The sequence below is a fragment of the Acinetobacter sp. ANC 4805 genome (assembly GCF_022549495.1).
Lineage (GTDB): Bacteria > Pseudomonadota > Gammaproteobacteria > Pseudomonadales > Moraxellaceae > Acinetobacter.
In genome coordinates, this window is sequence record NZ_JAKZGD010000007.1 from 1 (window position 1) to 115343 (window position 115343).

Annotated in this window: 96 protein-coding genes and 1 pseudogene (1 of these 97 running past the window's edge); 45 read left to right on the forward strand and 52 right to left on the reverse strand. The window is 38.6% G+C overall.

Annotated elements, in window-relative coordinates; genetic code table 11:
• Positions 1 to 94, forward strand: a pseudogene (locus MMP60_RS10535) (pyridine nucleotide-disulfide oxidoreductase); the annotation flags it as partial.
• 47 nt (positions 95 to 141) lie between these two features.
• On the opposite strand, the gene MMP60_RS10540 reads toward MMP60_RS10535, so the two are convergent.
• The 5 genes from MMP60_RS10540 to dnaE all read right to left on the reverse strand — a co-directional run bounded on the left by MMP60_RS10540 (position 142) and on the right by dnaE (position 8526).
• Positions 142 to 2157, reverse strand: a complete 2016-nt coding sequence (locus tag MMP60_RS10540) for an alpha/beta fold hydrolase (protein WP_241336219.1) — start codon at positions 2155 to 2157, stop codon at positions 142 to 144.
• Positions 2158 to 2276: 119 nt separating this feature from the next.
• Positions 2277 to 3176 (reverse strand): hypothetical protein, encoded by a 900-nt coding sequence (locus MMP60_RS10545; RefSeq protein WP_241336220.1) that lies wholly within the window; start codon positions 3174 to 3176, stop codon positions 2277 to 2279.
• 113 nt (positions 3177 to 3289) lie between these two features.
• Entirely contained in the window at positions 3290 to 4102 is an 813-nt protein-coding gene (gene cysE, locus MMP60_RS10550; RefSeq protein ID WP_241336221.1) for a serine O-acetyltransferase, read from the reverse strand.
• Positions 4095 to 4949 carry an RNA methyltransferase gene (locus MMP60_RS10555; RefSeq protein WP_241336222.1) on the reverse strand — a complete coding sequence of 285 codons (855 nt, stop codon included), beginning with the start codon at positions 4947 to 4949 and terminating at the stop codon, positions 4095 to 4097. The genes cysE and MMP60_RS10555 overlap by 8 nt, the downstream gene beginning before the upstream one ends.
• A 13-nt stretch (positions 4950 to 4962) precedes the next feature.
• Positions 4963 to 8526, reverse strand: a complete 3564-nt coding sequence (dnaE, locus tag MMP60_RS10560) for a DNA polymerase III subunit alpha (protein WP_241336223.1) — start codon at positions 8524 to 8526, stop codon at positions 4963 to 4965.
• 215 nt (positions 8527 to 8741) lie between these two features.
• Here dnaE and MMP60_RS10565 point away from each other — a divergent pair, with 215 nt between their 5' ends.
• Entirely contained in the window at positions 8742 to 9638 is an 897-nt protein-coding gene (locus MMP60_RS10565; protein ID WP_241336224.1) for a sel1 repeat family protein, read from the forward strand.
• 533 nt (positions 9639 to 10171) lie between these two features.
• Complete coding sequence (locus MMP60_RS10570; RefSeq protein WP_241336225.1) at positions 10172 to 10453, forward strand: hypothetical protein; 282 nt, start codon at positions 10172 to 10174, stop codon at positions 10451 to 10453.
• Positions 10454 to 10592: 139 nt separating this feature from the next.
• Here MMP60_RS10570 and MMP60_RS10575 read toward each other — a convergent pair whose 3' ends face one another.
• Positions 10593 to 12023, reverse strand: a complete 1431-nt coding sequence (locus MMP60_RS10575; protein WP_241336226.1) for a pyridoxal phosphate-dependent aminotransferase — start codon at positions 12021 to 12023, stop codon at positions 10593 to 10595.
• Between the two features lie 238 nt (positions 12024 to 12261).
• On the opposite strand from MMP60_RS10575, the gene msrB reads away from it, so the two are divergent.
• Positions 12262 to 12681 (forward strand): peptide-methionine (R)-S-oxide reductase MsrB, encoded by a 420-nt coding sequence (gene msrB, locus MMP60_RS10580; RefSeq protein WP_018679886.1) that lies wholly within the window; start codon positions 12262 to 12264, stop codon positions 12679 to 12681.
• Entirely contained in the window at positions 12678 to 13166 is a 489-nt protein-coding gene (locus MMP60_RS10585) for a glutathione peroxidase (RefSeq protein ID WP_018679887.1), read from the forward strand. The genes msrB and MMP60_RS10585 overlap by 4 nt, the downstream gene beginning before the upstream one ends.
• 57 nt (positions 13167 to 13223) lie before the next feature.
• Here the strand turns inward: MMP60_RS10585 and MMP60_RS10590 are convergent, their stop codons facing one another.
• The 3 genes from MMP60_RS10590 to MMP60_RS10600 form a co-directional block, all read right to left on the reverse strand.
• On the reverse strand, positions 13224 to 16376 hold the full coding sequence (locus MMP60_RS10590) for an efflux RND transporter permease subunit (RefSeq protein ID WP_241336227.1): 3153 nt from the start codon (positions 16374 to 16376) through the stop codon (positions 13224 to 13226).
• Between the two features lies 1 nt (position 16377).
• Complete coding sequence (locus tag MMP60_RS10595; RefSeq protein ID WP_241336228.1) at positions 16378 to 17568, reverse strand: efflux RND transporter periplasmic adaptor subunit; 1191 nt, start codon at positions 17566 to 17568, stop codon at positions 16378 to 16380.
• Positions 17569 to 17728: 160 nt separating this feature from the next.
• Entirely contained in the window at positions 17729 to 18181 is a 453-nt protein-coding gene (locus MMP60_RS10600; RefSeq protein ID WP_018679890.1) for an Lrp/AsnC family transcriptional regulator, read from the reverse strand.
• 136 nt (positions 18182 to 18317) lie between these two features.
• On the opposite strand from MMP60_RS10600, the gene MMP60_RS10605 reads away from it, so the two are divergent.
• Positions 18318 to 18935, forward strand: coding sequence for a LysE family translocator (locus MMP60_RS10605; RefSeq protein WP_241336229.1), 618 nt, complete (start codon positions 18318 to 18320; stop codon positions 18933 to 18935).
• A gap of 49 nt (positions 18936 to 18984) precedes the next feature.
• On the opposite strand, the gene dapC is transcribed toward MMP60_RS10605, so the two are convergent.
• The 4 genes from dapC to MMP60_RS10625 form a co-directional block, all read right to left on the reverse strand.
• A complete protein-coding gene (gene dapC / locus MMP60_RS10610; protein ID WP_241336230.1) occupies positions 18985 to 20154 on the reverse strand; it encodes a succinyldiaminopimelate transaminase in 1170 nt (389 codons plus the stop codon).
• 83 nt (positions 20155 to 20237) lie between these two features.
• The gene (glnD, locus tag MMP60_RS10615) at positions 20238 to 22901 is read right to left on the reverse strand and encodes a [protein-PII] uridylyltransferase (RefSeq protein WP_241336231.1); all 2664 of its coding nucleotides are present in this window, start codon (positions 22899 to 22901) and stop codon (positions 20238 to 20240) included.
• A 24-nt stretch (positions 22902 to 22925) separates the two neighbouring features.
• Positions 22926 to 24143 (reverse strand): formate-dependent phosphoribosylglycinamide formyltransferase, encoded by a 1218-nt coding sequence (gene purT / locus MMP60_RS10620; protein ID WP_171067649.1) that lies wholly within the window; start codon positions 24141 to 24143, stop codon positions 22926 to 22928.
• A 121-nt stretch (positions 24144 to 24264) separates the two neighbouring features.
• On the reverse strand, positions 24265 to 24654 hold the full coding sequence (locus MMP60_RS10625) for a tautomerase family protein (RefSeq protein WP_241336232.1): 390 nt from the start codon (positions 24652 to 24654) through the stop codon (positions 24265 to 24267).
• 195 nt (positions 24655 to 24849) lie between these two features.
• On the opposite strand from MMP60_RS10625, the gene MMP60_RS10630 reads away from it, so the two are divergent.
• Positions 24850 to 25314, forward strand: a complete 465-nt coding sequence (locus tag MMP60_RS10630; RefSeq protein ID WP_241336233.1) for a hypothetical protein — start codon at positions 24850 to 24852, stop codon at positions 25312 to 25314.
• A gap of 57 nt (positions 25315 to 25371) precedes the next feature.
• On the opposite strand, the gene MMP60_RS10635 is transcribed toward MMP60_RS10630, so the two are convergent.
• Positions 25372 to 25647 (reverse strand): hypothetical protein, encoded by a 276-nt coding sequence (locus tag MMP60_RS10635; RefSeq protein ID WP_241336403.1) that lies wholly within the window; start codon positions 25645 to 25647, stop codon positions 25372 to 25374.
• A 215-nt stretch (positions 25648 to 25862) separates the two neighbouring features.
• The gene (locus MMP60_RS10640) at positions 25863 to 26567 is read right to left on the reverse strand and encodes a Crp/Fnr family transcriptional regulator (RefSeq protein ID WP_241336234.1); all 705 of its coding nucleotides are present in this window, start codon (positions 26565 to 26567) and stop codon (positions 25863 to 25865) included.
• A 105-nt stretch (positions 26568 to 26672) separates the two neighbouring features.
• Here MMP60_RS10640 and MMP60_RS10645 point away from each other — a divergent pair, with 105 nt between their 5' ends.
• Complete coding sequence (locus tag MMP60_RS10645; protein WP_241336235.1) at positions 26673 to 27206, forward strand: Mpo1-like protein; 534 nt, start codon at positions 26673 to 26675, stop codon at positions 27204 to 27206.
• A gap of 133 nt (positions 27207 to 27339) precedes the next feature.
• The gene (locus MMP60_RS10650; RefSeq protein ID WP_241336236.1) at positions 27340 to 27915 is read left to right on the forward strand and encodes a hypothetical protein; all 576 of its coding nucleotides are present in this window, start codon (positions 27340 to 27342) and stop codon (positions 27913 to 27915) included.
• A gap of 28 nt (positions 27916 to 27943) precedes the next feature.
• On the opposite strand, the gene MMP60_RS10655 is transcribed toward MMP60_RS10650, so the two are convergent.
• The gene (locus MMP60_RS10655) at positions 27944 to 28732 is read right to left on the reverse strand and encodes an alpha/beta hydrolase (protein WP_241336237.1); all 789 of its coding nucleotides are present in this window, start codon (positions 28730 to 28732) and stop codon (positions 27944 to 27946) included.
• A 147-nt stretch (positions 28733 to 28879) separates the two neighbouring features.
• Between MMP60_RS10655 and MMP60_RS10660 the strand changes: the two genes are divergently transcribed.
• Entirely contained in the window at positions 28880 to 29785 is a 906-nt protein-coding gene (locus MMP60_RS10660) for a helix-turn-helix domain-containing protein (RefSeq protein ID WP_241336404.1), read from the forward strand.
• Here MMP60_RS10660 and MMP60_RS10665 read toward each other — a convergent pair.
• The 8 genes from MMP60_RS10665 to MMP60_RS10700 all read right to left on the reverse strand — a co-directional run bounded on the left by MMP60_RS10665 (position 29778) and on the right by MMP60_RS10700 (position 38276).
• A complete protein-coding gene (locus MMP60_RS10665) occupies positions 29778 to 30623 on the reverse strand; it encodes a GGDEF domain-containing protein (protein WP_241336238.1) in 846 nt (281 codons plus the stop codon). The two genes, MMP60_RS10660 and MMP60_RS10665, sit on opposite strands and share 8 nt — an antisense overlap.
• Before the next feature lie 21 nt (positions 30624 to 30644).
• Entirely contained in the window at positions 30645 to 31736 is a 1092-nt protein-coding gene (gene ychF / locus MMP60_RS10670) for a redox-regulated ATPase YchF (RefSeq protein WP_241336239.1), read from the reverse strand.
• Between the two features lie 99 nt (positions 31737 to 31835).
• A complete protein-coding gene (locus MMP60_RS10675) occupies positions 31836 to 32495 on the reverse strand; it encodes a methionine ABC transporter permease (RefSeq protein ID WP_241336240.1) in 660 nt (219 codons plus the stop codon).
• Entirely contained in the window at positions 32476 to 33546 is a 1071-nt protein-coding gene (locus MMP60_RS10680) for an ATP-binding cassette domain-containing protein (RefSeq protein WP_241336241.1), read from the reverse strand. Before MMP60_RS10680 ends, MMP60_RS10675 begins: the two co-directional genes overlap by 20 nt.
• 11 nt (positions 33547 to 33557) lie before the next feature.
• Complete coding sequence (locus MMP60_RS10685; RefSeq protein WP_241336242.1) at positions 33558 to 34388, reverse strand: MetQ/NlpA family ABC transporter substrate-binding protein; 831 nt, start codon at positions 34386 to 34388, stop codon at positions 33558 to 33560.
• Positions 34389 to 34415: 27 nt separating this feature from the next.
• A complete protein-coding gene (locus MMP60_RS10690; RefSeq protein WP_241336243.1) occupies positions 34416 to 35828 on the reverse strand; it encodes an LLM class flavin-dependent oxidoreductase in 1413 nt (470 codons plus the stop codon).
• A complete protein-coding gene (locus tag MMP60_RS10695; protein WP_241336244.1) occupies positions 35828 to 37051 on the reverse strand; it encodes an SfnB family sulfur acquisition oxidoreductase in 1224 nt (407 codons plus the stop codon). The genes MMP60_RS10690 and MMP60_RS10695 overlap by 1 nt, the downstream gene beginning before the upstream one ends.
• Before the next feature lie 13 nt (positions 37052 to 37064).
• Positions 37065 to 38276 (reverse strand): SfnB family sulfur acquisition oxidoreductase, encoded by a 1212-nt coding sequence (locus MMP60_RS10700; RefSeq protein ID WP_241336245.1) that lies wholly within the window; start codon positions 38274 to 38276, stop codon positions 37065 to 37067.
• Positions 38277 to 38634: 358 nt separating this feature from the next.
• Between MMP60_RS10700 and MMP60_RS10705 the strand changes: the two genes are divergently transcribed.
• Together MMP60_RS10705 and MMP60_RS10710 are read left to right on the forward strand one after the other, a co-directional pair.
• Entirely contained in the window at positions 38635 to 39405 is a 771-nt protein-coding gene (locus MMP60_RS10705) for a glutathione S-transferase family protein (RefSeq protein WP_241336246.1), read from the forward strand.
• A gap of 472 nt (positions 39406 to 39877) precedes the next feature.
• Positions 39878 to 40348, forward strand: a complete 471-nt coding sequence (locus MMP60_RS10710; protein WP_004653077.1) for an Lrp/AsnC family transcriptional regulator — start codon at positions 39878 to 39880, stop codon at positions 40346 to 40348.
• Positions 40349 to 40483: 135 nt separating this feature from the next.
• Here MMP60_RS10710 and putA read toward each other — a convergent pair whose 3' ends face one another.
• Positions 40484 to 44245, reverse strand: coding sequence for a trifunctional transcriptional regulator/proline dehydrogenase/L-glutamate gamma-semialdehyde dehydrogenase (gene putA, locus MMP60_RS10715; protein WP_241336247.1), 3762 nt, complete (start codon positions 44243 to 44245; stop codon positions 40484 to 40486).
• A gap of 120 nt (positions 44246 to 44365) precedes the next feature.
• Here putA and MMP60_RS10720 point away from each other — a divergent pair, with 120 nt between their 5' ends.
• A complete protein-coding gene (locus MMP60_RS10720) occupies positions 44366 to 44857 on the forward strand; it encodes an Lrp/AsnC ligand binding domain-containing protein (protein ID WP_004662457.1) in 492 nt (163 codons plus the stop codon).
• Positions 44858 to 44915: 58 nt separating this feature from the next.
• Here MMP60_RS10720 and putP read toward each other — a convergent pair whose 3' ends face one another.
• Entirely contained in the window at positions 44916 to 46412 is a 1497-nt protein-coding gene (gene putP / locus MMP60_RS10725; RefSeq protein ID WP_241336248.1) for a sodium/proline symporter PutP, read from the reverse strand.
• A gap of 483 nt (positions 46413 to 46895) precedes the next feature.
• On the opposite strand from putP, the gene aspA reads away from it, so the two are divergent.
• Entirely contained in the window at positions 46896 to 48338 is a 1443-nt protein-coding gene (gene aspA / locus MMP60_RS10730; protein ID WP_241336249.1) for an aspartate ammonia-lyase, read from the forward strand.
• A 66-nt stretch (positions 48339 to 48404) separates the two neighbouring features.
• On the opposite strand, the gene gcvH is transcribed toward aspA, so the two are convergent.
• From gcvH to MMP60_RS10750, 4 genes are all read right to left on the reverse strand, one after another.
• Complete coding sequence (gene gcvH / locus MMP60_RS10735; RefSeq protein WP_241336250.1) at positions 48405 to 48779, reverse strand: glycine cleavage system protein GcvH; 375 nt, start codon at positions 48777 to 48779, stop codon at positions 48405 to 48407.
• A 72-nt stretch (positions 48780 to 48851) separates the two neighbouring features.
• Entirely contained in the window at positions 48852 to 49877 is a 1026-nt protein-coding gene (locus MMP60_RS10740; RefSeq protein ID WP_018678260.1) for an AraC family transcriptional regulator, read from the reverse strand.
• Between the two features lie 133 nt (positions 49878 to 50010).
• Positions 50011 to 50451, reverse strand: coding sequence for a MaoC family dehydratase (locus MMP60_RS10745; RefSeq protein ID WP_018678259.1), 441 nt, complete (start codon positions 50449 to 50451; stop codon positions 50011 to 50013).
• Positions 50451 to 52301, reverse strand: coding sequence for an ABC transporter ATP-binding protein (locus tag MMP60_RS10750; RefSeq protein WP_241336251.1), 1851 nt, complete (start codon positions 52299 to 52301; stop codon positions 50451 to 50453). The genes MMP60_RS10745 and MMP60_RS10750 overlap by 1 nt, the downstream gene beginning before the upstream one ends.
• A 348-nt stretch (positions 52302 to 52649) precedes the next feature.
• Between MMP60_RS10750 and MMP60_RS10755 the strand changes: the two genes are divergently transcribed.
• Positions 52650 to 54110, forward strand: coding sequence for an aminoacyl-histidine dipeptidase (locus tag MMP60_RS10755; RefSeq protein WP_241336252.1), 1461 nt, complete (start codon positions 52650 to 52652; stop codon positions 54108 to 54110).
• 17 nt (positions 54111 to 54127) lie between these two features.
• Here MMP60_RS10755 and MMP60_RS10760 read toward each other — a convergent pair whose 3' ends face one another.
• From MMP60_RS10760 to MMP60_RS10785, 6 genes are all read right to left on the reverse strand, one after another.
• Positions 54128 to 54697 (reverse strand): RNA 2'-phosphotransferase, encoded by a 570-nt coding sequence (locus MMP60_RS10760; protein WP_241336253.1) that lies wholly within the window; start codon positions 54695 to 54697, stop codon positions 54128 to 54130.
• Between the two features lie 12 nt (positions 54698 to 54709).
• Entirely contained in the window at positions 54710 to 55759 is a 1050-nt protein-coding gene (rtcA, locus tag MMP60_RS10765) for an RNA 3'-terminal phosphate cyclase (RefSeq protein ID WP_241336254.1), read from the reverse strand.
• A 260-nt stretch (positions 55760 to 56019) separates the two neighbouring features.
• Entirely contained in the window at positions 56020 to 56478 is a 459-nt protein-coding gene (locus MMP60_RS10770; RefSeq protein ID WP_241336255.1) for a DIP1984 family protein, read from the reverse strand.
• Positions 56479 to 56527: 49 nt separating this feature from the next.
• On the reverse strand, positions 56528 to 57148 hold the full coding sequence (locus MMP60_RS10775; protein WP_241282559.1) for an integron-associated HEPN domain-containing protein: 621 nt from the start codon (positions 57146 to 57148) through the stop codon (positions 56528 to 56530).
• A gap of 63 nt (positions 57149 to 57211) precedes the next feature.
• Positions 57212 to 58486: an RtcB family protein gene (locus MMP60_RS10780; RefSeq protein WP_241336256.1), complete on the reverse strand. Its 1275-nt coding sequence runs from the start codon at positions 58484 to 58486 to the stop codon at positions 57212 to 57214.
• 237 nt (positions 58487 to 58723) lie between these two features.
• Entirely contained in the window at positions 58724 to 59014 is a 291-nt protein-coding gene (locus tag MMP60_RS10785; RefSeq protein ID WP_241336257.1) for a hypothetical protein, read from the reverse strand.
• A gap of 108 nt (positions 59015 to 59122) precedes the next feature.
• On the opposite strand from MMP60_RS10785, the gene MMP60_RS10790 reads away from it, so the two are divergent.
• On the forward strand, positions 59123 to 59416 hold the full coding sequence (locus MMP60_RS10790; RefSeq protein WP_241336258.1) for a hypothetical protein: 294 nt from the start codon (positions 59123 to 59125) through the stop codon (positions 59414 to 59416).
• A 919-nt stretch (positions 59417 to 60335) separates the two neighbouring features.
• Here MMP60_RS10790 and MMP60_RS10795 read toward each other — a convergent pair.
• Complete coding sequence (locus MMP60_RS10795; protein ID WP_241336259.1) at positions 60336 to 61946, reverse strand: TROVE domain-containing protein; 1611 nt, start codon at positions 61944 to 61946, stop codon at positions 60336 to 60338.
• A 251-nt stretch (positions 61947 to 62197) separates the two neighbouring features.
• Positions 62198 to 63163, reverse strand: coding sequence for a ribonuclease Z (locus MMP60_RS10800; RefSeq protein WP_241336260.1), 966 nt, complete (start codon positions 63161 to 63163; stop codon positions 62198 to 62200).
• Between the two features lie 67 nt (positions 63164 to 63230).
• On the opposite strand from MMP60_RS10800, the gene rtcR reads away from it, so the two are divergent.
• Complete coding sequence (rtcR, locus tag MMP60_RS10805) at positions 63231 to 64832, forward strand: RNA repair transcriptional activator RtcR (RefSeq protein WP_241336261.1); 1602 nt, start codon at positions 63231 to 63233, stop codon at positions 64830 to 64832.
• A 414-nt stretch (positions 64833 to 65246) separates the two neighbouring features.
• On the opposite strand, the gene coq7 is transcribed toward rtcR, so the two are convergent.
• Entirely contained in the window at positions 65247 to 65882 is a 636-nt protein-coding gene (gene coq7, locus MMP60_RS10810) for a 2-polyprenyl-3-methyl-6-methoxy-1,4-benzoquinone monooxygenase (RefSeq protein WP_241336262.1), read from the reverse strand.
• A gap of 3 nt (positions 65883 to 65885) precedes the next feature.
• Entirely contained in the window at positions 65886 to 67208 is a 1323-nt protein-coding gene (locus tag MMP60_RS10815) for an MFS transporter (RefSeq protein WP_241336263.1), read from the reverse strand.
• Between the two features lie 159 nt (positions 67209 to 67367).
• On the opposite strand from MMP60_RS10815, the gene MMP60_RS10820 reads away from it, so the two are divergent.
• The 7 genes from MMP60_RS10820 (at position 67368) to MMP60_RS10850 (ending at position 80782) form a co-directional block, all read left to right on the forward strand.
• Positions 67368 to 70091, forward strand: a complete 2724-nt coding sequence (locus MMP60_RS10820) for a BamA/TamA family outer membrane protein (RefSeq protein ID WP_241336264.1) — start codon at positions 67368 to 67370, stop codon at positions 70089 to 70091.
• 48 nt (positions 70092 to 70139) lie between these two features.
• Entirely contained in the window at positions 70140 to 74645 is a 4506-nt protein-coding gene (locus MMP60_RS10825) for a translocation/assembly module TamB domain-containing protein (RefSeq protein ID WP_241336265.1), read from the forward strand.
• Between the two features lie 134 nt (positions 74646 to 74779).
• Positions 74780 to 75247 (forward strand): DUF4124 domain-containing protein, encoded by a 468-nt coding sequence (locus MMP60_RS10830; protein ID WP_241336266.1) that lies wholly within the window; start codon positions 74780 to 74782, stop codon positions 75245 to 75247.
• 102 nt (positions 75248 to 75349) lie between these two features.
• Positions 75350 to 75709, forward strand: coding sequence for a hypothetical protein (locus MMP60_RS10835; RefSeq protein WP_241336267.1), 360 nt, complete (start codon positions 75350 to 75352; stop codon positions 75707 to 75709).
• Positions 75710 to 75968: 259 nt separating this feature from the next.
• On the forward strand, positions 75969 to 78608 hold the full coding sequence (locus tag MMP60_RS10840) for a bifunctional aconitate hydratase 2/2-methylisocitrate dehydratase (protein WP_241336268.1): 2640 nt from the start codon (positions 75969 to 75971) through the stop codon (positions 78606 to 78608).
• Positions 78609 to 78820: 212 nt separating this feature from the next.
• Positions 78821 to 80161, forward strand: coding sequence for an AAA family ATPase (locus tag MMP60_RS10845; RefSeq protein WP_241336269.1), 1341 nt, complete (start codon positions 78821 to 78823; stop codon positions 80159 to 80161).
• A gap of 3 nt (positions 80162 to 80164) precedes the next feature.
• Positions 80165 to 80782 (forward strand): 16S rRNA methyltransferase, encoded by a 618-nt coding sequence (locus tag MMP60_RS10850; RefSeq protein ID WP_241336270.1) that lies wholly within the window; start codon positions 80165 to 80167, stop codon positions 80780 to 80782.
• A gap of 118 nt (positions 80783 to 80900) precedes the next feature.
• On the opposite strand, the gene MMP60_RS10855 is transcribed toward MMP60_RS10850, so the two are convergent.
• Positions 80901 to 82358 (reverse strand): DASS family sodium-coupled anion symporter, encoded by a 1458-nt coding sequence (locus tag MMP60_RS10855; protein ID WP_241336271.1) that lies wholly within the window; start codon positions 82356 to 82358, stop codon positions 80901 to 80903.
• A gap of 364 nt (positions 82359 to 82722) precedes the next feature.
• Here MMP60_RS10855 and MMP60_RS10860 point away from each other — a divergent pair, with 364 nt between their 5' ends.
• From MMP60_RS10860 to MMP60_RS10870, 3 genes are read left to right on the forward strand one after another with little or no spacing between them, the layout of a single operon-like run.
• Positions 82723 to 83166 (forward strand): hypothetical protein, encoded by a 444-nt coding sequence (locus MMP60_RS10860; protein WP_241336272.1) that lies wholly within the window; start codon positions 82723 to 82725, stop codon positions 83164 to 83166.
• A gap of 58 nt (positions 83167 to 83224) precedes the next feature.
• A complete protein-coding gene (locus MMP60_RS10865) occupies positions 83225 to 84751 on the forward strand; it encodes a tyrosinase family protein (RefSeq protein WP_241336273.1) in 1527 nt (508 codons plus the stop codon).
• Positions 84752 to 84767: 16 nt separating this feature from the next.
• Positions 84768 to 85568, forward strand: a complete 801-nt coding sequence (locus tag MMP60_RS10870) for a DUF2182 domain-containing protein (RefSeq protein WP_241336274.1) — start codon at positions 84768 to 84770, stop codon at positions 85566 to 85568.
• Positions 85569 to 85689: 121 nt separating this feature from the next.
• On the opposite strand, the gene MMP60_RS10875 is transcribed toward MMP60_RS10870, so the two are convergent.
• From MMP60_RS10875 to MMP60_RS10915, 9 genes are all read right to left on the reverse strand, one after another.
• On the reverse strand, positions 85690 to 86940 hold the full coding sequence (locus MMP60_RS10875; RefSeq protein WP_241336275.1) for a mechanosensitive ion channel domain-containing protein: 1251 nt from the start codon (positions 86938 to 86940) through the stop codon (positions 85690 to 85692).
• 117 nt (positions 86941 to 87057) lie between these two features.
• On the reverse strand, positions 87058 to 87597 hold the full coding sequence (locus MMP60_RS10880; RefSeq protein ID WP_241336276.1) for a DUF2058 domain-containing protein: 540 nt from the start codon (positions 87595 to 87597) through the stop codon (positions 87058 to 87060).
• Between the two features lie 3 nt (positions 87598 to 87600).
• Positions 87601 to 88281 carry a YoaK family protein gene (locus MMP60_RS10885; RefSeq protein WP_241336277.1) on the reverse strand — a complete coding sequence of 227 codons (681 nt, stop codon included), beginning with the start codon at positions 88279 to 88281 and terminating at the stop codon, positions 87601 to 87603.
• A gap of 9 nt (positions 88282 to 88290) precedes the next feature.
• Positions 88291 to 89490, reverse strand: coding sequence for a serine/threonine transporter SstT (gene sstT / locus MMP60_RS10890; protein ID WP_241336278.1), 1200 nt, complete (start codon positions 89488 to 89490; stop codon positions 88291 to 88293).
• Between the two features lie 395 nt (positions 89491 to 89885).
• Positions 89886 to 90197, reverse strand: coding sequence for a metalloregulator ArsR/SmtB family transcription factor (locus MMP60_RS10895; protein WP_241336279.1), 312 nt, complete (start codon positions 90195 to 90197; stop codon positions 89886 to 89888).
• 459 nt (positions 90198 to 90656) lie between these two features.
• A complete protein-coding gene (locus MMP60_RS10900) occupies positions 90657 to 91223 on the reverse strand; it encodes a TetR/AcrR family transcriptional regulator (RefSeq protein ID WP_241336280.1) in 567 nt (188 codons plus the stop codon).
• A gap of 343 nt (positions 91224 to 91566) precedes the next feature.
• Positions 91567 to 92073 (reverse strand): hypothetical protein, encoded by a 507-nt coding sequence (locus MMP60_RS10905; RefSeq protein ID WP_241336281.1) that lies wholly within the window; start codon positions 92071 to 92073, stop codon positions 91567 to 91569.
• A 36-nt stretch (positions 92074 to 92109) separates the two neighbouring features.
• Positions 92110 to 93165 carry a linear amide C-N hydrolase gene (locus tag MMP60_RS10910; protein WP_241336282.1) on the reverse strand — a complete coding sequence of 352 codons (1056 nt, stop codon included), beginning with the start codon at positions 93163 to 93165 and terminating at the stop codon, positions 92110 to 92112.
• 225 nt (positions 93166 to 93390) lie between these two features.
• Positions 93391 to 94554: a cupin domain-containing protein gene (locus MMP60_RS10915; RefSeq protein ID WP_241336283.1), complete on the reverse strand. Its 1164-nt coding sequence runs from the start codon at positions 94552 to 94554 to the stop codon at positions 93391 to 93393.
• Between the two features lie 192 nt (positions 94555 to 94746).
• Between MMP60_RS10915 and dnaX the strand changes: the two genes are divergently transcribed.
• The 18 genes from dnaX to MMP60_RS11005 all read left to right on the forward strand — a co-directional run bounded on the left by dnaX (position 94747) and on the right by MMP60_RS11005 (position 114313).
• A complete protein-coding gene (gene dnaX, locus MMP60_RS10920) occupies positions 94747 to 96759 on the forward strand; it encodes a DNA polymerase III subunit gamma/tau (protein ID WP_241336284.1) in 2013 nt (670 codons plus the stop codon).
• A gap of 248 nt (positions 96760 to 97007) precedes the next feature.
• Positions 97008 to 97646, forward strand: coding sequence for a TerD family protein (locus MMP60_RS10925; protein WP_241336285.1), 639 nt, complete (start codon positions 97008 to 97010; stop codon positions 97644 to 97646).
• 81 nt (positions 97647 to 97727) lie between these two features.
• Positions 97728 to 98363, forward strand: a complete 636-nt coding sequence (locus tag MMP60_RS10930) for a VWA domain-containing protein (RefSeq protein WP_241336286.1) — start codon at positions 97728 to 97730, stop codon at positions 98361 to 98363.
• Positions 98364 to 98391: 28 nt separating this feature from the next.
• Positions 98392 to 99450, forward strand: a complete 1059-nt coding sequence (locus tag MMP60_RS10935) for a TerY-C metal binding domain-containing protein (protein ID WP_241336287.1) — start codon at positions 98392 to 98394, stop codon at positions 99448 to 99450.
• A gap of 20 nt (positions 99451 to 99470) precedes the next feature.
• Positions 99471 to 101213 (forward strand): PP2C family serine/threonine-protein phosphatase, encoded by a 1743-nt coding sequence (locus MMP60_RS10940; protein ID WP_241336288.1) that lies wholly within the window; start codon positions 99471 to 99473, stop codon positions 101211 to 101213.
• Between the two features lie 2 nt (positions 101214 to 101215).
• Entirely contained in the window at positions 101216 to 102745 is a 1530-nt protein-coding gene (locus MMP60_RS10945; protein ID WP_241336289.1) for a lipopolysaccharide kinase InaA family protein, read from the forward strand.
• A complete protein-coding gene (locus MMP60_RS10950; RefSeq protein WP_241336290.1) occupies positions 102745 to 103806 on the forward strand; it encodes an ATP-grasp domain-containing protein in 1062 nt (353 codons plus the stop codon). Before MMP60_RS10945 ends, MMP60_RS10950 begins: the two co-directional genes overlap by 1 nt.
• 54 nt (positions 103807 to 103860) lie before the next feature.
• Entirely contained in the window at positions 103861 to 104979 is a 1119-nt protein-coding gene (locus MMP60_RS10955) for a phosphoribosyltransferase domain-containing protein (RefSeq protein ID WP_241336291.1), read from the forward strand.
• Positions 104980 to 104991: 12 nt separating this feature from the next.
• Positions 104992 to 105810 carry an HAD hydrolase family protein gene (locus tag MMP60_RS10960; RefSeq protein ID WP_241336292.1) on the forward strand — a complete coding sequence of 273 codons (819 nt, stop codon included), beginning with the start codon at positions 104992 to 104994 and terminating at the stop codon, positions 105808 to 105810.
• The gene (gene stiP / locus MMP60_RS10965; RefSeq protein ID WP_241336293.1) at positions 105794 to 106945 is read left to right on the forward strand and encodes a cysteine protease StiP; all 1152 of its coding nucleotides are present in this window, start codon (positions 105794 to 105796) and stop codon (positions 106943 to 106945) included. Before MMP60_RS10960 ends, stiP begins: the two co-directional genes overlap by 17 nt.
• A gap of 1 nt (position 106946) precedes the next feature.
• On the forward strand, positions 106947 to 107831 hold the full coding sequence (locus MMP60_RS10970) for an HpcH/HpaI aldolase/citrate lyase family protein (protein ID WP_241336294.1): 885 nt from the start codon (positions 106947 to 106949) through the stop codon (positions 107829 to 107831).
• 72 nt (positions 107832 to 107903) lie between these two features.
• The gene (locus tag MMP60_RS10975; protein WP_241336295.1) at positions 107904 to 109088 is read left to right on the forward strand and encodes a TerD family protein; all 1185 of its coding nucleotides are present in this window, start codon (positions 107904 to 107906) and stop codon (positions 109086 to 109088) included.
• Positions 109089 to 109202: 114 nt separating this feature from the next.
• Complete coding sequence (locus tag MMP60_RS10980) at positions 109203 to 109781, forward strand: TerD family protein (RefSeq protein ID WP_241336296.1); 579 nt, start codon at positions 109203 to 109205, stop codon at positions 109779 to 109781.
• A 48-nt stretch (positions 109782 to 109829) separates the two neighbouring features.
• Positions 109830 to 110912, forward strand: coding sequence for a DUF475 domain-containing protein (locus tag MMP60_RS10985; protein WP_241336297.1), 1083 nt, complete (start codon positions 109830 to 109832; stop codon positions 110910 to 110912).
• A gap of 84 nt (positions 110913 to 110996) precedes the next feature.
• The gene (locus MMP60_RS10990) at positions 110997 to 111572 is read left to right on the forward strand and encodes a TerD family protein (protein ID WP_018678204.1); all 576 of its coding nucleotides are present in this window, start codon (positions 110997 to 110999) and stop codon (positions 111570 to 111572) included.
• Positions 111573 to 111659: 87 nt separating this feature from the next.
• Positions 111660 to 112952, forward strand: coding sequence for a VWA domain-containing protein (locus MMP60_RS10995; RefSeq protein WP_241336298.1), 1293 nt, complete (start codon positions 111660 to 111662; stop codon positions 112950 to 112952).
• A gap of 12 nt (positions 112953 to 112964) precedes the next feature.
• Complete coding sequence (locus tag MMP60_RS11000; RefSeq protein WP_241336299.1) at positions 112965 to 113678, forward strand: TIGR00266 family protein; 714 nt, start codon at positions 112965 to 112967, stop codon at positions 113676 to 113678.
• Between the two features lie 53 nt (positions 113679 to 113731).
• Positions 113732 to 114313 carry a TerD family protein gene (locus MMP60_RS11005; RefSeq protein WP_241336300.1) on the forward strand — a complete coding sequence of 194 codons (582 nt, stop codon included), beginning with the start codon at positions 113732 to 113734 and terminating at the stop codon, positions 114311 to 114313.
• Between the two features lie 55 nt (positions 114314 to 114368).
• On the opposite strand, the gene MMP60_RS11010 is transcribed toward MMP60_RS11005, so the two are convergent.
• Together MMP60_RS11010 and MMP60_RS11015 are read right to left on the reverse strand one after the other, a co-directional pair.
• A complete protein-coding gene (locus MMP60_RS11010; RefSeq protein ID WP_241336301.1) occupies positions 114369 to 114812 on the reverse strand; it encodes a thioesterase family protein in 444 nt (147 codons plus the stop codon).
• Positions 114809 to 115343 carry the 3' portion of an iron-containing alcohol dehydrogenase gene (locus MMP60_RS11015; RefSeq protein WP_241336302.1) on the reverse strand. Its footprint extends 626 nt past the window's final position, so 535 of the gene's 1161 nt are visible here — the last part of the coding sequence; its start codon lies beyond the right edge, outside the window; its stop codon occupies positions 114809 to 114811. The genes MMP60_RS11010 and MMP60_RS11015 overlap by 4 nt, the downstream gene beginning before the upstream one ends.

Consider the following 115343-nt stretch of genomic DNA (forward strand, 5'->3'; position numbering starts at 1 on the left):
CACCGTGCCTTATAAACAAATCATCATTGCCACAGGTGAAGGCGCGAAAGCATCGTTGTCTGCTTTTGATTATATGATTCGATCTGGGCTTTAAACTGACCAGATAAAAAAGCCCAAAGTTCTCTTTGGGCTTTTTTTTACTCAGTGATTGGGTTTATATAAGCCATGATCGACCAAGTGTTGACGTAAGATACGGCGCAATTCCAATACAGCCTCTGGTGTTTCTTGAATAGAGTGACCACCACGAAAGATTTTTTCAGACACAGCCCCATCTAAATGGGCACTTTTATACGGAACGATACCATCTGTAATAAGACTAGGATCATCACTCTTAGTAATGTTCCCCATAATTGAATGGAAAACCAAGCCTTTTTCGGGTGGGATACTGGCTGTCAGTTCCATAAATTTTGACTTTTTACTGAGATCGCTTGGGCCATTTTGAATGACATCATTGGTCAGTGTTTTAACAAAATCTTTTAAATCAACATCATCACTGGTCAATGTATCTGCAAGTGTTGTTAAGAAGGTTGTAGGAAGTTTAATAATTTTGCGTGCTGCTAAAGTAAACCAGCGATCAGCATAGTCAGTTCCTCGATGTGGAGCGGCAAGGAAAATGGCTCGATCAAAATTTTCAATTGGTTTCATTTTGAGTCGTTCACCAATCACAGGGTGTTTTCTTAGACGTGTTTGTTGGCGATTGTTCATCAATTCTAAAGCTTGTTTTGAAATATCCGCATCACTGACTAAAAGTCGACTAATAATGCCGCCCATGCTGTGACCAATCAATACCGCATCTTGAGCTGCTGCGTCTTTCGTATTTAATGAACCAAAAGCTTGTTTCAGTAAAGCATAGATTTGGAAACGGCTTTCTAAAATCGGCATATTGGTTGAGTAAAAAACTTGCCATACTTGATAATGTTCTCGTAATACAGCATCACCCATAATATCGTTGGTGACAGCAATCCATGCTTCAGGGCTACTGGCAAGCCCATGTACCAAGACAATCACTTTTTTATTTTGGTTATAAGGTTCAAGCATATAAAGATGGGGCATCGTGAGATGTTGATCACGATCAATCAAGGTTAAATAAGCAGCGGCTCCCAAGTTATTTTCTGCTAACCATAGACCATAGGGGGCAGAAAAGTTCGCAGCCAATGAATAAGGTTTACCTGCAATTTCTACTTTCTCAATGTTATAAGGATCATAAACCTTAATTTCAAAATTTGGATTTGTTAAAACATCTTCTACAGTTGCATTCGTTTTTTTAGGTTGAGCAATGATGGTTGCTGCTAAATAACGTGCTTTATGAATATTAGGATTAATTCCTTTGGGATAATTGTGAGTTAAGGGATTGAGAATATATTTATTTTCATGTGACGATGAATCGGTTGATGGAAAAACTGCAACAAAATCAGAACCAAAACCATCACGGCGGTTAATTGCCCGTAAACCTGAGAAATTCATGTTGTAGCTTGAAATGAATTTTTCAAGTTTCATGTTTTGTAGGCGTTGATATGCTTGAATATCAATTGTATAGGTGCTTTTCCCAATTTTTATAGTCGGTGTAATATTGGTTGAAGGATTTTTTAGGCTATGACCATTGACGAGTTGAGTGAGTGCTTGATTATAAAAATCTCGAATTTGTACTTGTCGGTTATCAAAAATTCGTTCTTGTGGTTGGCGAGAAGTTTTAAATAAATATGCATAGCTATAGCGGATGCTTTTATCTAATGCTTCAAGTTCTTGCTCTAAGCATTGTTCATACGTTTTCTGAATAAGTTTCTGTTCTTCTTCAGATTTGTGTTTGGTTAATTTACTAATTTTACATTCAGAAGAATCAGATAATACCTTCGCTTTAGCGAGATATAACTCACTTGCGGTTGAGAATAACTGTTCATCTAAAATTTGGGGAATTTTATGTAGATCTGCAATACATTCATTTGGTGATTGCATACACATTTTCGCTTCCTTACCCGACATGGATAAGACATTTAAGCTCGCTTCACTTAATTTTTTCTGAGTGAGAATACTATTACGTTCATTGGCAATCGTCACATCAACAGCTTGTTGTTTTAGGCTGACCACCTGACAACCATTTAAAATGATTGTTAATAGTGTGAGAGCATATAAACGTTTGTGTAGGGCAGATGCTAGCATTTAAATCAGCAGAATTAGCTGGAAGATTATCTTTATAATACGAAAATAAGATGTTTTTTCAATCGACTTAAAAAAATAGACTGTTCAGAACAGTCTATTTTTACAAAAATGATGAGTATCTAGTTAAGAACTTGCCATACATTCCAACGTTTTCCAGCTTCAACTTCTTTAATCAGTTGGTCGACAACTTCTGCTTCATCTGGGTAATTAATTTTGTAATTCTTTAATGTTTGAATCGCATTTTTCTTTTGTTCTAGCCAAAGATAGTTATTGGTTGCTGAAAGATAAGCTTCTTGAACACCGCCTTTCATTGCCTTGTCTAAATATGGAATCGCTTCACGCTGACCGCCACCTTCTGATAAACCGAAGCCAAACCAGAAATTAGTTTCAGGGTCATTTGGGCTAATCGCAAGAATACGTTGAGCATAATTGAGTGATTTGGAAGTGTAGGCTGTGCCTAGATCAAGATTACGTGCCATCACACTGGCTTTAAATGCACGAGTGAGTACATCTAGTGAAGCATTTGGTTTTTCTGCCAAAGCATCGAGCTTTTGTGTAATCTCTCTGAGTTTTACCTCATAACCTTTGCGTTCTTGACGTTCAGTAAAGCGTGGAGGATAGTGGCGAGCTTTGCCTTCAGCTAATTGTAAAAAGTCATCAACTTCAGTGATATCTACTTCATTATCACCCGCAAGTACAGCATATTTCATGTTACGTTGCTTGTGATCAATTGTTGGAATAATCAGTTTATTTACATCAAGTGTGGTTGATTTAGATGGATCGCTTTGTAATGAAACAACCATTTTTGTCACAGGTTGAGCTGTTGCGTCTTTAATCGCAAGCTCAAAACTTGGTGGAGCATCATATTTAACTGGATTTAAAGCATAAAATGGTGGAGTTGGATCAGGTTCTTTGAACACAAATGGTTCAGCAGCTTTTTCTTTTTTTACTGGTGCAATACCACAAGCCGTTAAAAAAGAAGTTGATAGTACAAGAAGTGCCAAAGGCTTAAAATTCATGCTTTACATCCATTAATTTTAGTTAAATGAGAAGTAGATCGTTGGTTTTACCAGTCTAGGAAAAGCAAAACCAACTTGCAATGAGAAGCTTGTTACATTTCTTATATATTTGATTATGTCGTTGAAGTTTTGTTCTGTGCTTCGCACTCGCGTCTAACTTCTTCAATAATTTTAAGTTCTTCTTTACTTAAAGGTTGATTTTTTGAGTTTTGAGGCTTAAATGTTGGATCTAACTCAGATAAGCGCTGGCAAAGTACATTCATACGTTTTTCATTTTTCTGCATACGATCTAGTAGAACACGGATGCCTTCTAAAATAGGGTCTGACTGGTCCTGTGTGGTTGCATAAGGTTCGAAACCAATACTTTCAGCATAATCACGACGACGTACTTCATCTTGCTCAATTTGGCTTTTATCTTTGAAAATATAACGTGCTGGATTGCCGACAGCCGTTACACCTTCAGGGACTTCTTTAGTCACAACCGCATTTGAACCCACTTTTGCACCTTTATGTACAGTAAATGGTCCTAGGATTTTTGCTCCAGCACCAACGACGACCCCATCTTCGAGTGTCGGGTGACGTTTACCTTTGTTCCAAGTGGTGCCGCCTAGCGTAACGCCATGATATAACGTGACATCATCACCAATTTCAGCCGTTTCACCAATCACGACACCCATACCATGATCAATAAAGAACCGTTTACCAATTTTTGCACCAGGATGAATTTCGATTCCTGTAGCAAAGCGACTAAATGAAGACAATAGGCGTGCTGAGCCTTTATATTCTTTCTTCCATAGTTCATGTGCCATACGATGCATGATCAAAGCATGAATACCTGGATAAGTGGTAAGGACTTCGAGAGTATTGCGAGCCGCAGGATCACGTGCAAATACAGCCTCAATATCTTCTTTAAGCTGTTTAATCATTGGAATGATCCTCCGTATTCGTTTTTTTCCAAGAGCCTTTGGCTAAAGCTTGTACGCGACTAAAAATCCCACGTAATAAATGATACTCCATACGATCTAATTGTATCCTTCCGAATAAACGACGCAAGCGTAATGGTAGTAAACGGGGATTATTCGGGTCTAGAAACTCAATTTCAGTGAGCATTTTTTCAAGATGAGGGTAAAACTCTTCCATTTGCTGTTGAGTTACCAAAGGTTCATCCCATTCCATGCTTTGCTGTTGTTTAAGTTGCATGTGATCGTCTGGTGTTGCTGTCACTTGTGAATTTTGTTCAAGTGCTGCCATTCTCAACTCGTAACAAACCACTTGAATGGCTTGGGCAACATTTAAAACGCCATATTCAGAGTTAACAGGAATGGTTAAATGATAATTGGCTAAAGCAAGTTCTTCATTGGTCAGACCGCGATCTTCACGACCAAATACAATCGCAATATTCTGCTGTTGGCTCGCGCCTTGTAAAGCTTCCTTTGCAGCAGGGCGTACATCTAGTAATGGCCATGGAATGGTACGACTACGCGCACTAGTTCCAAAAACCAAATGACAGTCTTGAATGGCTTGTTCTAACGTTTCAACAATCTCGATCTGTTCAATTAGATCTTGTGCGCCAGCAGCCAAAGCATCAATATCTGGATGAGGATAGGTTTTCGGTGCAACCAAGACCAGTTTAGATAACCCCATTGTTTTCATTGCGCGCAAGGCACTACCAATATTGGCTGGTAGAGTGGTATTGACCATCACAATACGCACATGATCCAAATGTTTGGACACCTTGTTTTGGGTAACAGGGTTTGAGTCAAACAGGTTCATATATCATCCAAAATTAAGAATATTGAGAGATTTCAGCTTGGTAAAGATCAAGCGCTTCATCCATTGACATGTTTTTAGGTGGAGGCGCGACAACCGCTATTTTAGGTGCTTCCGCCACTTTTGCAGCTTTGGATTTCACTTGGTATTCGATAAAAATTGCTTCTTTACCAAAATAATCACGTAGTTTGCTAAGCAGTTCATCTAATGGTACGACTTTCCATTGCGCACCCAGATGTAATTCTGCGGTTGCAAAGCTTTGTTCAAGCTGGATTTGCAAACCAATATGTTGACACATATCAACATTACAATAAGGCAAAAGTATCGTTTGTAAATCTTTGGCTAGAGATTTACTCATTAAATCTTTGGCTAACCGAATTTGAATGCTTTGCGCTCGTTTTTGTCGTATTTCATTGAGGCTAAAAGCTTTACTCAAACGAGCCATTGGGCGATCAAAACCCTCACGCTCATAAATTTCGCCTTCAATCACGATGACTTGTTCTAAGCGAACGATGTCTTTATAACGCTGGAAACGTTCGTGATTACAACTGATTTCAACACGAGCTGTCCCATCATCGAGGGTGATCATAATACGATTTGGGAAGTTCGCAATATCAACCACTAAACCTGCAAAAACGGTAGTTACACCACGGCGTGTCGGGGTGAGTTCATTTAATTTCGCTGGAATAAATGACTTTAATTCTGGGCGATATACATCAATTGGGTGACCTGTGAGATATAAGCCAAGCGTATCTTTTTCGCCTTTGAGTCGAACTTCATCTGACCATGGTTTGACAGGTTTGACAGGTTTGCGCTGAACTTCTTCAACTTCACCAAACAAATCCATAATGCCTGTTTCACGGTTACTTCTTGCTTGGTCGGCTGCTTGTACGGCTTCAGGCAATTGTGCCATTAAACTTGAACGTTCAATCCCCAAACAGTCGAGTGCGCCCGCACGGATCAAGGCTTCTAAAGTACGTTTATTGATCTTTTTCAGGTCAATACGGTGACAGAAATCAAATAAGTCTTTGTATGGACCTTCTTTAATCCGTGAGTCGATCACCGACTGCATCGCTTGTTCGCCGACACCTTTGATTGCACCTAAGCCATAAACAATGGTTTGTTCATCACTGGCGTGGAAGTGATACAAAGACATATTTACGGAAGGTGGCAGCACTTCTAATTTATTATTACGGCAGTCATCAATTAAGAATACGATACTGTCAGTATTCTGCATTTCCGACGATAAAACGGCTGCCATAAACTCAGATGGATAATGTGCCTTTAACCATGCAGTGTGATAGGCAACAAGAGCATAGGCTGCGGCATGTGATTTGTTAAAACCATAGCCTGCAAACTTTTCCATATAGTCAAAGATATGGTTGGCTGTTGCTTCATCAATCTCTTTTTCCGCTGCCCCTTCAATAAAGATTTGGCGCTGTTTAACCATTTCTTCAGGTTTCTTTTTACCCATGGCACGGCGAAGTAAATCGGCACCACCAAGTGTATAGCCTGCACAGAACTGTGCTGCCTGCATCACCTGTTCTTGGTAAACCATAATCCCATAGGTAGGCTCCAATACACCTTCAAGCAATGGATGTAGATATTCAAATTCACCACCGTGCATACGATGGATAAAGTCGGGGATCAGATCCATCGGACCAGGGCGGTATAAAGAAACGAAAGCAATAATTTCTTCGAATTTACTTGGTCGTGCTTCCTTGAGCATTTTTTTCATGCCGACGGATTCAAACTGGAACACCGCAGTTGTATTTGCGTCCGCAAAGACTAAATAAGCGTCCTTGTCATCTAATGGAACATTTGCAATTTCGAGAGGAATTTCAGATTTGATTCTTTTATTAATATTTTGAACGGCATCTTCAATAACTGTGAGGTTACGCAAACCTAAGAAGTCAAATTTAACCAGACCCGCAGCTTCAACATCATCTTTATCGTATTGGGCAACACGGCTTGTTCCATCTGCTTCACAAAGTACCGCTGAATAATCGGTAATTTTTCCGGGTGCAATGACTACACCACCTGCGTGTTTCCCAGTATTTCGTGTAATGCCTTCGAGCTTAAGTGCCATTTCCCAAATTTCAGCAGCATCATCATTATCAGGGTTTGATGGGTTGGTCACGATGTCTTTGAGCTGTGGTTCCATGTCAATCGCAGTGACTAGATCAACACCAAGCGGCTTGGTTGGAATCATTTTGGAAATACGGTCAGCAAGACCATAAGACTTACCTAAGACACGTGCAACATCTCGGATTGCGCCTTTTGCAGCCATCGTACCAAAAGTCGCAATCTGTGAAACGGCTTCACGCCCGTAGTTTTGTGCGACATATTCGATCACTCGGTCACGACCTGCGATACAGAAATCGACGTCAAAATCGGGCATCGAAACACGTTCAGGATTTAGGAAACGTTCGAAAAGTAGATCATAACGCAGTGGGTCAAGATCAGTAATTTTTAAACTATAAGCAACCAGTGAGCCTGCACCTGAACCACGTCCTGGACCTACAGGTACACCATTATTTTTTGCCCATTGAATAAAGTCCATGACAATCAGGAAGTAACCTGGAAAGCCCATTTTTAAAATAATATCGACTTCGTACTTAATACGATCATCATAGGGCTGACGAATCTCAGCCCAATCTTCATCACGTTCAGCAATTGGATAGAGATGGTTTAAACGTTCTTCTAAACCTGTACGAGATAAATGCTCGAAATAGGTGTCAATGGTATAACCATCTGGAATCGGGAAGTCAGGCAAGAAATAAGTGCCGAGCTGTAAGGCGACGTTACAACGTTTTGCGATCTGGTAAGTATTTTCAATCGCACTGGGAATGTCTGAAAATAGTTCAGACATTTGCTCGCCAGTTTTAAAATATTGTTCAGTACTGTAGTTTTTAGGGCGTTTATCATCACCAAGTACGTAACCATCAGCGATACACACACGCGCTTCATGTGCTTCAAAATCATCTTGTTCAATAAAATGCACATCATTATGCGCAACGACGCCAATTTGATATTTAGCAGCGAGTTTAACGGCTTGTTGAATAAAATCTTCTTCGCCTGTACGTTCGGTACGACTTAAGGCTAAATAGACACGATTGCCAAATTTCTCGATCCACGCTTCTAATAAAGGCTCTGCTTTTTGGGGATTGGAAGAGCAGAGCATTTTGCCAACATCACTATGCTGTCCAAGCAATACAATTAAATCTTCTGATTGTTCAAGTATCCATTCTTTTTGTACGCATGGGATACTGAGTTGTTGTCCTTCGATAAAGCCACGAGACACGATTTCGGTTAGATTTCGCCAACCCTTACTGCTCATGGCTAATAGGGTTGCGCGGTGTTCGGCATCATTGAGTCGAATTACACTACCTAAAATAGGTTTAATGCCTTTTTTGAGACATGCCTCGTAAAATTTTACTGCAGCATGTAGGTTTGATAAATCGGTTAATGCGAGCGCAGGCATCTCATCTTTAACGGCAGCTTTGACCAAATCAGGTATGCGAACAATCGATTCTGTAATCGAAAATTCTGTATAGATACCGAGATGAACAAACCGCATAGAAGGACTATCCTTTTTCAAACCAACACATAGTTTAACATGCAAACCGAAAATGACATGCTTAATATTTTGGCAAACCGTCTATTTGCTCTATTGTTTTTATAGAAAAATAAAAATTAACATTTGATTTTTAATGAAATTTAAATTTGTGTTTACATAAGTGGTTTAGTCGCTAGAATGTATCTGCATAAAAATGTACCAAAATAGGTTAAAGAATGAAATTAAAGAATATCGTATTTTCAATATTATTGAGCAGTAGCATCTTTACTTTAGTTCATGCTGAAGATGCGTCTTTTAGTCAAGAACTTGTGCAACAAGCTAAAAGTGGCGATGCAGTTGCCCAAAATAATCTTGGCGATGCTTATTATTATGGAAATGACGTTGATCAAGATTTTGGTAAGGCATTAGAGTGGTTTAAAAAAGCGGCTGCAAAAGGCAATGCTGATGCGCTATTTTCTGTTGGATATATGTATGACTACGGAGAAGGGGTAGAAGAAGATAATCCTACCGCCTTAAAATGGTATACGCAGGCAGCCCAAAAAGGACAACTGTACGCACAGTATTACTTGGGTTATTTATACCTTTATGGGGATGATGGTGTTAGCATTAATACTAAAAAAGGTTTGGAATGGATGACAAAATCTGCGGATGCAGGATTAGATCTTGCTCAAGCTGAATTAGGTCATTTATATAACGATGGTAATGATGAAGTCGCTCAGGATCTAAAAAAAGCATTGCATTACTATCAGTTAGCAGTAAAGCAAGATGAATCATCTGCGATTAACAATCTTGGTATTTTCTATTTGGAAGGCAAAGCAGGCTTAAAGCAAGATTACAAAGAAGCTTTACGTCTCTTTACTTTAGCCTCTAAAGCCGAAAATGGCTTAGGTTCATCAAATATTGCTTATGTTTATGAAGAAGGTAAAGGTGTTGAGAAAAATTATAAAAAAGCTGCAGAATATTATGCGCTTGCGGTAGAGCAGGGTGAAAATGAAGCATTGTTGGATTTGGCGCGTTTATATGAAAATGGTGGTTTTGGCTTAGCTAAGAATTTAAAGAAGTCGAAAGAGTATGAAGCACAGTGGAATGAGTTACAAACTGAGAAAAATTAATTTTAATGATGTTATGCCTCAACATTCTAGTCGTTATTTGAATTTACCATCTAATTAAACTTAGGAGGAAATATGTTTCCAATGACACCGAATGAGTATTAATTGTTGTACACAGATGAGGATTGAGTAGTTGTTGGACTTGATGAGGTTCAACTTATTGATCCCCCTATCATAGAGAGGGTTCCAGCATTTATAGATTTACTAGATTCTACCAACCATCTAGTAGTTTATGAGTCGGCTTTGATCTTGTCTGCATGGGGATTTGATTTCGGAGTGGATAAAATAGAGTTAATGATTGATTCGGACTCTAGTTTGCCAGTTGAATTGTCGCCAAATAGAATAAATGGTGAAGATAATTGTTTTGATGAAATGGCATATGCTATTTATTTGTATGGATTGTCAGGTGGAAGCATGACAAAGGTTAAAGAACTTTTCTGCAAATTCCTTAAAATATATCCGAGGCATTTTTTGAATCAAAACTTAAGTATGTATTATTGAAAAGTAATATATGTGAATTGGCGGATGATGTGTGTATGGCGATAATTACTACCCATAAAAATGGACGTATCTATCCGGCTGCTCAACTGCTCCCTGTTCTATCTCTTTATAATCCAAGTAAAGGATGGGGAGTGATATCTGATCTTATAACTGATAAGGATTTAATGCCTGATTTGGCTGTAAATATCGCAGAATCACTAAAATTTATTAAAACGAGGGAATCACTTGATTTATTGAGAAGTTTAATGCAGTTTTCAAGATCAGAAGTTGCAGATGAAGTGCAAAATTCATTGTCGGTTCTAGCTGATCGTTTTTAATAATGTAGCATTTGAATGCATAGAGAATTTAATCTACCACCTTTTAGCATCTTTGATAAAATTTAGCCAACGATTCACTTGCTAATCTCTGACCATAAAAAAGGAAGCGATTTGCTTCCTTTTTTATTGCCAATTTTGCTTAACGCATTTTCGCCAAGAAACGGCTTAAACGATTAATTGCTTCACGTAGCTCATTTTCAGCAGGTAAGAACACTACACGGAAATGATCTGGAGTTGGCCAATTAAAACCTGTGCCTTGAACTAACAAAACTTTTTCAGCTTTTAATAGATCTAACATCAGTTTTTCATCATCTTCAACTGGATAAATTTCAGGATCAAGTTTTGGGAAACAGTACATTGCACCATCAGGCTTAACACAGCTTACGCCAGGAATCTCATTTAACATTTCCCAAGCAATATTACGTTGTTCATACAGACGACCGCCCGGACGAATTAAATCATTAATAGACTGATAACCACCAAGAGCGGTTTGAATTGCATATTGTGCTTGATGATTCGCACACAAACGCATTGAAGCGAGCATGTCTAAACCTTCAATATAATCTGCTGCACGTGATTTATCACCTGTGATTGCCATCCAACCTGCACGGTAACCAGCAATACGATAGGCTTTTGATAAACCATTGAATGAAATACAAAGTTGATCGCCAGCCAAGGCAGCAACTGCAACATGCTCAATGCCGTCATAAATGATTTTGTCGTAGATTTCATCAGCAAATAAAATCAAATCATGTTTTTTTGCTAAAGCAACAATTTGCTCTAATACATGACGTGGATAAACAGAACCTGTTGGGTTATTTGGGTTGATGATGACAATACCACGTGTATTTGCTGTGATTTTTCTTTCCATATCAGCAAGATCAGGATACCAATAGTTTTCTTCATCACATTTATAATGAACAGCTTTACCACCAGACAGATTGACTGCTGCTGTCCATAATGGATAGTCAGGCATAGGAACGAGCATTTCATCGCCGTCGTTCAATAAACCTTGCATCGCCATCACAATCAGTTCAGACACGCCATTTCCGACATACACATCATTGACGTGCATATCAAAAACGCCTTTTTGCTGATAATACTGACAAATGGCTTTACGCGCAGGGAAGATTCCTTTTGAGTCTGTGTAACCAACCGCATTCGGTAGGTTTAATGCAACATCATTGATAATTTCTTGTGGAGCTTCAAAACCAAACGGTGCAGGGTTACCGATATTGAGCTTGATGATCTTGTGTCCTTGCTCCTCCATTTCATTGGCGGCGCGTAATACTGGTCCACGAATGTCATAGCAAACATGCTCAAGCTTTGATGATTTCTTAATTTCACGACTTGATTGAGCGGAGTGGGATGTAACAGTATTTTTAGACATAGCAGGATTCACTTTTGCATATCGATATAAATAACTTTTAAAGGTTTCAACACTTACCAAATCTAGATCATATTGATCTTTGAGTAACTCAACAATTTTTTCATGGGTAAAACCTGATTGTTGATATTGTCTGATTGTTGGTAAGAGTTTTTGGAAAACCACACTTTTTTTCTGAGACATGTTTTGTCCTATACAACCGTGCCCAACAAGAATAACATTATCTTTGCTCACGAGAAAGATAGTTTTGTTAAAATTTGCTTACCAAGTATTTTTATTTGCTTTCTTTTTGCTATTTTAAATTTAATGCTTAAATTTCACTAAATTGTACGATCTGAGACTAGAGTTTTTAGCGTGAATGGCGTAAATATAAAATCTGATCATCGAGATATTTTTAACATCAAAATAAAAGGTGCAGGTTATGGGAAAAGTCAATAAAACAGACCGAGAATGGCAAAGAGAACTATCACCAGAAGAATATCGCATCACTCGTCAGAAAGGCACAGAACCAGCATTCACAGGACAATATTGGAATAATAAGCAACATGGAACCTATGTGTGTCGATGTTGTGGTGCTGAACTATTTTCTTCAGAAACAAAATATGATAGCGGTTGTGGGTGGCCAAGTTTTTATAGAGCAATTGATAGTGTTGCGATAGAAGAACATGAAGATTTATCGCATGGTATGGTCAGAACAGAAATTGTCTGCCATGATTGCGATGCACATTTGGGTCATGTGTTTGAGGATGGCCCACAGCCGACAGGACTGCGTTATTGCGTGAATTCGGCATCATTACAACTTAAAACAGAAGAAAAGAATGACGAGGAAACTTATCCATGAGTAACATTTATCAGTTTGAAGCTGAATTGTTAGAGGGAGAAACAAAGGCGCTCGCTGATTATAAAGGCAAGGTCATGCTGATTGTAAACACTGCAAGTAAGTGTGGTTTTACACCACAGTTTGCAGGACTAGAAAAGCTACATGAAAAATATAAAGCTCAAGGTTTAGAGGTGCTCGGGTTTCCTTGCAACCAATTTGGGGGACAAGATCCAGGAACAAACAAAGAAATAGGTGCATTTTGCCAACGCAATTATGGGGTGAATTTTCCGATGTTTGCCAAGGTCGATGTGAAAGGGCCAGAAGCGCATGTTATTTTTCGCTTTTTGACGCGTGAAGCCAAAGGCATTTTAGGCAGTCGTAACATCAAATGGAACTTTACCAAGTTCCTTGTTGGACGTCATGGTGAGGTTTTAGGTCGCTATGCTCCGACAACCAAGCCCGATGCTTTGGAAGCTGATATTGAAAAAGCCTTAGCGAAAAAATAAAAATTAAATTGAGCAGTGAAAAAAGACGGTCATTTGACCGTCTTTTTTCTTGAAAATTTATTGAGTTTGTTCAAGTGATACAGGCTTGGTTTTTCTAAAGCTGTGCAGTTTTCGGTTGATATCATCAATGAAGGTATAGACCACAGGAATAACCAATAACGATAAGAAGGTACTGGTAATCAAACCGCCAATCACAGAAATTGCCATTGGTGCACGGAAACTCGGATCTGTTCCAATCCCAAGCGCAATCGGTAACATACCTGCACCCATTGCTAATGTCGTCATGATAATTGGGCGTGCTCGCTTATGACAGGCATCCAACAACGCATTAAATCGGGAATAATGCTTTTCATTTCTTGCGATAATGGCGTAATCAACCAGTAGAATCGAGTTCTTACTGGCAATCCCCATCAGCATAATCAAACCAATTAGACTTGGCATTGAAAAGCTACTTTTTGCTAAAAGCAATAATACGAATGCACCGCCAAGAGATAAAGGTAAAGCCACAAGAATTGTGATCGGTTGTAGGAAGTCTTTGAATAAAAGAACCAGAACAACGTAGATACACAATACACCTGTCAGCATCGCCAAACCAAAGCTTGAGAATAACTCTTGCATGACTTCGGCATCGCCAATATTGGTACGTTTAACCGTGGGTGGAAGATTTTTCATGGTTGGAAGTTGATCGACTTTAGCGGCAATATCCCCTAATGGTTGATTATTCAGCTCGATATTAAAATTGATATTACGCAAACGGTTAAAACGGTCAATTTGCGATGGCCCACTTTCAATATTCACATCTGCAATCGTACCTAACATCACAGGGCCGTGGCTGCCTTTGATCATCAAGCGTTTCATTAACTCCTGATCTTGGCGAGCAGCCAAAGGAAGTTTAATCACAACGGGAACTTGACGTTGAGATAAGTTTAATTTTGCTAGATTCTGATCAAAATCACCTGCGGTGGCGATACGCAAAGTTTCAGCAATATCATAGGTGGTCACACCTAAATCTGCGGCTTTGGCAAAGTCAGGACGAATCACCAGTTCAGGACGAATCAACGCTGCACTTGAGGTAATACCTCCGATATTTGGAATCGTTCGTAATTCACGTTCAAGTTGGCGTGCAGTCGACATCAAAGCTTCTGGATCATCGCCTGAAAGTGCAAGTTGATACTGGGTGTTATTTCCTGCTAAACCGACTTGAATACGTGCACCCGGCAATGGAGCTAAACGTTGACGAATCTGATTCTCAATCTCTTGCAAGCTAGCACTTCGATCAGAGCGCTCAGTAATTTGAATGGTTAATGTAGCTTTTCTTGGTTCGCTCGAAGCTCCCCCTGAAAAAGGATCTGTTCCTGCTGCACCACCACCAATGGTTGTATAAATACTCTTGATTTCAGGATGGTCTTTAATCAGGTTACGTGCGTATTCTGCTGTTTTTAAGGTATCAACAAATTGTGAACCGGGTGCGAGTTCTAGACGAACTTGAGTTTGCCCTGTATCTGGTGGTGGAACGAAACCAGTAGGCAGTAGAGGAATCAGCATCACTGAGCCAACAAAAAAAGCAATTGCTCCAAATAAAGTGACCCAACGATGATTTAAACACCATGTGACTAAACGCATATAGCCACGCATGACACGTCCATCGTTGGCACGGTCTCTGGCTAATTTTGTTGTGCCATGATCTAATTTTGCTTGGTTGCCTACAGTTTCATCTTGCTTGTCAACTTGACCAATCCACGGTTTTAAAATGTAAGCTGACATCATTGGTGTAAGCAGACGTGCAACTAATAAAGAAGCAAAAATTGCCAATGCAGCCGTCCAACCGAATTGAACGAAAAATTTACCTGCGATTCCACTCATGAACGCTGTTGGCAGAAATACTGCAATTAACGTAAACGTCGTGGCAATAACCGCTAGACCAATTTCATCGGCAGCTTCCATTGCGGCCTCATAAGGCGTTTTTCCCATTCGCAGATGCCGAATAATATTTTCAATTTCAACAATTGCATCATCGACTAAGATACCAACCACTAATGACATGGCGAGTAAAGTCACTGTATTTAGGGTAAATCCGAAGTAATACATCCCAATCAAGGCAGGTAAAATAGATAGTGGCAGGGCAGTTGCAGCAATGATGGTTGCACGCCAATCACGTAAAAATAGCCAAACCACCAAGATTGCTAAAATTGCCCCTTCATAAAGCAGTGACATCGAACCTTTGTAATTATCCGCTACAGGTTTAACAAAGTTAAAGGCTTCTGTAATTTGAATATCAGGATGTGAGGCTTTCAGTTTATCTAAAGCTTCGATGACACCCTTTTCAACATCAACCTCACTCGCACCTTTACTACGGGTAATTTCAAAACCAATGACGGGTTTACCATTCAGTAGTGCAGCAGAACGTCGTTCTGCAATTCCATCACGAATAGATGCAACTTGATCAAGGCGAATATGCCGACCATCGCTGAGTGCGAGATCCATTGCACCAATTTCTGCGGCTGTTTTTACGGTTGCAATAGTGCGGATTGATTGCTCACTGCCTCCGATTTTGGTTTGACCACCTGAGGCATCTTGCTGAATCAAGCGTAATTGGCGGGTAATATCGGTAGCAGTTGCATTCAATGCCAATAATTTTTCAGGGTCAAGTTCAACTTCAACTTGGCGTGTAACACCACCTACACGTGCGACAGCACCGACACCTTTTACCTGTAACATGGCACGTGCAATATCATAGTCTACGAACCATGACAGTGCTTCTTCATCCATTTTGGGTGATTGAATGGTATAGGTCAGGATCGGTGAGCCTGACAAATTGATTTTACTGACAATAGGGTCGCGCAAATCGGCAGGTAGATCAGAACGAACTTGAGACACTGCATTTCGAACATCATCAACCGCTTCTTGGAGTGGTTTTTCGAGTTGAAATTCTGCTGTAACCGTAACAACACCATCTTGAATATTGGTGTATTGATTTCTTAAACCTTGCAAAGTCGCAATCGAGTTCTCAATCTTACGTGCAACTTCTGTTTCAAGTTGTGGTGGGGCAGCACCCGGTAGTGCCGCGCTTACGGTGACCATCGGAAGTTCAATATCTGGGAATTGTTGTATTTTCATCCAGTGAAAACATAACAATCCAGCCAAACCAAGCATGATAAACAATAAAATGCCCGGAATTGGATTGCGGATTGACCAAGCGGAGAAATTCATCTTATTTCTCCTGTGTGGTCACAAGTTGTTTGCTGAGAGGTGTGTCAGGAATATCTTTGGCAACGCTGACCAAATCCCCATCCGTTAAGAACCCTGTTCCTGAAGAAACCAATTTTACATGAGTAGGTAAATCCATAATCTCAACGCGATCACCCAAACGACGACCTACAGTGACTTTTTGCTGTGTTACACGATTATTGTGATCAACAATAAACACATAAGAAAAACCATCTCGTAGTAATAACGCAGTTTGCGGAATAGTGAGTGCAGGTTTTTCACCGAGATCAAACTCACCTTTCACAAACATACCCATACGAACTGCTTGAGTTGTTGGAATATCGACATAAACCAAACCGTAACGAGTTTGTGGATCAATAACAGGCGCTATCATCCTAACTTTGCCTGTGACTGTTGCTTGGGCTGGGTCTGGTGAAATGATACGGGCTGTCATACCTTGTTTGAGTTTATATAAATCAGATGAGGTGACTTCAGCGCGCCATTCTAAGCGATGATCTCGAATTAAACGGAAAAGTTCTTGTCCTGTCTGTGCCAAAGAACCAACGGTTGCGGTACGTGCTGAAATAACACCATTATCAGGCGAAACCACTTGGGTTTGAGCTAAGCGTAATTGATGACTTTCAATTTGAGCTTTGGCTGCATCAAGACGGGCTTGTGCAGTGGCTTGGGAGGTTTGATATTGAGTAGATTCCTGCGCAGAAATCGCCCCTGTATTTTTAAGTTGTTGAATGCGCTTGTTATTGGTGATCGCATCAGCTAGCACAGCTTGTGCTTCGGCATAGCTTGCTTGGGCTGCGGCGAGGTCAGCACGAATGGTTTCACTATTAATTTCAGCTAAAACTTGACCCCGTTTAACTTCATCACCAACGTTGACATTGACTCGAGTCAGTCGTTGTCCTGATAGTTCACTGCTAATCACCACTTCTTGCCAAGCTGCAATGTTGCCATTGGCAGTAAAGCTTTGTCTCCAATTTTGTTGTTCGGGTTGAATAACCGTCACAGTCAACGCTGCTTTCTGTTCAGTTGGATTCGCACGTTTTTGCTTTTCCACATTTTGTGAATTTTTGGTTTTGTTCATTTGCCAAAACATGATTGCAATTATTAGAAAAACAATAATGATCGCTAAGATAAACCAAATTTTCTTCTTTGTTTTCTGGGGAGTTTGAGAAGCCATCTTTCCATAGTCGCCAAATATTGATGGCCTAAGTATAGACGAAGATTTCAACAGATGGTCAATACTGAATGGATAGATGAAAAAATTAATAGAGAGGATTCTTGGGCACACCAAAATAAATTTAGGTCTATGAAGTGATGATATTTTTCATCACAGTTCGTCATAAAGGAAGCAAGCGATTCGATACTACATTCTTCATGACAATCGTTGAGGTAAGACGTTGTACATTCGGTAAAGCAGAGAGGCTGTCATCATAAAGTTTTTGAAAACTAGCGAGGTCTTTGGTCACCACATGCAACAAATAATCAGGATTACCAAATAGCCGCTGTGCTTGAATCACATTTGCAATTTCACTGACTTTTTCTTCGAAGCTAGACAAAGCACGTTTATCGCCATCTTTTAAAGTCACAAAGATAATTGCAGCAAAATTAAAGCCGATTTGTGAAGCTTCAAGATCAGCATGATAGCCCTTAATTACGCCAGATTCTTCTAATGCTTTGACTCGACGATGACAAGGGGACAGACTTAAACCGATTCTTTCGGCTAATTCGGTAATAGATAATCGCCCATTTGCTTGTAGTTCAGCAATAATTTTCTTATCAATACGATCCATTTAGAATAATCTACCTTTTGGTTTTAAAAATAAGCAAACATTTGGAATAACATTTTAAGCATTAAAGCCTATTCTCTCAAATCTATTTTCACCAAATGGTGAAAAACATGGACATATTTGTGAATGGGTATTGGATATGGATTTGAGTGTCATTTTTGCTTTTTGGTGTGTTTCAATTTTATTTGTTTTGACACCAGGTGCAGATTGGGCTTATGCAATTTTAGCAGGAATAAAAGGGCAGTTTGTCATCACGGCAGTGATGGGATTGGTATTGGGTCACTTAATCGCTATTTTATGTGTTGCAGCTGGTGTTGGCACTTTACTTAACCATTATCCTATTCTTTTAAGTACCATGACGATTGCAGGTGCTTGTTATTTGTTTTGGATGGGCGTAAATCTGTTCATTCATCCTGCCACCATTTCAACTGAGACTAAACCAACTCAGAAACTTGAATCTGCTCAATCGTGGTTGATTAAGGGAGTGGGGATTAGTGGCTTAAATCCGAAAGTGCTGTTGTTATTTTTTGCTTTATTGCCCCCATTCATTCATCCTCAAATGGCGCTCTCACCGACAACACAAATTATTTTATTGGGAATGATTCATTTACTGAGCTGTGCTGTGGTTTATGTTCTAGTTGGAGTAGCAGCGAACAAACTATTGCGTACCAGACCTCATGCCGTAAAAGTTGTGAGTCGTATTTCTGGTAGCTTAATGATTCTGATTGCCACAATACTGATCATTGGACAAATTTGATGTGTGATAAAAGAATCCATGTGTGTACATGGATTCTTAAAACTCATTATTAAAGAATGGCTTTGAGTCGTTTCACTACTTCTTCACATTGCGCTAAATCAGCGACCAATGCCATTCTGACATGACCTTCACCTGGGTTACCTTGTTCAGTATCACGAGACAAGTAACGACCCGGTAAAACTTTGATATGGGCTTTTTCCATCAACATTTTGGCAAAAGTTTCGTCATTATCAACTTTTAACCAATAATAAAAACCTGCATCAGGTTTTTGTAACGGTAGCAAATGTCCTAACTCCGTTTGGAATAAATCAAATTTAGCACGGTATTGTTGACGATTTTCTTCTACATGTGCCTCATCATTCCATGCTGCAATCGAAGCCAATTGATGTTGAACAGGCATCGCAGCACCGTGATAAGTACGATATTGCAAATAGGGTTTTAAGAGTGCCGCATCACCTGCAACAAAACCAGAGCGCAAGCCCGGTAAGTTTGAACGTTTTGAAAGCGAATGGAATACGATACAGTTTTTATAATCATCACGCCCTATTTCAGCACAGACTTCTAAAAGACCAATTGGTGCTTGATCAAACCAAAGCTCTGAATAACATTCATCAGATGCAATCACAAAACCATATTGATCAGACAGCGCAATTAATTTTTTAAACTGTTCTTTTGATAGTACTGTCCCTGTCGGATTACCCGGTGTACAAACGAATAATAATGCTGTTTTTTCCCAGACTTCCGCAGGAACAGCATCAAAGTCACCTAAATAACCATTTTCTTCTGTGCAGTTGATAAAGTAAGGTTTTGCACCTGCAAGCAATGCTGCACCTTCATAAATCTGATAGAACGGATTTGGCATCACGATATACGGTGCATCTTCACGTTTAATCAAGGCTTGTACAAAGGAGAAGATGCCTTCACGTGTACCAGAAACAGGCAAGATATGATTTTCCGCACTAATATGATTCAGCTTGAAACGATTAGTGAGCCACTGTGCAATACTTTGGCGCAGCTCAGGTAAACCCTTGCTATTTGGATAAGTCGATAGATGCGCAAAATTATCAATGATTGCTTGTTTAACGAACTCTGGTGCAGGATGTTTCGGTTCACCAATTGATAATGGAATCAATGGCAAATCGGCAGGCTGCACATCTTTAAAAAGTTGATTTAACTTTTCAAAAGGATAGGGATGCAATAAAGACAAACTAGAGTTCATTTAAACAATTACCGAAAATAAGAATAACAAATCCCCTGAGAGGCGACTAAAGCATCGCAACTTAGGGGGGATTCAGGGGTGTTTTAAGATGGATTACAAATTTGATTCGATGCTTCATCTAAAGCTGCTTTAAGCGTTTCCGCGAAAGCTTTCACCTCTTCATGGGTGAGTAATATACCGTTTTTCTTGGTCACAAAGAAAATATCTTCGGCTCTTTCACCTAGTGTTGCAATTCTTGCTGAGTGAATATCCAAACCTTGGAGCATAAACAATGCCCCAATCCGAGCTAAGAGACCCGGTTGATCGAGTGTTGAGATTTCAACCATATGTTGTTGTAACGTCGGATTCAGTACGATATCCACGGTATTTTGTACATCGAAATGACGTAAATGACGTGGAATGCGGCGTTGCATAATACCCGGATATTGATCTGAATGGCTCAGTGCATCTACAAGGGCAGCTTTCACTTTACGTTCACGATCAGGGTCGGTGAGTAATGTGCCAAAACGATCAAGGACTAAGTAGGTGTCTAAACTAAATGAGGTGGTTGCGGTAATAATTCTTGCATCTTGAACATCAAGATTCATGCGATCTAAGACAGCAACCGTGGTCGCAAATAAGTTCGGTTGATCACGGGTATAAATAAAGATTTGAACGGCGTCATCCGCAGCATTACGGTGCGCACGTAATAAAACTAAAGGTTCAGGGTTATCGCCGTGTTGCAAAATTGCTTGGGTATGCCATGCAATTTCATTGGCTGATTCTTTAACAAAGTATTCATCACCAAGCTCTTGCCAAACTTTTTCGACTTCAGCGAGCGAGAAGTTATTAACCAATAATTCACTTGCAGCAAACTTGGTGTCTTCAATCAACATTTGATAGTCAACAGGACGACCCAAACCTGAACGAATCACATCACGCGCATAGGTATACAATTGGCGCATTAAAGAAGCACGCCACGTATTCCAAAGTTTTGGATTGGTGGCATTAATATCCGCCACAGTTAGGGTGTAGAGATAATCCAGATGCTCCATATCACCGACTTTTTCGGCAAATTCTTTGACTTCATCTGGATCAGAAATATCTTTTTTCTGTGCAGTGAGTGACATTAACAGGTGATTATTAATCAGCCACGCCACCAGTTTACATTCACGTTCTGTAAAACCATGCGTGCGACAGAACTCGATGGCATCCAGTGCGCCTAACTCACTGTGATCACCGCCACGACCTTTGGCAATGTCATGGAAAATCGCTGCCATATAGACAATGTCATGGCGAGCAATACGCTGGAACACTGAGCTCACCACAGGGAATTCTTTGGCAAATTCAGGTTCTTTAAAACGGCTCAAATTGCGTAGTAATAATAAGGTGTGTGCGTCAACGGTGTAGATATGGAACAGATCATATTGCATCAGTCCCGTAATTTGTCCGAAAGCAGGAATGTAATTGCCTAGAACGCCGTAACGTTTCATCGCCACCATCGTGTCGTATAGATGAGGTGAGCGGATAATCGACATAAACAGGGCTTGATGTTCTGGATTATCTCGGAATCTTTGATCAATCCGTTTTGCAGCAAGAACAAGTAGACGTAAAGTACGGGCACGGATACCTGCAATTTCAGGTCGATTTGCCAAAAGATAGAATAATTCTAAAATGGCACTCGGTTCTTCTGAAAATACCTTGTGATGTTGTACCGCAAGTTTGCCATCTACAATTTTAAAATGATCATTGATGTCGATAATTTGACGTTCATAATCGGGTAGGCGAGGTGTGATTACCGACTCATTGAAATAGGCAAGTAGCATTTCATTGAGGGTTGAAACTTGCTGGGCTGTTCGATAATAACGTTTCATGAACTGTTCAACTGCAAAGTTAGCATGTTGACCTTCTTCACGAACATAACCAAATTTAGCAGCAATATCACGTTGATATTCAAACAATAAACGATTTTCATCTCGTTTAGCAATACGGTGCAAATGGGTTCGGATTTCCCATAAGAAACTTTCTGCTTCCTCAAGTACAGCCAATTCGAATTCGGTAATAAAACCTAGATGTACCAAATCATAAATGCGATTGACACGGAAATGACGTTTGGCAATCCAACCAATTTGATTAATATCACGGATACCACCAGGTGCATTTTTAATATCAGGTTCTAAATTGCTTTCGGTATTGTTGTGCTGAGCATAACGCTTGGTTTGTTCTGCCATTTTGGCATCATAAAAGGTTTTATCCGTCCATGTTTGCGCAACGATACGGCGTGGCCATTTAGCCAGTTGTTCATTGCCTGTGATTAAACGTGCTTCAATCAGGGTCGATGCAACGGTTAAATCATTGGTTGCTTGTTCAACACAGTTTTGGATGGTACGAACGCTAATTCCTGGTTTGAAATTACCGACATCCCATAAAGAAGAAATAAAAGTAGAGATCAGTTTTTCTTGTTCTTCACTAATTTCATCTTCAGATAAAATCATAATGTCGGTATCGGAATATGGCAGCATTTCACGGCGACCATACCCTCCAACTGCAAATAAACCTAATTCGGTTTGATTTAATTCAGCATGATTCCATAGAAAAACTAAAGCTTCATCAATCGAATTAGATCGGGCCTTAATCACTTCACGAATGGTTTGCCCATTTTCATAGCTCTCTTGTAATTGCTTTTCTACATCTGTTCGCCATTGGTTAATGGCCTTAATATCATGATGACTCGTGACATAGTTCAACAAAGGAGATGTATTGATCATGAAAATGGGTCTACTCAATTTAGGTTAAGAGTTCGTTTGTACAATCACTTGGTCAGCAGCTTGTTTTGCTAGCTCACGGGCAAGATCTGTCGTTTCAGCACGGGCAGTTGCAACCCCCATACGACGGCGTTTAAAGCCTTCAGGCTTACCAAATAAACGTAAGTCAGTATTTGGATTGGTTAAAGCAAGATTCACGCCAGTAAAGCTGAGGTTATTCGCATCTACACCTGCATAAATCACGGCACTTGCCGCAGTACTATGGCGAGCTGTATTGACAGGCAAACCTAAAATAGCACGTGCATGCAGTTCAAATTCACTTTGGAATTGTGAAGCTAAAGTCACGAGACCCGTATCATGTGGGCGAGGAGAGACTTCACTAAACCAAACTTTATCGCCTTTGATAAATAGTTCTACCCCAAAGATACCACAGCCACCTAATGCTGTTGTTGCTTTGTGTGCAATACGTTTTGATTCTTGCAATGCTGCCGCTGTCATTGGTTGAGGCTGCCAGCTTTCAACATAGTCGCCCGCATCTTGACGGTGTCCAATTGGATCGCAGAAATGAGTTTCGATTTCGCCAGTCTGTGGGTTTTTTGCACGGACTGTTAGTAGGGTGATTTCAAAGTCAAAATCAATTTGTGATTCAATAATCACCGTGCCTTGATTGACACGACCGCCTTGCATTGCATATTCCCAAGCGGCATCAACTTCATCAAAGCTTTTAACACGTGATTGACCCTTGCCAGATGAAGACATCACAGGTTTTACAAAGTTTGGATAACCAATGTCATCACATGCAGCACGGAAGCTTTCTAAAGTATTGGCAAAGCGATAAGCAGAGGTGGGTAAACCGAGTTCTTCAGCAGCTAAACGACGAATTCCTTCTCGGTTCATCGTAAGATTCACTGCCTTAGCTGACGGAATGACCGTCGCCGTTTGACTTTGCTCAATTTCCACGAGCACTTCAGTTGCAATCGCTTCAATTTCAGGAACGATTAAATTGGGTTTAATTGTTTCAATGAGTTGTTTTAACTCAGTTGGATCAGCCATATTCAAGGTATAAGAGAAATGCGCAACTTGCATGGCTGGTGCATGATCATAACGATCCGCAGCATGAACTTCGACACCTAAGCGTTGTAAAGAAATCACAACTTCTTTACCAAGCTCCCCAGAACCTAACAGTAAAACCTTAAATGCAGAAGATTGAAGTGGAGTTCCAAGAGTGACGCTCATGCGTGTAATCCTATCCTGAGTAATTTGTAGTTAAGCATAGCAGAACTTTTTACTGAATTAAGCTTGTCTGATACAAAAAAAACATGGTTTTGTTAGACAAAAAATGTGAATAACAACAACGTTGCTCTGTTTAAACATCGACTTGATAGTTAAGTCGTAATTCATCTGCATTTTGACCACGGATTCCCCAATTTGATTTTGGTGTTTCAAAAATTGTAATTTCAATATCTTGAGGGGAAATACCGCATTGTTGTTGGATATTAGAAAAGATGGTTTGAATGAAATGTTTTTTCGTAGCGATTGTTCTGCCCTCGAACATTGAAATTTCAATAATCAAATAATGTTCACTTCGGTCATTTGGATAAATAAAATCTTCTGTTGCCAACGCAATAAAGCGCTGAAATTTCTTCTCTCTAGGATAGTTTAAGCTTGTGACCAATGCTTGATGAATTGCATCTGACAGTTGGCTTCTAAACTGATCAATCGTTTGGCGTAGTGCGTAAATTTTTATTTGTGACATAAGTCGATGGTTCCAAAATTAAGTTCCAAGATTTTCTGTTCAGGTGATTGCTTTATTCACGTACTTTAAATGATATTGGTATGAAATCAATTCTTTAGAAAATAGCTTGTTATATGGGGTAAATCAGTAACAATGATTGAGTATTGTCGCTGAATTGACTAGCATAATGCCCAAATGTTTCATTGGTGATTTGATATGTTTAATACAAAAACTCATGTAGCAACAATCATGTTGTTCAGCAGCCTTTTATTGACTGCATGTGATCATTCAAGCAATGAGCCAGAGAAAAAAGTGGAGATTAAACCAGCGCCAAAACTTAATAATGATGCAACGACATATGCACGCGCTGCTTGGAAGTTAATTAATCAAATTGATTCAATTGTTTATAATAGACAAACTGCTGAGATTGAAGAAAAAGTTAGAAAACCTTTGCGTCAGCTCAGTACTGATTGGCGAATTAATGTGAAGATGACTGATTCTGTGACTGAAGGGAAATATGCGCTGTGTCGTAAAGCTTTGACTAGTCTTGATACTTGGGCAAGGGATGTAAAAGATAATTCGAGTTCATCGGCTCAAAAGCAAGCTGACTATGAGCGTGATAAAGCACAGTGCAAAGATGCGATTGATAACCCAGCTTTAGGAAATACATCGCCAAAATAATAAAAAGCGAGATGATGAATCTCGCTTCAGCTGGTTAAAGCTATCATGAGTTTGGGGTTATGACGTTTTTGCTGCTTCCTGCTTGATTTGAGTGGTTGATGTTGTTGCTGCTTTTTTAGTATCCGATGACATTTTCATGCTGTCATGTTTCATCGCATCTTTTGCTTTCGTTGTTTCTTTTTGGGTTTTTACGACATTTGCTGCTACACACTTGCCACCTTTATGGTTTGGCCCTGTGCCACCTTGTAATTGAGTGCCTTTCGGGCAGGCAAATGCACTTGCACTTAATACGGTGAATAAGCCTGCTGTTAAAATTGTTGCGACTTTTTTCATGGTTGTCATCTGAATGAGCTAAGCGATAGTGCTTAGCATTAATCTAGATGAATTTATAACAACAAAGCAGGTTGATTTTGTTAATAATTTTAATTGATGCGTAGTGTTTTATAGCGAGAGTTTATCTTTTAATTTATGTTTAAGATTAACAAGATATTGGAGTGAAGAAAGCGATTGCTAAACTTTAAAATAAGATAAAATCATAGCGATATTTTTTATTCTTTTAAATAACCAACGATGGCTAATTTTTTTAACTTTTCAAGATCAAGCACCTCTATTTTTTTAAAGCCAAGTTGAATGATCCCTTGTTTTTCAAATACATTCAATTCTTGATTCACTGTTTGTCTGGAAATCGTCAGCATATTGGCAAGTTGATCTTGTGAAATTTGAATATTGAAATCTTGAATAGAAGAACGGTTGCCATAGCCTTCAAGTATAAATAACAAGCGTTGTGCAAGGCGTTGGCTAATACTTTGAGTCTGAATTGCAATTTGTTCTAAAAAGACATAACGAAGTTTTTGACTGGTGAGCAATGCAAAGTAGTACCAGTAATAAGGATTTTGGAGTAGAAATGCGTTAAGTGGTTGTGCTGGAATCTGTAAAACGATACTTTTTTTAAGTGCAATAGCATCATGGGAACGCAGTTGTTGGTCGATTAGTGAAATCTCACCAAACCACATGATAGGTTCTGCAATTGCAGCAATTGCTTCATTCCCATTGACGTCGATATAGCCCAAACTAATCGATCCTTCAAGCACACCATAAACACCATCAAAAATGTCTTGGGCATGAAACACGGCAGTGTTTTTTTCTATGCTATGTTTTTTACCATGTTCAATAATAAAGTTTTGGAATGGTTCAGCGAGATGACTAAACCAAGAATTTTGCTGCAAATTTTTAATATAAATTGCATCTAACACAACATTTCCTTTGTAAAAATAAATCTATTTGTCAGCTATATGACAACTTCATCCAATCATTTCTTATAGATTAACAGCATAAACTAATTATATGAGGAATGAGCAATGACAAATTTGGAACGTCAACTCAGCCAATATGCTGCTTATCATTTAGATCGAAATAATATTATGACCCATTTTGTGGGGATTCCTTTAATTGTTTTCTCAATCTTATGTTTAACTGCGCGAGCAGGCATCGAGATATCAGGTTTTCCTATGACATTGGCAATGCTGCTCATTGTTTTAAGTAGTATTTATTATCTTACACTCGATAAGCTATTTGGCACTTTAATGCTGCTTTTGTTGGTATTGGCTTATCCTTTTTCAGTAAAAATTGCAGCTTTATCCATGTGGAGTTGGTTAGGTGCGAGCGTTGGTATTTTTGTTGTAGGCTGGGTCTTTCAGTTTGTAGGACATTATTTTGAAAAGAAAAAACCTGCTTTTGTTGATGACCTGATTGGTTTGGCAATTGGTCCATTGTTCGTTTTAGCTGAGTTCGTATTCTTACTGGGTTTCCGTAAACCATTACATCAGCGTATTTTGAAAGAAGCTGAAAGCAAACGTGCCGCGATGGATATGAAAGTCCAAACTGCATCTTAAGCCCAGATAATTTTAAAAGAGCCGAGATCATTTAGATTTCGGTTTTTTTATTGCAATAAATAGATCATTTAAAATGTGCGATCAGCTTGTTATGCTGAATGGTCTTTAACCCAAGATTTATATTTAAAAGCAAATGACAGGACTTTACGAATATTGGTCATTACCGCACAAGTTAAGCATTAAATGTCCATCATGTCAGCGCAAAGCGAGTTTTGAATTTGCTCGATTAGCCAAGATTCAACTCAAAAAAGATATCGAGTATTTTCAGCAACATTCAGATTTTGAATATCAGCGTTTTCAGGATAGTTGTGGTGGTTATTGGAATGCTGCTTTTTACTATCCTAATTTATCGGTTGATCTTCAGCAGATTCACGATTTACCTGAGACCTATGATGTACAAAAATGGTCTGTGGCTTATTCTTTAATGAATAAAGGAGGTGTAGTGTGTGAGTCTTGTGATTGTCGTCAAAAACATGAACTGAATTGGCAGAATGATGCTTATTATGTGGTGATGTATAGACAACAAGTGCTATGGGCATTTCATCGTGAAGCGGCGATTGATCTCTATGACTATTTAAAAGAAGATTTACGCGATCATAAAAAATATCGCCACTCCTTCTTTTTATTGCATATTCCGACGATTTTTAAACAGAAGAAGGCAAGGGTGCATGTGACCAAACAATTACAGAAATTATTAAAAAATCAGTAAGACAAAATTACTGATTTTTAGTGTCATTTTAGGCGTAGACTGCAACAAATTCCTTGATGATTTGAACAATCAGTTGCGGTTTTTCTCGATGAGGAACGTGTCCACACGCTTCAATCAAATGTAATTCAGCATCTGCATATTGGGCTAATCGTTCAGGTTGCGCTAAGCTACCGTATTCATCATTGTGACCATGAATGGCGAGCAATTTTGTTTGTAATACTTTGAGGTCATTGTCCAGATTCCAATTGCGAAATGCAGGTGAAAGCCATGTTTCAGTCCAAGCATCCAAAACCCATTGTGCTTTTTCTGCATGATATTTTTTGAGTTTTTGCAATTGTTCAGGCTGTTGGAACATCTGTTTTGCATCAGAAACGGCATCTAAGGTCTTTTGTTCAATATATGCCTGAGCTGCTTCCGTAATCACCGCAACGCATTTGAATGGATATTGAGCTGCAAAGCTGACCGCCATGCCACCACCAACACTATGACCCAGTGCAATCACTTGTGAGATTTCAAGCTGATCTAAAAGTTCAGCAGCAACTTGAGCTTCTTGTTGGATAAAATCGGTAGAGAGTTGTGTGTCGCTTGCATCAGATTGTCCAAAGCCGTGACGATCATAGGCAATAATCATGCGATTAGTTTTGATGCAAAGTTGTTCAGGAAAATCTCGCCATAGTTGCACGCAGCCTAAAGAGTCATGGAATAATAAAATCGGAATTTGTTTGTTTGGTTCAGTTTGTTGTGGCTGCCATATCTTTACAAAAAGATTGCCTTCAATGGTTGATATGATTTTTTCAACTATTTCAAAGTGTTGCATGGTAAGATGCTCCAAATGTATAAATTGAATATCAGAATAGTTAAAAACCATTGTGTGATATAGATATAATCATGACGATCAATAGTCTGATCGTGCCATATCGAAATGAAAAGAGTTGCAATTCTTGCTTATGATGGATGTTGGGCAATGAGCCTGATGATGGTTAAGGATTTTTTTCATGTCGTGGCTTTGTTGGAAGCGCGACAGGGTCAGGTTGCAACATACCAAGTTGAAATTCTGAGTATCGATGGATTAGCGAAACAGAGTGCAAGTGGAGCACAGATCGATGTAGATGGGCATATCATGCTAGATCGCATTTACGATTTGGTGATTATTCCTAGTTTTGAGGGGAAGCAGTTAGCAACATTAACATTACAAAGCCATGATTTAGTGCTGTGGATTAGAAGTTTAATACAACAGCAGATTGCTATTTTAGCTGTTACAACGGGTGTTTATTTTATTGCAGCAACCAAACTTGCTGATCATATGCTGTTAGCAACCCATTGGGCTTTTATTCGTGAGCTGAAAGGTTTATTTCCTAGCTGTTCATTTACTAAAAATCGAAACTATCTACACGCAGGATCGGTCTATAGCACAGGGACATTATTGGGTACGTTTGATGCTTTACTGGGCATCGTTGCACAGTATAAAGGGGACTATTTTGCTCAATTGTGTGCAAGCCATTTGTTAATGACCTTGCCACAATCATTGAATCCCGTATTACCGATGTATCGTAACCACTGTGATGAAGCCGTATTGCAAGTACAAGATTGGTTAGATGAACATTGTGCTGCGGAAAACCGCATTGCCGATTTGGCTCAGCAATTTAACTTTAGTGAGCGAAATTTAAAACGGCGTTTTCAATTGGCGACACAGATTTCACCCAATCAATATTTGCAACAGGTGAGAGTTGATAAAGCCAAGAAGTTATTATTAACCACAGATATGACTATTCAGCAAATTGCTTATGAAGTGGGCTATGAAAATGTGAGTTTTTTTATTCGAATATTTAAAAAGGTCACAACTTGTACACCGACGCAATGGGTCAAATAAATGATTGAATCGTTGTTTGTGATTTACCTAAAGATTTTGATTGATACATGAGCTGATCTGCGGTCTTGGTTGCATCTTCTAGGTTTTCTGGCAATTCGGATAAAATGGCTAAACCCATACTAAAATCGACGCCATATTTTTGATTTAAGCCACTTTCTGCAAATAAGGTTCTGAGGCGCTGGTCGCACAGGTGTGCTTGAGTTTCATCAGCATCCAATAAAATAATTGCAAATTCATCACCGCCTAAACGCGCAATAATGTCTGATGAACGGCAGGCTTTTTTTAGAACTTGTGAAAACTGTAACAGAACTTCATTTCCACGATGATGTCCATGAGTATCATTGACGGCTTTAAAACCATCAAGATCAATAATGCCAACAGCGAAAAGTGACTGTTTGCGAAAATTCAATTTACGTAAAATACGATATTCAATATCGAAGGCACGGCTATTATCAAGTGAGGTAAGTTGGTCTTTCATTGCCAAATTTTTCATTTCCTGCCAGTTTTTACGAACATTTATAAGCAAGAAAGCAACGATTGAAAATAGACCTAAACGAACTGTGGCATTCCAAAACGGAATAATGTGATTGGAGTAGGGGTGACCTGCATTAATATCTGCAAGTAGCCAAGTAATGGCTGAAAGCAAAATGGTAATAATTGTAATTTTAGTGTGGTCGTACCATGCCGCAATCGAGATTGGAATGAGATAAAACACAGAGAACGAATATTCATAACCTGTAGCAAGGTCAACTGATCCTAATACGACGAGAATGATAAAAATCAAAACACGCCGTAAAGTCAGATCATGTGCAAATAATCGTCCTAGGGTTTTTTCCATAGTGCTTTTATATTGAAATAATTACACGTTAAAACGGAAGTGTAATACATCGCCGTCTTGAACGACATAGGTTTTACCTTCTAAACGCCATTTACCTGCTTCTTTTGCACCATTTTCACCGTTGTATTGAATGAAGTCATCATAAGCAATACATTCTGCACGAATAAAGCCTTTCTCGAAGTCGGTATGAATGACACCAGCTGCTTGTGGCGCAGTCGCACCGACTTTAACCGTCCAAGCACGCACTTCTTGTACGCCCGCAGTGAAGTAAGTTTGTAAGCCAAGTAGGCTATAACCTGCACGAATCACGACGTTTAAGCCTGGTTCTTCCATACCCATTGCTTCTAAGAATTCAGCACGGTCTTCATCTTCGAGTAATGAAATTTCAGCTTCGATCTGGTTGCAAAGTGGTACAACAATGGCATTCTCTTCAGCAGCCAGTTTTTTTACTGCATCAAGATGTGGGTTATTTTCAAAACCATCTTCTGCAACGTTAGCAATATACATGGTTGGTTTAAGCGTCATTAAACCGAAACCACGCACTGCTTTACGTTCATCATCAGAAAGGTCAGCCGCACGTGCTGGTTTGCCTTCATCTAATAAGGGTTGAATTTTTTCTAAAGCTGCTTTGGTTGCAATCGCGTCTTTGTCGCCACCTTTTGCTGCTTTAGTTAAGCGTAATAATGCTTTTGCAACGGTATCAAGGTCAGCAAGTGCAAGTTCAGTATTGATGGTTGCAATGTCATCTAATGGGTCAATTCTACCATTTACATGGATCACGTTTTCATCTTCGAAACAACGTACCACGTGTGCAATGGCATCAGTTTCACGGATATTGGCAAGGAATTGGTTACCCAAGCCTTCACCTTTGGATGCACCAGCAACCAAACCTGCGATATCAACAAATTCCATTGTGGTTGGAATAACACGTTGCGGTTTAACAATCGTTGTAAGTTTGTCTAAACGTGGATCTGGAACAGGGACAATACCTGTATTCGGTTCAATGGTACAGAACGGAAAGTTTTCAGCTGCAATCGCTGCCTTTGTTAATGCATTGAACAATGTAGATTTACCTACGTTTGGCAGACCAACAATACCGCAATTAAAACCCATGAAACCACTCACAAATGTGTTATTTAAAAATTGCTGCTGATTTTACATGAAAGCCATGACAAAGTCAGGTCATGGCGAGTGCGGATTTTTATTTCGAGCTTAAACTTTGCGTTTATCGAGCTGTTTGGCAATATTATCGCCTGTCGTTTGTACCAACATGACCAAAACAATCAGGACTAAAATCACCGCCAGCATGACTTGCATATCAAAACGTTGATAGCCGTAGCGATAGGCGATATCGCCCAAACCGCCTGCACCAATGGCACCTGCAATGGCAGAAGAACTGATCATGGTCACAATAGTCACAGTAAAACCTGCAACTATCCCCGGTAAAGCTTCAGGAAGCAATACATGCCAAAGAATCTGCTTGCGGTTACAGCCCATCGCTTGTGCTGCCTCAATCAACCCTTGATCGACTTCACGTAGACTGACCTCTGCAATACGTGCGAAGAAAGGAATCGCGGCGATGGTCAACGGCACAATTGCAGCCAAGACCCCATAGCTGGTGCCGACAATCCAGCTGGTAAATGGAATCAAAGCCACCATCAAAATCAGGAAGGGGACTGATCGAGTGATGTTAATGATCCAGCCTAATGACTGATTGATTTTTTTGGAAGGATAAATCCCAAAATCAGCAGTACTCACCAAAATTAAAGCAATTGGCAGACCAATCAAAAAGGCGAGAATCGCTGAAACACCGACCATGATTAAAGTATCGGTAGTGCCTGTCAGTAATAGATCAATGAGTTGATTGTACATAACCGATCACCTCAAGTTGTGTTATAGCAGGATGTTTTTCAGATTGTGAGTGGTTGAGATCAAAGTCGAGATTGCGAATCCCGATGATTAGTGAACCGATGGTACGTTGCTGAATGGTATCTATCTGACTGTAATACACCTGAACGGGGCTATTAAAGCCATCCAATAGTTCATATAAATCAGGCACTGATTTCGATTCACTGACATATTTCAATTTTAAAATCTGATGCGTACTCTGAGGCAGAATGGTTTGGCTCAACTCAAAGGGTAAATTCACCTGTTCAAAGTTGAGTAATTCCTGCGTGATCTGTTGTTGTGGATTGGAAAATACTGACCAGACTTGCCCAGCTTCAACAATTTCACCTTGATCAATTACAATCACCTGATCGCAAATTTCTTGGATAACCTGCATTTCATGGGTGATCAAGACAATGGTTAAACCGAGGTCTTGATTGATCTGTTTTAATAAGGACAGAATATTGGCGGTACTTTCAGGGTCTAGTGCTGAGGTTGCTTCATCACAGAGCAGGATTTCAGGCTGAGAAACTAAGGCACGTGCGATCCCTACACGTTGTTTCTGCCCACCAGAAAGTTGAGCAGGATAATCATTTCGCTTTACTTCTAATCCAACTAGCGTCAGTACCTCACTGACCCGTTGTTCGATCTCAGCCTTGTCGTAACCCGCAATACGTAGCGGTAAAGCTACGTTTTCCCACACCGTTTTGGCAGACATTAAATTAAAATGTTGAAAAATCATGCCAATTTTCTGCCGAGTTTTAATCAACTCGGCATGGCTAAATTCTGCAATATTTTGTTGATGAATCAGAATACTACCTGTATCAATTGACTCTAAGCCGTTTAAGGTACGGAGTAGGGATGATTTACCTGCGCCACTTTTGCCGATAATCCCAACAATCTGTGCTTTGGGAATATCGATATTAATGTCTTTTAAGGCATGTAAGCGTTGGCCCTGTACATCATAAAACTTATTTAAACCACGTATTTTTAGATGTGGGACTGAAAAATCGACCTGTGAACCAAAACTCACCATGATTGTTCTCCTTATTTCCAACCTGGGAACCACAACGTTGGACCGAAATCGCTATCTAATGCAGCTTTGACTTTAGGTGAGTTTTGATAAATCTCGACAAATTTCTGTAGTTTGTTGTCTTTGTCCTGATAGTCATCACGCACCACAAATAAAATTGCATAACGTTTATTGGTGTTATCATCAAACAACAAGGCACTTTCAGGATCAGCCGTTTTGGCCAAACGTAAGTAATGCGGATAACCAAAAGCGAGATCAACATCGTCAATTGCACGTGCAGTTTGCGGTCCTTCAACTTCAGTAAATTTGAGGTTTTTCGGATTTGCGGTAATGTCCTTCAGTGCAGAAAGATGATTGTTACTGTCTTTCAGTTCAATCAGCTTGGCTTGTTGCAACAGCAATAAAGCACGGCCTTGATTAACTGGGTCATTTGGAATAGCCACCGTTGCACCATTCGGGAGTTCATCAAAACTTTTATATTTTTTTGAATACAGTCCAACATGTGAAGCTGCACCTGCAGCAAAGGATTTTAATTTAAAGCCAGTTTCCTTAATGGCATTATCCAAAAAAGGCTGATGCTGGAAAAAGTTCGCATCAATATCACCATGATTCAAAGTGATGTTTGGGGTATTCCAGTCTGAAAACTCGACCAATTTGACATTCAAACCTTGTTGTTTGGCTTCATCTGCTGCAACTTGCAGTGGATGAGCAAAAGAAGGACTGATCCCAATCACCAGTTCACTGCTATGGTTCTGTCTTTGTTTATTCCAGATCAATAAGGCAATAATCGCAACGACGATAACAAGGCCAATACCAAGCCATTTTTTTGAGGCTGTTTGAGCCATATATTTCTCCAATTCTTTTCTTAAATGTTAAGCACTAATTTCTTCAATTATTTTTAGCTCATCTGTGTTGTTATGCGTTCGACATCGGAACTGATCAGCTGGATGGCTTGCAGCTAAATGATCGCCTTGGGCAAATAGCTTATTGCGTAATGAGCCTGTGGCATATTCAGTTTTATAACGTCCACGTTGCTGTAACTCCGGGATCACTAGGCGAATGAAATCATGGTGTGATTCAGGTGCAACCGTACGAGTCAGGTTAAAACCATCAATGCCGGTCTGATCAAGCAGTTCAATGAGATATTCCGCAACTTCAGCACCACTGCCTACAATAAGCGGATAACGTCCACCCAAAACATGCTGTGCTTTCAGATCATTTTTGCTGATGCGCTGTTCTTTAAATTTCTCATTGACGGAAGCAATGCTATTGCTCTTTTGATAAGGAATCGTTTCATCATCTGCAAACTGTGAAAGATCAATTCCGACTGAACTGGCATAATGCGCTAGACCTGCTTCAGGGCTGGCATATTGACGATATTCAGCCAGTTTTTGCTGGGCAAGTTCATGTGTTTCCGCGACGACAACGGTAATACCGACAAAGATTTTAATCGCATCTTCATCTCGACCTTGTTGCTGTGCTTGTAGTCGTATTTTATTAACTTGCTGACGAATCTTTTCAGGTTGATCGCCGCCAATAAAAATACATTCGGCATGACGCGTGGCAAACTGTAGTCCTTTCGGTGAAGCACCTGCTTGGAAGAGTGTTGGCGTACGTTGAACCGATGGTGCAACCTGAAATACACCTTGGCTTTGGTAATATTGCCCTTGATGATTGATCGAGTGGACTTTATTGGGATTAGTAAAAACGCGCTGTTGTTTATCTTTCTTTAAGGCATCATTTTCCCAAGAACCTTCCCAATATTTATAGCAAAGCTGTAAAAATTCCTCAGCTTGATCATAACGCGCATCATGATCTTTCAAGCCTTTTTGCCCAATCAAACGTTCGGCACTATCCAAATAGCCTGTGACAATATTCCAGCCCAAACGACCTTGAGTTAAATGATCAAGACTGGCAAATCGCCGTGCAAATTGGTAGGGCTGTTCATAGCTGAGATTGACGGTCACACCAAAACTCAAATTTTGCGTGACCAAGGCCATCGCTGAAATCAGGGTGGAAGGGTCATGACTTGGTAACTGAATCGATTCTTTCAGGGTGAGATCGATGCCATTTTGATAGACATCATAGACACCTGTAATATCGGCTAGGAATAAACCATCAAACAAACCTTGTTCTAAGGTTTGTGCCAGTTCAGTCCAATAGCTCAATTCATTAAAGCGATGTGATTGATCACGCGGATGCGTCCATAAGCCATGATTGATATGACCGACACAGTTCATATCAAAGGCATTTAACAAGATTTTTTTAGCAGTCGTTTGACTCATTACAAAGTCCCCCGACGTGGAGGCAGAATGCCATTCAACACATAATTACCGATAAAGTAATATTTCCAGCGTGCAGCATCATGCAAGGTGTGTACACGCGCATTACGCCAATGACGATCCAATCCATCTGCACGTTGACTGCCACGACTACCCGCCAACTCAATCAATTTCGATGATGCATTTAATGCTGTTTCAGTACTATGTGCACGTATTTTTGCAACATCAATCGAGGCTTTGGCTAAGGTCTCAGCATTCAACTCATATTTAGCAGCATCGACAGATCGAGCTGCTTGTTTTAGTAAAAGTTCGCTGGCTTTGACATCGGTTGCCACACGACCGAGCTCAGATAGGGTTAGGGGGTCTTGAGTGGCGGAATCAATATTGGCATCAATCCAAGGGCGGGCAACACGCACACGCTCCAGTGTTTCTTCAAAAGCAGCACAGGCAATCCCGACTTCAATCGCTGCATGCATGATTTGCGCAAATGGTCCCACCAAAGATAGCTGCTTGAAGGCAGTATCAAAAGGAATTACATCCTCTTTGGCAACAAAGACCTGATTAAATTTGACTGTACCACTGCCTGTGGTACGTTGCCCAAAGCCAGACCAGTCATCAATCAGCTCTAAACCTTGGCTATCTCTTTGTACAAAGGCTAAAAACTCATTGCCCGTTTCATCAAGCACTAAAGTTGGAATACGATGTGCAAACAAGCTGCCCGTGCAATAAAACTTTTCGCCTTGAATCCGATAACCGTTTTCGCTTGGAATCAATGTGGTTTGCTTATGTGCAGAGGTACGTGTTTTAAATTCAGCCAGCGCATTACCAAAACGCGCACCTTGTAATACTTCTTGATAGAGGCGTTTCTTTTGCGCTTCCGTGCCCGTATTGCGCAATACTTCCAATGCATAAAAATGGTTTTGTGGAATCTGACCGATTGAACCATCCGCACCACTAAACAGCGCAATGACTTTGGCTACGGTTAGGCTGGAAACTTCTGCACCGCCGTATTGCTTTGGTACGGTAATTGCCCATAAACCTGATTGGCTATAGCTTTCGATTTCAGTAAATGGCAAGTTTCGATTGGCATCACGTTCAACTGCCGCTTGTTTAAACTGCTGACTGAGTTGAGTTGCAATTTCTAAAGCTTCTGCGTTGCTCTGAATAACATGCGCCGCTTTAAAATTGGCTTTGGCAAAACCTTGTAATTCTTGATATGAAGTCATGACGATTTACTCCTTAAATCCAAGCATGGCGGGCAGGGTATGTACCGTTGAGGTAGTAATCACCAATGGCATGGAATTTCCAACGCACAGGGTCATGTAGGGTATGCACACGGGCATTGCGCCAGTGTTGATCAAGATTATGTTGGCTCAGACTGGCACGACTGCCACCAAGTTCGAGTAACTTTTCTGAGATATGCAGGGCAGCATCATTGGCATAGATCTTTGCTTCCGCGACCAAAATCGAAGCACGAGCAGCTTGCTTGGCAGAAATCTCAGCAATTTGATCAAGTTCATCTAGATATTCGGCAGCATCGTCCAGTAATAAAATGGCAGCATCGAGCAAAATATTGAGCTTGCCAACTTCTTGTAAGGTGTAATGTTCATCACTGGCTTTTTCTACACCTGCATCAATAATGGGACGTGCTTTACGAATGCTAGATAAGGTGTCATCAAAAGCTGCTTCGGCAATCCCAACATCAATGGCAACCTGCAAAAGTTGAGAATACGCACCGCGTACATTTGGGGTGTCGGCAATAATGCGTTCATCAAAAAATAGTGTAGGATCAACGACAACGTTGTGTAATTTTACCGTTCCACTGGCAGTAGTACGTTGACCGAAGCCGTTCCAGTCATTAATCACTTCAACACCAGCAGCATGTCGATCAACGATCGCCAATACGGTATAGCCATCTGGGTGTAGGGCACGAATTGCTAACCAATCTGCAAAGCTCGTTCCAGTCGAGTAAAATTTTTCCCCGTTTAAAAAGTATTGCCCATTTTCCAACCTTAAAGTGGTTTGAATGGCTTTGGTATCTTTAGAATTTTTTTCAGGCCCACCATTGGCAATGCGTTTACCTACAAGTATTTCAGCATAAATAAACCGCTTTTGAGCGTCTGAACCTGTGATATTAATAAAATTTAAAAGACCGAATTGGTTTTGTGGAATTTGTCCAACATTGGCATCGGCTTTACTTAAAATACGAAACACATGGGCTAAGGTCTTATTGGAGACAAAAGCACCACCATAGTGTTGTGGTACACGGATTCCACCGAGACCTTTTTGGCTAAACTGAATGATTTGTTCAGTGGGTAAAACACGATTTTGATCTCGATGATTTCGATCTTCTAATGCAAAGTCAGCAACTTGATAGGCAGCGTTGATGGCCTGCTGATCATTTGAAATCAGTTGTACCTGAGTTCTGATGACTGATTGATTACTGGACATGTGAGCACCTCTAATAGATAAGAGGGACTTTACAAACATTTTACTTTTCGATTAAACCATCAGTTATGGTTTGTATATCATAATAATTCTTAAGTGTTTTTTATTGGAAAAATAACGTAAAAATTGATATTGAACTTATATTTAAAACAATCACTTACCTTTAATTGTATTTTACTTCTCAGTATAAAAGACTAATTCATATGCTAACGTTGGATAAGCTCAACAGAAAAACTTATAAATGGATTTAGCCAAAATTAAAAAAAGATAGATTGAAAAGGACATTGTATTGATTAAGTTTTACTTCTAAAGTAAGAAAATCTTATGTTTGAACCAATAGAAAAATAAAACTGGAGAATTTATGCGGGTTTTATACCAATTTCCTTTGTCTCACTATTGTGAAAAAGCTCGCTGGTTGTTAGATCATAAGGAACTGGACTATGTTGCACATAATTTGATTCCTGGCTTTCATCGTGCATTTACTTATTTAAAATCAGGGCAGTATTTATTGCCAATGCTGAAAGATGATAAACGATGGATTGCTGATTCAACACAAATCGCTTTATATCTAGATGCCACATATCCTGAACATGCATTGTTGAGACGTGATGAGCAATTGCGTGAACAAGCCTTGGAAATTGATAAGTTATCAGGTGAGCTTGGGGTTCATGTCCGCCGTTGGTCATTGGCGCAAGCGTTATCTGTCGGGGATCATCCACTTGAAATCATGATGGGTGAACAAGGCTATTTACGTCAGTTTGAAAAAATTTCTAAGCCTATTTTAAAGAGCCTAGTCTCTACAAATTATAAGCTCAATCCAGAGAAAGTTGCTAAATCCAAATTACGTATGACTGAATTGATTACGGATTTGAATCAACGTTTAATTGATAATCAGGGGCGCTATTTAGTTGGTGACCGCCTTGGTCTAGCCGATATTGCGATTTGTTCGATTCTTGCACCGCTGCTTGTGATTAAGGGAACGCCTTGGGAGCTTGAAAGCGATAATATTGAGCAATTTACAGGCGAAATCAGAGAATATCACGACTTTTTATTAGATCTACCGCTTGGGCAATATGTACAACGTATTTATGCGACTGAACGAAATGCACGTATTGATTGGCGTGGTTTATAAATTAGTTTCTGAATTAAAAAGCCCTGATTCATAATCGGGGCTTTTTAATGGGAAAGAAAAGAGGAAAATAGCCAATAAAGTAAAAAAAATATGGGGAATTAAAATTAATTTTTAAAATAAAATTCGTTTTAAACAGAAAATATTAGAAATTATTACCAAATTTACTTTAAAAAAACTAAAAAGGGGGAAATAATTATGAAAAGGCTTTGTTATCTTATGTTTCAGGTGAGGAACGATTAAAGTTCCGTAAGGGATCGAAACGAGTTGTTCATTATTGGAAGATCTGTTGAACAGTTGCTCAAAAGGTCTTGTTTCGGCTTTGAGACAAAGATAAACCAAAAGTTCATCGGAATCATGTTTGCGTTATTCATGCAGTATCGTCAAAAGTTAAACGAATGTTTTCCCTTGACCCTTAGAAATTACTGAGTAAGCAGTTCCGATAAAAACATAGATGAAAAGTGAGAACTGTAGAATGGAATTAGATCGTTTCGATAAACAAATTCTCGAGATTTTGACCGATGAAGATGTGAATTTGAATGAATTATCAGAGCGTATTAATCTTTCAGTGAGTTCGGTGCATCGCCGTATTAAAAACCTGATTGAATCCCAAGTGATGGGGCAACTGAAACGAGAGATTAATTTTAATAAACTCGGTTTTAGCTTACATATTCTTTTGCAGGTTTCTTTGAGCAAACATGATAGTGAAACCTTTGATAAATTCCTGCAAGAAATTGAAGATATTCCTGAAGTCACCAATGCCTTTTTAGTGACGGGGCAGAGTGCTGATTTTATTTTAGAACTTGTGGCACGTAATATGGATGACTATAGTGAAATTCTATTACGCCGTATTGGTAAGATTGACAGCGTTGTTGCACTACATTCCAGCTTCGTGATCAAAGAATACAATGTGTTTAACTGCTATAAGCTGTTAAATAAGCTATAAAATCTTTGAATTGTTTGTTAGTAAACGAGACAAGAGATGTCTTATGAGCGCGGTAAGTAAAATTATTTGAAACTTAAAAATAAAAACCCGAATCATGCGAACATGATTCGGGCTGGGAGATTGAAGACTATAAAACTAGTCTTCAGATAAAGTCATTAAACTCGCATTACCGCCGGCAGCAGCAGTATTTACACTAATAGCGCGTTCAATGACTAGACGTTCTAGAGGAATCTGCTCATCTGTCTTGAGATGAGTAATGCCCACGATTGCTCCAGAACGGTTCGCGATTTTGGTTTGCAGGTCAGTCAATTGCTCGACAGAACCATGATGTAAAACGGCATCAAAAGCATCTTTTTCAATACTTGAAATGACGGTGATAGCAGCTAAAACATCTTTTGGTAAAGATTTCTGATGTTTTGCCAAGAACATATTGTCTTTTAGTACCGCAGCAGAACTACCCACCGCAAAAATTGCAAGAAGTTGTTGCAATTGAGCACGTTCATCATTTGCAATTGAAAGTACACGATGACGAGGTAAGATAATGTATTGGTTGCTTTCACCCGTAGGGCCTTGCAACTCATAGAATTTGCCAACACCAAATGCTGAAATCATTGGAATTGCTTGAGACATATTTTGTTTTGCCCAAGACAATAGGTTTTGATAAGCAACATTGGATACAGCATCAAAGTGAGAGATTTCAGCTTTAACCGCAAATGGTGTTGCTAAAACTTTATCGGAGCAATGTTCCATCAAGCGATACATATACAGTGGACCACCTGCTTTTGGACCTGTACCTGATAAGCCTTCACCACCAAATGGTTGTACACCAACAACAGCACCTACGATGTTGCGGTTGATATATAAATTACCAACTTCGGCACGTTGAATCACAGTGTTGATGGTTTCATCAATACGTGTATGTAAACCCATGGTTAAGCCATAACCTTTAGCATTGATACGATTAATCAATTGCTCAAGTTCACCATACTTATAGGTGATGATATGTAGTACAGGGCCAAACACTTCACGCTCTAAATCGTCAAGATTTGGTAATTCAATCGCTGTGGGCGGAACAAATGTCCCTTGCGCAAGTGCTTGTTGGCTTGCAGCATCGTTAAGCATTAATTGATGAACAGGGTAGCCTTTAGATCTCATCTTTTGAATGTGTGTATCGATGGTTTGTTTGGCTTCAGTATCGATTACAGGACCAATGTCAGTTTTTAGGATTGCAGGGTTGCCTACGATCAACTGTTGCATTGCACCTTTCAGCATTTTGATCACAGTTGTAGCGCTATCTTCTTGTACACATAAGATACGAAGCGCAGAACAACGTTGACCCGCACTGTCAAATGCAGAACTGACTACATCGAGAACAACTTGTTCCGTGAGTGCAGAAGAATCCACGATCATCGCATTTTGACCACCTGTCTCTGCGATTAACGGGATTGGTTGACCATTTGGAGATAAACGTTTTGCCACCGTCTTTTGCAAAATTTTTGCAACTTCGGTAGAACCCGTGAACATGATGCCTTGGATACGATCATCTTGGCTGAGTTGTGCGCCAACAGTTTCTCCACGACCCGGAATAAGTTGAACCACGCCGTGTGGTACACCAGCTTCCCAAAGCATTTGCACAGCTTGTGCTGCGATCAATGGTGTCTGTTCCGCAGGTTTTGCAATCACACAGTTACCGCTGACCAATGCTGCTGCAATTTGACCAGAGAAAATCGCAAGAGGGAAGTTCCAAGGGCTAATACAAAGCACGGTACCTAATGGTTTTACCTGTGCATTTGCAGGTAAATTCTCAATCTGTGTTGCATAGTAACGTAAGAAGTCTACCGCTTCACGAACTTCTGCAATCGCATTGGCATAGGTTTTACCACTTTCACGGCAAAGTAATACCATCAATTCCTGAATGCGTGCTTCCATCAAATCAGCAGCGCGTTTTAAGCAAGCTGCACGTTCAACTTTATCTGTTGCAGCCCAGCTTTGTTCAGCTTGTACAGCTGCTTCTAATGCCAGTTGTACATCAGCGCTAGTTGCTTCATTCACATGACCGACAACTTCGCTATTTTGTGCAGGGTTTGTAATTGCAATCGCATTGCTTTGATCGTGAACTGTTGATTCAAAACCAAGTAAAGGCGCACTTTTCCAAATATGGCTACGTAGTTTTTGTGCTGTTGTATCTAATGCAGCTAAAGGTTGATCGTTATTTAAATCAAAACCACTTGAGTTCGGACGTAATGGGTAAAGATCATGCGGAAGTGGAATCGCAGGATGCTTTAAGCCAATCTGACCTTCATCTTTAGCAGCAGTTTGAATATCTTTGATTGGAGACTGAATTAAGTCTTCAACTTTTAACGTCTTATCAGCAATACGGTTTACGAATGAGGTATTTGCACCATTTTCAAGTAAACGACGGACTAAGTAAGCCAATAAAGTTTCATGGTTACCCACTGGCGCATAGACGCGGCATGGCACACCAAGTTTATTGTCTGCTTTTGAACCTACAACTTGCTCATACAAAGGTTCGCCCATACCGTGTAGGCATTGGAACTCATATTGACCTGGATAATATTTGCTTGGGTCTGCAAGTGTATAAATCGTTGCAAGTGATTGTGCATTGTGAGTTGCAAATTGCGGATAGACTTGATCTGGTGCAGCAAGGAGCTTCTTCGCACAAGCAATGTATGACAAATCAGTGTGAACTTTACGAGTAAACACAGGGTAGTCAGTCATGCCGTCAATTTGCGCTTTCTTGATTTCGCTATCCCAATATGCACCTTTCACCAAACGGATCATGAGGCGTTTGTTACTGCGTTTTGCAAGATCAACGATATAATCAACCACGTAGAAACAACGTTTTTGATAAGCCTGAATAACGAAACCAATGCCTTTCCAGTTCGCAAGTTTTGGTTCGAAACATAAACGTTCAAGTAGTTCGAGTGAGATTTCTAAACGTTCAGATTCTTCAGCATCGATGTTTAAGCCGATGTCGTATTGTTTTGCTAAACATGCAAGTTCGAAAACTTTGTTGTAAAGCTCATGATGTACACGATCAATTTGCGCACGTTGGTAACGTGGGTGCAAAGCAGAAAGCTTAATCGAGATACCAGGACCTTCATAAACACCACGCCCGTTTGATGCTTTACCAATAGCGTGAATCGCTTGAGAGTAATCGTTATAATAACGTTCGGCATCATGGTCAGTTAACGCAGCTTCACCAAGCATATCGTATGAATAGCGGAAACCTTTGTGTTCAAATGGTTTTGCATGCTCAAGTGCTTCCTCGATGGTTTCACCCGTAACGAATTGCTCACCCATCATACGCATCGCGACATCAACTGCTTTACGAATGATGCCACGTCCACTGCGAGCGAGAAGACCTGTTAAAATACTTGATAAACTGGTTTGTTTAGGTGTTTCCATTAACTTACCAGTAAGCATTAAACCCCAAGCAGCGGCATTTACGAACATCAGGTTACTTTGACCTAAATGCTCTTTCCAGTTGCCTTGGTTGATCTTGTCACGAATTAATAAATCACGTGTTGCTGTATCTGGAATACGAAGTAATGCTTCTGCCAAACACATCAATGCCACACCTTCTTGTGAAGAAAGTGAGAACTCTTGGAGTAAACCTTGAACAATACCTGCTTTTCCAGCCGAGCTTTTACGTTCACGTAAATTATGTGCAAGACTGAATGCTAATTCATAAATTTTTTGATCAAGATCAGGAGAAATATCTGCTGCTTCTGCAAGCTGTTTAACCGCTTCAGGCTCAGCACGTCGCCAAGCCGTATTAATGCGTTGCTCAAACTCACTTTTTTCTTTAAATTCGGTGATATAACCGTCTGTGTGAGCTGTGTCCATTTGTGCGGGAGTATCCAATGTATTCATACTAAATTCCAATAACAATCTCTAGAACATATTGAGTAGAGAGGTTTAGATAATTTATGATTACAGAATAAAACCCGAGTAACTCACTATAATTTACCTATTTTTTAGAGGAAAATTCAGTTGAATGGCCCTATTTATACATTAGATCGTACCGATCTGAAAATTCTGGATATTCTTCAAACAGATGGAAGAATTTCCAACAGTAAATTGGCGGAATTAGTGAACCTTTCGCCGACTGCCGTCATGGCCCGTGTGCAAAAGTTGACGAAGGATGAATTTATCTTGGGATATGAGGCAAAACTCAATCCGAATAAGTTAAATGCCAGTTTTCTTGTGTTTGTTGAGGTGCTTTTAGATAAAACCACCCCAAATGTGCTCGAGGATTTTATTGATGCAGTGACACAATATCCAGAGATTGTTGAGTGTCATATGGTGAGTGGTGGCTTCGACTTTTTGATCAAATTGCGTAGCGCAGGGATGGAGGAGTTTCGTCGTATCGCAGGGCAAATTTTATGGCAACTTCCTGGGGTGAAGGAAACACGTAGTTATCCTGTGATGCAGGTTGTGAAAGACAGCTCTAAAATAAAAATTAAATCAAGAACCAAATTTTAATAAAAGATCAAATAAAACAAAGGGGCTCGAAAGCCCCCTTAAATTTTACTCAGAAATTTTATTTCATTTCTCTCGTATAGATTTCATCTGCTTGTTCAAAACGACCAGTCACAGTTGCGTTAGGTGCTTTACCAAGTAAGCTCACCACAACAATACTGATCAAGGCAAAAATGAAACCAGGAATAATTTCATAAATACCAGTACTAGCAAATACATTTTTCCAAACAATCACTGTAACTGCACCGATCACCATACCCGCTAAAGCGCCGTTTAGCGTCATACGTTTCCAGAACAATGACATGATAATCAATGGACCGAAAGCAGCACCGAAACCAGCCCAAGCATAAGAAACTAAGCCAAGTACTTTACTATCAGGGTTTTGGGCTAAAGCGAGAGCTAACATTGCAACTGCAAGTACCATTGCTCGGCCAATCCAAACTAACTCTTTTTGAGTTGCATTTTTACGGATCAGGCCTTTGTATAAATCTTCAGTTAATGCGCTTGAACATACCAATAACTGACAACTTAAGGTACTCATGACTGCTGATAAAATTGCAGCAAGGATCACACCAACAACCCAAGGGTTGAATAAAATTTTAGTGAGTTCCATAAACACTGTTTCAGGGTTAGCCGTCACAACCGCTGCAAATTCAGGATGTTGATGGAAATACGCAATCCCGATAAAACCAGAACCAACTGCACCTGCCAAGCATAAAATCATCCATGTCATACCGATACGACGGGCAGCAGGGATTGATTTAACAGAATCGGCAGCCATAAAACGAACTAAAATGTGAGGTTGACCAAAATAACCCAAGCCCCAAGCAGCTGCTGAAAGAATACCAACGATACTTAAATTTGAAACAAAATCATAAGCATGTGGGCGCGCGCTCTCAACAATTGCTGTAAATTCTTCGACACCTACACCTAAAGACATGTATGTGACGATAGGTAAAAGCAATAACGCAAAAATCATCAAACCAGCTTGGAACGTATCTGTCCAACTGATTGCCAAGAAGCCACCGATACAAACATATCCAATTGTTGCAAATGCACCAAGCCATAAAGCGGTTTGGTAAGGTAAGTGGAATAATGTTTCAAATAGACGTGCACCAGCTACCATGCCAGAAGCACAATAAATCGCGAAAAAGATGAGAATAATCAGTGCGGAAGTTACACGTAAGATCTTTTTCTGGTCATCAAAACGACCAGTGAAATAATCTGGTAACGTAAGCGCATTATTCTGAACCTCAGTATGAACGCGTAAACGTCCAGCCACGAGATACCAGTTGAGCCATGCACCAATGATTAAGCCAATTGCAATCCATGATTCAGATAAGCCTGTCAAATAGATTGCCCCAGGTAAACCCATGAGTAGCCAACCACTCATATCGGATGCACCAGCAGATAAAGCGGTGACAAAACTACCTAAACTTCGTCCTCCAAGAATATAATCATCAAGATTTTTGGTGGAAAAATAGGCGTATAAGCCGATGCCAAGCATGGCGAGAATATACACCACAAATACAACAACAGTGGGATTCGAAAAATTCATAATGGATGCCTGTCCTTACTTATCCATAATCGTGCAATCACATCTGAATAGCCAAAAAATGATTTACTATTCGAATAAGACTGATAAGGCCACAGATTCAAGCACGAATGATTTTTAAAATACTGTTATGTTTTTGTATTCTGTTTGTATATTTTATGTAATTTAAATTAAGTGCATGAATCTTAATTTTTAAATCCAGAAAACAGTACTTTTTTTGTATCATTATGCGGAATGATGTGGTTTAAAAATGTTCAATATATTTCAAATTATTACAATGAAAGAAAAATGGCTGAAAGAACAGAAGCTTTTGAGTATGAAAATGCCATGAATTTACGACACATGTTGTTACATAAGCAACAATACAGAGAAATTCCATTATAAAAAGCTCGTAATGTTAAGCAATTCTGCTAATGAAAATTGAGTTGGAATCTTTCATATTATTGCTTTGCACTATTAGGGTGCATTGCCTGAGAGAAATGGAAAGTGGATACGGTTCAAACAGCAACTATAAGAATAGAGCATGATCTGCTTGGTGCAAAAGAAGTACCAGTTGATTGTTATTACGGAATTCATACCTTACGCGCAATTGAAAATTTTAAGATTTCATCGCAAAAAGTTGGAACAAATAGCTATTTCATTCGAGCGTTAGCACAAGTGAAAAAAGCTTCAGCTCAAGCGAACTTAAATTTTGGAAAATTAACGGAAGATCAAAGCTTGGCGATTCAACGCGCTTGTGATGCTTTAATTCATGAAACTGAAAAATGGCAAGGCTCGTTTCCAATTGATGTTTATCAAGGTGGCGCGGGTACATCTATTAATATGAATACCAATGAAGTGATTGCCAATATTGCACTTGAATCATTAGGCCATCAAAAAGGTCAATATGATGTGATTCATCCAAATGATCATGTCAATAAATCACAATCAACCAACGATGTTTATCCAACCGCAATTCGCTTATCGACTTATTGTTCTTTAGATGCTTTGTTCAGTCAAATGGATAACTTAATTACTTCATTTGAAAATAAAGCGATTGAGTTCCGTTATATTTTAAAAATGGGGCGGACTCAGCTTCAAGATGCTGTGCCGATGACACTTGGGCAAGAGTTTCATGCATTTGCAACGTTATTAAAAGAAGATGTGCGGCTCATTAAGCGTACTCGTGAGTTGTTACTTGAAGTAAATTTAGGTGCAACTGCAATCGGGACGGGTGTAAACACACCTAAAGGTTATGCTGTAAAAGTGATTTCTTGTTTGAAAGAAATTTCAGGTTTAGATCTGGTGGGTGCAGAAGATTATGTTGAAGCAACCAGTGATTGTGGCGTATTTATTATTTTATCAAGTGCCTTAAAACGTCTTGCATGTAAACTTTCAAAAATTAGTAATGACTTGCGTTTATTGAGTTCAGGGCCGCGTACAGGTTTTGGTGAAATACAGTTACCTGAATTACAAGCAGGCTCATCCATCATGCCTGCAAAAGTAAATCCAGTTATTCCAGAAGTTGTAAATCAGATTGCATTTAAGGTGATTGGTAACGATCTTACGATTACATTTGCAGCAGAAGCAGGACAGTTACAGTTAAACGTCATGGAGCCGGTGATTGCAATTTCTTTGAATGAGTCAATTGAATTGCTGACCCATGCGATTCAAAGCTTAGATGAAAAATGTGTACGTGGTATTAAAGCACATGAGCAAGCGTGTCATGATGCGGTGATGCGTAGTGTCGGAATTATTACTTTGCTTGATCCATTATTGGGTCATGCTTTGTGTGATGAAATTGGTAAGCAATGTATTGCAGAAAATAAAACTATTCAAGAAGTAGTTTTAGAGCGTGGTTTACTGACCCAAGCACAACTTGATGAGATTTTCTCTTTTGAGAACTTGGTTTCGGAAGTAAATGGTATACAAGTGGATTACGTGGCTTAAATCTTAGGCTGAGTATTTAAAAAGCCCAATTCAATTGGGCTTTTTAATATTTAGATTTATAAATAATTATAAACCTGACTCGTATTCTTCATTTGAAAGAAGTTTTTCAACATCAGCCATATTGTCAGGTTTAATTTTATAGATCCAACCTTTGCCATACGGTTCTTCATTGACAAAATCAGGATCATCTTCAAGATCGGTATTTACTTCAACAACTGTACCTGAAACAGGTGCATGAATGTCAGATGCAGTTTTTACTGATTCAACAATCCCTGCTTGCTCTGATGCTGTGATATGGCTGCCAACTTCAGGCGCTTCTACATAAACTAAATCACCTAATTCTGCTTGGGCATGGTCACTAATACCAGTAACAACTAAATCACCTTCGATTCTTACCCATTCATGTGTACGTGCATATTTCAAATCTGCTGGATGATTCATTACAACTCCTTAACAATCTGTTGCATCATTTTATTTGGCTTTATACAGGTTTTTTAATAAAAACAAAAGTCTTTACAAATACGGGTCTTTGCGCCAGTTACTTGGGCTACGACCACTCCAACGCTTAAATGCACGGCTAAAGTTGGCTACATCAGAATAACCCAGTTCATCAGCAATTTGTTCCAAACTATAATCGGTTCGTGACAGTAAGGAAGTTGCATGGCGATAACGAACTTCATCAACTAGGGTGGAGAAGGAGGTTCCTTCTGCTGCTAATTGACGTTTTAAAGTGCGGTCAGACATATGCAAACGATCAGCAACACTTTCAATGCTTAAATAATGTTGTTCCGAATTGGTCAAAATATCACGAACACGCATTGCGAGACGACGACGTTCGCCTAAAGCTGATAATTCAGTTTCACATTGATTAATCGCAATTTGGCTCGCAATCGGATCTGCATTAACCATTTTCAAACCGAGGTATTTTTTATCAAAGCTTGAAATTAAATGTGGCTGATTAAAGCGCACCGTACTGGTTAGTTTGTCGCGGTATTTATCAAATCCAGCGGGCTCAGGAAAATCTAAATCAACTTCACCATTTAAATCTTCAATTCCAGTAAGGGCTTTTGCCATGGTCATAATACCAATGGTTAAGCCTAAAATAATTTCACTACGCAGAGGCTCAACTTCAATATCACATTGTAATTGTAATGTGGCTTTAGGACCAAAGGTAGAGAAATAGAGCTGTAAAAAAGGCAAGCGTAATTGAATAAAACGGCTTGCTAGTGCAATAGCATCGGTAATGTCATGTGCAGTCATAATGGCATAGCCAATAAAACCATGAATCGAAATACGCATTTGCGTACCCAAATGAAAGCCGAGTGTACTTTCACCTGTGAGGCGCAAGGAATGCTTCACCAACTCATTCGCGATTGGTGTTGGAATTCTATAGTTTGGATCAGCCAGTTGTTCGCTCGTTAAATGAAAGGGAGCAAATAAAGTTTCGTCGCTATATCCCCAGCGAGAAACAACGTCTAATAGTAATAAGCCATAGACGCCTGGTATACCTTGATCTTGACGAGTTGAGGTTGTTTTCATGTGCTTTCCGTGGCGCTCATCAATTTTGCCAATATCTTTTAAACATTTAAGTCCTAAACATATTTACATGAAATAAAATAATCAATCATAAAAATTGTTGGACAAGGAGCCGAGTCCCATTAATATTCAAAAATCAACTTGGTTTTCTAAAGACCATAATTTTGGTTGTTGATATTAATAGCACATCACCATGTTGGTTCAAAGCTTGAGTAACGTAACTGACGATACCACGATCAGTTTTGGTTTTAGATGGCACAATCGCAGTAATCTCAATTTCGACATGAATTTTATCGCCAACACGAGTAGGGCGAGGCCAACGAAGGCTAGATTCAGAACCCAGTAATCCGCCTGCGATCGGGAAGCACTCTGTCCATAAACGCATGGTTACTGCTGAAGTATGCCAGCCACTTGCTGCTAAACCTTGAAAAATAGGATGTTGTTCAGCTGCGTGTTCATCTAAATGAAAGGGCTGAGGGTCGTATAGGCTCGCAAATTGTTTAACTTCTTCAAGTGTCATTTCATAGTCACGGCTGATGAAACGATCTCCAATATTTAAGTCTTCTAAATACAACATTATTCTGTATCCTGAGCCACCACTCGTTGTTCAACTAAAAAACCGCCTGTTTGACGTTTCCATAGTTGAGCATACAAGCCATCATTTGCAATAAGTTCCTCATGTGTACCTTGTTCTGCAATTTTGCCTTGATCAAGGACAATGAGGCGATCCATTTGAGCAATAGTAGATAAACGGTGCGCAATTGCAATGACCGTTTTGCCAACCATTAAGTCATTTAAACTGCTTTGAATTGCGGCTTCAACTTCTGAGTCGAGTGCGCTGGTTGCCTCATCTAAAATCAGAATTGGTGCATCTTTTAGAAAAACTCTTGAAATTGCAATACGTTGGCGTTGCCCACCAGAAAGCTTTACACCACGTTCGCCGACATAAGCATCAAAACCAACACGACCTTTTTGATCTGTCAATTGTGGAATGAATTCTTCGGCTTTGGCTTTTTTGACAGCAAGTTGAATTTCGGCCTCAGTTGCATTTGGACGACCATATTTAATATTTTCTGCAACAGTACGATGAAGTAGAGAGGTATCTTGAGTTACAAGTGCAATATTGGCACGTAAGCTATCTTGTGTGACATCATGAATACTTTGACCATCAATCAAAATGCGACCTTGATTGAGCTTATAGAAATGCAAGAGTAGTTGAATCAGTGTGGATTTGCCTGCTCCAGAACGCCCAACGATACCAATTTTCTCGCCTGGTTTAATGGTGAGATTAAAATGATCAATGACATTCTTTTGATTATAAGCAAAACTCACATCTTCAAAACGAATCTCACCATGTTGAACTTTCAGTTCAGTCGCATCTTTTTTGTCTTGAATTTGAATTGGTTTACCTAGGGTTTTCATCCCATCTTGAATGGTGCCGACATTTTCAAAAAGCATCGTGATGTGCCACATAATGAATTCTGCCAAACTATCTAGCTTTAATACCATTGCCGTCGTCGCGGCAATGACACCAATCGCAGCTTGACCTTGTGTCCATAACCAAACAGAAGTGCCAATCACGCCAATAAAGAGAAAAGCACTGAGTAAACGAATGCTAATTTGGTATTTCACAGCTAAACGCATTTGCTTATAAACAGTGACCATAAACTCTTGCATTGATTCTTTTGCATATTGGCTTTCACGACCAGCATGAGCAAATAATTTCACAGTCTGAATATTGGTATAAGCATCTGTAACACGACCGGTCATGATGGCACGAGCATCAGCCTGTTCTTGTGAGATTTTACCTAGACGAGGAATGAAATAACCCGCAATTGCGATAAATAATATGAGCCATAAAAATAATGGAATGATTAAAACAGGAGCAATTGAACCCAAGACTAAACTGATGGTAATAAAGTAGATCAGTACATAGACCAACATATCACCTAGAATCATCCAAAATTCACGAACTGCTAATGCGGTTTGCATGACTTTGGCAGACAATCGACCTGCAAAATCAGTGTGAAAGAAGTCTAAACTCTGTTGCAATAATAAATTGTGGAAGCGCCAACGCATTCGCATCGGAAAATTACTAAACAGAACTTGGTGTTTGAGAATGGATTGCAAACTTACAAAGAAAATATTGGCACATAAAATACTGATGAGAATCGTTAAATTTTGCTGATTAGTCTCTAAAAACGTATTCGGTTGGCTTTTGGTGAGCCAATCTACCAGTTTACCTATATAAGAAAAGAATAAAGCTTCGAAACTGGCTGCTGCTGCTGTACACGCTATTAGTAAAAAGAGGAAAGGTCTTACGCCTTGGGTGGATTGCCAAACAAAAGCAAAAAATGTGGTAGGTAATGGTTTGTTTAAGTCTTTGGTTGGGTACGGATCGACTAATTTTTCAAACCATTGCAGCATTATGCTTTCCTCTAATAAAGTGCTAATTCAGCTAATTCTGTAGCATATCAGAAAATAAGCTTTGTAAATCATAAAAGAAAAATGCTCACTGGATTGGCGGTATAACGGTTTTGGTGGGTGCTGTTGGGTCGGAAGATTCTTTTCTATTTTAGTTGTTGTTCATATTATTTTATTATATTAATTTACAAATGGTTAGATTGAAAAATTCAATTCTAATGTTTGTGATTTAGTCTGTTTTTTATATTGAGTTATTGTGGTGAATTTGGCATTAAAATATAAAATGCTTACATCGCCTTCTAAATGTATGGTGTATATTCTTTTAAAAGTTCTATTTGAGAGGATAAGTGCATGACACAGGTCGATTTTTCTAAATTATCGCCAAAACAGGTTTGGCAACATTTTGAGACCTTATGTACGATTCCTCGACCATCGAAGCATGAACAACAATTACGACAGCATTTACAAGATTGGGCGGAACAGCGCAACCTAGAAACTTATGTCGATGACATAGGTAATTTGATCATTCGAAAAGCCGCAACGGCAGGTAAAGAGCAGGTTACAGGTGTGATTTTGCAAGGTCATCTGGATATGGTGACACAAGCCAATCGTGGTACCCAGCATGATTTTTTTAAAGACCCAATCCAACCTGTATTAAAAGATGGTTGGCTGATTGCTGAAAATACCACGCTTGGTGCAGACAATGGGATAGGGGTTGCACTTGCACTCGCTGTATTAGAATCAAATGATATTGCACATGGGGCAATTGAGGTTTTATTGACCATTGATGAAGAAGCGGGTATGAGTGGTGCCCGTTTACTTGAGTCAGGGATTTTAAAAGGTCAGTGGTTATTTAATATTGATACCGAAGAATGGGGTGAGCTTTATCTTGGTTGTGCAGGCAGTATTGACCTCGAAGTACAACAACCATTGGAATATGTCACTGCTCCTACAGATATGATCTATGTTGACCTATTGGTCACGGGTCTAAAAGGCGGTCACTCTGGTGTGGATATTCATTTAGGTCGCGGCAATGCCAATGTAATTTTAGCCAATTTCCTCAATGACTATTTAGCACAATCAAATGTCCGACTGGTTGAATTTGTAGGAGGTACAGCACGGAATGCGATTCCTAGAGAAGCTGTTGCAACGATTGCGATTCAAGCAGAACGACTGGCTGATTTGGAAAAAGCACTTCTAGTCACACAAACTGAATGGCAGCAAAAACTAGAGAGTATTGATGATCAGATCCGAATCACAGTACAGCAAAATACCAATCAGATTGATGAAGTGATTGCACTAGCTCATCAACAAGCTTGGTTGCAAGTATTAGCAACGTGTCCTTATGGTATTGCTGAATGGAGTTCGGCTTTAGCTGATGTGGTTGAAACCTCGAATAATATTGGCGTGGTGAAGCTTACTAAAGATGAAGCGAAAACCTTAATTATGGTTCGTTCGATGGTGAATCAGGAAGCGGTAACATTTGCTCAGAATATTCAGCGGCACTTTGCCAGTTTTGAGATTCAATCTGAATTAACGCCGTTGGTATCAGGTTGGACACCAAATCCAGATTCGGCTGCATTGAAATGTTTGCAACAGGCTTATCAATCTGCATTTGATATTGAACCCAATCTAAAAGTCATTCATGCAGGTTTGGAGTGTGGCATTATTGCGGAACATTATCCTGATTTGCAGATGGTATCGTTTGGCCCTGATATTCAAGGGGCACATGCACCAGGTGAGCGAGTTAAAGTAGATACTGTAGAGAAATGCTGGAAGTTACTGGTGACTGCATTGGAAAGTGTGAAGTAACGAAGTTAATTCTGAGATCAGACCAATGATCCTGTCTTGGTTTGATCAATCAGTGATAAATATTGAGTTGGTACATGTGTTATGAGCCATACACCATTTTCTGCTTGATAAAACGTAAAGCCATCTTTGTACATTTGTACTGTGTCAATCAGGAATAAAATGGGCTTTCCATAACGTTGACCGACATCGAGCGCCGTTTCTTTATGTTCACTGAGATGGACATAATGACGCTGTCCCGCAATTAGGCCTTGTGCCTGAATTGATTCCATAAATCGACTGGCTGTACCATGATATAAATGTTGAGGTGGTTCAATTGCAATCATCTCTCTTTGTACGGTAGGGGTTGAATGACCTTGTACTGCACGAATATTTAAACCATCGTCTGAAATTTGAAAGCGCTTCTTGTCACATTGCGCCACAATTGTTTGGATTAATTCATTATCCAAAAATGTATTGTGTTGTTGTGCTGCTTCAATGAGTTCAGCAATCTTTACCCAACCTTCTTGATCGAGTTGAAGCCCGATTTGCTCAGGTTTATGTCTTAGGATTAAACTTAAGAATTTACTGATTTGTGTATGTGTTTTCATTTCTAATCTTCATTATTTAACGTGTACATTGACTTGAAATTGAGTTTGTCCAAGTTCGATAAACTCAATATTACAATCAATAAATTTTTCAATCATCGCTGCTTGGGTGCGAGTATGTTCACTGATGCATTGAGCAGTAAAACGACCACCTTGACCCAATGCTAAAGGTAACAAGAGCTGATCTGCTAAATACTCATCAACGGCTGCTTTTGAGTTTAGATAATATTTGACGTCCTCAGCTAAATTGTTTGCAATTTGTTCTGCACTTTTACGCATTTCACCTAGGGCTGTAAATAGTTGGGTGTGATGCTGATGTTCAACTTTGACATAAACAGTATTGCCTTGGCTGATTCCCTTTAAATGAAAGTGCTGCTGAGAATTGAGTGTTAACCTTTTATTTAAAGTCGCTAATTCTCGTTGTACGATTTGCGCTTCTTCTGAAAGATTCAGCACCGCTGCAAAAGCCTCGATGGTCTGTAATGAACCACAATCTAATAAATCTAGTTTCTCACGGTTTAGCCATGGTTGAATGTTGACTTGTATTTCTCCCGCGCCAATTGGAAAGAAACCTGCTTTGTTTAATGTGAAATCGACACCAATTCCTAGCTTTTTTAGGCAAGGCAAAAAACAATGCTCAATAAAATCAGCAGTTGGTGCAAGTGGATTATGTGTACCACCAGAGATGGTGAGTTCACTGGCTTCATTTTGTAATAGTAAAGCAGGCAGTAATGTTTGCAAAACGAGTGTGGTACTTCCTGCCGAACCGATTTGAAATTGGTATTTTCCACTTTGCACATGTTGTGGCGCAAAGTACAAACGTTGGCTATGTAGTTCAGCACCTTCAATATAAGCTTGGCTGATATGTTGAGATGCCTGTACACAGACTAAATGTTGACGCATCAGACCTGATTTTTTACGTCCAGCCCGAATGTTGATTAATTCAAATGCCTGACCTGTAATCATTGAAAGGGCAAGGGCGGTTCTTAAAATTTGCCCGCCACCTTCGCCTTGTGAACCATCAATTTGAATGGTTGCTGGCATATTTGCCAAAGCTTTATTCACTTCTATTTTCCTTATTTTCTAATTAAATGAACATACTGTCAGTACATGGTGATGCGAAGTAACGCGTGACTTTGCTTTTTTGGCAAAGGTTTGCTAGGTACATGGTGCTGAGCCTAATCAGTGAAGATTGATGCACGGCTCACATGCTGCCATAGCCGCCTGAATTATTTTCAATCCCTCAGATCGGAGTAAAGCGGGATATTGTACTCGCCCAGTATGTTCAAACTGGTATTGTGAAATAAATCCACAAAATCTGTTGTCTATTCAACTAAATCAATCTGCCAATTGACAGCTTGAATTTTGATATTTAAGTCACGTAATTTTGCACTGATATCATCCGCCTGTTTTTGCAGGCTAGAAACAGGGATGACTTTTTGCCATTTAATTTCGCGTGCGCTATAACGATCAGGTTCACGATGTGTATTGGCAATCGCATCAATGAGAATCTTATGCTGTTCAGCATAACTATCCCGCAAGCTTAATAGGGACAGCAGAATTTTGCCATCCTCCAACTTTGCTTGCGCATTGGTCAAATGAATACGACAAATCAACTGATTGCTTTCGTGGGTTAAAGCAAATACCTGTTTGATCAGTTCATTTGGATCTTCGCTAGGTTCATCGCCATCTTGTACCAATACATTGGCATTGATCCGTTGTTTTAATGAAGCGAGCTTTTTATGTTGATCGCTTCGCAGTAAAAGTGCTTCTGCGAGTTTCATTGTTGTACCTTTTTATTGAAATTGAATATCAAGTCAATTTATTAAGATATTAGACTCTATTTAAAGCAATCCCACTTTTTTCTAGTTCTAACGACATTTCATAAATTGCCCATACTAATGATATATCAGGATTTTTTTCATCTATATGATGGATTCTTTTGAGAAAGCGAATAAAGTCAAGTATCTTTAGATTGTTTAATGATGAAATACCAAGGATTTTTTCGCAAAGAGAAATTAATTCTGATCGAGGGGTAAAATCTTTGGTATTATCATCCATAGGATGTGTGGCGTAACAATTTCTATATTTTTTTATATCATCCGTATAATATTCTGAAATAAATTTATTAAATCTTATTTGAGAGTTAGGGCAATATCTTCTTAATAATTTCCCACAACCACTTTTTTGGATAGCTTCAGCAAATCGGCAGATATTTAAAATAATATTATGAAATGCAACTTTTGCCATAGTGTTAATAGTATTAGGATTTCCACTTTTTATTTCAGTAGTAATAAGCCCCTCATATTCTATAAAAGAATCAAACCCTCTAGCCTCCAGTGTTGCTTCAACGAGTCCGATAATTGCAAAATCAGCTTGTAACTCAAGTGAAATATCTTGTAGATAGTAGAATAGTTGGGATAATTTTGAGTTATCTTCTGAAGAAGTATTCATGTTGTAGATCCTGATATAGTTTATGCTTCGAAGAAGCATTTGAATTAAATTTTGTAAATTAGTTTATCCTTTCACACAAACCACTTGTCTTAATGTATAAACCACTTCAACCAAATCTTTTTGTGCATTCATTACATCTTCAATCGGTTTATAAGCCGATGGGATTTCATCAATCACATCAGCATCTTTACGGCATTCCACACCTTCAGTCTGTGCAATTTGATCTTCAACCGTAAAGCGTCGTTTGGCTTCCGCACGGCTCATTACACGACCTGCACCGTGCGAACATGAGCAAAATGATTCCTGATTTCCAAGCCCTCGTACAATAAAGGACTTTGCCCCCATAGAACCAGGGATGATTCCATATTGTCCAAGTTTGGCACTTACAGCACCTTTACGTGTCACCATTACTTCTTCGCCGTAATGTTCTTCCTTTTCCACATAATTATGGTGGCAGTTCACGGCTTCCAATTTTGCATTAAAGGGCTTTGGAATAATGGTTGCTAAAGCTTTAATTGCTGATTGCATCATGATTTCACGATTCTTCATGGCAAAGCGTTGTGCCCAACCCACAGCAAACCAGTAATCATCAAAATGCTCAGTACCTTCGACTAAATAAGCCAAGTCTTTGTTCGGTAAGTTAATAAAGTGCTTTTGCATATCTTTACGCGCAAGCTCGATAAAATGATTACCGATCGCATTACCTACACCACGAGAACCTGAATGCAACATAATCCAAACGTGATCATGTTCGTCTAAACAGATTTCGACAAAGTGATTTCCAGTCCCTAAAGTTCCCAATTGTTTACGGTTATTGGTATTTTTAAGGCGAGGGTGCTTAGCGCAAATTAACTCAAAATCTGCAACTAAATCAGCCCATGCTTGATCGACCATTTCAGGTGGTGTTTCCCAAGAACCTTGATCACGGCGACCACGTGTTTTAGTCATACCATGTGGAATCAAACGTTCAAGCTCGGTTCTTAATCCATGTAAATTATCAGGTAAATCTGAAGCCGTTAGACTGGTGCGAGTTGCCATCATTCCACAACCAATATCGACACCCACAGCAGCAGGAATAATTGCGCCTTTGGTTGGAATCACGCTTCCAATGGTTGCACCTAAGCCAAAGTGTACGTCTGGCATCACTGCCATCCATTTATAAATAAAGGGCATTTGCGCTGTTTGTAATAGTTGTTGTTTTGAGTTGTCATCAACAATTACGCCATTAGTCCACATTTTTACAGGCATGCTTTTTTCGTTCTGTAAAACTTGATAGGCACGTTTTTGTTGCTCTTGTTCAATTTGAGCTTGTTGCTTAACTGCTTCAATAACTGACATTTTCACTTTCCTTTCAAAGCCTGCCTGCCAAGCGGTTGCAGACAGATGATATACACAAGATCCCAATGATGTTGTGTATATATACTATTGCAGTGAGTGTGCCAACTTGTTGGTAATAGATGAAATTAATTTTAAGATATTGATATTTATTTATATATTTAATTTCAATATTTTTTGAAATGGAATTTTATAAGAGGTTGGATATAAAAATATATATTTTTATATCCTAAATTATATTTAATAGCCCATCGCATTTTTACCTGTTCGAGCGAATTGTTGCTCTTTTTTAATTTTTAACCACAGAGTATCCTTGGGTGCAATATGAGTTGTGAGAGACAGGCTGTGATTTCTATAGCTTAATATCTGTTTCATCTTTTTTCGCTTACGCTTTAATACTGAGGGCTTTTCAAAATAGCCATATCGTTTTTTGTACCAACGAGTGGCTTCTAGATAGTAATGTTTTTGATTGAGCAAGTGTAAGGCTTGATCAATGTCTTGATCGTCTTGAAGATAGACTGTAATGGACATATTTTGCGTTTTAAAGACTGACACCTGTCTTTTATTAAGGGTGAGGATATGTCTTTCTATAAAGGCATGTTATAAACATAACAAAAGACAAATAAATTGCCAAGCCTCATGGATATTTTTCGTTATTTACTCACGATTCTTTTATTTATTACTGGGGCATTTTGCCTTATACGTTTTTTAGTAGACGATTTCAATTTTATATTTCTAGCGGTAAGTTTTGTCTGTTTTCTGCTTGCTTATTGGGTAAAACCAAAACGAGAAAACCATGATCGTAGAAATGATACGTGGGACTGGGTGGATGTGATCGATATTACGGTTGAAGTTGTTTATTGGATCGTTACTTTACCATTTCGGTTATTGCGAGGAATATTCGACTCTTCATCTCCAGATATTATTCCATAAATAATAAATTAATCTCAATCAACAAGTTGGGTAAACACTTTTTTTCCTTAACTGCCATATCCATAAATAGATATACAGCTACGCACGATTCTGCTGTGTAGTGCTTATTGCATTTGATTGAGATTAAAAGTAATCATCACAACAAAAATAATGAGACTTTTCCTAAAAAGGAATAGGGACTTGAACCCCGTGCTTACGCATTCACCATGTAGTCCCATTGGCATTTGTGATGATGCGACATAAACAAAAAAATTAAAGACTTGAGACCATTGCCTTAATTAGACGACTGTACTTGCATACAGGTGAGAGTGGTTACTCACATTGATGGTAGGAATGTAGTCCTTAATGCATTTTATGCCGTACCACAAAAAATAGACTAACAAAGAGTATTAAGACAATCATTTCAGTGCGTTTTCCTTTCCGCCATTGATCGAAGTTGATCACGATGGAATCGAACCATCAAGTCATTGCTGACGCTGAAGCCTTTTATGTAGTCCTAACAGTATTTGGTCTGTGACCAGTAAACAAAAATGATAAGACCTTTTATACATGGCTCTACCCAACTGAGCTACAAATTGATTTACATCAATTTGGGTGGATTTGAACCACCGACAAATGTAGTCCTATTGGCATTTTACTGGCTATGACTATCACAACAAGTCAGTGATTAGATTTTTTTGAACTAGGGTATTAGCCCTATGTAATGTAATCCAATCAGCATTTGTGATAATCATAAATCTACACAACAAGAATGATGAAACATCGAGCCAGCTTGTGCTGAGCTATCGTGGAGGGATAGTGATGTAGTTCCATCTGCATTTGTGCAGTTTTATTGTATGGCAACAAAGTGAAATCAGAAACACGACATTTAAAAGATATAGTTCCTAAAGCATTTGCCACACTTTACTGACCTGACGAATCAAGTCGGTAATTCGATTTTTTCAATTTCACTGAGCCAATGATCAGCGTGCATTTTACCTTGTGCAAACAGATCAATTAAACGGAAGACCTCATCGCTAAAACCACCGATATTAATAGTGTCAGCTCGTTCAGGGGCTTGTGTATGTGTATATGGTTGTAAATCTACGCAGACCAATTTTGCATGAGGGCAGCGTTGTTTTAAAATATCCCATTCATATAACATGCCTGTTTTGTGTTGTGTGTGTAATTGGTCAGCCCAAGATTCATTGTCTGAAAAATAAATCATCAAATCGACAGCTGTCTGATCTCGATTAAGTCGCTTTAATGGAATGCTGCAATTCGTTCCACCACCACCAAGCGCAGCAAATTGTTTGGCAACCTCAAAAATAGAGCGTGTTTTGTTGCCAGAGAAAACCTGTTTTAATCGACCTAATAGGCTTGCATCCGATTCATGTTCTACGATGTTGAGTGAATGCAGTTGCGTATCGAACGGCATAATTTCAATATCAGGATTGACTTGCTTTAAAGCACAAGCAAATAACGATGCGACATCTACACAGCGCAATTTTGAAGTTGCACCTTTACGATAACCCGTCACTGGGCTTGCCATTGAGCCGGATACATCCACAGCAACCACCACACGACCTGTTAAACGAGGCACATTTTCTAAGGCGGCTTGCATCACTTGTTCCAAAGCTTGTCGCACAATTTGAGGAACGGCATCATCTAAAGCTGCCCAAGTTGTCATTAATTGATAGGGCAAAACTCTGCTTTTACGAATCATATCCTGATCTTGTAATTTATTTGCAATGACATTGTCCATACCTTCGATCTCAAATACACCATGCCGAGCAAAAGTATTCAAGTTCATTCTGAGCATTTGCCAACCGCCATTTTTAGCAATCTCAGCCCATTGCTGTGCTGAAAGCGATAAATTGGTCAGTAATTGCATTGGTAAATCAGGTACATCCTGTGTTAAGCCTTGACGGAATTTTTCCAATGCCTGAACTTTGGTAGGTAATTGCTCAAGCTCATATTTTTTACCCAAGATATAGGCAAAGAAAGCATCTTGGTTTGCATCTTTAGGCTTTGGATGGGTCATTTTTAACACATCTGCCAAAGAAGGTTGATTGCCAATGTTGGCTGCCAACAACTGATTTTCAGTCGCATTGATCAACCATTGATTGATCATTTTCTTTGGTAAGCTACCCAAAGATTTGCGCTGTATTGCACCTGAACGCATGATTTGCACAAAGTTACGCAACTGTTTGCCATTATCAATCACCAATGGAAATACAGCTTTAAATAAGTTTTGCTCAAGTTGCGATAAAATTGCCAACAGTAGGACAGGCATATCTTTCATGTGATTGTTTTTACGGGTATAGACTGCCGTTTTAGCAATAAAAGTTGCATCTATATTTTGTGTAAGTGCTAAGACTTGTTCAAGTTGTGCCTGAGCATTTTGGTAAAAAGTATGATTCAACGTGCCTGTAGCGGCAAGTTGTGCCAAAGCTTGACGATGATCTAATTGAAAAGCACGTCCACCAGCTTGATTGCTGATTAATTTGTTTTTGGTTGCCTGAGAGGCAAAAATTGTCTGGTTTGCCATGACGCATCCTCCATAAATTTTAAATTGTTTTATCTTGGTTGTGTTATTGCAGAGAGTGTGCCAATTCTCTTGTTTTAATTTATTTTGTTTTTAAGTGATTGATAATTTTAATAAATAAAATAATAAATATTTTTATGAGAAAAAGTGAATAGATTTTTATGAATAAAATCTATCTAAATAGATATAAAAGTATTAAAAAAGATATGTGATCTATATGCGGTTTTCATCGATAGATCACATAGGAGTAAAAATTATGATGATGCAACGATTTTTGAAAGTTGACCTGTTTCATTTAAACTAAATTGATCAAAATCATCGGCTAAATAGAAATTGCCTTGATAAAATTCACGAACTTCTTCAGCAATGGCTTGTTGCCCAATATTATCCTGATGGCGAGGGCTAAAATGAGTCAGGATGAGATTGCTTAAATTCTGCTGTTGCGCAAATTCAGCCACCATTTTAGCGGAACTATGCATTGGACCTTTACCCACTTTATCCAAAATTACTTGGGTATATGTTGATTCATGAATAAGTAGTTGAGCATCTTTGCAGGCATCAGCTAATAATTCAGGTTGATCATTATCACCACCAACAATGGCATGCATACGCTGCGTTTGTATTTGAATAAAATCACTTGCTTTCAACAGCCTTTCATTGAACTGGATATCTTTGCCTTGTTGTAAATCACCCCAAGCCTTGCCTTTTGGCACACCCAATTGAATTAAAGCCTGTGTATCTAATTTCTTTTGAGTATGTTGGGCAATAATGCTAAAGGCAAAACTCGGTACTCGATGACTGAGTGGGTGGGCTTGAATCGAAAGCTCATCAGTCAATTGTTGTATTTGAGTCGCTTCATTCACATCAATGAATTTCAGTGGATAGGGTAAATGCAGATCCGTCAGTTGTGCAGTTATTTCAATCCATTGTTGAATTTGTTTGGGTGCAATAATGGTTAAGGGCGCAGTTCGTGCATTCATGCCTGCGCTTGCCAATAAACCGACGAGTCCATAACAATGATCGCCATGAACATGGGTAATGCAGATCGCAATCAAAGTCTGTAAAGAGAGCTTAGCCTGTTGAATCCGATGTTGAGTGCCTTCACCTGCATCAACTAGAATCCAGTCTTTATTATTGCTGTTACGGATCGCTAAAGCAGAAACGTTGCGTGTGAGTGTGGGTACACCAGAAGATGTGCCTAAAAAAGTAAAATGAAGCATATTGTTGGAATTTTTCACTGAAATGCGTATTGTATATTATAGGCATTTATAAAATATTATAGAAATCATGGCGAATGCAAAAAAAACCATCGTTATCGGCTTTGTGGGTTCTACTTTAGATCAAGGAAAACGTCCTGAACGTTGGCAGCGTTGGCGTCCAACGCTGAGTCTACTCATGCATGAAGATTTCATCGTGGATGAACTCGTTTTATTGCATGATCGACAACACCGTAACTTGGTTGATTTTATTCGAGAAGATGCAGTCGAAGTTTCTCCTCAAACCATAGTTTCAGGATATAAAATTAGTATTCGTGACCCTTGGGATTTTGCTGAGGTATATGGCGCACTTTATGATTTTGTAAAAACCTATTCATTTGATACTGAGAAAAATAATTATCTTTTACATATTACGACAGGAACGCACGTAGCGCAGATTTGTTGGTATCTACTGGTCGATGCCAATTATTTACCTGCAAAGCTGCTTCAAAGTGCCCCGAATCAACAAAAAACACCACAGGGTGAATATCGAGTTATTGATTTGGATTTATCTCGATATGATGTTTTAAAACAACGTTTTGAGGATGAGCAGCAACAAAACTGGCAACAGCTTAAAGCTAATATTTCAACTTATAATCATGATTTTAATCAGTTGATTACTGAGGTTGAAATGGTTGCAACACGCTCGAGTGCGCCGATTTTGATTATGGGAGCAACTGGGGTTGGAAAATCACATTTAGCTAAACAAATTTTTCAGTTAAAGAAAGATAAATTTCATTTGAGTGGGCGTTTTATTGATGTGAATTGCGCAACTTTGCGTGGTGATAGCGCCATGTCGAGCTTGTTTGGTCATATCAAAGGTGCATTTACAGGCGCAGCAGCTTCTCGTACAGGTTTATTAAAAAGTGCAGATCAAGGCATTTTATTCTTGGATGAAATTGGCGAGCTTGGGCTAGATGAGCAAGCGATGTTGCTGAAAGCACTCGAAGATAAATCTTTCTTCCCAGTCGGGAGTGATAAGGAAGTGCAAGCTGATTTTCAGTTGATTGCAGGAACGAATCGAGATTTAAGAGTTGAAGTGCAAGCAGGGCGTTTCCGTGAGGATTTATGGGCGCGTTTGAATACATGGACTTTCTTTTTACCGAATTTAAAAGATCGTGTAGAGGATATTGCACCGAATATTGAGTTTGAACTGCAACGTTTTGCGACACAACACCAACGACAACTTCGGTTTCAACGTGATGCTTTGGATGTGTACTTGAAATTTGCCAAGTCTAGGGAAGCATCTTGGCAAGGGAATTTCCGAGATTTGACAGCAAGTGTCACACGCTTAGCGACTTTATCCAGTGGCGAGTTGATTCGCTCGGAAACAGTAGAAAAAGAGATTCAGCGTTTAAAGCAACTTTGGTCAATTCAGGTTGCTTCAAGTGAAATGAAAGAACGAGATATTTTACTGAAGTATCTAGATCAAACACAGCTTGCAGAAGTAGATGAGTTTGATCAGATTCAACTGCGTGGTGTACTTCAAGTTTGTGAAAATGCTAAGTCGATGGCAGATGCTGGACGGCAGCTTTTTGCTGCATCACGCCAACAGCGTAATACGACCAATGATAGTGATCGAGTCAAAAAGTATTTAGCGAAATTTGGATTAAGTTGGGGTGATTTTCAATAATCATTCAGTTGGGGGATCTTTCTTATTTATTTGGTCTGAATTTGACCCCATGTTGCATTATTTTTTCAGAAAAAATTCCTGCCTAGGATCGGTCCGTATGTGCATTTCTAATCTTAAGACTTCTAGCTCAGTATTAATTTTAGTATTTGGAGATTTTAAGGACGTTTATTCTGACTAATTAATCTATTAATGCCTTGCTAAGAATATTGTTTCCATCATTCGCGTAACATTGGTCTAGAAAAACTATATCTCTGACAAGCTAGAGCAGCATAATTGATCTCTTCAAATAATTTAACCCATGCGAGTCGTTGTTGAATTTCTCCGTTCATAGACACCAATTATATTGAACAGATGTCTATGAATCACACGTATTATTTCAAGACTATGGTATTGTATTTCAGATGCTAATCTACTTTATAAATAATAACTGGTTTTAGTCATTAGCGTTGATATAGCTGTCATAGTGATGCGAACAGGTACAGGTAAATCAACACCACCAGCTTTCAATGCTGTATCACGATGATGTAATTCATCTTCATTCATTTGTTCTAGGATTTTACGTGAACGGTCATCATGTGCAGGAAGTTGTTGAATGTGTTCCTGTAAATGTTTGCTGACTTGACGTTCAGTTTCAGCAACAAAACCTAAACTATATTTATCACCTGCAATGCCTGCAATTGCGCCCATACCATACGATAAACCATACCAAATAGGGTTTAAAACACTGGTATGACTGTCTAATTCTTTTAAACGATCTTCACACCAAGCCAAATGGTCTTGTTCTTCGATGGCTGCTTGCTGCATTTCTTCACGAACATGTGGTAGTTTTGCCGTAAGTGCTTGACCATGATAAAGCGCTTGGGCGCAGACTTCTCCACTATGGTTGACACGCATTAAACCTGCTACATGGCGAGCATCACTTACGCATAATTGTGACGGTTCATCATTTGCTGGGTTTGTCCGCTGAGCCGTAGTTGCACCTGGCACCAAACTACGTAAAGCCTGATCAAAAGAATTAATAAGTTTATCGAGACCTGTGTAATGACGCATATATTAATCCTCTAAAGTATTGGGCGCATTTTCCAATAAAGGTTCTAGACGTTTTAATAACCAAAATGAGAAAATTGCACTTAAAACAGCCGTAATCGTAAATAAGATTTTAATATCAATTTTTAAAATGCTTAAGACTAAAATTGAAAAAACTGCTGAAGAAACCATAAATACAGCATTTAAAATATTATTTGCTGCCACAACACGCGCTCGATGTGATCGGGGCGAATAGGCTTGCATCATGGCATACAGAGGTACGATGTAAAATCCACCACTGATACCCAATAAAGTCACAGCAAGCATAACATGGTAATACACAGCACCTTGGGTGAAAATATCTTTTAAACTTAGTAAATCACCAGTACGCTCAGGTACAAACGAGAGGCTCGCTGCTAAATACAGGGCAAAAATGGTTAAGCCGATCGCACCATAAGGTACCATTTTGATGTTGATTTCGGTTCCACCAATACGTCTACATAGCAATGAACCAACACCAATCCCGACAGAGAAGAAGGTAAGAAGTAGGCTGACGACATTTTCTGAAGCATGTAAATTTTGTTGTGTTAGCTGAGGGATTTGCGTTAAATAGGTTGCGCCATAAAACCAATACCAAGAATTGCCTAGTAAAATTACAAACACAACAGGAATGCTTTTGGCATATTTGATGGTTTGAAAACTGGTACGAATGAAGTTCCAATCAATTTTTAGATCGGGTGCCGCTACTTTCTGAGGGAGGATAAAACGGCTACATAAATAGCCTAAGCAAGCTATCGTCACAACAGTGATACTAATCCAGAGTAAATTTCCTTCAGATGATGCAATCACTGCGCCACCTAAAATCATACCTAATAATATTGCGATAGATGTACCCGATTGGAATAGCGCGTTTCCAGACATCAATTCTTCTTGTTTTAGAATTTCAGGCAAAATGGCATATTTGATTGGACCGAAACAAGTTGAATGTGTGCCCATTAAAAATAGTGCAAACAGTAATAACCATAGATTTCCAAGCAAAAAACCAGCAGTTCCAATCAGCATAATCACGATTTCTAATATTTTGATGAAGCGAATCAGTTGAGATCGTTCATATTTATCTGCAAGTTGCCCTGCGGTTGCAGAAAAGAAAAAGTAAGGCAAAATAAACAATAAGGCAGCTAAATTATTGAGAGTGCTCACGGGCGCACTTTGTTGCTGAATCCAACCATATGTAATGACTAGAAGTAGAGCTTGCTTAAAAACATTATCATTTAGTGCTCCAAAGAATTGAGTGAAAAACATCGGGGCAAACCGACGTGATGTCATTAAGCGCTCATCTTGTTTCATCATGTGTTCACTTCATTGTGTTTTATAAAAAAATGTGACGTACTGTAAAAATGCGACAAAATGCATGTATGATACTTTTATGTTTGATTGGATGAAAATCAAAGATTTGAAGTTATTTCACCTGTCAAAAACGATAAATTAAAAATAAGTTTAGAGTTCTACATGCCATCTAAAGCTAATTTTAAACAGTTACCACTGGTTCATTCTATGCATTTAATTTTTAAAATGCAGAGTTTTCCTAAACTTATTTGTAGCACTTTTTTAATTAGTTCTTGTATATCAGTTGCTTGTGCACAAGAACAATTAATGGATACATCAACTAATAAAACGGTTGCGCAATCTCTTGACCCAACTAAACCTGAGGAAAAAGCCGCGAACACATCAGCTGCTTTATCTGGAAGTGTCAATCAGCTTGTCTCTAGTCAGTCACAACAAGACAGTGTATTGGCATTGAAACAGCAAGAGCAGTCCGTCAATCAGATCAATGAGTTAAAGCCAATTCAATTGGATGACAACTTAGAAAATCTGCCAGTGATCCCTGTTGATCAAGCGATGACGAACGAAATCTTTCGTGTAGCCGAAGATGCAAAAAATGAAGCACAAACATATCGAGATAGTTTATCTAAAAGTCCAGAATTAATTGTTAATGATATTTCACAACCTGAATTGCTTGAAATTACCAAAGCTCCTGTTGATATTAATCAGCTCATACAAGAGATTCAAACAGACAGTAAAATTGTTGTAGAAGCGAATGCAGCAGGTAGAACATTGCCTGAGTTTCAAAATCAGAATGAGCAGCAAACTGAAAAAGTTGGTTTTTTTAGAAAAATATGGAATCGTTTTCACCCAGAGAACTTGTTGAGTGCTGAAAAAATTCCTCGTATTACTGCCGAGGTTACAGGTGCTCCTCCAGTTTTGGCAACCAACATCAAAGCAAAGCTCTCAAGTTTTACTCAAGAATCTTTTGAAGATTTTAATGTCGCTTTACCCCAATTAAGAGTTTTGACCAATCAGGCAGCGCAGGCGGTTGGTTATTATAATGCGACATATAAATTTGAGCGTGTTAGTGACACCAAAGTTAAAGTGATTGTTACTCCAAATGATCCTGTGCATATTAAAGATCAGAATATTGAGTTTTCTGGTGCTGGTGAAAATTTACCTCAATTCCAAGTTTTACGATTGGTTCCAGAACAAGATAAAGGCGATATTTTTAATCATGGCAAGTATGAAACCACAAAAACCAAGATCGTGAATACAGCTTCGGATAATGGTTTCTTTGATAGTTATTGGCGTATGCATGATGTCAAGATTAGCCAACCTGAGAAAGTTGCTGAGATTAATTTAAAATACGAGACTGGTGAACGATACGAGCTTAAACAAGTTGAGTATCGTATGAGTGATCCAAGTAAACCTTTGCCATTAACTCAAAAAGTTTTAGATAGTCTAGCGCCGTGGAAAGAGGGTGATGATTACGCCTTTTGGCGTGTGAATGCTTTGGCGAATAATTTAACCAATACCCGTTATTTTAACTACACCTTAGTGGATACGATAAAGCCAGATCCAGTTCAGTCCCCATTGGAGCTTGCACCTGATTTACAAGCTTTAGTCGATCAGCAAAAAGTACAGCAATCACAGCTATTGAATAGTCAGCAAAGAGCAGACCTAGCGAGGCAAAAAGTCACGTCTTCACAAGAAGTCACTCAGGATGTTGTAGATGAATCTCAATTCTCAGGAGGACAAGCACCACAAGCCTATGCGTTGGCACGTACTATGCCATTAACACCTGAGCATGAAGATGATGACGATGATCGTCAAAAGCTTGAAGAACAAACAAGAATTGAGAAAAAAATTCCAGTTGTGGTGACGCTGAATGCTGATCGTTTAAATAGTCTAGAAACAGGTATTGGTTACGGTACGGATACAGGCGCTCGTATTCGTAGTCAGTATCGACGTGCAATTGTGAACCAATATGGTCATGCCTTTGATGCGAACGTTGAAGTATCACAAATTCGTCAGTCTATAGATGGTCGTTACAGTATCCCTTATAAACATCCGTTAAATGATTACTTCAACCTTGTGGGTGGTTATGAGCGTGAAGAGCGTAATGATATTGGTCCAGATATTAATTTATTGGTTGAGTCGGCTGTTTTAGGTGGAGAACGTGTAATTAAAAATCCGCTTGGCGACTGGCAACATATATTTGGCGTACGTTACCGCCTAGATCGTTTAACTCAAAAGGGTGATATTGATATTAATGAATTACCTGACGCTTTCAAAGTTTCAGGAATAGATTCAGAGCAAGAGTCTTTGTTGTTCGGATATGAAATTTCCAAGACCAATAGTAATTCTCGATTGAATCCAACAATCGGCTTTAAACAAACTTATAAGCTTGAGATGGGGACTGAGTCATTATTGTCAAATGCAAATATGGCGATATTGACAGGTGGTTGGCGCTTTATTTATTCATTGGGCGAAAATGAAAACCATCAATTTGTTGGTCGAGCCGATACCAGTTATATTTTCACTGATGACTTCAATAAAGTCCCTTATAACCTCCGTTTCTTTACAGGTGGAGACCAGTCTTTACGTGGTTTTGATTACAAAAGTTTATCACCTGAAGAAAATGGTTTTAAAATTGGTGGACAAGCTTTAGGGGTTGGGTCATTAGAATATAATTATCAATTTAAAGATGGTTGGAGAGCAGCGATTTTTTCTGATTTTGGTAATGCATACGATAAACAATTTAGCAACCCAACTGAATATAGTATGGGTGTAGGTATTCGTTGGCGATCGCCAATTGGACCAATACGATTAGATGTTGCATCGGGTATTTCCAATGATAATAACCCGATACGATTGCATTTTTTCATTGGCTCACAGCTTTAATAATTTAAAAATTTCCTTTAGAAAAGGTCAAACAATTTCAGGTTGATTATGACGGAAGTAGAACAGCAACTAACACCACCAGTTGAACCAAAACAAGAACGGCGCATTATTCGTAGTATTGCGCTGATCTTGCTGATCATACTTTTATTATTGGTGAGCTCTTTAATTGTCATGATCTCCACTGATAAAGGAAGTCGCTTCCTATTAGATCGCGTTCTACAAAGTCAGAAAATGATTCGCTATGAATATGAAGGTGGAAATTTGCTCCGAGGAATCATCCTCAAAAACATTTTAGTTCAATTGAAAGCAGTTGATGTCTCTTTAGATCGAGCAGATGTTTCTCTTGGATGGAGAGCTATCCTAAATAAAGAGATACATTTAAGTCATGCTGATGTTCAAAATTTAAAAATTATTAATAAAAAACCACCGTCGGGTCAACCATTTGCTTTTAGTACGATCAAACTTCCATTTATATTACGTGTCGATGAAGCGACCTTAGACCATCTTGAAATTAAGACTCAAACAGCAAAAGTTGGTTTTAATGATATTTATCTCAAAGATGCTTTGTGGTCTGGAACAAAATTAGAGTTTAAAGACTCTAAAATGGATATGGGCTATTTGGCTTTCAAAAATGCCACTGGGCAAATGGATTTTAGTGGGAAATATCCAATCAATGCGAAAGCTGATCTGATGCTTCCTTCATTAAAAAGCTTAAATATTCATACTATTAAGGTGGTTGCAGCAGGCTCATTAGATACATTAAAGGCTGGTGTTGCGACGGAAACGCCTGATTTGCTCACAGGCTGGGCGGTGATACATCCTGTACGTGATCATGTCCCAATGCAAGGTGAATTAATATTCAAAAACTATCATTTACCATTGTTGAAAGAACAGAAGTTATTTGCCAAAGATGGCGTTGCACGATTCAATGGTGATATTCAAAAACTAGTTTTAAGCCTAGATACCGATTTGAAAGGCGAGCAAATACCTGAAGGCAAATATAATGTATTAATGGATACTGACTTAAAGAATCAATTGAATATTCAAGATTTTAATGGTCAGTTAATGGGTGGATCTGTTGCGCTCAAAGGTTTAGTGAATTGGCATGAGCATGTTTCATGGGATATTAAGGGGCGTTTAGATCGCTTGAACCCCAAAGATAAGACTGTGCCAAAAATTGCTCAGGATTTCTTACCGCCTAATTTGGATGCAAATCTGAGTTCATCTGGGTCAATGGAAAAAGGTTTGGCACTCAATGCACAGCTTGCTTTTGATCAATATGAAACTTGGGCTGTCAAATTAAATCAAGCTGCATCTAAAGATCACAAACTACAGCCAATGCTGTTAAATGTTGCTTGGAAAGATATAGATCGTGCAGTGCCATATATTGGTTGGTTGAGTAGTGACGAAGGTCATACCGATATTGCATTAAAACAAGGTCAACAAAATATCTATGTTTCGACGACTATCAAACCGCATGAAAAAGCGTTATTGCCAACAGGTCAATATGATGCTCGTCTTGACTTAAAAGCCAATTTTCTTAATGTCGAAAATTTTCGTTATCAAGCGCTAAAAGGTAGCTTGTCTGGGCAGGCTAAAGTTAAATTACCAACAGAAAAGCAACAGCTTGCATGGCAGGCACAGCTTAAAGCAGAGAGTTTCAATCCTCAAACGGTGGTTGCTGCTGCACCTGTCAATTTATTGAATGGCGATATCAAAGCAACGGGTTTTGCAAAACCAAATCAACAAATTATTCAACTTGAACGGATTGATTTAAACGGTCGGATTGTTCAATCAGGTCGTGTCGAAACTGTTGCTTTAAAAGGTAAAAGTACCACGGCGTTATTATTTAATGATCAAAAGTCGGGTGGTGGTTTTAAAAGTTTTGCTGTGAATTACGATGGTTCGCTCAATGCTCTGAACCAAGGCAATGGATTGTTAAAAATTAATGTGGCAGGTACGCCTGAGTACATCAAAATCAATGAACTAAAGCATGATGGTGTTGCAGGCAAGGTTTTTGCTACAGGTGCTGTTAATTTAAAAGATAAATTAGGTTGGGACATCAATGCATCTTTAGTTCGCTTTAAACCGCAATATTTTGTTTCTAGTCTTCGAGGTGAACTCTCGGGGCATGTTAAAACACAAGGTGTTTGGTCTGAAAAGCTTAAACGTATTGATATTCGTGATCTAAATGCAGCAGGTTTTCTCAATAACAAACCTATTCATGGACGTGGAAATCTCTCGTTATTGTTAGATTCCAATCAAAAAGGTTTCTTACCACAACAGTTTGAAGCCAATAATTTATTTTTTGCCTATGCACAAAATCAGTTACAAGCGACAGGAAATGCACAAAGCTTAAAAATTAAGTTAAATGCGCCTGCCTTATATGAACTTTATCCAGGTCTGCAAGGTCGGGCATATGGAAGCTTAAATGTTCAATCGCAACCACGTTTAAAGGCAACTGCAAATATCGCTGTTGATAATTTTGCATTCAACGAATTGGCAAGTATTCGGTCGCTACGTATTCAAGGTGAATTGCCAACTTCAGAAGCAACACCGACCTTGTTGATTGCGAAAGTTGATCATTTACGTAGCGGCAATCGTGAAATTGAAAATGCAACGATTAATCTAGGCGGTACGCGTAAAGCCCATGTACTGAAAGTTGAAAGTAAAAATCGTCAATCTAACTTTTATGTACAGCTTGCAGGTGGTTTTAACCAGAACAATGATTGGTTAGGGCAACTACAAAAAGGTCACTTTAAATCACGCCGTATTGATCTAGTCCAAAATCAAAGTGCACCGATCATATATTCTACTGCTCAGTCTGAATTGTATATTGGGCAGCATTGTTGGCAGAGTCTACATAGCCAAGTCTGTTTGGATCAGTCCGCACGGATGAGTCAAACAAAAGGTAGTTTCTCTGTTATTACCAAAAATTTAGATTTGAACGATTTTGCTGTATTTATGCCAGAAGGCTTGGCTGTTACGGGTCAACTCAATGGTTATGCTCGAGCATCTTGGGCAAAAGGCAGTCGTCCAAAACTTGATGCGAGTTTAATTACTCGTAAAGGTGAAATTGGTCTTGCACCTGATGATCCTCAAGATATTGCTACTACAGTCACGTATGACGAATTAAGTTTAATTGCCAAAAGTGTTAGTGATGGATTGCTATTCCGTGTGGATATGAAAACACCTGATATTGGGACGGGTTATGCCAATGTCATTGTGAATCCTTTCCAAACGGGTATGCCAATGCGTGGTGAAGTCGCTTTTGATGATGTGCAACTCAAAGTCTTTAAACCCTTTATTAAAGATGTACGTTCAATGGCAGGCACATTAGCACTGGCAGGAAAAGTGAATGGAACACTGACTCAACCACAATTTACAGGTGAAATGCGTTTAAAAAATGGCGCGATCAGCATGATTTCACTTCCTGTGAATCTGAATAATATTCAGCTTTATTCATCTATCCGACAAGACTCAGCCAGTATTGATGGCGCATTTAACAGTGGACAAGGGGTTGGACGCTTGAAAGGGAGCTTTGATTGGAAAGAAGATCCGCATCTTGCATTGACGTTGAAAGGTGACAATTTATTAATTCGACAAGCCCCGATGATTACGGCGATTGTACAACCTGATTTAAGTTTGGATGTTTATCCATTTAAGCAACAATTGAGTTTGAAAGGAACCATTGATGTTCCACGCGCACGTATTTCTATGCCAGAAACCACTGCACCTGTTGTGAATATTTCACCCGATGTACGAGTCGTGCAGCAAGGACAAGATTTACTTGCGACATTGAAAGCAGCCAAACCTTGGGATATTCGCGCGGATATGACGCTGACATTAGGCAATCAAGTGATCTTCCAAGGCTTTGAAAGTAATATTCCATTGGTTGGTCGTTTACATTTATCACAACGTGGTTTAGAAACTGCGATGCGGGCGAATGGTGCGATTGGGGTCAGCCAAAAAGTGAAAATTGAAGCTTATGGTCAAAGCTTAGATTTGAACCGTGCAATTGCACGTTTTAATGGCCCACTTGCCAATCCAACACTTGATATTGATGCCAATAAATCTGTTCAAGGTAGTATGATCGGTTTGCGTGTCACAGGTACGGCAACAGTGCCGAATGTTCAAATTTATAATGATGCGGGTTTATCGGAACAAGAAGCACTAAATGCATTGGTTACAGGTCGTATCAATGAGGGAAGCAGTGGTTTAAGTAATACCGAAGGCTTTAAATCTGATGTTAATAATACGATTGCTGCGGCAGGTATTAGTATGGGCTTGGGTGGTACACGAGCATTAACCAATCAGATTGGTCGCACCTTTGGTCTAAGTGGTTTAGCGCTTGATGCACAGGGTACAGGGGATGATACACAAGTGAGTTTAACGGGTTATATCACACCAGACCTATTTATTCGTTATGGTATAGGCGTATTTACACCTGTAAATAAATTGACTTTGCGTTATCAAATGAATCGCCGTCTATATCTAGAAGCAAGCCAATCCTTAGAACGAGCGATCGATGTATTCTATAACTGGCGTTTTTAAATAATTTTTTACAAACCTGTTTTATAAAAAATAAAGCAGGTTTTTTTTAATCGTAGATATTTAAAAAAAATATGATAAAATTACACAAATCATTGAAAAATAAATAAATTTATGACATTTTTTGGAGATGGTGAATGAAATCTGTCACTTTAAGTCAACTTTTGGTCACCATGAGTGTAACGTTGCTAAGCCTTACATTCCAAGCAAATGCGAAAGAATATTATAAATGGGTCGATTCGAAAGGTGTTACGACTTATTCTGCGACGCCACCACCTAGCCAAAAACAAGAACCGCAACTTGATTCAGCAATAAAAAATGTCAATGCTATGGCTTCAACCCCAAGAGTTGTAAATATTGCTGCTACATCAAATGTAAAAGACCTAAAAACAACGGTAGCACCGAATCCGCAAGCAGCTAAATCAACAACAAATGCAACCATTACAGCAGCATCTGAAACGGTATTTACTGTGAAAGATTGTAATGGCGTGAGATGTTGGGATACACAGGGTAAGCATTATAATTTTGTCGCAGGGAGAACGTATCTTTCAGCAACGGGTGGAAAATGTCAGAAGATTGGTAATAACATGCGCTGCAATAAATGATTTGTATGTTTTTATGGCGACCCATGCAGATTTGAACGCTTCTTTTTGCAAAATGAACAACTTTCAGTATGATGTGTGCATCAAATTAGTCGCAGTATGATGATGAAGAAAGTTTTATTGATTGCAATAGGTTTGGTTTTGGTTGGCTGTGCAGATAAAAAACCATTAACCCCAGCGGAACAGTGGCATGGCTACTGTGTCAGTGTGGGAAATGCGGCACGTTCGATTACTTTAGATCGCCAAAATGGAATTGAACAAAAACAAGCAATAGAACATGCGACTAAAATTGAAGATGAAACAACACGTAAATTTATCTTTGGAATTATTGATACAGTGTATGCGCTACCTATTGATCAGCTCAAGGCTAATCCCGATGCAGAACGTGAACAGTTGAAGCAAAAATTTACAACGCAATGCTTAGCAACACCACATGATCAGCTACCAAAGTATAAATCATTTTAATGGATTTACAGAAAAGACAACACTTGTTGTCTTTTTTTATAGATCTAATCTGTTGTTTTATTGAGCTTTGATCTAAGACCAAAGCGGTATTCAAAATAGACGAACATTTCGCTATAAAATAATGGGCATCACGTAGAAATACGGTAGTTCCATTAACATTTAACTCGAAGTCTAGTAAAATTTTAATGTCCATATTACTTGTAAAGCTTGTAGCAAGCTGGAACTTACGAGTAATTTTTTAAAAAAGAGGAATAACACTGTGCTAGAAGCTTACCGCCAACACGTTGAAGAACGTGCCGCACTCGGAGTCCCACCGAAGCCGCTTGATGATGCTCAAACTGCTGAACTTGTAACTTTATTAAAAAACCCACCAGCAGGTGAAGAAGCATATTTAGTAGATTTGCTTGAAAACCGTGTTCCAGCAGGTGTTGACCAAGCTGCTTATGTTAAAGCTGCTTTCTTGGCTGCTCTAGCAAAAGGCGAAGCAACTTCTCCACTTGTAACTAAAGAACGTGCAGTTTACTTACTAGGTACGATGCTTGGTGGTTATAACGTTGCTCCTTTAGTTGATCTTCTTGACAATGCTGAACTTGCTGAATTAGCAGCAGAAGCATTAAAGAAAACACTTCTTGTATTTGATGCATTCCATGACGTAGCAGACAAAGCAAAAGCAGGTAATGCTGCGGCTAAAGCTGTATTACAATCTTGGGCTGAAGCAGAATGGTTCACAAGCCGTGCTGACGTTCCAGAAGAAATCAAAATCACTGTGTTCAAAGTAACAGGTGAGACCAATACGGATGACTTGTCTCCAGCTCAAGACGCTTGGAGCCGTCCAGATATCCCATTACATGCAAACGCAATGTTGAAAAACGAGCGTGATGGTATCAATCCTGAAAAACCAGGTGAAGTTGGTCCATTAAACCAAATCAAAGATTTAATCGCGAAAGGCAACCAAGTTGCTTACGTAGGTGATGTTGTTGGTACGGGTTCTTCTCGTAAATCTGCAACTAACTCTGTACTTTGGTTCTTCGGTGACGAACTTCCACACATTCCAAACAAAAAAGATGGTGGTGTGTGCTTAGGTTCTAAGATCGCTCCAATTTTCTTCAATACAATGGAAGATGCAGGTGCATTACCTGTAGAAATCGACGTTGCTAACATGAATATGGGCGACGAAGTTGTATTGAAAATTGATCATGCTGCTGCAAAAGTAACTGCATTCAAAGACGGTGCACAAATTGCAGAAGCTGAGCTTAAAACCCCTGTACTTTTAGACGAAGTACGTGCGGGTGGTCGTATTAACTTGATCATCGGTCGTGGCTTAACTGCGAAAGCGCGTGAAGAATTAGGTCTTGCACCTTCGACTTTATTCCGTACGCCTGTACAACCTGCTGACACTGGTAAAGGCTTTACACAAGCTCAGAAGATGGTTGGTCGTGCATGTGGTTTAGCTGAAGGTCAAGGTATCCGTCCGGGTACTTACTGTGAACCTAAGATGACAACTGTTGGTTCTCAAGATACAACTGGTCCTATGACTCGTGACGAGTTAAAAGACTTGGCGTGCTTGGGCTTCTCAGCTGACTTAGTGATGCAGTCTTTCTGTCACACTGCTGCGTATCCAAAACCAGTTGACGTAACAACTCACCATACATTACCAGACTTCATCATGAACCGTGGTGGTGTATCTTTACGTCCAGGTGACGGTATTATCCACTCATGGTTAAACCGTATGTTACTTCCAGATACAGTTGGTACTGGTGGTGACTCACATACTCGTTTCCCAATCGGTATTTCGTTCCCAGCGGGTTCAGGTCTTGTTGCGTTCGCAGCTGCAACTGGTGTTATGCCACTTGATATGCCTGAATCTGTACTTGTTAAGTTCAAAGGTAAAATGCAACCTGGTATCACTCTACGTGACCTAGTACATGCAATTCCTTACTATGCAATTCAAGCGGGTGACTTAACTGTAGAGAAGAAAGGTAAGAAAAACATCTTCTCTGGTCGTATCCTTGAGATCGATTTATCAGAAATGGAAAATGACTTGACTGTTGAGCAAGCGTTCGAACTTTCTGATGCTTCTGCTGAGCGTTCTGCGGCTGGCTGTTCAGTAACACTTTCTGAAGAGAAAGTTGCTGAATACTTACGTTCTAACATCGTTATGTTGAAGTGGATGATCGCAGAAGGTTATGGCGATGCTCGTACTATGGCGCGCCGTGCTGAAAACATGCAGAAGTGGTTAGATAACCCAAGCTTGTTGAAAGCTGATGCTGATGCAGAATACTTAAAAGTTTACGAAATCGATCTTGCTGACATCAAAGAACCAATTCTTTGCTGCCCGAACGATCCAGATGACGCGAAACTTCTTTCTGATGTTCAAGGCGACAAAATTGATGAAGTATTCATCGGTTCTTGTATGACGAACATCGGTCACTTCCGTGCTGCGGGTCAGTTACTTGATAAAGTACCAAGCGGTTCATTGTCTACTCGTTTATGGTTGGCTCCACCAACGCGTATGGACGAGCATCAATTGATGGAAGAAGGTTTGTATAACATCTATGGTCGTGCTGGTGCGCGTACAGAGATGCCGGGCTGTTCATTGTGTATGGGTAACCAAGCACGTGTAGCACCGAACACAACATGTGTATCGACTTCTACGCGTAACTTCCCGAACCGTTTAGGTCAAGGTGCAAACGTTTACTTAGCTTCTGCTGAGCTTGCATCTGTTGCTGCGGTTCTTGGTAAATTACCAAGCCCAGAAGAATATCAACAGTACGCGTCGCAAATCGACAGCGCTTCTGCTGACATCTACAAATACTTAAACTTCGACAAGATGGGCGAATATACAAAAGAAGCTGATCAAGTTGATACTAAGAAAATCCAAGCAGCTCAATTGACTTAATAAGCTAGGATCAAGAAAAGCCGAAAGGCTTTTCCTAGCGCAAGAACAAAGCTATGCTTTGTTTGAGCAAAAAGCTAAAATAAGGGCTGAGTAATCAGCTCTTATTTTTTTTTGGTGAAGTCAAATAATAGTAATTTTTTATTGTAATTAGAGATTTGAGTGTTAGACTGAAGATACTAATTTAAATTGTCATTTTATACATTGATTGTCATATGAAAATTGAAATTCGAAATTTAGGCGCAATAAAACATATTGTTTTAGAACCCAAACCATTAACAATAATTACAGGAAAAAATAATAGTGGTAAAACATATGCAATGTATACACTATGGGCATTAGCATCATTAGGTGACCGAATAGTCTTTGATGCTGTCGATGATCTAGCTAAAAGCCTTAAAAATAATGGAGTAATTGAATTTAATTTAAAGAACTTTATTAGGGAAAATTGGCTAAACTTAATTAACTCAATAAATAAAGCAATACCTAATTTAGTTGCAGCAACTTTTAATGTTGATGCGAAAACTTTTAAGGATTCACAAATTTCATTTAAATTTACATTTGAAGAGTTTGAAAAACAATATTTAGATGTATTTGATCTTTCATTGATTGATATTGATAGAAAGGGAATATTTGAGGTTAGTTATAGCATTAGAACTTCCTTGTTATTGATAAGAAATAATTTTATAAGTAGGGAATTCCCTACATTCCTTTTTAAAAATTATATTAGTAATATAATTGCAAAAACAATTTTGAGCCCGTTAGCAAAAAATGCATTCTTAATGCCTACCGAGCGTGTAGGACTCAATCTTTTTTTTAATGATTTGAATACACAGAAAAAAAATATTGATAATTATTTAAATAATCCAGATAATTTTAAGGCAAAAGATATAGATGAAACTTTAAATAGAACTTATTATTCGAAACCTATAGAAGACTATATTAACTTCTTAAATGATCAGGAGTTTGATTATAAAGTTAAAAGTTCATTCTTATCAGGAAGTCTTCAACATCTAAATAATTTTATTTCTGTGAATTTTAGAAAGGATAAAGGCAATATTTATTTTCAAGATGTTAATGGTAATGAGTTAGGCATTCATTTAGCATCCTCTGCAATTAAATCGAATTTAGCTTTATGGGTATATTTGAATAATATAGCTGCAAATAATAATTTATTAATGATTGATGAACCAGAAATTAATCTACATCCCGATGCACAACGTCATATGGCACGTTTAATAGCATTTTTAGTAAATAAAGGTATAAAAGTTGCGATTAGCACGCATAGTGATTACTTTATTAGAGAAATAAATTCATTAATTATGCTGAATAATGATTTTCCTAATAAAAAGAAAATTTTAGGAGAGTTTAACTATACTTCAAGAGATCGATTGACTATAGACCAAGTTGCAGCATATTGTTTCGAAAATGGTAATGCAACTAGGATGCCTATAGATAGTAGATATGGAATACAGGTTGATACATTTGATGATGTTATAAATACTATGAACGAGTCATTTGCCTCCATACAGTTCCAGCTTGATGATGGGTTATAGAAATTGAAAATAAGTGAATTAATTAATAATTTGAATAATCTAATAAATTCAAATTATATAAAAAATGTTTATAGTAATTTTGAACTTATTGAGGAAAATAATGAAGCAGGTGTTATTAAATCTCATACTTTAAAAATTAAAGCAAATATTAGAAACTTTTCCTATTCTTTAGATTCGAAATGTAGTGTTTCTGGTAGAAGCTTAAATCCATTCGAAATTTTTAACTCTTCTACCGCAGATATATGTTCAAAAAATGATTTAACAATTTTAATTCCAGATGAAGTTACCAATGTATTAAAAGTATTTATATTGGAGATGAAATCATTTAATGCTACTGGCGCAGCACATCAAATACGTTCAGGGAAAAATTTTCTTGATTATTTAATATCAGTCCATAATCTTAATTTTAATCATTTACCCTATAATGTCGAGGTGTACGGCATATTGGCAAAAAAACAAAAAGGTATGTCTAAACCTACTACAAGTATGAAAAATAGACAATTTATTTTTAATTGTTGTGAACATAAAGGGTATAAAATACCAACTTTGGAATGGAATGTAGATGAGTTGCTTCCTTTGAATCAAGTTGTTAATAATATGAAAGTTAAAGATTATTCTTAAAAATAATAAAGCCCAGTTTTTACTGGGCTAATCATTTAAATGCTATATAATCAGGCAATTAGATTTATAAAATCTCTATTTAAGACATATCTCTCTTAAGAGTTTCTTGGATTTAAAATCACCAATAACCCAATACTTTCCACCAAAGTCCGCCAATCACCACAAAGATGATGATATTCACTACACTCATCACAAAGCCAGCTTTCCACCATTCGCCTAGTGTGGTGTAACCCGAACCAAATACCACAGGCGACGTACCTGTTGCATAATGAGTTAAGGTCATCATGATGCTAGAAGCTGCTGCCATCATTAAGGCAAACAACATCGGTGGTGCACCCAATGCCAGTCCAGCCGTATAGAAGGCTGCAAACATGGCAGTGATATGAGCAGTGGTACTGGCAAACATATAATGTGCATACAGATAGGCAAGCATTAACAATAAACAGGCAGGCATCCAGCTGAGACCTAAATGACCAATCCCTGTTTCTAGCACATTTGAAAACCATGTGATTAAACCGAGCTTATTTAAATAAGTCGCCATCATCACCAAAGCAGCAAACCAAGTAATCGTATCCCATGCACTTTTTTGCGTCAGGATATCTTCCCAAGTCAGTACACCCGTGAGCAACAGCAAAGCCAAACCAATAAAGGCTGTCGTGGTGGGATCAACCGCCCAAGCTGAACCAAAGATCATGGCAGGAATGCCGGCCCATAACAGCAGCAAAATACCAAACACACCGAGCATGATGATTTCATTCTTACTCACCGAACCCATTTCTTTTAATTTGGTTTTGGCAAACTGAGCTGCATTTGGCGTTTCTTTGATTTCAGGTGGATACATCCAGTACATGATCAAGGGCATGATAATCAAGGCAATTAAACCAGGCGCTAACATTGCGATTGCCCATGTACTCCAACTCAATGAAATTTCGCTATTGGTTGCCTTTGCTACTAAATCAACTACTAATGGGTTAGGGGCAGTTGCTGTAATGAACATTGCAGAGGTAATGGGGTTGGCTTGGTAGTTCACCAATGATAAATATTTCCCCATACGACCTTCTGTACCCTTAGCAGGATCAGAGTCATAGCTAGTGGAAATTGCACGTACAATCGGATGAATAATCCCACCGCCACGGGCGGTATTACTTGGGGTAACAGGTGCGAGAATTAGTTCAGACAGCACCATGCTATAACCGATACCAATGGTTTTCTTGCCCCAAACGGCGATAAATAAATAGCCTAAGCGTGCGCCAAGTCCTGTTTTCTGTAAGCCTTTGGAGATCATGATCGAAATACCAATTAGCCAAATCAAAGGGCTGGAAAAACTACTCAGAGCATCTTGAATTGCACCACTTGGACTATCATTGGTGACACCTGTCACGGCGACCAAAGTAATGGCGATAATGGCAATCGCACCAATCGGCATTGCTTTACCGATAATGGCGGCAATGACACCGATAAACATTGCCAACAAATGCCATGCATTAGGATCAACACCTGAAGGTACAGGAACAACGAACCAGATCAGCAATCCAATAAATAAAGAAATAAATGTAGGGAGAGCTTTGAATCCCATGTAAATTCCCCTTGTTGTCATGGGTTTAATAAAATTTAAAGTTTTTTATGAATGAAGCATCAATGAAATAGGCCTTTATTATTAGTGACCGAGGAATAAAAGTTCAAAGAGAATTTTGTTGAAAGAGTGTTGTATTACTTGATTGAAAGATGAGAGGATAAATCTAATGAAAATGGACTGTCTAAATTAACTGCTAAATTTTATTTTAAATATTGATGTGTTGTGGTTTTTAAAGATAAGGTGATATACTTTTATTTAACTAAAGAATTATTTTAATTAATATTAACTAAAAATAATTTGTCTTTTATTTATTTCTGTTTAATATTATCATGGTTGTTGAATTTATAACAAGAATAATGCTTTTATGATAGAAAATTTTATTGAAACAAATGAGTCCATTGTTTTTGGTGATAAAGGTTTTATTTCATTAAAGCTTAATAATTTCCGTGACTTAGTTTCTCGTAAAAATGATAAGATTAGGATATGGTTGAAGTTTTATTCTATAGAGACAGATGAGGAAGGCATTGTTTTAGATGTCTTTCTAAGTCTGGATGATCGCAAAATGGATAGTCTTAAAGCAGAAAACTATATTGACTCAATTGCATTGTTTGGAATTAAAAAAATTATAAAAGAACATCATGGGGGAATAGATCATGCAATTGATATAAGTAATTTTATAAATAAAAAAAATATAAAACATTTGAATAATTGTTTTATTAATATTAGTATCTCAAATCGTAAAGAGCTAAAAGAAAATAACAAGGTGACAATAGATAAAATTTCTATTCTAAAAGAAATAATTATCTGAACAAATAATTTCAAAGTTGTCGATATTTTATAAGCAATCATTAAGGAATGAAAATAAAATGACATATATCAGAAAAAGCGTTTGGGCGAATGGTGGGGATTTTGATGATCCTATATTATTTTGGTATGCTAAAGCGGTTGGTGCTTTAAAAACCAGAGCATTGGATGATCCAACAAGTTGGCGTTTTTTTGCAGGGATACATGGTTTTGAGGCTGAACTATGGGAGGGTTTTGGTTATTACGATCCTACAGTTGACCAATTACCGAGCCAACAAGTTCAAGCGACTTACTGGCAACAATGTCAGCATGGAACATGGTTCTTTGTACCATGGCACCGTGGTTATCTTGTCGCAATAGAATCTATTTTAAGAACTGAAATCATAAATCAAGGTGGACCACAAGATTGGTCATTACCATTTTGGGATTATAGCGATACAACAAACCCAAATGCAGCATACATGCCACCAGCATTTGAAAGAACACATTTACCTGATGGTAGCGTCAATCCACTTTATGTTGCTCAACGGTATGGAACTTATCACCCACTACCAGCCCAAGATATAACACTCACCGCTTTAGAAGACTTGCAATTTACCACACCGCATAATTTTAAGGCTTTTGGTGGACCTGAAACCTCATTCTCCCACTCCAATCGTATATTTGGTGATCTAGAAAGTAAGCCTCATAATTTGGTGCATGATGATATTGGTGGTGATAATGGCATCATGAGTGATCCTGATTCAGCAGGTTTGGATCCAATATTCTATCTACACCATGCCAATATCGACCGTTTATGGAGTGTTTGGTTGGAATTGGGCAATGGGCGCTCGAACCCAGTTGATGCACAATGGCTAGAAGGTCCTGTTACAGGTCGAAAATTTATTATGCCTTTGGCGTCAGGGGATTCGTGGCAATACACGCCACAAGATGTTCAAAATAACTTAGATATTAATGTTAATGGTACTCAACTTGGTTATGAATATACAGCAGGTTCAGGTGTCAGTGCTGCTCAAGAAATGCTATCGACCAGTGAGAGCCGAGCTAAACTTTTAGGTTTTGAGTCCTTCAAGACACCATTAAACTTGCAGCCTGTTGCATCAGAGCTTATTGGTGCAACAACAAAAAAATTGCAGATTGATGGCTTAACCAACGTTACAATTCCTTTAGACCATAAAATGAAAAATACGCTACAAAAAAGTTTTATGGCTTTAGAAACGCTGTCCGATAAGGGGGTTAGTGAGCCAGATCGAGTGTTTCTAAAACTTGAAAATGTTAAAGCCAATCGAGAAGGGATTATTCTCGATATCTATACGACTTTGGCAAATGATGAGAATCCGAACAATACCAGTTTAGTTGAATCAATCGGTTTGTTTGGGATTCGCAAAGCATCTAATGCGAAGGAAGAGCATGGTGGAGCAGGGTTAAATATTATTGTCGATATCACCAACTATTTTGATGAACTTCATCTGAATAAACAGATCGTTGACACAAATGCATTCCCTATTTCATTTGTACCGCGCCAACCTTTGGCTTCGGATGCAGATTTAAGTATCGGACAAATTAGCGTGTACCGAGAAGGCTTATAAGGATTTAAGCATCATCATGAAATTACAGGTATATTTTTCAATACTCAAACGTCCGCCATTTTCAATATTGTTATGTATTGGATTGCTGGTTTGGTTGTTTTTATTACTACAGCCCATCGTTATGGTTGAATTCAATATACCTGTACATGGACATGCTCATCATCATATTCATACCCATCAGCGAAATGGTTTATGGTCTGTTATTATGCAGACCATAAACATACATTGGTTCTTAATGCTGATTGCGATGATGTTTCCTTTGCTGTCAGATGCAGTCTTGGCGATTTGGCGGAAAAATTTTCCACGAAAAAGATATATGGGTTTAACCGCATTTTTTATAGGTTATATCGTTTTTTGGACGTTCATAGGTATTGTACTTTTATTCCTAACAGAAATCTTGAATAGTATTTTAGATAGCTCAAAGGAACTGGTTTTAGGCTGTATATTGGTTATTTTATTGTTTTGGCAAGCAACACCGTGGAAACAAATGAGCCTGAATAGATGCCATATACCACCAATGATTAATCCTTTTGGTTTCCAATCAGTGATTGATTGTTTTAGCTATGGTTTGAAGAAAGCATTTTACTGTGTAGGTACTTGTTGGCCACTCATGTGGATTTCATTGGTAACGATGCAACATACGATGTATCTGATGCCACTCTTTACTTTTATGATGTATTTTGAACAGAATTTGCCTTGGAAACCAGAACAATGGCGGATTCCTTATCTTTATTCTTTTCATAATTTCTATAAACAATTGAGTTTCAAACAGAAAAATTCTACTCATCCTATTCTAAGGTTTGATAGGAAGTTTTGAAAAATTAACTTTATTATGAATAAGATCGGAACATCACTAATTTGATTTGAAACTTTATATTTTGAAATAGTTTTAAGGCTTTATTACTTTAACGGATAAAGCCTTAAAACGAAGGGCCGTATTAGGTTTGTGCATCTTTCATAGGAGTGTAAGCTTGAAAGTCATAACCTGAAGGTGCTTGGTAAATTCGTAAGCCAAATTCAGGGGTAATCGCAATTAAATGATCGAAGATGTCCGATTGAATGGCTTCATAAGATGCCCATGCAATGGTATTTGTGAACGCATAGATTTCTAGGGGTAAGCCTTCGCTAGTTGGTTGCAACTGACGAACTAAAATAGTTTGATTCTGAGCAATACCATGATGTTGGCGTAAGTAGAACTCTACATAAGCTCTGAAAGTTCCTAAATTGGTTAAACGGCGTTGGTTATATTCCGATTGGTTACTCAAATGGTGATTGAACTTTTCAATTTCTGACTGTTTTGCATCGAGATATTGGTCTAAAAGTAAAAAATCTTTCAGTTTTCGTTGTTCAGCATCTGTCATGAAGTGGACACTACTTTGGTCAATCAAGAGTGTACGTTTGATACGGCGGCAGCCTGAATTACTCATACCACGCCAATTTCTGAATGTATCCGTAACGAGTTTATTGGTTGGGATCGTGGTGAGGGTTTTATCAAAGTTTTGTACAGTCACTGTATGTAAAGACATATCAATGACATCACCATCAGCATTCAAAGATGGCATCTCAATCCAATCACCAATACGAACCATGTCATAAGATGCGATCTGTACACTTGCAACGAGAGAAAGAATGGTATTTTGAAATACCAACATCAAGACTGCTGCCATAGCACCAAAGCCAGCGAGCAGGGTGAATACATCTTTCTTGAGGAAAGTACCCAAAATCATAAGACCACATACAACGAATAAAATCAGTTTTATCAGTTGCAAATAACCTTTAATAGGTTTGTTTCTAGATTTCGGGTTACGTTGGTAAACCAGATTAAAAATATTCAGTGCTTCACTAATCGTCAAGGCAAGTGTAAGAAAAATAAATGCCTGAGCCCCCATTTGTATAAATGTGATTGCTTTTGAGGGGAGGTGTGGAATCGTAGTGATCCCATTCATCATCACAATTGCTGGGACAATGTTCGCAAATCGTCGAGTAACACTATGCTGTGCAAAGATTGATTGATGAGGAGATTTAAGTTTTGTAATAAAGTGGCGAATACCACGAACAATGATTTTTTTGGCAATGAAATTTGCTAAAGCTGCGAAAAAAATTAAAATTGTCAATGAAATGAGCATTTCTAACCACGGGTATTGGCTCAATTCATTTTGAATTTCACTTATAGAACCTAAATAATCCAAATCCAAACACCTTACAATTGATACTTGTACAATTGTAAGGTGTTAAACATGAATATGATAAATTGATCACATTTCACATACGATCTGTAAGGTTGTATTACAGAACTGAATTATGATTTACCACATTAAATCATCTGGAATGACATACGCTGCATATGGATCTTCTTCATTCGTCGATTGATCATTTTTCTCAGTGTTATTGTTGACTAAGATAAAGCCTTGCATTTTTTGATCAATTTTCTCTGCAAGTGCCTTAGGAAGATAAGCATATTTATCTTGATCTTTAGCAATCACTAACGAACCTGTAACTAATGCATTATAAACTTGTTGCGAGAGGTAAACCTTTTTAATTTTACCTTCATCAATAAACTGATAGCTAACATCACCTTCAGTTTGGGCGATCTTGTGCTGTTTAATCATTTGAATGATTGAAGCTTTTAATGCTTTTTCTTCTAAGATTTTCTGCTTTTCTAAATTCAATGCTTGATCTTTGGCTAGTTTTTCTTGGTTTACTCGATCAATGTCCGCTTTTAAAGCAGCATCATCATTTTTCCCAGTACGTTGCTCATGTTGCACTTGTTTGGTTAATTTTTTTGCCTTTTTGTTATCGACTAAACCAGCCTTTAGTAACTGAGCTTGCAATGCATTTTTAACCATAATTCAATCCGAATTTGAGTTGAATGAAGAACGAAAGTAGACTACCCAATAAGCCATGCTCATGATAAGACTGAGGCTTGCTGGTATGAGAAAGGTTTGTAATTTTAAAGAAGGATAAAGCAAACTCGCAATCAGTCCACCGACAAAAAAGCCAATAAAAATGAGTAAATGTAAAAAAATACGCCGATTTTCAATTTTTAGACCACGGGCTTTATAGCCTAAGGTCAAACCAATGTCAGTCAAGACACCTGATAAATGGGTGGTGCGGATAATCGCTCCTTTATAGTGACTGACCATTGCATTTTGTACACCCATTGCCCCACATGCCCACAGCAAGCCATAACGTGGAAAGTAAGGGAGTAGTAACCATGTCAGAAATAGAAATGCAGCAACTAAACTGAGAGGAAAACCATAATGGCGACCAAATGCGACGTTGCTATTACCAAGAATTAAGCCGCTGTAGAATGATCCAATGACAAAACAAACAATCACTAAACTTAGGTAAATAAAATGCTCTGGTTGCCAGTCTAAAAGACTCATCGCAAGCATGCTGACATTACCTGTCATATGTGAAACAGATTGGTGTAGAACTGTAAATAATCCTAAAACGTTCACCATACCAGCATTTAATGCAAGTAAAAAAGCACCAAGTTGAATCCAGTTTGGTAAACGTTGTAAGGGCATAACAATCTACTAATTTTTTCGGTTTCGGAAATCTACAGCAGCAGTGAATAAAACGTCGGTTGAAGAATTAAGAGCAGTTTCAGTTGAATCTTGTAATACGCTGATAATCATACCAATCGCAACCACTTGCATTGCAATTTCAGATGATATACCAAACAAGCTGCAAGCAACAGGGATGAGAAGCAATGAACCGCCTGCAACACCAGATGCACCACATGCCGAAACTGTTGCGACAACAGACAGAATAATCATGGTACTTAAATCAACGTGAATTCCGAGTGTATGAACAGTTGCAAGCGTTAATACGGTAATTGTCACTGCGGCACCAGCCATGTTTACCGTTGCACCGAGAGGAATAGAGACACTCGCCGTTGCTTCATTGACACCTAAACGCTGAGCTAAATCTAGATTTACAGGAATATTTGCAGCCGAGCTACGCGTGAAAAATGCAGTAATTCCACTTTCTTTTAAGCATTTAAATACCAGTGGATAAGGATTAGCTCGCATTGTGAAGGCAACTAATGCAGGGTTAATGATTAAAGCAACGAATAGCATCGTGCCAATCAATACAATTAGCAGATGTGCATAGCTTGATAGTGTTGCTAAACCTGCATCTGCAAATGTTACTGCAACTAAGCCAAAAATTCCGATAGGTGCAAAGCCAATGACCGTATGAATAATTTTGTTGACTGCATCAGCAACATCAGTCAGAACTTGTTTGGTTGTCTCAGAACTATGACGTAATGCCAAACCTAAGCCAATTGCCCAAGCTAAAATACCAATAAAGTTGGCTTCACTGATTGCTTGTACAGGATTGGCAATAAAACTCAGCAGTAGATTCTTTAAGATTTCGGTCAGACTACCAGGTGCTTGTAGGGCAGGTTGAGTTGACAAATTTAGGAATAGTTGACTTGGGAATACGATACTTGCAATAACAGCACTAAATGCTGCGAGCAGCATTCCGACGACATATAAAATCATGACAGGCTTTAAGTTGGCGTTTTGTCCAATTTTGAAATTAGCAATTGATGCAAGGACTAAAACAAAAACAAGAATAGGTGCAACCGACTTCAATGCCTTAATGAACAATTCACCTAATAAACTTAAATAAGGTGTAAAGTTAGGAAATAGCAATGCCACACCAATTCCTAAAAAGATAGCAATAATAATTTTGCTGACTAAGCTCAAGCGAGACAATATATTAAACATATAATTGGTTTAAGGTTAAACAAGCGCCGTATTCTATACCTAAGCCATCTGTTTTTTTTAACTTTTTTGATGAGTGAATTGCTTTAAAAGTAGTGTAAAAATTAAAATAATGTTTTTAAAAGTCTTTTGTAAAAATGCAATAGATCTTTTTGTATAAAAAAAGATCTATTGACTTCATTTTGCTATTGGAACGTAGAACAGAGAGATAACGTTATTTTTTTAACCTATTGATAAGATTAAAATCTAGAAATAGAACTATGGTTGTATTTTATTCAAATAAGCAAGATACCTATATTGGTCTTAACAAGTTTTGAGAGTGTTTTATAGCAATTTTAGAATGCTTATATGCATTTGATGGAAAGTGCCATAAAAATTAGACAGTGATCACCTAGAACTTATATATTAGGACAGTAGTTTTCATACAGTGTAGTTAAAACAACTTGTAATTTAGGGTCGTTAATCGAATAAAAGATCTGTTTGCCATCACGGCGTGTAGAAACAACATTACTTTTCCTTAACATCATAAGTTGTTGTGAAAGTGTAGGCTGTAGAATGTGTGTGGCTTCTTCGATCTGGGACACATTTAATTCTTGCTTGCTTAAATGGCACAAAATAATTAATCGATCTGTGTTTGCTAGAGACTTAAGTACATTAACGATAGAGCTTGCAGATTCTCTCATCACATTGATCTCTATATCTTTTTTCATATTATCCTCACATATTTAAGCCGATCTTAGTATAAGGTGAGATAACAAGAAAAGTGTATTAAAACTAGATAAATACAATGATTTTTTGTGAAAATATATATAAATAAAATTGATATTAAATTGTAATCAATGGGTTCTATGGAAATTTTTATTTAATTTAACTAAACAATAAAATTATGTAGTTAATATAATTAAAGAATATAAAATAATTAAAAAATTTATTGTTCTTTAATTGAAATTGTATATAATGAATTTAAGACAGAACGATCTGTCTGCATAAGAAGGATTGGGATGTGCGATACGTACGACCGCCAGAGGGTAATAATTTTTATTATTCTTTTTATAACTCAGACGCAAGCGTGAGCCACAGTAATAACTATAAATCACGCTTTATTTTTTATCATAAAATTTCAAAAAAATCTTCTTTATTTTATGTTTTCAAACAAGAAAATGATGACCTTAGGCCATCGACTTCTCAAAATTAATTAAATGTTCTACTCGCATCCAATATTCAGTCATTTCAACAGAATGTTTATTTACATGCGCTTGAATTGTCATTCCATCTAAGATGCTGACAATTAAAGTCGCTAAATGGGTAGGGTTACGAATATCGAGATGGGTCAATAAGTTTTGAATAAGATTTGTTAACCAAATTTTATATTGTGTTGCTGGTTCTAGGGTAGAAGGATAGATTTTGATGACTTCTTCGAGTGCTTTTTGGAACATACAACCATTGAAGTCTTCGCTATTAAACCAAGCATTGTACCATTTGAAAATTGCTTCAATTTGCTCTAGATGGTTTGTTGGATCACACTCAGCTAGTGTTTGATTTAAAGAGCTTTGAAGGTTGGCATTTCGCTGGAGTAGACATTCCTCAATAAGTTTTTCCTTAGATGGAAAATATTTATAAAATGTCATTTTAGCAACGCCAGATTCGCTAATAATTCGATCAACCCCAATCGAATTGTAGCTATGTGAATTAAAAAGCTTTAATGCAGTGTTAATAATATCTTCTTTTTTTGACATACTAAGCCTCGAATTTACTCATAGCCATATGAGCATTATTTGCATTCCATCATGCAATTTTGGCACGAATTTTACATGGTATTGAAGAAATATCATAGAAAAAAATAACAATATTTATTTAATTGATTATCATATTAGCAATTCATCATTATCAATAAAGTTAAGCTCATGAATATATAGAACTAATTAATAAAAATAATACATAGGTAATCAGCATCTCGACGCCAAATATCGTTTTGTTTTATAAGTGCAAAGATATAAAGATAGCGGTTATGAAGAATGATATATATTAATCAGTTATTTGCTATAAGGTAAACAACTGATTAATAAAAAATTGTGCTGATTAAGTGCTTGGTAGGCTTGCGATTAATCGGGCAAAGTTTTGGTATAGCATGGACTGCTGGGTTGGTGTGTAAACAGGACGTTTTATTGTCCCTTGGTCTGTTTCAATTGATAATTCTACATTTTTTGCATTTCTAAGTTCATGTAGAAATAAGCTAGGAATAATAAAGGTATTTGATGAGCGTTTGGGAATGAATCTATTTATATATTTCTGTTGCGTTTTTTCAGCAGGGCTATAGTTAAATGATTTACCATCGACACTAAACGTCATACCTGTAATATCATAATATTCATAAGTACTATTCAACGCTACGTCTATGTTTAAGCGGTCTTTTTGTTCTTTGTTCCATTCAACGACTACATTGGGACAAAGCTCATTTGCTCTACAGCTCAAGGAACCTGCGGTAGCAAGATGATCCATTGTTGTAGAGGGCGTTGCAGTATTTTGTAAGCTGCTACAGCCACTGATTATTGTGCAGAGACTTAGACTATATAGTACTTTTTTCATATTTAACTTCTCAAGCTTGTTTCTACTTAAATGATATTAATGATGTAACCCAGGACCAAGAAATTCAAATGGTTTTGCGATTTTAAATTGACCAGTTGCATCCCCAGCAAAAGTGTTTTGTTGATCTTTTCCTAAGTCTAATTTACGTGTGACACCATCTTTAAAGTTGATTTTCTTTAAATCTATCCAAAAAACGTTGGGTGATACAGCAGATTCAAAGAAGTAGAGCTGTTGTTTATGATCTGCAACAGTTCGCCATCGTGTTGACGAAATATTGGGTTCTTCTTCTGTATTTAAGCCAAAAGGAACGGATGTATTACGAATAACACTGAATACGGAGGCAATCGCTTCTTTAGGATTATCATTTTTTGGGATTGCATTGATATAAAAAGAGGCTCTTGCAAAGCGATCTGAAGCTCTATTAGTACCAGGTAGCATCACAGTACCGCCAATTTGTTTCCAATAAGTATTGAGTGCAAGCTGTTGGTCAAAAATAGGGGAGTTTGTCATGACTTGATATTTTTTATCATGATGGATGACTTGTTTACCATTAATATATTCGATGATTGCACTATCACCATTTTTGTCTGAGAGTGATAAGTGTAGTGTTGTTAAAATTTTCTCGCCAGGAACATAATCAGTGATAAGGGTAAAGGGTTCTTTTTCTAATGCAGTAACAGCCTCAGCAACCGTAGCATAGTTATCAAGGACATACTGTGCCCATGCTGAAATACTCAATTGAGGTTTATTTGACTTTTTGGCATCGGGATATTGTGATTCTACAAGCCATAGTACATTGGCAACTAAACCTGCTTCATTCATGCCATCTGTGGTTGAGATATCATAGCCTGTAGCAATCACACTACCGTATTTTGATTTCCACTTGAGTGATTTGGGACCTGCATTACTATCTCTACTGATGCCACTAGGCATAACCCATAGATTTGTACCAACATCAGATTTCCAGTCCATGGTACGAGCAGTAATAATATGATCATTGCTACCTAAATAGACTGCGCGTGTACAAGCATTTGCTGCTTGAATGAAAATTGAAGATGTAATAAACGAACAAAGTAGTACTTTTTTAAACATGGTTTTCTCCGTTCTAGTTAAAAATTATTTAGATGTAATATATGTTTTAAGTTATGAGTAGTTAGTTTATAAATTTTTTATTCGTATTCAATCATTAATGTGTAATTCTTATAAAAATAAAAGTATTGATACTTTTAAGTACAACTAAACTATTGTAATAAAAAGATTAACGCAATTTATCATTACAAATAGTTTAGTTATTCTCGAAGCTATTGATTCAGCGTTTTATTCGCTGGGAGGTAATAGCATGAGTACAGCATTATTTAAAAGTTGAGCAATATCTTCGAGTATTTCGGTTCGATTGAATTGTTCATCAAAGATAATGCTCATACCATCGGCAATTTGTTTAAGATCTGCCTCAAATGTCTGAGAAATACATAGTTGCTCGCCATTTGCCCAAAATTCTAAGCAATCATTTTGTTGGCGGTAGAGTATTTTTGAAGCAGGTTCAAGTAACAATTGATAGCCACTATGAATGACTTCAAGTAAATCCTCCACTGCAATTTCTTCTGGTTCAGGAATACTATTCGGATATTTAGATTCACTCATATATGCCATGATGGCTGCATCAAACTCAGGTGCTTGTGTGAGATAGTCGAGCAATTGGGTTTTTAGATAAGAGAACTCTGTACCGTTTATTTCACCAATATTGTTGGTTTTTTGGCGAGTAATATCTGCCAAAGGTTGTTTCAGTGCTGAATTTTTTGCAAATTGCTCACTCAATCGATCGCTCATTTCAGCTAGGTTTGGCATACGGAAGCCGAAAGAGAAGGTGAGGCAGTCATCTTCAGCAACACCGTAGTGTGAAAGACTTGGTGGCACATACAATAAATCACCAGGCGCAAGGACTTCATCAAACTGGACATCTATTTCTGTTAATAGTTTTAATGGTTGATCTGGGACAAATGCGGTTGATTCATCACACATTTGACCCAATTGCCAACGACGATGACCATGCGCTTGTACCAAAAATACATCATAAAAGTCGAAATGTTTCCCGACCGAGCCGCCTTTAGGTGCATAAGACACCATGATGTCATCACGACGCCATTGTGGGATAAATGGAAATTTCTTCCAAAGCTCAGCAATATCAAATGAATAATGATCAACTGCTTGAACGAGAATTGTCCAAAGATTTGGTAATTTTTGGAAGTCACCTTTGGTTAATGGTGATGATTTTACATGCCATTCATTTGGATTTTTATTTTTTTGTCGAATTAAACGAGCGCTTATGTCTTCATCTAAAGCCAGTTCTTTGACATCATCGGGTTCTAATAATCCAATAATTTCAGGCATTGCATTACGTACAAGCAAAGGTTTTTTTTGCCAATACTCAGTTAAAAATTGTTCTGCGGTAATGCCGCCTAATACCGTTAAAGATTGAGACATGTGAATGAAGCCAACAACATAAAAATTAAGGTGTATTCTCCCTTGAGTTGATTGTCGGTGCAAGTCTTGTATAAAAGTGATGAAATCGCCATTAAAAAGAATTGAATGTATTTAAACTTGATCAATTAGAAGCGTATTCGTTTACAGTCCTTTCAAAAAAACAGTATCCTTAAGCTGCAAAAAGGAGCATACATGTATCAAGTACTGGCAAGAAAATACCGCCCACGTAATTTCAATGAGTTAGTGGGGCAAAACCATGTTTCTCGTGCTTTAACTAGCGCATTAGAACGTGGGCGCTTGCATCATGCTTACTTGTTTACAGGAACGCGTGGTGTCGGAAAAACCACGATTGCCCGTATTTTAGCCAAATGCTTGAACTGTGAGACAGGCGTAACGTCAACGCCGTGTGAAGTCTGCGCGACATGTAAGGCGGTGAATGAAGGTCGTTTTATTGATTTAATTGAAATTGATGCGGCATCGCGTACCAAAGTTGAAGATACACGTGAGTTACTCGATAATGTTCCTTATGCACCGACACAAGGTCGCTTCAAGGTTTATTTGATTGACGAAGTACATATGCTTTCAACGCATTCATTTAATGCGCTCTTAAAAACACTAGAAGAACCACCTGAGCATGTAAAATTTTTATTTGCGACCACAGATCCACAAAAATTACCTATTACCGTAATTTCACGTTGCCTACAGTTTACCTTGCGACCTTTAGCTGTTGATGAAATTACAACGCATTTAACTGAGATTTTAAGTAAAGAACATATCGATGCAGATCAGGATGCGATTTGGCAAATTGCTGAATCTGCACAAGGTTCTTTGCGAGATGCATTGTCTTTAACTGACCAAGCGATTGCTTATGGTCAGGGTGCAGTCCATCATCAAGATGTAAAAGACATGTTGGGATTGATTGACCGAACCATTATTTATGATTTGATTTTGGCAATTCACCAAAATCAGCAAGCGCGTGTGAGCCAGTTACTTTTACAGTTTAGGCAACAAGCCTTAGATGTGTCATTGGTGCTGGATCAATTGGTTTCGACGTTACATGAACTGGCTTTGTTGCAGTATTTACCTGATCTTGCTTTAAAATATAGTGAAGAAATAAATCAGAAAATTTTGCAACTTTCTAAACTGATTTCTGCTCAAGATTTGCAGCTTTATTATCAAATTGCATGTAAAGGACGATCAGATTTGCAATTGGCTGTCACCCAAGAGCAAGGTTTTGAAATGTGTGTTTTACGCTTGCTTGCATTTAGACCTTTGTCTGTAGGTGAGATCACGGTCGGGGGGAATAATAATCCTCATCATGTCGACGTACCTCAACCGAGTGTAATTTCATCTCATGTTCAGCAATTACAACAAACGCCACAGCCAGTCAATATTCAACTTGCAGTTCAGCAGGAAGTGCTTAGTGTTGAACCTGAACCTGAACCTGAACCTGAACCTGAACCTGAACCTGAACCTGAACCTGAACCTGAACCTGAACCTGAACCTGAACCTGAACCTGAACCTGCTATGCAAGATCATCAACTCATGGTGTTTGATGCACAGGATGGAGAGCTTATTGGTTTAGAGCCGAGTTTAGAGCGACCAAACTCTCAGTTTGATCTTATGCAATCAGATGATGTTTTGATTTTTCCTGTCGAACAAAATATTGTGGTTGAGGTGGAACAACATATTCAAGTGAGGGATGAACAGGTTGTAGTGCATGAGGTTGATACTTTCATTGAAACAACAATCGTTGCAACGCTTGAAGCAGAACAAAGCAATTTAATGCCACAAGACATTTTAAAATTGCATGAGCAAGTTTTAGAAGGCGAATGGAGTCTGGAAAAATGGGAATATTGGTTTAGAACCAGTCAGTTGTCACCAGCTGTTCAGGAGTTAGCACAACACGGTGTGATGCAAGGGCGGATTGATGGTGTATCTATCTTTCACATCCCACAAGAATATGAAGGGATGCTAACGCAATTACGACAAGGGATTGAGGATGCATTGAAACAACAATGGGCAAATACACAATTTAATGTCCAGTATGGCGCAGTGAGTTCAAGTACGCCTTTAATTATGCAAAATGCACGTAGAGAAAAAGCATTTCATCGAGCAGTCGAGTTATTGCAACAAGAGCCAACCATTAAGAGTTTAATAGAGACTTTTGATGCAGAATTACAAAATATTCAGTTAGGCTCATAAGGGGTAGACAGCTCCGTATTTATTTCCTACTTCTTAATGATTTTTATAGATAAAAATTATCGTTTGTGTTAGAAAATGTAAGTCAGATAAACAGTTAGAATTTAAAAAATTCTGCTGTTTTATTTGGCTATTTGTTAGGTGAGTCTAATAAATAAAACTAGATGATATAAAAGCGACCAAATCAAAAAATATCACTAGAAATAACAGAGCTTCATAAATTTTTAAATTAAAAAAAAGGGTACATAAAAATGGCTGTTAGTTTAGGTAAGGGTCAGGGTATTAGTTTAAAGAAAACCGAAAATAATTTATCTCAAGTCACCATTGGCTTGGGTTGGGATATTCAAGCGCAGAAAAAAAGTTTTCTTGGATTATTTGGGGGTGGTACAGCGGATTATGACTTGGATGTAATCGCATTTTTAGTCGGTGCAAATGGTAAAGTGAATAATCTAGGGCGTGATGCTCAAGGGAATGTGACTTTACAGAATGGCGATGTGGTGTTTTTCAATAATCAATATCATGGTTCGGGGCATATTTGGTTAACAGGTGATAATCGTACGGGTGCGGGCGATGGAGATGATGAGCAGATTATTGTTAAGTTAAATGACTTATCTCAACAATATCATAAGGTTGTATTTGTTGTTCAAATCTATAAAGCGGTTGAAAATAAGCAGCATTTTGGTCAAGTGAACAATGCTTTTATTCGTGCTGTTGATGCCACGGGTAAAGAAATGGTACGTTTTGATTTGTCTGGAACAGGACAATATGAGCAGCAACGTTCTTTATTATTTGCTGAATTGGTACGAGAAACATCGGGTTGGTCATTTAATGCTGTAGGGCAAGCATCATCCTCTGACTCTTTTGTTGAATGGTTAAAACACTATGCTTAACCATTCTGATTAATATTTTAATAAATACTAGGGCTATTTATATTTTAAAGCCCTAGTTTTCTGTATCTGAGAGATCTTTCTATGCGTCGTTTGCCTGTTTATATTTTGTTGGATACGTCTGGATCTATGCGAGGTGAGCCGATTCACTCAGTGAATGTCGGATTGCAGTCCATGCTGAGCGCATTGCGTCAAGATCCTTATGCATTAGAAAGTGTTTATTTAAGTATTATTACTTTTGATTTAGAAGCAAAAATTTATTTGCCTTTAACCTCTTTGGAGCAAGTTCAACTTGCTGAAATTCAGGCACCAAGTGCAGGGGCAACCTTTATGGGGGCTGCTTTGGAGCTTCTTGCTGAATGTGTCAATCAACAAGTACAAACAAGTACAACGGATGAGAAAGGCGATTGGCGACCTTTACTCTTCATCATGACAGATGGTTCACCCTCAGATATTTATGCCTATCAACAGGTTATTCCTGTGATTCAACAATTTAATTTTGCCAGTATTGTGGCATGTGCGGCTGGCCCGAAAGCAAAGCAAGGGTACTTATTGCAACTCACGGATAAGGTTGTGGTATTGGACACTATGGACGCAGCTTCATTTTCTGGATTTTTTAAATGGGTCTCAGCCAGTGTGGTCGCAGGAAGTAGTAGTGCAGGTATTTCAGGTTCGATTTCATTACCGCCACCTCCGCCAGAAGTACAGTTAGTTCTGTAATTCGATCATCAATCATTAAGGATAAAAGATGCGCCGTTTACCTGTTTTTTTTGTATTGGATTGTTCTGAGTCTATGGCTGGGCAGAATATCCAACAGATGCAGCAAGGCATCCAGTTAATCATGCAGCAATTGCGCAAAGATCCTTATGCTTTAGAAACGGTTTATGTTTCTGTAATTGCATTTGCTGGGTTGGTTCGAACACTGGTTCCGTTGGTTGAAGTATTTGCCTATTATCCTGTGAAATTACCTTTAGGTGGCGGTACACATTTAGGCAAGGCTTTAGAGCATTTAATGAATGAATTTGATCGCCATTTAATTAAAACCACGGAGGACACCAAAGGTGATTGGAAACCTGTGGTGTATTTATTTACAGATGGTCGTCCAACAGATGAATGTAAAGATGCAATTTATCGTTGGCAGAAAAAATATGCTCGACGCTGCACTCTAATTGCCTTAGGCATGGGCAAAAATGTGGATTATCAAACTTTAAAGCAATTAACAGAGCATTGTATTGCCTTTGATGAGCTGAATGAGCATGATTTTAAAAAGTTTTTCCAATGGATTAGTGCTTCTGTATTAGCACAAAGTAAGAGTATTGGTGATGGGCAAGAACATAATCACCTACCAAGTTTAGATGAAAGCTATATGCGATTAGTGAAAGACCTTCCTGCTAAAAATACCTTGGTGGATGAAAATTGTGTCACTTTTGTTGGGCGTTGCGCGAAGCTCAATCGTCCTTATCTGATGAAATATGAGCGAGAAATTCAGTATAAAGCCCCACAAGATTTAAATATCGAACTTAATTTGTATCATTTTCAATTAACTGAATGTTGCAAAATAGATGAAGACTATTTTACGTGGTCTGATCAGAGCCAACATCAGCAACAAGTCAATACAACCTTATTAAAAGGCGCACCTGAATGTCCACATTGTTTGGCTGATACCGCATTTGCAATGTGTGGTTGTGGTCAATTGATGTGTTATGACGGGTTTAGTGAAGAAGCAACCTGTCCATGGTGTCGTCGCCAAATTCGCTTTGGTTATGGTGGAATTGATGGTTTCGATGTACAACGAGGGCGTGGTTAAAATAGCCATAAGGAATAAGCATGTCTCAAGTTTTACATCCAGAGATACACAGCGCTTTCACTGGTTTATTAACGCAATTATTACAAGATAAAACCCAATCAACTGACTTGAGCGAAAATGCAGAATGGATCAGTCAGTTGCTCAAAAACAAACGTATTTATAATGCTTATTATGATTTGGCTGAACAAATTTATGATGCGAGTGCTTTTCAATGTGAGCAACTCCCATATTTTCACCAAACTCAGCTATACCATATTTTGCAACAAGGACGACGTGCCATTTATTTACCTTGTCAAAATAGTTTAAGCAGCTTCGATCAGCAGTGTGATCGTGAAATAGTACCTGAAAATGGAGGAATTCATGCACATGCTGAAAGCTTGCGATCTGAGCGAGATACGAAGAACCACAATGACTTTAATTCAACGATTGATGCTCAACGCGGGATGATTCCCCCTTATCCATTGAGTGCAGATGCCACTTCAGTCGATATTGTAAAAACGGTGAAAAAAATGCCTTATTTTCAGATTCCAAATGCACGTGTTGGGCAGATTTATCAAGCCAAGATTCAAATGCAACATCCTATACAACAACCAGTCTATATTTGTGCCGATCGTATTGAAATCTCAGGTGAGTTAGGTCTGTGCTTTAATCATGACATGCAGCAGTTACAAGGAACTCCGTTGCAGGCTGGTGAGTTTAAGTTAAATTTCCAATATAAAATCCATCAAGAACAAGCCGATTGGCAACAAGGTGAAGTTACCTTTATTGTCACGCCTGATCCACGAAGTTTATGGCAAATCAATGAACCTGACTTAAATGAACCCTATCAGAAAAGTCATAGCGATTCTGATTACATTCAAGCAGAGAATTTTAAGATCGTTGCTTCTAGTCAACGAGGGCGTTCACATGAGCATGCAGGAACTTTTCGTGATGATGATTTTCTGATTAGGCAAATAGACAATAGTGATTGGGCTATTTTAATCGTGGCAGATGGTGCGGGGAGTGCTGATTTTTCTCGGCGTGGTTCGCAACTGGCAGTGCAGTCTATGGGACAGGTATTGCATGATCATTTAAAGCAACAACGAGAGCAGTTAGATCAACTGATAGCAGGTTGGCAGATTGGAGAAGTGGATCAGCAGTTACAAGCTTTAGGTCAGCAGTTGCAGGATTTATTTTATCAAGCAGCCTTGAGCGCAGTTGAAGCGATTGAATACGAAGCACATCAGCAGCAAGTGGATCTAAAAAAATTCTCTACGACATTACTGGCTGCAATTGTAAAGCAACAACCAGAACGTACATTGATCAGTAGTTTTTGGATTGGGGATGGTGCAATCGCTGTTTATAGCCCTGATAAAATACGATTGATGGGCAAACCTGATGGTGGAGAGTTTGCAGGTCAAACTCGATTTTTATCTCGGCAAGTGGTCAATCAATTTAGCGCACAAGTCAATATTGGTTATTTCCAAGACTGCCAAGCGGTATTTCTGATGACCGATGGTATTTCGGATCCATGTTTTGAAACAGATGCAGGCTTGAATAATCTGCAAAAATGGCAACAGCTGTGGCAAGAGATTCAGCCAAAATTGCAGCATGAGAAACCAGATCAAGCCTTATTGGAATGGTCAAAATTCTTTAGTACAGGGCATCATGATGATCGTACTTTGGCGGTTTTATGGCAAGATTCATTGCAAAAAAGAGTTGATGAGAACGATGATCAAAAAAACTCAGAAATGAATGTACATGATAAGCCACTTAGAGGTTAAAGATGAATAAAATCATTCAATGTCAAACTCTAGATGGTCGGTCGATTGCATTTGTGGATGAAGTGATTGGCTCTGGTGCGATGAAAGATGTGTATTTTTCACCTGATAAATCTTATGTCGTCTGTTTTTTTACGAAAGAGAAAAACAGTTTTTATCAATCACAAGCAGAATTAGAGCGCCAAAAAGATCGTTTGAAAGAAATTGTCGGCAATAAATGGCAAGGAATTTTTAATAGTGCTGGTGGTGACTATTGGAAGAATGTGTTTTGTTGGCCTGATGGTTTGGTGGAATATAATGGTTTGCTTGGAATCACAGCTCCGACCTATCAACAGGCATTTTTCTTTGAATTTGGTTCGAAGAATGATGATTTTTTGGGAATTAAAGGCAAAGAAAAAGAAGGCAAGTGGTTCGCAAGTGCCAATAACCAAAATCGCTTCCTTGACGAACGAGAAAAAGGTACATGGCTGAATTATTTAAAAATTTGTATTTTGATTGCCCGTGCAGTACGGCGTATGCATGCAGCAGGCTTAGCGCATTCTGATTTGTCGTATAAGAATATTCTCATTGATCCTGTGACGGGTCGTGCTTGTGTGATTGATGTGGATGGTTTGGTTGTCCCTGGTAAATATCCGCCTGATGTTGTGGGGACGCCTGATTTTATTGCACCTGAAGTGATACAGACCAATCATTTGAAAAAAGATGACCCAAAACGCCATTTACCGAATATCATGACCGATCGGCATGCCTTAGCTGTATTGATTTATATGTATTTGTTATATCGGCATCCATTACGTGGTGGGTTAGTGCATGATCTCAATGATCCTCAACGAGATGAAAATCTTGCAATGGGTGAACAAGCTTTATTTATTGAACATCCAACGGATCATCGTAATCGAGTCAAAGTAAGTCAAGTTCGTCCGAGTGCTTTACCTTGGGCTGATCCAGAAAAAATTCCTTTTGATGTGACAGGCCCTTATCTTAAAGATTTATTTTTAAAAAGTTTTGTGACAGGTTTACATCAACCGCAACAGCGTCCCTCAGCAAATGACTGGGAAACGGCCTTGGTGAAAACAGTTGATTTAATTCAACCTTGTCTAAATACGAATTGCAGTCAAAAATGGTATATTTTTGATAATACGACACAACCTATATGTCCTTTCTGTGGTACTCAATTTAAAGGACAATTACCTGTTTTAAATTTATATTCAGCGCGTCAAGAAGGGAGTTTTAGACCTGATAACCATCGGTTAATGGTCTGGACAGGGCAGTCAATGTATCAGTGGCATGCGAATAGTTTAATTGCACCCAATGAGCGTCTGACTGCTGAGCAAACTAAACGAGTGGGTTATTTTATTTTTCATCAAGGGCAATGGTGGTTGGTCAATGAAAATTTACCTGATTTGATGGATGTAGCAACGAAGACCGTCGTGCCGATTGGTACAAAAATTGAATTAACAGATGGCAAGCAAATTTTATTATCCCGTCAGGATGGCGGGCGTTTAGTGGTGGTTCAGATGGTAGTGTGTTCTTAATGATAAAGTTAAATTTAAATGCTCCACAAATTGATGAAACAAAGGTTATTTCTCCGCATTCAATTGGAATTTGGTTTACTCAAGCACATTCTTGTCAAAGAGATTTGGTCTTAGCTGCAAAGCAGATGCGTTCAGATTTTCCGATTCATATCATTGCATCTCATCAGGATTTGCGCCCTGAAATTACATCTGCTGCGGATATCGCCTTACAAGAGCCTATTTTGTCAGAACGAGTAGAATGGGTGTTGGAGCAAGCACAGCGCTTACAGGTTAAATTGATTGTTGCTGGACGATTTGGACGTATTTATTTGGAGCAAAAGCATCGTTTTGATGCGCTTGGTATTCGTCTAATGGCAGGCTGTGATACCGCAGAAAATGTAGGGCAGCTACATGATAAATCAGCATTTACACAAATTTGTACAGAGCATAATATTCCTGTTGTGCCTGCAACGACTGTTGAAACAGCGGATCAATTACAAACTGCTTATGATGAATGGTCAGCGCAAGGTGATGTCTGTGTGAAGCCTGTGACTGGAGTATTTGCTTCTGGATTTTGGCGTTTAGACCCAAATGCTACACCGTTCGATATGTTTCATAACAGCCAAAATTTTAAAGCTCATCCACAGACCTTTATTGAAAGTTACCGTCAGCTCACACAAACCCCAGCCTATTTGGTGATGCCATTTTTATCTGGGCATGAATGTTCTGTCGATATGTTCTGTGTTTATGGTGAAGTGCGTTATGCCGTGGCTCGTTATAAACATCGTGGTGATTATCAAACCTTAACCTTAGATGATCCTGCGATTGATCTTGGGCGACGCGTAGCACGTTTATTTCATTGTGATGGTTTAGTGAATATGCAAGCGCGTTATAACCATGTCGGTGAACTCTATATTTTAGAAGTCAATCCACGACCTTCAGGTGGGATTAGTCACACCTTCCATAGTGGTGTTAATTTAGTGGTTGCACTTATTTCAGAGTTTCTTGAGCATGAGTACCAAGCGGAAGTTATGCCTAGCAATATAACAGTTCGAAATATTAGTCAAAGTCTGCAAGTTTAACTTCCAGATTTGATCACTAAATATACCTTTTACTGATTTGAATGATAAAGCTTTATGATTAAGATTGAATTGCAGCGCGGCACATTAACCTTACAGCCTAGCAAAGATAATGTATGGCAATGGCAAGATTTATTAGGTTTTGCCGAACGTATTAACCCAAAACGTGCTTTTTTATTTGTATCAAAAGTATTGGGGCGGCATATTCCAGTGAGTCCTGTGATTATTCGCCAAGCTTTTACTGATTTAGCACAACAAGTTCCTGCAAATTTACCTGAACCTGTTTTGGTGATTGGGATGGCAGAAACCGCCGTTGGTTTGGGAGCAGGTGTGCATCAGGTGTTACAACGACAGTATCCTGATGCTTTGTATGTCACAACGACTCGACATCCTGTGGCAGACGCGCCATTACTCGTTCGTTTTTTAGAAGAACACAGTCATGCGCAAGATCAACTGTTATATAGCTCAGCTGATGCAGAAATTCATGCTCAGATCTTAGCGAGTAAAAGTATTGTTTTGGTTGATGATGAAGCTTCGACGGGGAAAACCTTTATTAATCTCATCTCAGCTTTGCAGAATGCAGGTTTAAATGAGATTTCGCATGTGGTGACTGCAACTTTAGCGGATTGGTCATCAGGGATTCATATTTCAGGTCTAGAGTGTCAATCTGTGGCGTTGATGACAGGCACATGGCAATGGCAAGATGCTGAAAATCCTAAAAAAATTGAGATGCCAAAAGTCGATACGATTGCATTTGGTGAATTTGAAGCTTTAGCGCAACCGACATGGGGACGCTTACCCGTAAAGGATACAACTGCACATATTCGACTCTCTGCTCAAGCACAAGAACGAATCTTGGTTTTAGGCAGTGGTGAATATGTTTGGTCTTCTTTTTTATTGGCGGAACATTTACAGCAACAAGGTGCGGATGTGAAATTCAGTGCGATTACACGTTCTCCGATCGCAGAGGGGCATGCGATTCAGTCGGGATTGGCATTTTCAGATAACTATGGTCTAGGTATTCAAAATTTTGTCTATAATATCAATCCAGTAGCGTATGATCGTATCCTTATTACGGTTGAAACGACGAAAGACTCAGTGGCGACCGAATTATTAGCTGCGTTACCAAATGCCGAAGTAATTAGTGCTGTAGATTATCCTCACCATATTTCTTAATTGTATGTTTTTATGACTGATTTTTTATTAAGTTCAACTCCCGTTTTAGCTCCAATTATGTTGGTTGATTTGGATGATACTTTATTTCAAACCCATCGACGAATTACGCCTCAACCCGACTTCAAAATGGCAACGACCGATAAACAAGGGCAAGCTTTGGCGTATATGAACCCTGTACAACAACATTTTGTGCAATGGTTATTACAAAGTACGCATGTGATTCCTGTAACTGCACGTAGTGCGGAAGCACTGTCTCGCGTCCATTTGCCATTTCAGTATGGCGCGGTATGTTCTCATGGTGGAACTGTTTTAAATGCCGATCTGTCAATTAACCAAGATTGGCATTTACAGATGCAACAGGTTTTACTGCCTTATAAAGCGCGGTTGCAGGCTTTGATGCAAGTTATACAACAAGCAGTTGACTTCGGCTCAATTCGGACATGGATCGTTGAAGAACAAGGTTTGGGTCTATATCTTGTTGCCAAGCAAAATACTGAAAATGACAATCCATATGCGCCGAATTTTTTACCAGAACTATTAAATAGTTTGAGTGATGAATTATTAGATGGATTTTATTTTCATTTGAATGGTAATAATTTGGCGTTTATCCCCAAACCTGTCAGTAAAGCCAATGCTGCAAAATTCTTATTACAGCAACTTGATGTGCCGCAACGTAGCATTTTAGGTTTTGGTGATAGTTTATCTGATGTTGAATTTTTAAATTTATGCGATTGGTGGGGCATGCCAAATCATAGCCAATTGAATCGTTGGGTCAAACATAACTTGGCGCAACAATATGTACAAGAAGGGTATTATGGCGATTATCAATAAGCAACAAGCCGATGCACTGATTTCAAAACAAGGGTTTAGTGGCAGTTATTTACCTGAACAAGTGACCTTTTTATTGCGCCGTACTCATATTCAGGCGACGGATACCGTAGAGAAAGAGCATTTAATTCAGTCTGGGAAAAAACACTATTCTCAAATGATTAGTCAGGAACACGCACCCTCTGAACGTCATTTAGCACTGTATGAAAATGCTTTGCAACAAGGGCAGCAACGTTTGGCAGAGAATGTACAACAGTTGGCGCAAACCTTAGCAACGCAATTTGTTGAGCCAATCGTGTTGGTGAGTTTTGTTCGTGCAGGTGTACCCTTAGGTGTGTTGCTTTACCATGCTTTACAAGATTTAGATCGTCCTTGTATTCATTATGGGGTGAGTATTCTTCGTGATCGCGGGATTGATTTTGCAGCCTTAGAAACCATTATTGCCAAACATGGACATCAATCCATTGTTTTTGTGGATGGTTGGACAGGCAAAGGTGCAATTCGACAAGAATTACAGCGTAGTTTGGGAGATGACCCTCGTTTTGCCAATCGACCACTGCCTTTGGTTGTATTGTCTGATATTGGGGGCTGTGCATGGTTGGCTGCAAGTGGTGATGATTGGTTGATTCCGTCAGGAGTGTTGGGTTCAACAATTTCAGGTTTAATTTCGCGAACGATTTGTGAAGGTGAACCTCTGAAAGCTGAAGAGATTAATGCGCAAAATATTGACCAATGGCATAGTTGTATTGAATATACTCAGCTAGAAAAGTTTGATCAATCACAACAATTTATTGAAAAAATTAACCAAATCCGCCGTCAATGTGCAGTTCAACCGAATGCAGTTTGGACAGAGACACAACGGCAACAACAGCACCAACAAAGCCAGCAAGTGATTCAAGACTTGGCACAGCAATATCAGATCACCAACTTAAATCGAATTAAGCCGAGTATTGCAGAAGCAACACGTGCAATTTTGCGCCGTGTGCCTGATTTGGTGTTATTACGAGATGCCGATGATGCTGATACTGCTTTATTACGTCATCTTACTGATATTACCCAGACACCGACCAAAGTCGTTGGTGATCAAATTGCACCCTATCGTGCCATTACATTAATTCAAAAATTAGGGAAAAACTAATATGTTATCTGCATTGTCATTGGGGGCAACGTTATATATGCCAGCCACGCGACCAGATTTGTGGCAAGTGGTCAACGGTGAAAAATATCCTGAATTACGTTCAGTTGTATTATGTTTAGAAGATGCCGTGGTCGAGCATGATGTTGAATTTGCGAAAGAGAATTTAAAAAAATTATTGCAACATTTACAACAGAATCAAAGAAACTCACAGCATCCACAGTTATTTATTCGTCCTCGTCATTTGGAGATGGCAGAAGAACTGATGCAATGGGCAGAGATTCCGTTATTAGATGGTATGGTTTTACCTAAATTTGGCTTATCTAATTTGAATCAATGGCATGCTATTTTATCATCTGATTTAAAACTCATGCCGACCCTAGAAACACCTGACACATTTGATATGGGGGCAATGAAGGAATTAAGACAAGCTTTACAACAACAATTCCATCCTGTATTGGTATTGAGAATAGGTGGTAATGATTTATTAAACTGTTTGGCATTACGTCGTCCAAATGATATGACTCTATATCAAACGCCAATCGGGGCTTTAATATCGAATTTAGCTGGGCAGTTTTTGCCGTATGGCTTTTCTTTAAGTGCGCCAGTTTGTGAACACTTTAGCCAAGTTAAATTATTACAAGATGAATTGTACTTAGATATTCAGCATGGTTTATCTGGTAAAACCATTATTCATCCAGCACAAATTCCAATTGTGCATCAAGCATTTCAAGTCAATGAAATTGAATTGAAACAAGCACAAGATATTTTAAATCACGATGCACAGGCAGTTTTTGCATGTCATGGTTCAATGCTTGAACCTGCCACACATAAACATTGGGCAGAGCGAATTTTAGAGCGAGCTAAAGTTTTTGGTTTAAAAATCTAATTGTCGCTATGATGTAAAAATAATTAAATTTCATTTAAAACAAATCCAAATAATATAAACGAGGGTATCGCAATGCAACAACTCATTACTGGGGCGAATTTAGCTTTAACACAGCCCCAGTTTCAAATAAAAATAAAGACGGCGATGCCCGAACAAATAAGTTTGGATATGAGTGCATATATTCTTAATGCCCAAGCTAAGGTGCGCGGCGATGCGGACATGATTTTTTATGGACAAAAGCAAACGCTAAATCGTAGTGTGGAATTACTAGAATCCACGCATAAGACGCCTTACTTAGCCCAATTTAATGTCAATACCCAATTGTTGGAAGCTGAAATCAGCAAAGTTTCATTTTGTGCTGCAATTGATGGCAACCTGACGATCAATGCAGTTCAGGATATTCAGATTGAGTTGTGGGAAAATGGTCAGTTGTCTGCCACTGCAATGATTAAAAGTGCAGAAAAAACGGAGAAAGCCTTAATCTTGGCAGAAGTTTATCGCTATAAAGAATTGTGGAAATTCCGTTTTGTGAATCAAGGTTTTAATGGTGGATTAAAACCATTGTCAGAATACTTTGGTGTAGAGATTAGTGATACACCGCCTGCTGTTCAAACTGCTCCAGTACCGCCAAAACCTGAGAAGTTAAGTTTAAGTAAGATTAGTTTAGATAAACAAAACAATAAAATTAATCTAACAAAAAAAGATCAGGCTTTTGGTGAAATTAAAATTAATCTGAATTGGAATCAAAAAACAGCGACAAAACAAAATAGCTTTTTTGACAAAATGCTCAATCATGGCAAAAGTGTTGATCTAGATTTGGGTTGTCTCTTTGAGATGCAAGATGGAACGAGGTCAGTGATACAGGCTTTAGGAGACTGTTTTGGAAACTTCCATACCTTTCCATTCATTGAATTGTCTGGTGATGATCGTACAGGAGCATTGCAAGGTGGGGAATGGTTGAGAATCAATGGGAAAAACTGGGATCAGATTCATAGGGTTGTGATTTTCGCATTTATTTATCAAGGTGTTCCAAATTGGGCTGAAACAGATGCTGTTGTGGCCATTTATGTACCTGAACAGCCACCGATTGAGATTCGTTTGATTGAAGGGCAACCATTCGGCATGTGTGGAATTGTTGAATTAGTGAATCAAAAAGGTAATATTGAAGTGCGACGACATGTTCAATATGTTAAAGGACATAAAGAACTTGATCTGGCGTTTAATTTTGGATTGCGCTGGGTTGCTGGCAGTAAATAAAAGTAAGATCTAACTTGAATATTGAGTAAAAATGCTTTTATAGAAATTAATCTTATATCTATGTTTAAGTAATGAAGACATTAATTATAAATTTTATCGAGGAGAACATACAAAATGGCAATTAGTTTAAATAAAGGGGGAAATCTTTCCCTCAGTAAAACAGATCCTAATTTAGTTCGTATCTTAATTGGCTTGGGTTGGGACGAGCGTGCAACAGATGGAGCAGCATTCGATTTGGATGCGAGTGCATTCCTATTAACTGCGACGGGTAAAGTTCGTGGTGATCATGATTTTATTTTTTATAATCAACTTAAATCACAAGATCATTCAGTTGAACATACAGGTGATAACCGTTCTGGTCAGGGGGATGGCGATGATGAAACATTATTGGTTGATTTATCGAAAGTGTCGCCTGAAATTGAGAAAATCGCAATTACTGTAACGATTCATGATGCACATGCACGTGGACAAAATTTTGGTCAGATTGCGAATGCTTTTATTCGTGTCGTAAATCAAGACACCAATGTTGAAGTGGTTCGTTTTGATTTAGCAGAAGACTATTCAACTGAAACAGCAATGGTTTTTGGCGAAGTTTATCGCCATAACGGTGAGTGGAAATTTAAGGCAGTTGGTCAAGGCTATACTGGCGGACTTGCTGCAATGTGCCAACAATATGGTATTCAAGTCGGTTAAGTTTAATTTTTAAATCATGACGATAAGATTTTTATCAAAAGGGACACAATGAAACATTTTCGTTTCTCAATTATTTTCACGGTAATCTGCTTAGCGTTATCCGCTTGGTGGGGATTCAGCCATGGACCAGAGGCAGGTATTCAAACCATGCTTCGCGTTTTATTAATTACTGCAATTTTAGCAGTGATGGAGGTTTCTCTATCTTTTGATAATGCGGTGGTGAATGCTTCAATCTTGCGTCATTGGGATGAGTTCTGGAAAAAGATATTTTTAACGGTCGGCATTCTGATTGCTGTATTTGGGATGCGTTTAATTTTCCCAATTGTGATTGTTGCAATCACAGCAGATATGGGAATGGTTGATGTTGTTAAAATGGCACTCAATGACCCAGTTCATTATTCAGAAAAATTGCTTGCACACCATGCTGAAATTGCAGCTTTTGGTGGAATGTTCTTATTGCTTGTTTTCTTGAATTTCTTATTTGATGATGGAAAAGATACGCATTGGTTTCACTGGTTGGAATCACGACTAGCGAATCTTGCCAATGTTCCAGCAATGTCTGTATTTGTTGCCATGATTGCATTGCTGATTATGGTGAGTTTAGTGGATATGGAAACTAAACTGGTGGTGACTTTAGCTGGTATTTGGGGGATTGTCGTATACGTTGGTGTTCAGGCATTAGGACATCTACTCGAAAGTAGTCAGACAGAAGAAAGTGATGAAAGTCAGGATGAATCAAAAGCATCAGGCGCATCTAGTACGATTGTAAAAGCAGGTATTGGTGGATTTCTTTACTTAGAAGTGCTTGATGCATCATTTAGTTTTGATGGTGTTATTGGTGCATTCGCAATTACTACAGATGTTGTGGTGATTATGCTTGGTTTGGCAATTGGAGCAATGTTTGTCCGTTCGATGACGATTTATTTGGTTGAGAAAGGCACATTAGAAGCATTTGTATTTTTAGAGCATGGCGCAATGTATGCGATTGGTATTCTTGCTGCAATTATGCTTTATACAGGTACAGGTGGTCATGTTCCTGAAGTTGTGACAGGATTGATTGGTGTCGCTTTCATTATCTGGGCAATTTTTTCATCGATTGCTTATGAGAAGCGACAAGCAAAATCTTCATAAAATATATAGATATAGTAGAGAAAATCTGTTATATCAAATGAGAATCAATATTTATTTGAACAGTAGAATAAGGAGTACACTTCAATGGCAATTAGTCTAACCAAAGGCGGAAATGTTAGCTTAACAAAAGAAGCCCCTGGAATTACCAAAACGACAGTAGGTTTGGGTTGGAATCCTCGTGTAACTGATGGTCAAGCATTTGACTTAGATGCGATTGCATTTCTTGTCACTGAAAGCGGTAAAGTACGTGCTGATAATGATTTTATTTTCTTTAATAACTTAAAATCATCTGATGGTTCAGTCGTACACAATGGTGACAACCGTACTGGCGAAGGCGCAGGCGATGATGAGACACTGAGTGTTGATTTAAGTAAAGTCCCAGCGGATGTTGCTAAAGTGATTTTTGCAGTGACTATTTATGATGGTCAAGGGCGTAACCAAAACTTTGGTCAGGTTGCGAATGCTTATATCCGTGTCTGTAATGACGCAGGCGGTAGTGAAATCGCACGTTATGACTTATCTGAAGATAGCAGCACAGAAACAGCAATGATTTTTGGTGAACTATATAAAAATGGTAGCGAATGGAAATTCCGTGCCATTGGTCAAGGTTTTGCAGGTGGTTTAGGACCTTTAGCAGCATCTTTTGGTGTAGCTGTATAATTGATCCCATATCAGAGGATGATACTTCGGTATCGTCTTCTGATCATTACTATAAAATATAAATGAAAAAATAGGCAATTGTGTCATATGCTGAGTTTAATTCGTGGACAAAAAATTAAATTAGATGATCTTTTACAAGGACAAAGTTCTTTTTATATTCACATTCAATATCAAGCCAATTTCGCTTTAGATATCGCTAGTTTTGGATTAGATCCAGCATATAAATTAAGCGATGAACGTTATATGACGTTCTATAATCAGCCTAAAACACCATGTCAAGCAGTGCAACTAACGGATAATCAAGCTCAGTCTAGTCGTTTTTCGATTGATTTAACAAAATTACCGCCGACGATTCAGCATTTAGTGATGACCATTGCTATTGATGGTCAGGCAGTGATGTCACAGACACAACATATCTTAGTCCAAGTCCTGAATTTACAGCAGCAAGTCATTGCTGAGTTTAGGCTTGATGGTCATATGTTTGATCAGGAACGTGCTGCAATGCTGATCGAAATTTATCGCAAAGATAATATTTGGCGATTAGCTGCCAATGGGCAGGGTTTTAGTGCGGGTTTAGCTGCATTGATTCAACATTTTGGTGGTGAAGTGGCAGAAGAAGCTGTTCCTCAAGTCACCCCACCACCATTATCCAAGATTGATTTAAAGAAAAAATTGTCTTTAGAAAAAGCAGAAAAAACAGGCAATGCTTCAATTATTGACCTGACCAAAAAATCGTTGGTTCAGTTAGAAAAGAAAAATTTATTGGGAATAACGGCGCGTGTTGCCTTGGTTTTAGATGCATCTGGTTCGATGGATGGACAATATCGCCGTGGTGATGTTCAGAAAGTCGTGAATCGTTTAATGCCTTTAGCGATCCATTTTGATAATGATGGGAGCTTTGAGTGTTGGGCATTTGCAGCTAAAACAACACAGCTAGATGAAGTTACTCTGAGCAATGTAAATGACTTCATTAATACGACCCAACGAGGCTGGAAAAATTGGCAAGTTGGCGCTCGTTTCAATCAAGAGATTCCAGCCATTGAGGCAGTCATTGATTATTATCAAAAATTCACAGATAAGATTCCCACTTTTGTACTCTTTGTTTCGGATGGTGGTGTAGGCAGCCGAAGAGAAATGCAAAAAATCTTAACCCAAGCTGCAAAATTGCCAATTTTCTGGCAGTTTGTTGGCATTGGTGGGCGAGATTATGGGGCATTAGAAAAATTAGATGATCTAAAAGGGCGAGTGGTTGATAACTGTAATTTTTTTAGTTTAGATCGAATAGACAGCGTTTCTGATGATCGTTTATATGAATTGCTGTTAGAAGAATTTCCTGATTGGTTGAAAGCTGCAAAACAACATCAGATTATTGAGAATTAAGGATTAGATAATATGGCTCAATTTAGTTTGGTCGGTTCACCAGAACCATTCTTACATGTTGCGATGCGCCGTGGTGATAAGATTTATTGCGAAAGTAATGCAATGGTGATGATGGAAGACCCATTGGAACTCAAAGGGCGTTTGCAAGGTGGTTTAATGCAGTCCTTATTGCGCCGTTTTGCTAATGATGAATCATTATTTCAACAACATATAGAAGCAGTGCGCGGAGATGGGGATTGTTTACTTTCCGCAGCATTAGATGGTGATATGCAAATTCTTGATGTTGGCGCAACGCAATATATATTAAGTGATGGTGCCTTCGTAGCAGCACATAATTCGGTGGAGATCAAAGCACGTCTAAATAGTAGTCTTGGTGGTGCTTTCTTTGGAAATACGGGTGGTTTTCTCGTTATGGAAACCAGTGGACAAGGTCAGGTGGTTGTTGCAGGTTGCGGTACATTATTTGAAATTGAGGTTGAGCCAAATAAAGAGATTGTAATTGATAATGGTCATGTCGTATGTTGGGATTCACGCCTAAATTACAGTTTATCTGTTTCTACCTCACAGAGTAGTGGACTCTTAGGTAATTTGATGAATAGTGTCATGAGTGGTGAGGGCATGGTGTTACGTTTTTCAGGTAAGGGCAAAGTTGTCATTTGTTCACGTAATCGCCAAAACCTTCTTGCATGGTTACAGAGTAAATTGAGTCCACGTTCAAATCAGTAATTTTTACAACGAAAAATCATTTAAAACATTTATTTAACAAAGAGGACTTAATGATGGCGATTAATTTAGAAAAAGGGCAAAAAATCAATTTGCAAAAAGCAGATGGTAGCAGCTTACAACAAATTTTTCTTGGTGTTGGTTGGGATGTTGCCAAGAGTAAAGGCTTTTTAGGTTTTGGTGGTGGTAGTGCAGATATTGACCTTGATGCCTCAGTTATTTTGTTTGATGAGAATAAACAAGTTGTCGATGTTGTCTATTTTGGGCAATTACGCAGTAAGGATGGCAGTATTACCCATTCTGGCGATAACCTCACAGGTGCGGGTGAGGGCGATGATGAAATCATTCGTGTGAATCTGACGCAAGTGCCAAGTCAAGTGAAATCATTGGTTTTTACGGTGAGTAGTTTCCGTGGTCAAACTTTTGAAAAAGTAGAAAATGCATTCTGTCGTTTGGTTGATCAAGCAAGCAATCAACAAATTGCGAGTTACAAATTGTCTTCACAAGGCGGTCATACAGGTCTAATTATTGCGAAAATCTATCGCCATAATGACGCATGGAAAATGCATGCGATTGGTGAAAATGTGCATGGGCGTACTTTCCAAGATATCGTGCCGTATGTATTGCCACATATCTAAAAAGTAACGTTAAAAATATGCCGACATGGTTATTGTAATCATGTCGGCATGTTTTTTAACAAGATGATAAAAGATATTCTTGTAAAATATTTCGCATGTTTTCAGGAATTGCTGTACTTTTTCGATTTTCACGATCTACAAACACATGAACAAAATGCCCTTGTGCTGCCGCTTCAAATTGATCTTGTTTAAAAATTGCTAGTTCATATCTAAGTGAGGAGTTGCCGATTCTTCCAATCGCAACGCCAACTTCAACTGTTTCAGGAAATGACAACTCTTGTAAGAAGCTACAAGCTGAATCTACGACTAACCCGATAATTTCACTATTGTGAATATCAAAACCAGTTTTTTGAATCAGTAATGAGTTTGCCGCAGTATCAAAATAGCTATAGTAGGTCACGTTATTCACATGACCATAAATATCATTATCTGCCCAACGAGTTTGGATCGGGAAGAGAAACTTAAATTGTTCTCGTGTTTTTAAAATAGGTTTGGTCATGCATAAATCGCCTGATAAATCTGTAACGCATCTTGTTCGGTTAGTTCTCTTGGATTATTTTGCAAGAGTCGGGTTTGTAGCAAGGCATCCTTTGCGAGTTGAGGAAGTTTTGCTTCAGGAATATCTAAGTCCTTTAACTTTAGGGTTAAACCACTCTGATCTAAATGGTTTTGCATATGATCAATAAATAGATCACACAGACCATCCGTACAGCCTGTACTACGTGGATCTAACAGCTGCATGAGTTCTGCATAATATTGCTTGGCTTTCGGGGCATTAAATTTTAACACCTCCACAAGTACCAAAGCATTGGTATGTCCATGTGAAAGATGGAAATGCCCACCTAGTGGATAAGCGAGCGCATGGACAGCACCCACGGGTGCATTCGCAAATGCTTGACCCGCCAACATGGAGCCGACCAACATATTTTGGCGTGCTTCTAGATCAGCTCCATTTTTTAATACTTTTGCTAAATTATGATTCAATAATTTCAGTGCATTTTTAGCCAATATATCTGCATAAAAGTTCTTT

Excerpts from the sequence above, each read along its gene's own strand:
- MMP60_RS10685 (WP_241336242.1), bottom strand. The coding sequence starts at position 34,388 with ATGGCTCAAACAGCCTCAAAAAAATGGCTTGGTATTGGCCTTGTTATC.
- MMP60_RS10795 (WP_241336259.1), bottom strand. The coding sequence starts at position 61,946 with ATGGCAAACCAGACAATTTTTGCCTCTCAGGCAACCAAAAACAAATTA.
- MMP60_RS10800 (WP_241336260.1), bottom strand. The coding sequence starts at position 63,163 with ATGCTTCATTTTACTTTTTTAGGCACATCTTCTGGTGTACCCACACTC.
- MMP60_RS10855 (WP_241336271.1), bottom strand. The coding sequence starts at position 82,358 with ATGGGATTCAAAGCTCTCCCTACATTTATTTCTTTATTTATTGGATTG.
- MMP60_RS10660 (WP_241336404.1), top strand. The coding sequence starts at position 28,880 with ATGAGCCTGATGATGGTTAAGGATTTTTTTCATGTCGTGGCTTTGTTG.
- MMP60_RS10785 (WP_241336257.1), bottom strand. The coding sequence starts at position 59,014 with ATGTCCATTACAGTCTATCTTCAAGACGATCAAGACATTGATCAAGCC.
- MMP60_RS10645 (WP_241336235.1), top strand. The coding sequence starts at position 26,673 with ATGACAAATTTGGAACGTCAACTCAGCCAATATGCTGCTTATCATTTA.
- MMP60_RS10650 (WP_241336236.1), top strand. The coding sequence starts at position 27,340 with ATGACAGGACTTTACGAATATTGGTCATTACCGCACAAGTTAAGCATT.
- ychF (WP_241336239.1), bottom strand. The coding sequence starts at position 31,736 with ATGGGTTTTAATTGCGGTATTGTTGGTCTGCCAAACGTAGGTAAATCT.
- MMP60_RS10935 (WP_241336287.1), top strand. The coding sequence starts at position 98,392 with ATGCGCCGTTTACCTGTTTTTTTTGTATTGGATTGTTCTGAGTCTATG.
- MMP60_RS10750 (WP_241336251.1), bottom strand. The coding sequence starts at position 52,301 with ATGCTGCAATGGTTTGAAAAATTAGTCGATCCGTACCCAACCAAAGAC.
- MMP60_RS10980 (WP_241336296.1), top strand. The coding sequence starts at position 109,203 with ATGGCAATTAGTTTAAATAAAGGGGGAAATCTTTCCCTCAGTAAAACA.
- MMP60_RS10695 (WP_241336244.1), bottom strand. The coding sequence starts at position 37,051 with ATGACTTCATATCAAGAATTACAAGGTTTTGCCAAAGCCAATTTTAAA.
- MMP60_RS10860 (WP_241336272.1), top strand. The coding sequence starts at position 82,723 with ATGATAGAAAATTTTATTGAAACAAATGAGTCCATTGTTTTTGGTGAT.
- MMP60_RS10565 (WP_241336224.1), top strand. The coding sequence starts at position 8,742 with ATGAAATTAAAGAATATCGTATTTTCAATATTATTGAGCAGTAGCATC.
- MMP60_RS10680 (WP_241336241.1), bottom strand. The coding sequence starts at position 33,546 with ATGGTGAGTTTTGGTTCACAGGTCGATTTTTCAGTCCCACATCTAAAA.
- MMP60_RS11000 (WP_241336299.1), top strand. The coding sequence starts at position 112,965 with ATGGCTCAATTTAGTTTGGTCGGTTCACCAGAACCATTCTTACATGTT.
- MMP60_RS10655 (WP_241336237.1), bottom strand. The coding sequence starts at position 28,732 with ATGCAACACTTTGAAATAGTTGAAAAAATCATATCAACCATTGAAGGC.
- MMP60_RS10845 (WP_241336269.1), top strand. The coding sequence starts at position 78,821 with ATGAAAATTGAAATTCGAAATTTAGGCGCAATAAAACATATTGTTTTA.
- putP (WP_241336248.1), bottom strand. The coding sequence starts at position 46,412 with ATGAATTTTTCGAATCCCACTGTTGTTGTATTTGTGGTGTATATTCTC.
- MMP60_RS10585 (WP_018679887.1), top strand. The coding sequence starts at position 12,678 with ATGAGTAACATTTATCAGTTTGAAGCTGAATTGTTAGAGGGAGAAACA.
- MMP60_RS11005 (WP_241336300.1), top strand. The coding sequence starts at position 113,732 with ATGGCGATTAATTTAGAAAAAGGGCAAAAAATCAATTTGCAAAAAGCA.
- MMP60_RS10710 (WP_004653077.1), top strand. The coding sequence starts at position 39,878 with ATGGAATTAGATCGTTTCGATAAACAAATTCTCGAGATTTTGACCGAT.
- MMP60_RS10755 (WP_241336252.1), top strand. The coding sequence starts at position 52,650 with ATGACACAGGTCGATTTTTCTAAATTATCGCCAAAACAGGTTTGGCAA.
- MMP60_RS10900 (WP_241336280.1), bottom strand. The coding sequence starts at position 91,223 with ATGTCAAAAAAAGAAGATATTATTAACACTGCATTAAAGCTTTTTAAT.
- MMP60_RS10830 (WP_241336266.1), top strand. The coding sequence starts at position 74,780 with ATGAAATCTGTCACTTTAAGTCAACTTTTGGTCACCATGAGTGTAACG.
- MMP60_RS10955 (WP_241336291.1), top strand. The coding sequence starts at position 103,861 with ATGATTAAGATTGAATTGCAGCGCGGCACATTAACCTTACAGCCTAGC.
- MMP60_RS10960 (WP_241336292.1), top strand. The coding sequence starts at position 104,992 with ATGACTGATTTTTTATTAAGTTCAACTCCCGTTTTAGCTCCAATTATG.
- coq7 (WP_241336262.1), bottom strand. The coding sequence starts at position 65,882 with ATGCGTCATTACACAGGTCTCGATAAACTTATTAATTCTTTTGATCAG.
- MMP60_RS10930 (WP_241336286.1), top strand. The coding sequence starts at position 97,728 with ATGCGTCGTTTGCCTGTTTATATTTTGTTGGATACGTCTGGATCTATG.
- cysE (WP_241336221.1), bottom strand. The coding sequence starts at position 4,102 with ATGATTAAACAGCTTAAAGAAGATATTGAGGCTGTATTTGCACGTGAT.
- putA (WP_241336247.1), bottom strand. The coding sequence starts at position 44,245 with ATGAATACATTGGATACTCCCGCACAAATGGACACAGCTCACACAGAC.
- MMP60_RS11010 (WP_241336301.1), bottom strand. The coding sequence starts at position 114,812 with ATGACCAAACCTATTTTAAAAACACGAGAACAATTTAAGTTTCTCTTC.
- MMP60_RS10665 (WP_241336238.1), bottom strand. The coding sequence starts at position 30,623 with ATGGAAAAAACCCTAGGACGATTATTTGCACATGATCTGACTTTACGG.
- dnaX (WP_241336284.1), top strand. The coding sequence starts at position 94,747 with ATGTATCAAGTACTGGCAAGAAAATACCGCCCACGTAATTTCAATGAG.
- MMP60_RS10915 (WP_241336283.1), bottom strand. The coding sequence starts at position 94,554 with ATGTCTCAATCTTTAACGGTATTAGGCGGCATTACCGCAGAACAATTT.
- gcvH (WP_241336250.1), bottom strand. The coding sequence starts at position 48,779 with ATGAATCATCCAGCAGATTTGAAATATGCACGTACACATGAATGGGTA.
- MMP60_RS10745 (WP_018678259.1), bottom strand. The coding sequence starts at position 50,451 with ATGTTGTATTTAGAAGACTTAAATATTGGAGATCGTTTCATCAGCCGT.
- MMP60_RS10975 (WP_241336295.1), top strand. The coding sequence starts at position 107,904 with ATGCAACAACTCATTACTGGGGCGAATTTAGCTTTAACACAGCCCCAG.
- MMP60_RS10790 (WP_241336258.1), top strand. The coding sequence starts at position 59,123 with ATGGATATTTTTCGTTATTTACTCACGATTCTTTTATTTATTACTGGG.
- stiP (WP_241336293.1), top strand. The coding sequence starts at position 105,794 with ATGGCGATTATCAATAAGCAACAAGCCGATGCACTGATTTCAAAACAA.
- MMP60_RS10995 (WP_241336298.1), top strand. The coding sequence starts at position 111,660 with ATGCTGAGTTTAATTCGTGGACAAAAAATTAAATTAGATGATCTTTTA.
- MMP60_RS10905 (WP_241336281.1), bottom strand. The coding sequence starts at position 92,073 with ATGAAAAAAGTACTATATAGTCTAAGTCTCTGCACAATAATCAGTGGC.
- MMP60_RS10945 (WP_241336289.1), top strand. The coding sequence starts at position 101,216 with ATGAATAAAATCATTCAATGTCAAACTCTAGATGGTCGGTCGATTGCA.
- MMP60_RS10880 (WP_241336276.1), bottom strand. The coding sequence starts at position 87,597 with ATGGTTAAAAATGCATTGCAAGCTCAGTTACTAAAGGCTGGTTTAGTC.
- MMP60_RS10605 (WP_241336229.1), top strand. The coding sequence starts at position 18,318 with ATGGATTTGAGTGTCATTTTTGCTTTTTGGTGTGTTTCAATTTTATTT.
- MMP60_RS10825 (WP_241336265.1), top strand. The coding sequence starts at position 70,140 with ATGACGGAAGTAGAACAGCAACTAACACCACCAGTTGAACCAAAACAA.
- MMP60_RS10555 (WP_241336222.1), bottom strand. The coding sequence starts at position 4,949 with ATGAACCTGTTTGACTCAAACCCTGTTACCCAAAACAAGGTGTCCAAA.
- MMP60_RS10625 (WP_241336232.1), bottom strand. The coding sequence starts at position 24,654 with ATGTCACAAATAAAAATTTACGCACTACGCCAAACGATTGATCAGTTT.
- MMP60_RS10570 (WP_241336225.1), top strand. The coding sequence starts at position 10,172 with ATGGCGATAATTACTACCCATAAAAATGGACGTATCTATCCGGCTGCT.
- dnaE (WP_241336223.1), bottom strand. The coding sequence starts at position 8,526 with ATGCGGTTTGTTCATCTCGGTATCTATACAGAATTTTCGATTACAGAA.
- MMP60_RS10635 (WP_241336403.1), bottom strand. The coding sequence starts at position 25,647 with ATGAAAAAAGTCGCAACAATTTTAACAGCAGGCTTATTCACCGTATTA.
- MMP60_RS10910 (WP_241336282.1), bottom strand. The coding sequence starts at position 93,165 with ATGTTTAAAAAAGTACTACTTTGTTCGTTTATTACATCTTCAATTTTC.
- MMP60_RS10600 (WP_018679890.1), bottom strand. The coding sequence starts at position 18,181 with ATGGATCGTATTGATAAGAAAATTATTGCTGAACTACAAGCAAATGGG.
- MMP60_RS10940 (WP_241336288.1), top strand. The coding sequence starts at position 99,471 with ATGTCTCAAGTTTTACATCCAGAGATACACAGCGCTTTCACTGGTTTA.
- MMP60_RS10775 (WP_241282559.1), bottom strand. The coding sequence starts at position 57,148 with ATGAATACTTCTTCAGAAGATAACTCAAAATTATCCCAACTATTCTAC.
- MMP60_RS10835 (WP_241336267.1), top strand. The coding sequence starts at position 75,350 with ATGAAGAAAGTTTTATTGATTGCAATAGGTTTGGTTTTGGTTGGCTGT.
- MMP60_RS10705 (WP_241336246.1), top strand. The coding sequence starts at position 38,635 with ATGCGGGTTTTATACCAATTTCCTTTGTCTCACTATTGTGAAAAAGCT.
- MMP60_RS10815 (WP_241336263.1), bottom strand. The coding sequence starts at position 67,208 with ATGATGAAACAAGATGAGCGCTTAATGACATCACGTCGGTTTGCCCCG.
- MMP60_RS10675 (WP_241336240.1), bottom strand. The coding sequence starts at position 32,495 with ATGTACAATCAACTCATTGATCTATTACTGACAGGCACTACCGATACT.
- MMP60_RS10780 (WP_241336256.1), bottom strand. The coding sequence starts at position 58,486 with ATGTCAGTTATTGAAGCAGTTAAGCAACAAGCTCAAATTGAACAAGAG.
- MMP60_RS10870 (WP_241336274.1), top strand. The coding sequence starts at position 84,768 with ATGAAATTACAGGTATATTTTTCAATACTCAAACGTCCGCCATTTTCA.
- dapC (WP_241336230.1), bottom strand. The coding sequence starts at position 20,154 with ATGAACTCTAGTTTGTCTTTATTGCATCCCTATCCTTTTGAAAAGTTA.
- MMP60_RS10690 (WP_241336243.1), bottom strand. The coding sequence starts at position 35,828 with ATGAGTCAAACGACTGCTAAAAAAATCTTGTTAAATGCCTTTGATATG.
- msrB (WP_018679886.1), top strand. The coding sequence starts at position 12,262 with ATGGGAAAAGTCAATAAAACAGACCGAGAATGGCAAAGAGAACTATCA.
- sstT (WP_241336278.1), bottom strand. The coding sequence starts at position 89,490 with ATGTTTAATATATTGTCTCGCTTGAGCTTAGTCAGCAAAATTATTATT.
- MMP60_RS10820 (WP_241336264.1), top strand. The coding sequence starts at position 67,368 with ATGCCATCTAAAGCTAATTTTAAACAGTTACCACTGGTTCATTCTATG.
- MMP60_RS10590 (WP_241336227.1), bottom strand. The coding sequence starts at position 16,376 with ATGAATTTCTCCGCTTGGTCAATCCGCAATCCAATTCCGGGCATTTTA.
- glnD (WP_241336231.1), bottom strand. The coding sequence starts at position 22,901 with ATGATCAATACATCTCCTTTGTTGAACTATGTCACGAGTCATCATGAT.
- MMP60_RS10925 (WP_241336285.1), top strand. The coding sequence starts at position 97,008 with ATGGCTGTTAGTTTAGGTAAGGGTCAGGGTATTAGTTTAAAGAAAACC.
- rtcR (WP_241336261.1), top strand. The coding sequence starts at position 63,231 with ATGGCGAATGCAAAAAAAACCATCGTTATCGGCTTTGTGGGTTCTACT.
- MMP60_RS10630 (WP_241336233.1), top strand. The coding sequence starts at position 24,850 with ATGTTTAATACAAAAACTCATGTAGCAACAATCATGTTGTTCAGCAGC.
- MMP60_RS10885 (WP_241336277.1), bottom strand. The coding sequence starts at position 88,281 with ATGCCCTTACAACGTTTACCAAACTGGATTCAACTTGGTGCTTTTTTA.
- MMP60_RS10865 (WP_241336273.1), top strand. The coding sequence starts at position 83,225 with ATGACATATATCAGAAAAAGCGTTTGGGCGAATGGTGGGGATTTTGAT.
- MMP60_RS10970 (WP_241336294.1), top strand. The coding sequence starts at position 106,947 with ATGTTATCTGCATTGTCATTGGGGGCAACGTTATATATGCCAGCCACG.
- MMP60_RS10545 (WP_241336220.1), bottom strand. The coding sequence starts at position 3,176 with ATGAATTTTAAGCCTTTGGCACTTCTTGTACTATCAACTTCTTTTTTA.
- MMP60_RS10985 (WP_241336297.1), top strand. The coding sequence starts at position 109,830 with ATGAAACATTTTCGTTTCTCAATTATTTTCACGGTAATCTGCTTAGCG.
- MMP60_RS10990 (WP_018678204.1), top strand. The coding sequence starts at position 110,997 with ATGGCAATTAGTCTAACCAAAGGCGGAAATGTTAGCTTAACAAAAGAA.
- MMP60_RS10575 (WP_241336226.1), bottom strand. The coding sequence starts at position 12,023 with ATGTCTCAGAAAAAAAGTGTGGTTTTCCAAAAACTCTTACCAACAATC.
- MMP60_RS10770 (WP_241336255.1), bottom strand. The coding sequence starts at position 56,478 with ATGAAACTCGCAGAAGCACTTTTACTGCGAAGCGATCAACATAAAAAG.
- MMP60_RS10950 (WP_241336290.1), top strand. The coding sequence starts at position 102,745 with ATGATAAAGTTAAATTTAAATGCTCCACAAATTGATGAAACAAAGGTT.
- MMP60_RS10760 (WP_241336253.1), bottom strand. The coding sequence starts at position 54,697 with ATGAAAACACATACACAAATCAGTAAATTCTTAAGTTTAATCCTAAGA.
- MMP60_RS10895 (WP_241336279.1), bottom strand. The coding sequence starts at position 90,197 with ATGAAAAAAGATATAGAGATCAATGTGATGAGAGAATCTGCAAGCTCT.
- MMP60_RS10700 (WP_241336245.1), bottom strand. The coding sequence starts at position 38,276 with ATGTCCAGTAATCAATCAGTCATCAGAACTCAGGTACAACTGATTTCA.
- MMP60_RS10740 (WP_018678260.1), bottom strand. The coding sequence starts at position 49,877 with ATGAAAACAACCTCAACTCGTCAAGATCAAGGTATACCAGGCGTCTAT.
- MMP60_RS10595 (WP_241336228.1), bottom strand. The coding sequence starts at position 17,568 with ATGGCTTCTCAAACTCCCCAGAAAACAAAGAAGAAAATTTGGTTTATC.
- MMP60_RS10540 (WP_241336219.1), bottom strand. The coding sequence starts at position 2,157 with ATGCTAGCATCTGCCCTACACAAACGTTTATATGCTCTCACACTATTA.